Origin of the sequence: Lysinibacillus sp. NPDC097279, assembly GCF_044761745.1 — a bacterium.
In the GTDB taxonomy this organism is placed as follows: domain Bacteria; phylum Bacillota; class Bacilli; order Bacillales_A; family Planococcaceae; genus Lysinibacillus.
Genome location: NZ_JBIWDA010000004.1, coordinates 211,746 through 327,088, shown reverse-complemented (window position 1 = coordinate 327,088; position 115,343 = coordinate 211,746). Strand labels below are relative to the sequence as shown.

General features: G+C 38.0%; 115 protein-coding genes, 1 tRNA gene, 1 other RNA gene, 1 pseudogene and 1 other annotated feature (2 of these 119 cut by a window edge). Of the genes and pseudogenes, 97 read left to right on the top strand and 21 right to left on the bottom strand.

All coding sequences use genetic code 11. The features are described from left to right. Nucleotides 1-5 (bottom strand) — a binding site (T-box leader) (it extends 233 nt beyond the left edge of the window). 414 nt (nt 6-419) lie between these two features. After that, nucleotides 420-2,072 (top strand): FAD-binding dehydrogenase, encoded by a 1,653-nt coding sequence (locus tag ACIQ1H_RS17530; RefSeq protein WP_402890460.1) that lies wholly within the window; start codon nt 420-422, stop codon nt 2,070-2,072. A 121-nt stretch (nt 2,073-2,193) separates the two neighbouring features. Here ACIQ1H_RS17530 and trhO read toward each other — a convergent pair whose 3' ends face one another. Beyond that, a complete protein-coding gene (trhO, locus tag ACIQ1H_RS17525) occupies nt 2,194-3,159 on the bottom strand; it encodes an oxygen-dependent tRNA uridine(34) hydroxylase TrhO (RefSeq protein ID WP_402890457.1) in 966 nt (321 codons plus the stop codon). 139 nt (nt 3,160-3,298) lie between these two features. On the opposite strand from trhO, the gene ACIQ1H_RS17520 reads away from it, so the two are divergent. Continuing rightward, on the top strand, nt 3,299-4,081 hold the full coding sequence (locus ACIQ1H_RS17520) for an enoyl-CoA hydratase (RefSeq protein WP_402890454.1): 783 nt from the start codon (nt 3,299-3,301) through the stop codon (nt 4,079-4,081). Nucleotides 4,082-4,291: 210 nt separating this feature from the next. Here the strand turns inward: ACIQ1H_RS17520 and ACIQ1H_RS17515 are convergent, their stop codons facing one another. Then, nucleotides 4,292-4,477 carry a YhzD family protein gene (locus tag ACIQ1H_RS17515; protein WP_173479813.1) on the bottom strand — a complete coding sequence of 62 codons (186 nt, stop codon included), beginning with the start codon at nt 4,475-4,477 and terminating at the stop codon, nt 4,292-4,294. Between the two features lie 302 nt (nt 4,478-4,779). On the opposite strand from ACIQ1H_RS17515, the gene ACIQ1H_RS17510 reads away from it, so the two are divergent. Genes ACIQ1H_RS17510 through yhaM form a run of 3 tightly spaced genes read left to right on the top strand, consistent with a single transcriptional unit; the run spans nt 4,780 to nt 9,826 of the window. Then, nucleotides 4,780-5,994, top strand: coding sequence for a metallophosphoesterase family protein (locus tag ACIQ1H_RS17510; RefSeq protein ID WP_402890452.1), 1,215 nt, complete (start codon nt 4,780-4,782; stop codon nt 5,992-5,994). A 5-nt stretch (nt 5,995-5,999) separates the two neighbouring features. Further along, complete coding sequence (locus ACIQ1H_RS17505) at nt 6,000-8,891, top strand: ATP-binding protein (RefSeq protein WP_402890449.1); 2,892 nt, start codon at nt 6,000-6,002, stop codon at nt 8,889-8,891. Next, complete coding sequence (gene yhaM / locus ACIQ1H_RS17500) at nt 8,888-9,826, top strand: 3'-5' exoribonuclease YhaM (protein WP_173479810.1); 939 nt, start codon at nt 8,888-8,890, stop codon at nt 9,824-9,826. The genes ACIQ1H_RS17505 and yhaM overlap by 4 nt, the downstream gene beginning before the upstream one ends. Nucleotides 9,827-9,883: 57 nt before the next feature. Here the strand turns inward: yhaM and ACIQ1H_RS17495 are convergent, their stop codons facing one another. After that, on the bottom strand, nt 9,884-10,831 hold the full coding sequence (locus ACIQ1H_RS17495) for a peptidylprolyl isomerase (RefSeq protein ID WP_402890446.1): 948 nt from the start codon (nt 10,829-10,831) through the stop codon (nt 9,884-9,886). A gap of 142 nt (nt 10,832-10,973) precedes the next feature. Here ACIQ1H_RS17495 and ACIQ1H_RS17490 point away from each other — a divergent pair, with 142 nt between their 5' ends. Beyond that, the gene (locus ACIQ1H_RS17490) at nt 10,974-11,081 is read left to right on the top strand and encodes a YjcZ family sporulation protein (RefSeq protein WP_080647610.1); all 108 of its coding nucleotides are present in this window, start codon (nt 10,974-10,976) and stop codon (nt 11,079-11,081) included. Between the two features lie 181 nt (nt 11,082-11,262). Here the strand turns inward: ACIQ1H_RS17490 and ACIQ1H_RS23025 are convergent, their stop codons facing one another. From ACIQ1H_RS23025 to ACIQ1H_RS17465, 6 genes are all read right to left on the bottom strand, one after another. Further along, entirely contained in the window at nt 11,263-11,448 is a 186-nt protein-coding gene (locus ACIQ1H_RS23025; RefSeq protein ID WP_010857338.1) for a hypothetical protein, read from the bottom strand. A 70-nt stretch (nt 11,449-11,518) separates the two neighbouring features. Next, on the bottom strand, nt 11,519-12,064 hold the full coding sequence (locus ACIQ1H_RS17485; protein ID WP_337980428.1) for a DUF3267 domain-containing protein: 546 nt from the start codon (nt 12,062-12,064) through the stop codon (nt 11,519-11,521). Nucleotides 12,065-12,185: 121 nt separating this feature from the next. Continuing rightward, nucleotides 12,186-12,746, bottom strand: a complete 561-nt coding sequence (locus ACIQ1H_RS17480) for an HTH-type transcriptional regulator Hpr (protein ID WP_029747195.1) — start codon at nt 12,744-12,746, stop codon at nt 12,186-12,188. 156 nt (nt 12,747-12,902) lie between these two features. Next, nucleotides 12,903-13,298, bottom strand: a complete 396-nt coding sequence (locus ACIQ1H_RS17475; RefSeq protein ID WP_402890442.1) for a YtxH domain-containing protein — start codon at nt 13,296-13,298, stop codon at nt 12,903-12,905. A 170-nt stretch (nt 13,299-13,468) separates the two neighbouring features. Beyond that, nucleotides 13,469-14,005 carry a tryptophan transporter gene (locus ACIQ1H_RS17470; protein WP_402890439.1) on the bottom strand — a complete coding sequence of 179 codons (537 nt, stop codon included), beginning with the start codon at nt 14,003-14,005 and terminating at the stop codon, nt 13,469-13,471. 159 nt (nt 14,006-14,164) lie between these two features. Further along, entirely contained in the window at nt 14,165-14,578 is a 414-nt protein-coding gene (locus ACIQ1H_RS17465; RefSeq protein ID WP_402890436.1) for an HIT family protein, read from the bottom strand. A gap of 106 nt (nt 14,579-14,684) precedes the next feature. Between ACIQ1H_RS17465 and ACIQ1H_RS17460 the strand changes: the two genes are divergently transcribed. Together ACIQ1H_RS17460 and ACIQ1H_RS17455 are read left to right on the top strand one after the other, a co-directional pair. After that, entirely contained in the window at nt 14,685-15,434 is a 750-nt protein-coding gene (locus tag ACIQ1H_RS17460) for an ABC transporter ATP-binding protein (protein WP_402890433.1), read from the top strand. Beyond that, complete coding sequence (locus ACIQ1H_RS17455; RefSeq protein WP_402890430.1) at nt 15,418-16,602, top strand: ABC transporter permease; 1,185 nt, start codon at nt 15,418-15,420, stop codon at nt 16,600-16,602. The genes ACIQ1H_RS17460 and ACIQ1H_RS17455 overlap by 17 nt, the downstream gene beginning before the upstream one ends. Before the next feature lie 78 nt (nt 16,603-16,680). On the opposite strand, the gene ACIQ1H_RS17450 is transcribed toward ACIQ1H_RS17455, so the two are convergent. Both ACIQ1H_RS17450 and ACIQ1H_RS17445 read right to left on the bottom strand, forming a co-directional pair. Beyond that, a complete protein-coding gene (locus tag ACIQ1H_RS17450) occupies nt 16,681-17,841 on the bottom strand; it encodes an amidohydrolase (RefSeq protein ID WP_402890427.1) in 1,161 nt (386 codons plus the stop codon). A gap of 23 nt (nt 17,842-17,864) precedes the next feature. Continuing rightward, nucleotides 17,865-18,383 (bottom strand): antibiotic biosynthesis monooxygenase family protein, encoded by a 519-nt coding sequence (locus ACIQ1H_RS17445; protein WP_139860602.1) that lies wholly within the window; start codon nt 18,381-18,383, stop codon nt 17,865-17,867. A 236-nt stretch (nt 18,384-18,619) separates the two neighbouring features. Between ACIQ1H_RS17445 and hemE the strand changes: the two genes are divergently transcribed. The 3 genes from hemE (at nt 18,620) to hemY (ending at nt 22,157) form a co-directional block, all read left to right on the top strand. Next, nucleotides 18,620-19,672: a uroporphyrinogen decarboxylase gene (gene hemE / locus ACIQ1H_RS17440; RefSeq protein WP_402890423.1), complete on the top strand. Its 1,053-nt coding sequence runs from the start codon at nt 18,620-18,622 to the stop codon at nt 19,670-19,672. A gap of 119 nt (nt 19,673-19,791) precedes the next feature. Further along, nucleotides 19,792-20,712, top strand: coding sequence for a ferrochelatase (gene hemH, locus ACIQ1H_RS17435; RefSeq protein ID WP_402890420.1), 921 nt, complete (start codon nt 19,792-19,794; stop codon nt 20,710-20,712). 14 nt (nt 20,713-20,726) lie between these two features. Further along, nucleotides 20,727-22,157 (top strand): protoporphyrinogen oxidase, encoded by a 1,431-nt coding sequence (hemY, locus tag ACIQ1H_RS17430; protein WP_402890417.1) that lies wholly within the window; start codon nt 20,727-20,729, stop codon nt 22,155-22,157. A gap of 110 nt (nt 22,158-22,267) precedes the next feature. Here the strand turns inward: hemY and ACIQ1H_RS17425 are convergent, their stop codons facing one another. After that, entirely contained in the window at nt 22,268-23,809 is a 1,542-nt protein-coding gene (locus tag ACIQ1H_RS17425) for a collagen-like domain-containing protein (RefSeq protein WP_402890415.1), read from the bottom strand. A 202-nt stretch (nt 23,810-24,011) separates the two neighbouring features. Then, entirely contained in the window at nt 24,012-25,097 is a 1,086-nt protein-coding gene (locus ACIQ1H_RS17420; protein WP_402890412.1) for a glycosyltransferase, read from the bottom strand. A 183-nt stretch (nt 25,098-25,280) separates the two neighbouring features. Between ACIQ1H_RS17420 and ACIQ1H_RS17415 the strand changes: the two genes are divergently transcribed. The 6 genes from ACIQ1H_RS17415 (at nt 25,281) to ACIQ1H_RS17390 (ending at nt 31,802) form a co-directional block, all read left to right on the top strand. Beyond that, nucleotides 25,281-26,243 (top strand): YncE family protein, encoded by a 963-nt coding sequence (locus ACIQ1H_RS17415; RefSeq protein ID WP_173479422.1) that lies wholly within the window; start codon nt 25,281-25,283, stop codon nt 26,241-26,243. Beyond that, entirely contained in the window at nt 26,240-26,923 is a 684-nt protein-coding gene (locus tag ACIQ1H_RS17410; RefSeq protein WP_173479423.1) for a response regulator transcription factor, read from the top strand. The genes ACIQ1H_RS17415 and ACIQ1H_RS17410 overlap by 4 nt, the downstream gene beginning before the upstream one ends. Continuing rightward, on the top strand, nt 26,920-28,308 hold the full coding sequence (locus tag ACIQ1H_RS17405; protein ID WP_173479424.1) for a sensor histidine kinase: 1,389 nt from the start codon (nt 26,920-26,922) through the stop codon (nt 28,306-28,308). Before ACIQ1H_RS17410 ends, ACIQ1H_RS17405 begins: the two co-directional genes overlap by 4 nt. 3 nt (nt 28,309-28,311) lie before the next feature. Continuing rightward, the gene (locus ACIQ1H_RS17400) at nt 28,312-28,797 is read left to right on the top strand and encodes a FixH family protein (RefSeq protein WP_173479425.1); all 486 of its coding nucleotides are present in this window, start codon (nt 28,312-28,314) and stop codon (nt 28,795-28,797) included. A 145-nt stretch (nt 28,798-28,942) separates the two neighbouring features. After that, nucleotides 28,943-29,512 carry a TetR/AcrR family transcriptional regulator gene (locus ACIQ1H_RS17395; RefSeq protein ID WP_173479426.1) on the top strand — a complete coding sequence of 190 codons (570 nt, stop codon included), beginning with the start codon at nt 28,943-28,945 and terminating at the stop codon, nt 29,510-29,512. A 103-nt stretch (nt 29,513-29,615) separates the two neighbouring features. Beyond that, nucleotides 29,616-31,802, top strand: coding sequence for a YhgE/Pip family protein (locus tag ACIQ1H_RS17390; RefSeq protein WP_402890406.1), 2,187 nt, complete (start codon nt 29,616-29,618; stop codon nt 31,800-31,802). Between the two features lie 282 nt (nt 31,803-32,084). Here the strand turns inward: ACIQ1H_RS17390 and yhfH are convergent, their stop codons facing one another. Then, nucleotides 32,085-32,210: a protein YhfH gene (gene yhfH / locus ACIQ1H_RS17385; protein WP_069514604.1), complete on the bottom strand. Its 126-nt coding sequence runs from the start codon at nt 32,208-32,210 to the stop codon at nt 32,085-32,087. A 142-nt stretch (nt 32,211-32,352) separates the two neighbouring features. Here yhfH and lplA point away from each other — a divergent pair, with 142 nt between their 5' ends. From lplA to ACIQ1H_RS17240, 29 genes are all read left to right on the top strand, one after another. Further along, on the top strand, nt 32,353-33,345 hold the full coding sequence (gene lplA, locus ACIQ1H_RS17380; protein WP_402890403.1) for a lipoate--protein ligase: 993 nt from the start codon (nt 32,353-32,355) through the stop codon (nt 33,343-33,345). A 230-nt stretch (nt 33,346-33,575) separates the two neighbouring features. Next, nucleotides 33,576-34,280, top strand: coding sequence for a response regulator transcription factor (locus ACIQ1H_RS17375; RefSeq protein ID WP_402890400.1), 705 nt, complete (start codon nt 33,576-33,578; stop codon nt 34,278-34,280). After that, entirely contained in the window at nt 34,281-35,264 is a 984-nt protein-coding gene (locus tag ACIQ1H_RS17370; protein WP_173479430.1) for a sensor histidine kinase, read from the top strand. It begins immediately after the preceding gene. 12 nt (nt 35,265-35,276) lie between these two features. Continuing rightward, nucleotides 35,277-35,708 carry a hypothetical protein gene (locus ACIQ1H_RS17365; protein ID WP_402890397.1) on the top strand — a complete coding sequence of 144 codons (432 nt, stop codon included), beginning with the start codon at nt 35,277-35,279 and terminating at the stop codon, nt 35,706-35,708. Nucleotides 35,709-35,720: 12 nt separating this feature from the next. Continuing rightward, nucleotides 35,721-36,497, top strand: coding sequence for an ABC transporter ATP-binding protein (locus tag ACIQ1H_RS17360; RefSeq protein WP_402890394.1), 777 nt, complete (start codon nt 35,721-35,723; stop codon nt 36,495-36,497). Further along, nucleotides 36,469-38,409, top strand: coding sequence for an FtsX-like permease family protein (locus ACIQ1H_RS17355; protein WP_402890392.1), 1,941 nt, complete (start codon nt 36,469-36,471; stop codon nt 38,407-38,409). The genes ACIQ1H_RS17360 and ACIQ1H_RS17355 overlap by 29 nt, the downstream gene beginning before the upstream one ends. 141 nt (nt 38,410-38,550) lie before the next feature. Beyond that, nucleotides 38,551-40,101 (top strand): fatty acid--CoA ligase family protein, encoded by a 1,551-nt coding sequence (locus ACIQ1H_RS17350; RefSeq protein ID WP_337980439.1) that lies wholly within the window; start codon nt 38,551-38,553, stop codon nt 40,099-40,101. Between the two features lie 320 nt (nt 40,102-40,421). Then, a complete protein-coding gene (locus ACIQ1H_RS17345; protein ID WP_370635742.1) occupies nt 40,422-41,066 on the top strand; it encodes a VTT domain-containing protein in 645 nt (214 codons plus the stop codon). A 301-nt stretch (nt 41,067-41,367) separates the two neighbouring features. Then, nucleotides 41,368-42,597: an EAL and HDOD domain-containing protein gene (locus tag ACIQ1H_RS17340; protein ID WP_402890390.1), complete on the top strand. Its 1,230-nt coding sequence runs from the start codon at nt 41,368-41,370 to the stop codon at nt 42,595-42,597. Nucleotides 42,598-42,763: 166 nt separating this feature from the next. Continuing rightward, nucleotides 42,764-43,612: a YitT family protein gene (locus ACIQ1H_RS17335; RefSeq protein WP_402890388.1), complete on the top strand. Its 849-nt coding sequence runs from the start codon at nt 42,764-42,766 to the stop codon at nt 43,610-43,612. A gap of 51 nt (nt 43,613-43,663) precedes the next feature. After that, the gene (cccB, locus tag ACIQ1H_RS17330) at nt 43,664-43,993 is read left to right on the top strand and encodes a cytochrome c551 (RefSeq protein ID WP_139859783.1); all 330 of its coding nucleotides are present in this window, start codon (nt 43,664-43,666) and stop codon (nt 43,991-43,993) included. Nucleotides 43,994-44,218: 225 nt separating this feature from the next. Next, a complete protein-coding gene (gene hprK / locus ACIQ1H_RS17325) occupies nt 44,219-45,154 on the top strand; it encodes an HPr(Ser) kinase/phosphatase (protein ID WP_139859785.1) in 936 nt (311 codons plus the stop codon). Between the two features lie 30 nt (nt 45,155-45,184). After that, nucleotides 45,185-46,006, top strand: a complete 822-nt coding sequence (lgt, locus tag ACIQ1H_RS17320) for a prolipoprotein diacylglyceryl transferase (protein WP_402890385.1) — start codon at nt 45,185-45,187, stop codon at nt 46,004-46,006. Nucleotides 46,007-46,018: 12 nt separating this feature from the next. Beyond that, complete coding sequence (gene ppaX, locus ACIQ1H_RS17315; protein WP_337980442.1) at nt 46,019-46,660, top strand: pyrophosphatase PpaX; 642 nt, start codon at nt 46,019-46,021, stop codon at nt 46,658-46,660. Between the two features lie 4 nt (nt 46,661-46,664). Continuing rightward, the gene (locus ACIQ1H_RS17310) at nt 46,665-47,207 is read left to right on the top strand and encodes an acyltransferase (RefSeq protein WP_402890383.1); all 543 of its coding nucleotides are present in this window, start codon (nt 46,665-46,667) and stop codon (nt 47,205-47,207) included. A gap of 446 nt (nt 47,208-47,653) precedes the next feature. Beyond that, nucleotides 47,654-48,826, top strand: a complete 1,173-nt coding sequence (locus ACIQ1H_RS17305) for an ATP phosphoribosyltransferase regulatory subunit (RefSeq protein WP_402890381.1) — start codon at nt 47,654-47,656, stop codon at nt 48,824-48,826. Further along, nucleotides 48,819-49,442: an ATP phosphoribosyltransferase gene (hisG, locus tag ACIQ1H_RS17300; RefSeq protein WP_173479438.1), complete on the top strand. Its 624-nt coding sequence runs from the start codon at nt 48,819-48,821 to the stop codon at nt 49,440-49,442. The genes ACIQ1H_RS17305 and hisG overlap by 8 nt, the downstream gene beginning before the upstream one ends. Before the next feature lie 56 nt (nt 49,443-49,498). Then, nucleotides 49,499-50,773 (top strand): histidinol dehydrogenase, encoded by a 1,275-nt coding sequence (hisD, locus tag ACIQ1H_RS17295; RefSeq protein ID WP_402890379.1) that lies wholly within the window; start codon nt 49,499-49,501, stop codon nt 50,771-50,773. Between the two features lie 4 nt (nt 50,774-50,777). Further along, entirely contained in the window at nt 50,778-51,377 is a 600-nt protein-coding gene (gene hisB / locus ACIQ1H_RS17290) for an imidazoleglycerol-phosphate dehydratase HisB (RefSeq protein WP_337980444.1), read from the top strand. After that, nucleotides 51,374-52,006, top strand: coding sequence for an imidazole glycerol phosphate synthase subunit HisH (gene hisH, locus ACIQ1H_RS17285; RefSeq protein ID WP_402890377.1), 633 nt, complete (start codon nt 51,374-51,376; stop codon nt 52,004-52,006). The genes hisB and hisH overlap by 4 nt, the downstream gene beginning before the upstream one ends. Then, nucleotides 52,000-52,761, top strand: coding sequence for an imidazole glycerol phosphate synthase subunit HisF (hisF, locus tag ACIQ1H_RS17280; RefSeq protein ID WP_402890375.1), 762 nt, complete (start codon nt 52,000-52,002; stop codon nt 52,759-52,761). The genes hisH and hisF overlap by 7 nt, the downstream gene beginning before the upstream one ends. Continuing rightward, entirely contained in the window at nt 52,758-53,375 is a 618-nt protein-coding gene (gene hisIE, locus ACIQ1H_RS17275) for a bifunctional phosphoribosyl-AMP cyclohydrolase/phosphoribosyl-ATP diphosphatase HisIE (protein WP_402890373.1), read from the top strand. Before hisF ends, hisIE begins: the two co-directional genes overlap by 4 nt. Before the next feature lie 90 nt (nt 53,376-53,465). After that, nucleotides 53,466-54,983, top strand: coding sequence for a tetratricopeptide repeat protein (locus ACIQ1H_RS17270; protein ID WP_402890371.1), 1,518 nt, complete (start codon nt 53,466-53,468; stop codon nt 54,981-54,983). Nucleotides 54,984-55,087: 104 nt separating this feature from the next. Next, nucleotides 55,088-56,032, top strand: a complete 945-nt coding sequence (gene trxB / locus ACIQ1H_RS17265; RefSeq protein ID WP_337980448.1) for a thioredoxin-disulfide reductase — start codon at nt 55,088-55,090, stop codon at nt 56,030-56,032. A gap of 672 nt (nt 56,033-56,704) precedes the next feature. Then, complete coding sequence (locus ACIQ1H_RS17260; RefSeq protein ID WP_173479445.1) at nt 56,705-57,172, top strand: NUDIX domain-containing protein; 468 nt, start codon at nt 56,705-56,707, stop codon at nt 57,170-57,172. A gap of 9 nt (nt 57,173-57,181) precedes the next feature. Next, the gene (gene rapZ / locus ACIQ1H_RS17255) at nt 57,182-58,075 is read left to right on the top strand and encodes an RNase adapter RapZ (RefSeq protein WP_402890369.1); all 894 of its coding nucleotides are present in this window, start codon (nt 57,182-57,184) and stop codon (nt 58,073-58,075) included. A gap of 4 nt (nt 58,076-58,079) precedes the next feature. Further along, nucleotides 58,080-59,051: a gluconeogenesis factor YvcK family protein gene (locus ACIQ1H_RS17250; protein WP_402890367.1), complete on the top strand. Its 972-nt coding sequence runs from the start codon at nt 58,080-58,082 to the stop codon at nt 59,049-59,051. Nucleotides 59,052-59,141: 90 nt separating this feature from the next. Continuing rightward, nucleotides 59,142-60,089: a DNA-binding protein WhiA gene (gene whiA, locus ACIQ1H_RS17245; protein WP_173479448.1), complete on the top strand. Its 948-nt coding sequence runs from the start codon at nt 59,142-59,144 to the stop codon at nt 60,087-60,089. 109 nt (nt 60,090-60,198) lie between these two features. Beyond that, a complete protein-coding gene (locus ACIQ1H_RS17240; RefSeq protein WP_173479449.1) occupies nt 60,199-60,456 on the top strand; it encodes an HPr family phosphocarrier protein in 258 nt (85 codons plus the stop codon). Nucleotides 60,457-60,629: 173 nt separating this feature from the next. On the opposite strand, the gene clpP is transcribed toward ACIQ1H_RS17240, so the two are convergent. Next, nucleotides 60,630-61,217, bottom strand: coding sequence for an ATP-dependent Clp endopeptidase proteolytic subunit ClpP (clpP, locus tag ACIQ1H_RS17235; RefSeq protein ID WP_024363901.1), 588 nt, complete (start codon nt 61,215-61,217; stop codon nt 60,630-60,632). Between the two features lie 307 nt (nt 61,218-61,524). Here clpP and ACIQ1H_RS17230 point away from each other — a divergent pair. From ACIQ1H_RS17230 to ACIQ1H_RS17215, 4 genes are all read left to right on the top strand, one after another. Then, nucleotides 61,525-61,599 (top strand) — tRNA-Arg (locus ACIQ1H_RS17230). 505 nt (nt 61,600-62,104) lie between these two features. Further along, nucleotides 62,105-62,899: a basic amino acid ABC transporter substrate-binding protein gene (locus ACIQ1H_RS17225; protein ID WP_173479450.1), complete on the top strand. Its 795-nt coding sequence runs from the start codon at nt 62,105-62,107 to the stop codon at nt 62,897-62,899. A 91-nt stretch (nt 62,900-62,990) separates the two neighbouring features. After that, the gene (locus tag ACIQ1H_RS17220; protein WP_173479451.1) at nt 62,991-63,695 is read left to right on the top strand and encodes an amino acid ABC transporter permease; all 705 of its coding nucleotides are present in this window, start codon (nt 62,991-62,993) and stop codon (nt 63,693-63,695) included. After that, nucleotides 63,692-64,414, top strand: coding sequence for an amino acid ABC transporter ATP-binding protein (locus tag ACIQ1H_RS17215; RefSeq protein ID WP_173479452.1), 723 nt, complete (start codon nt 63,692-63,694; stop codon nt 64,412-64,414). The genes ACIQ1H_RS17220 and ACIQ1H_RS17215 overlap by 4 nt, the downstream gene beginning before the upstream one ends. Before the next feature lie 51 nt (nt 64,415-64,465). On the opposite strand, the gene ACIQ1H_RS17210 is transcribed toward ACIQ1H_RS17215, so the two are convergent. Further along, complete coding sequence (locus ACIQ1H_RS17210) at nt 64,466-65,080, bottom strand: spore coat protein (RefSeq protein WP_173479453.1); 615 nt, start codon at nt 65,078-65,080, stop codon at nt 64,466-64,468. A gap of 159 nt (nt 65,081-65,239) precedes the next feature. On the opposite strand from ACIQ1H_RS17210, the gene ACIQ1H_RS17205 reads away from it, so the two are divergent. The 21 genes from ACIQ1H_RS17205 to ACIQ1H_RS17105 all read left to right on the top strand — a co-directional run bounded on the left by ACIQ1H_RS17205 (nt 65,240) and on the right by ACIQ1H_RS17105 (nt 89,602). Then, nucleotides 65,240-65,821: a LemA family protein gene (locus ACIQ1H_RS17205; protein ID WP_402890365.1), complete on the top strand. Its 582-nt coding sequence runs from the start codon at nt 65,240-65,242 to the stop codon at nt 65,819-65,821. Next, the gene (locus tag ACIQ1H_RS17200) at nt 65,821-66,591 is read left to right on the top strand and encodes a TPM domain-containing protein (RefSeq protein WP_402890363.1); all 771 of its coding nucleotides are present in this window, start codon (nt 65,821-65,823) and stop codon (nt 66,589-66,591) included. The genes ACIQ1H_RS17205 and ACIQ1H_RS17200 overlap by 1 nt, the downstream gene beginning before the upstream one ends. Before the next feature lie 361 nt (nt 66,592-66,952). Then, nucleotides 66,953-69,229 (top strand): S9 family peptidase, encoded by a 2,277-nt coding sequence (locus ACIQ1H_RS17195; RefSeq protein WP_402890361.1) that lies wholly within the window; start codon nt 66,953-66,955, stop codon nt 69,227-69,229. A 287-nt stretch (nt 69,230-69,516) separates the two neighbouring features. After that, entirely contained in the window at nt 69,517-69,753 is a 237-nt protein-coding gene (locus tag ACIQ1H_RS17190; RefSeq protein WP_402890360.1) for a glutaredoxin family protein, read from the top strand. A 316-nt stretch (nt 69,754-70,069) separates the two neighbouring features. Next, nucleotides 70,070-70,192 (top strand): hypothetical protein, encoded by a 123-nt coding sequence (locus ACIQ1H_RS17185; protein WP_255313811.1) that lies wholly within the window; start codon nt 70,070-70,072, stop codon nt 70,190-70,192. Nucleotides 70,193-70,420: 228 nt separating this feature from the next. Continuing rightward, nucleotides 70,421-71,449 carry a sugar-binding transcriptional regulator gene (locus ACIQ1H_RS17180; protein WP_402890359.1) on the top strand — a complete coding sequence of 343 codons (1,029 nt, stop codon included), beginning with the start codon at nt 70,421-70,423 and terminating at the stop codon, nt 71,447-71,449. A gap of 36 nt (nt 71,450-71,485) precedes the next feature. Further along, a complete protein-coding gene (gene gap / locus ACIQ1H_RS17175; RefSeq protein ID WP_402890358.1) occupies nt 71,486-72,502 on the top strand; it encodes a type I glyceraldehyde-3-phosphate dehydrogenase in 1,017 nt (338 codons plus the stop codon). A 349-nt stretch (nt 72,503-72,851) separates the two neighbouring features. Then, nucleotides 72,852-74,036, top strand: a complete 1,185-nt coding sequence (locus ACIQ1H_RS17170) for a phosphoglycerate kinase (protein ID WP_402890357.1) — start codon at nt 72,852-72,854, stop codon at nt 74,034-74,036. 18 nt (nt 74,037-74,054) lie between these two features. Next, nucleotides 74,055-74,816 carry a triose-phosphate isomerase gene (tpiA, locus tag ACIQ1H_RS17165; protein WP_402890356.1) on the top strand — a complete coding sequence of 254 codons (762 nt, stop codon included), beginning with the start codon at nt 74,055-74,057 and terminating at the stop codon, nt 74,814-74,816. Beyond that, the gene (gene gpmI / locus ACIQ1H_RS17160) at nt 74,809-76,350 is read left to right on the top strand and encodes a 2,3-bisphosphoglycerate-independent phosphoglycerate mutase (protein ID WP_402890354.1); all 1,542 of its coding nucleotides are present in this window, start codon (nt 74,809-74,811) and stop codon (nt 76,348-76,350) included. Before tpiA ends, gpmI begins: the two co-directional genes overlap by 8 nt. A gap of 2 nt (nt 76,351-76,352) precedes the next feature. Further along, nucleotides 76,353-77,645, top strand: coding sequence for a phosphopyruvate hydratase (gene eno / locus ACIQ1H_RS17155; protein ID WP_402890352.1), 1,293 nt, complete (start codon nt 76,353-76,355; stop codon nt 77,643-77,645). 761 nt (nt 77,646-78,406) lie between these two features. Then, on the top strand, nt 78,407-78,634 hold the full coding sequence (secG, locus tag ACIQ1H_RS17150; RefSeq protein WP_173479464.1) for a preprotein translocase subunit SecG: 228 nt from the start codon (nt 78,407-78,409) through the stop codon (nt 78,632-78,634). A gap of 180 nt (nt 78,635-78,814) precedes the next feature. After that, nucleotides 78,815-79,561, top strand: coding sequence for an alpha/beta hydrolase (locus tag ACIQ1H_RS17145; RefSeq protein WP_402890350.1), 747 nt, complete (start codon nt 78,815-78,817; stop codon nt 79,559-79,561). A gap of 39 nt (nt 79,562-79,600) precedes the next feature. Then, nucleotides 79,601-82,048, top strand: coding sequence for a ribonuclease R (rnr, locus tag ACIQ1H_RS17140; protein ID WP_402890349.1), 2,448 nt, complete (start codon nt 79,601-79,603; stop codon nt 82,046-82,048). A gap of 57 nt (nt 82,049-82,105) precedes the next feature. After that, a complete protein-coding gene (gene smpB, locus ACIQ1H_RS17135; RefSeq protein ID WP_340822545.1) occupies nt 82,106-82,573 on the top strand; it encodes an SsrA-binding protein SmpB in 468 nt (155 codons plus the stop codon). 1,048 nt (nt 82,574-83,621) lie between these two features. Beyond that, nucleotides 83,622-84,161, top strand: coding sequence for an RNA polymerase sigma factor (locus ACIQ1H_RS17130; RefSeq protein ID WP_402890347.1), 540 nt, complete (start codon nt 83,622-83,624; stop codon nt 84,159-84,161). Further along, nucleotides 84,142-85,506 (top strand): anti-sigma factor family protein, encoded by a 1,365-nt coding sequence (locus tag ACIQ1H_RS17125; RefSeq protein ID WP_402890346.1) that lies wholly within the window; start codon nt 84,142-84,144, stop codon nt 85,504-85,506. Before ACIQ1H_RS17130 ends, ACIQ1H_RS17125 begins: the two co-directional genes overlap by 20 nt. A 226-nt stretch (nt 85,507-85,732) precedes the next feature. Continuing rightward, nucleotides 85,733-86,088: a transfer-messenger RNA gene (gene ssrA / locus ACIQ1H_RS17120) on the top strand. A 130-nt stretch (nt 86,089-86,218) separates the two neighbouring features. Continuing rightward, nucleotides 86,219-87,193, top strand: a complete 975-nt coding sequence (locus tag ACIQ1H_RS17115) for a tyrosine-type recombinase/integrase (RefSeq protein WP_402890344.1) — start codon at nt 86,219-86,221, stop codon at nt 87,191-87,193. A 739-nt stretch (nt 87,194-87,932) separates the two neighbouring features. Then, nucleotides 87,933-88,697 carry a hypothetical protein gene (locus ACIQ1H_RS17110; RefSeq protein WP_340822550.1) on the top strand — a complete coding sequence of 255 codons (765 nt, stop codon included), beginning with the start codon at nt 87,933-87,935 and terminating at the stop codon, nt 88,695-88,697. A gap of 305 nt (nt 88,698-89,002) precedes the next feature. Then, entirely contained in the window at nt 89,003-89,602 is a 600-nt protein-coding gene (locus ACIQ1H_RS17105; protein ID WP_402890342.1) for a hypothetical protein, read from the top strand. A gap of 22 nt (nt 89,603-89,624) precedes the next feature. On the opposite strand, the gene ACIQ1H_RS17100 is transcribed toward ACIQ1H_RS17105, so the two are convergent. After that, on the bottom strand, nt 89,625-89,867 hold the full coding sequence (locus ACIQ1H_RS17100) for a helix-turn-helix domain-containing protein (RefSeq protein ID WP_340822553.1): 243 nt from the start codon (nt 89,865-89,867) through the stop codon (nt 89,625-89,627). A gap of 112 nt (nt 89,868-89,979) precedes the next feature. On the opposite strand from ACIQ1H_RS17100, the gene ACIQ1H_RS17095 reads away from it, so the two are divergent. Continuing rightward, the gene (locus ACIQ1H_RS17095; protein WP_402890340.1) at nt 89,980-90,228 is read left to right on the top strand and encodes a hypothetical protein; all 249 of its coding nucleotides are present in this window, start codon (nt 89,980-89,982) and stop codon (nt 90,226-90,228) included. A gap of 404 nt (nt 90,229-90,632) precedes the next feature. Here ACIQ1H_RS17095 and ACIQ1H_RS17090 read toward each other — a convergent pair whose 3' ends face one another. Then, nucleotides 90,633-91,061 (bottom strand): hypothetical protein, encoded by a 429-nt coding sequence (locus ACIQ1H_RS17090; protein WP_402890339.1) that lies wholly within the window; start codon nt 91,059-91,061, stop codon nt 90,633-90,635. A gap of 266 nt (nt 91,062-91,327) precedes the next feature. Between ACIQ1H_RS17090 and ACIQ1H_RS17085 the strand changes: the two genes are divergently transcribed. The 16 genes from ACIQ1H_RS17085 to ACIQ1H_RS17010 all read left to right on the top strand — a co-directional run bounded on the left by ACIQ1H_RS17085 (nt 91,328) and on the right by ACIQ1H_RS17010 (nt 101,964). Continuing rightward, nucleotides 91,328-91,672, top strand: coding sequence for a DUF3102 domain-containing protein (locus ACIQ1H_RS17085; protein ID WP_402890337.1), 345 nt, complete (start codon nt 91,328-91,330; stop codon nt 91,670-91,672). A gap of 184 nt (nt 91,673-91,856) precedes the next feature. Then, nucleotides 91,857-92,051, top strand: coding sequence for a hypothetical protein (locus ACIQ1H_RS17080; protein ID WP_402890335.1), 195 nt, complete (start codon nt 91,857-91,859; stop codon nt 92,049-92,051). A gap of 289 nt (nt 92,052-92,340) precedes the next feature. Next, a complete protein-coding gene (locus tag ACIQ1H_RS17075) occupies nt 92,341-93,558 on the top strand; it encodes a hypothetical protein (RefSeq protein ID WP_402890333.1) in 1,218 nt (405 codons plus the stop codon). A gap of 45 nt (nt 93,559-93,603) precedes the next feature. Next, a complete protein-coding gene (locus ACIQ1H_RS17070; RefSeq protein ID WP_402890331.1) occupies nt 93,604-94,344 on the top strand; it encodes a hypothetical protein in 741 nt (246 codons plus the stop codon). A 104-nt stretch (nt 94,345-94,448) separates the two neighbouring features. Beyond that, nucleotides 94,449-94,667: a helix-turn-helix domain-containing protein gene (locus ACIQ1H_RS17065; RefSeq protein ID WP_216485988.1), complete on the top strand. Its 219-nt coding sequence runs from the start codon at nt 94,449-94,451 to the stop codon at nt 94,665-94,667. 250 nt (nt 94,668-94,917) lie between these two features. Continuing rightward, a complete protein-coding gene (locus ACIQ1H_RS17060) occupies nt 94,918-95,211 on the top strand; it encodes a hypothetical protein (RefSeq protein WP_402890329.1) in 294 nt (97 codons plus the stop codon). Then, nucleotides 95,201-95,353, top strand: coding sequence for a hypothetical protein (locus ACIQ1H_RS17055; RefSeq protein WP_402890328.1), 153 nt, complete (start codon nt 95,201-95,203; stop codon nt 95,351-95,353). The genes ACIQ1H_RS17060 and ACIQ1H_RS17055 overlap by 11 nt, the downstream gene beginning before the upstream one ends. Nucleotides 95,354-95,526: 173 nt before the next feature. Beyond that, the gene (locus ACIQ1H_RS17050; RefSeq protein WP_402890326.1) at nt 95,527-95,742 is read left to right on the top strand and encodes a hypothetical protein; all 216 of its coding nucleotides are present in this window, start codon (nt 95,527-95,529) and stop codon (nt 95,740-95,742) included. 19 nt (nt 95,743-95,761) lie between these two features. Further along, nucleotides 95,762-96,511 carry a hypothetical protein gene (locus ACIQ1H_RS17045; protein WP_402890324.1) on the top strand — a complete coding sequence of 250 codons (750 nt, stop codon included), beginning with the start codon at nt 95,762-95,764 and terminating at the stop codon, nt 96,509-96,511. A 50-nt stretch (nt 96,512-96,561) separates the two neighbouring features. Then, the gene (locus ACIQ1H_RS17040) at nt 96,562-96,873 is read left to right on the top strand and encodes a hypothetical protein (protein WP_402890323.1); all 312 of its coding nucleotides are present in this window, start codon (nt 96,562-96,564) and stop codon (nt 96,871-96,873) included. Between the two features lie 77 nt (nt 96,874-96,950). Continuing rightward, complete coding sequence (locus ACIQ1H_RS17035; RefSeq protein WP_402890322.1) at nt 96,951-97,253, top strand: hypothetical protein; 303 nt, start codon at nt 96,951-96,953, stop codon at nt 97,251-97,253. Between the two features lie 117 nt (nt 97,254-97,370). Next, nucleotides 97,371-97,706 (top strand): hypothetical protein, encoded by a 336-nt coding sequence (locus ACIQ1H_RS17030; protein WP_402890321.1) that lies wholly within the window; start codon nt 97,371-97,373, stop codon nt 97,704-97,706. Nucleotides 97,707-97,759: 53 nt separating this feature from the next. Further along, a complete protein-coding gene (locus tag ACIQ1H_RS17025; protein WP_402890319.1) occupies nt 97,760-99,916 on the top strand; it encodes a phage tail protein in 2,157 nt (718 codons plus the stop codon). 95 nt (nt 99,917-100,011) lie between these two features. After that, nucleotides 100,012-100,398 (top strand): phBC6A51 family helix-turn-helix protein, encoded by a 387-nt coding sequence (locus ACIQ1H_RS17020; protein WP_402890317.1) that lies wholly within the window; start codon nt 100,012-100,014, stop codon nt 100,396-100,398. A 392-nt stretch (nt 100,399-100,790) separates the two neighbouring features. Beyond that, nucleotides 100,791-101,345, top strand: a complete 555-nt coding sequence (locus ACIQ1H_RS17015) for a site-specific integrase (protein WP_402890315.1) — start codon at nt 100,791-100,793, stop codon at nt 101,343-101,345. A 349-nt stretch (nt 101,346-101,694) separates the two neighbouring features. Continuing rightward, on the top strand, nt 101,695-101,964 hold the full coding sequence (locus tag ACIQ1H_RS17010; protein WP_402890314.1) for a hypothetical protein: 270 nt from the start codon (nt 101,695-101,697) through the stop codon (nt 101,962-101,964). A 343-nt stretch (nt 101,965-102,307) separates the two neighbouring features. On the opposite strand, the gene ACIQ1H_RS17005 is transcribed toward ACIQ1H_RS17010, so the two are convergent. Further along, nucleotides 102,308-102,979 carry a site-specific integrase gene (locus ACIQ1H_RS17005; protein WP_402890312.1) on the bottom strand — a complete coding sequence of 224 codons (672 nt, stop codon included), beginning with the start codon at nt 102,977-102,979 and terminating at the stop codon, nt 102,308-102,310. 23 nt (nt 102,980-103,002) lie between these two features. On the opposite strand from ACIQ1H_RS17005, the gene ACIQ1H_RS17000 reads away from it, so the two are divergent. From ACIQ1H_RS17000 to ACIQ1H_RS16985, 4 genes are all read left to right on the top strand, one after another. After that, on the top strand, nt 103,003-103,863 hold the full coding sequence (locus ACIQ1H_RS17000; protein WP_402890549.1) for a DNA sulfur modification protein DndB: 861 nt from the start codon (nt 103,003-103,005) through the stop codon (nt 103,861-103,863). A 163-nt stretch (nt 103,864-104,026) separates the two neighbouring features. Further along, complete coding sequence (locus tag ACIQ1H_RS16995) at nt 104,027-104,350, top strand: hypothetical protein (protein ID WP_402890310.1); 324 nt, start codon at nt 104,027-104,029, stop codon at nt 104,348-104,350. 13 nt (nt 104,351-104,363) lie between these two features. Next, complete coding sequence (locus ACIQ1H_RS16990) at nt 104,364-104,936, top strand: recombinase family protein (RefSeq protein ID WP_402890308.1); 573 nt, start codon at nt 104,364-104,366, stop codon at nt 104,934-104,936. A gap of 573 nt (nt 104,937-105,509) precedes the next feature. Further along, nucleotides 105,510-105,764 (top strand): hypothetical protein, encoded by a 255-nt coding sequence (locus tag ACIQ1H_RS16985; protein WP_402890306.1) that lies wholly within the window; start codon nt 105,510-105,512, stop codon nt 105,762-105,764. Between the two features lie 10 nt (nt 105,765-105,774). Here the strand turns inward: ACIQ1H_RS16985 and ACIQ1H_RS16980 are convergent. Beyond that, a pseudogene (locus ACIQ1H_RS16980) lies at nt 105,775-106,002 on the bottom strand (hypothetical protein); the annotation flags it as partial. A gap of 1,757 nt (nt 106,003-107,759) precedes the next feature. On the opposite strand from ACIQ1H_RS16980, the gene ACIQ1H_RS16975 reads away from it, so the two are divergent. The 5 genes from ACIQ1H_RS16975 to ACIQ1H_RS16955 all read left to right on the top strand — a co-directional run bounded on the left by ACIQ1H_RS16975 (nt 107,760) and on the right by ACIQ1H_RS16955 (nt 113,761). Next, nucleotides 107,760-109,334 (top strand): ATP-binding protein, encoded by a 1,575-nt coding sequence (locus ACIQ1H_RS16975; protein WP_402890305.1) that lies wholly within the window; start codon nt 107,760-107,762, stop codon nt 109,332-109,334. A gap of 161 nt (nt 109,335-109,495) precedes the next feature. After that, the gene (locus ACIQ1H_RS16970; protein ID WP_402890303.1) at nt 109,496-111,358 is read left to right on the top strand and encodes a hypothetical protein; all 1,863 of its coding nucleotides are present in this window, start codon (nt 109,496-109,498) and stop codon (nt 111,356-111,358) included. After that, nucleotides 111,355-112,200 carry a hypothetical protein gene (locus ACIQ1H_RS16965; RefSeq protein WP_402890301.1) on the top strand — a complete coding sequence of 282 codons (846 nt, stop codon included), beginning with the start codon at nt 111,355-111,357 and terminating at the stop codon, nt 112,198-112,200. Before ACIQ1H_RS16970 ends, ACIQ1H_RS16965 begins: the two co-directional genes overlap by 4 nt. A 25-nt stretch (nt 112,201-112,225) precedes the next feature. Further along, nucleotides 112,226-112,987, top strand: a complete 762-nt coding sequence (locus ACIQ1H_RS16960) for a DUF6339 family protein (protein WP_402890299.1) — start codon at nt 112,226-112,228, stop codon at nt 112,985-112,987. 21 nt (nt 112,988-113,008) lie between these two features. After that, nucleotides 113,009-113,761 (top strand): protein NO VEIN domain-containing protein, encoded by a 753-nt coding sequence (locus ACIQ1H_RS16955; protein ID WP_402890297.1) that lies wholly within the window; start codon nt 113,009-113,011, stop codon nt 113,759-113,761. A 71-nt stretch (nt 113,762-113,832) separates the two neighbouring features. On the opposite strand, the gene ACIQ1H_RS16950 is transcribed toward ACIQ1H_RS16955, so the two are convergent. After that, nucleotides 113,833-115,343, bottom strand: the 3' portion of a protein-coding gene (locus ACIQ1H_RS16950) for an AlwI family type II restriction endonuclease (RefSeq protein ID WP_402890296.1). Its footprint extends 43 nt past the window's final position; only the last 1,511 of its 1,554 coding nucleotides appear in the window; its start codon lies beyond the right edge, outside the window; the stop codon is at nt 113,833-113,835.

Sequence of the window (115,343 nt, the reverse complement as noted above, 5' to 3'; positions counted from 1 at the left end):
TTTTTGTGTGATTAAATTTGTTAACATCATAATCCCTATTGTTCACCTTTGTCAACAATAATTCAAAAAAAGATTAAAATCACTCGCTTCAAAAGTCTGAAAACTGCTTATAAACGAACAATATAATAAATAATAACTTTTATTATTCGTCTTTTTGCAGTGGACATTGTAAGCGCTAACGAATGTGTCAAGACAGATAATATAAGGATTAAGCGAGTATAAAATGATAAAAAATTTTTGAGAAATAATTGTCGTACATTCGATTATTTTCCTAAAACTCTCTTTAATTAAGACGGAATGCGAACATTTCGTTAATGCCATATTTTTGACGAAATTATCAAACGATAAGGAGGTAAAGCGCCAATAAGAGAAGAATGTATGTAAAGAAAGATGGATTTCGATTTTTCGGGGGTGTTGGGATGAAATACGATGTAGCAATTGTCGGAGCTGGTCTGGCGGGACTCGTTGCAGCCTGTGAATTAATAGATGCAAAGAAACGTGTATTATTAGTAGACCAAGAGCCTGAAAATTCAATGGGAGGACAGGCATTTTGGTCTTTTGGTGGGCTATTTTTAGTCAATACACCAGAGCAAAAAAGGCTTGGTATTAAGGATAGCAAAGAGCTTGCGTGGCAGGATTGGCTAGGTACTGCTGGCTTCGATCGTTTGGAAGATGAGGATTGTTGGGCTTATAAATGGGCAAGGGCGTATGTCGATTTTGCTGCAGGTGAAAAATATGCATGGCTTAAATCAGTAGGCATAAAATTTTTCCCTGTTGTTGGTTGGGCTGAACGAGGTGGCTCATTGGCGGGAGGTCACGGGAATTCGGTTCCTCGCTTTCATATTGTTTGGGGAACGGGACCAGGCATTGTAAAGCCTTTTGCAGATAAAGTGAAGAAAGCGATAAAGGAAGGAATTGTTGATTTTAAGCCGAGACATCGTGTAGATGAATTTATCCAGCAGGATGGACGAATTATGGGTATAAGTGGCACAATTTTAGCTGAAAGTTTTGCCCAACGTGGAGAGCAAAGTTCACGCATTGGGGTGGGTGCTTTTTCCTATGAAGCAAATGCAGTTATTGTAGCAAGTGGGGGCATTGGGGCCAATATCGATTTAGTTCGTAAAAATTGGCCTGCTCGTCTTGGGACGCCGCCTAAAAATATAGTATGTGGTGTACCCGCATATGTAGATGGACGCATGTTAGAGATTACTGAACATGCTGGTGGGCGTATCGTTAATCGTGATCGGATGTGGCATTATACAGAGGGTTTAAAAAACTGGGACCCAATTTGGCCAAACCATGGTATTCGTATTTTGCCAGGTCCTTCATCTTTATGGTTTGATGCCGAGGGAAATCGCTTTGGGGCACCGAACTTTCCAGGGTTTGATACATTAAGTACATTAGAGGCAATTCAAAAAACAGGTTATGATTATTCATGGTTTATTTTAACGGAAAAAATCATTGAAAAGGAGTTTGCCTTATCAGGTTCAGAGCAAAATCCTGACTTAACGAATAAAAGCATACCAGAGTTAATGAAACGCATTTTGCCAGGACCACCCGCACCGATCCAAGCATTTAAAAATCAAGGCGAGGATTTTGTTATTGCAAACGATTTAAAACAGCTAGTAGATGGCATGAATAAGCTTGCTGGGAATGAGTTGTTAGATTTTATTAAAATTAAAGAGCAAATATTAGCACGGGATCGCGAAATGGACAATAAATTTACGAAGGATTTACAAGTAAATGCCATATACGGGGCGAGAAAATATATCGGTGATAAAGTAGTACGGGTTGCAAAACCTCATAAAATTTTAGATACAAAAAATTGGCCACTTATTGCAGTGCGATTAAATATTTTAACCCGTAAAACATTAGGTGGCTTGCAGACGAATTTAGATGGAGCTGTATTTGGCATGGATGGACAATTAGTACCAGGACTATTTGCAGCAGGAGAAGTGAGTGGTTTCGGAGGGGGCGGTGTACATGGTTACCGAGCTTTGGAAGGAACGTTTGTCGGCGGATGTTTATTTAGCGGAAGACAAGTTGGCCGCTATTTAGCAAAACAACCTTAAGTGTCAGGCACTCAAACAATTCTGAAAAAAATCCACACAAGATCCTGTAGAAACGCACGCAAAGTAAGCCGCAACAGACCTTGTTGCGGCTTACTTTATACTGCACGAAAGTGTCAGGCACTCAAACAATTTTAGCCTGTGCAATTTTTGCTATTTGTTCTTCAACTTGCTCTTTTGTCCATCCATTTTCTTCGACAAAGAAATTACGTTTTGCACGACGACAATCGTCAGAGCAGCTTCGCATATAAAATGCCTCATGCTTTTCCTCGCATAGCATTAATTTATGGCACTCAGGATTAGCGCAGTTTGTATAGCGCTCCGTCGGTTCACCTGTGAAATAGTCCTTACCAACAACTACATGCTCAACCTGATTAATAGGTACACTGCGGCGACGATCGAAAACAAACATTTGGCCATCCCATAATTGTCCCTTCACTTCAGGGTCTTTCGCATACGTAGCAATACCACCATGAAGTTGCCCGACACTTTCACCATAGCCTTCTCGTTTTAACCAGCCAGAGAATTTTTCACAGCGTATTCCACCTGTACAATAAGTTAAAATGTTTTTACCAGCAAAGTCTTCTTTATGCTCTTCCATCCAAGCGGGAAGATCACGGAAGCTTTCAATATCAGGACGAACCGCATTGCGGAAATGTCCTAGGTCAAATTCATAATCGTTACGTGCATCAATAATAACCGTATTATCTTCTTGCATACGAGTCATAAATTCCGTTGGTGTTAAATAATCTCCAGTTAATTCTAAAGGGTTAATATCATTTTCTAAGCCAAGGTGTACAATCTCCGTACGAGGTCGTACATGCATCTTTTTAAAGGCATGTCCTTCTACCTCGTCGATTTTCCACATTATGTCGCTAAAACGAGGGTCTGCTTTCATATAATTCATGTAGCTTTCAGTTTGCTCAATCGTACCAGAAACCGTACCATTAATGCCCTCCAAGCCTACTAAAATCCGACCAAGTAGACCGACTTCTTGACAAAAAGCTAAATGCGCTTCGGCAAATGCTACTGGGTCCTCAATAGCAACATATTTATAATAAAGTAATACACGAAAGTCCTTTTGTGACACAAAAATACCCACCTTTAATTTCAATATTCGACATTAAATATAGCATAACAACGACTATTTTGCGTAGGAGAGAAGGAGTTTTCAGAAAAAACACGAATAGTACATAGTGAATGACTATTCATATTCGGGGGTGTAGGACATGGAATTTTCAACAATTACATTAGAAAAGTTAGAGCGTCGTGCTACATTAACACTAAATCGACCACAGGCTATGAATGCGATGGACGATGTAATGATGCGTGATTTAGCTGAGTGTTTTGAAGCATTACAGCAGGAGCAAGAAATACAGGTTTTAGTTATTCGTGGGGAAGGAAAGGTCTTTTCTGCGGGCGGTGATATTAAGGCAATGCTTGATCCAACTAAGCCATTAAATATTGATGAGGCGATGGTATATTTAACACGTATCGTCAAAGCGTATTATCAACTACCGATGATTGTTATAGCTGCAGTTCATGGTGCATCAGCAGGCTTAGGCTTTAGCTTAACACTAGGGGCAGATATCGTAGTTGCTTGTGAAAATAGTAAGCTAGCTATGAATTTTATAGGGATTGGGTTAATTCCAGATGGTGGTGGTCATTTCTTTATGAAGGAACGACTTGGTACTGTGAAAGCAAAGCAAATGATTTGGGAAGGCAAAGTGCTTACAGCCGAAGAGGCACACAATGTAGGCTTAATCGATTATGTGGCACCTGAAGGGTCCGTTTTTGCAGTGGCTGATCAATTAGTTGGAAAGATGCTAGCATCTCCAATTGCTTCAATGATTACGACGAAAAAGATTTTACATGCTCAAAACTTGCCACAGTTAGAAAATATTTTAGCGATGGAAGCACAAGGGCAATCTGCTATGCGTAAAACGGCTGATCATTTAGAAGGTATACATGCATTTGTTGAGAAAAGAACACCTGTCTTTGTAGGACAGTAAACATGTAGCGTGGCTTACAGGCTGAACACGACGCAAGCCCCATCACATAAACTTTTAGCGAGACAAGTGAGATTCCGTTTCGGAGGCTCTGTGCTTGTTCATAAAAGTAAACGTGGTGGGGCTTGCCATTTTTCTTTAAAAAGCTATTTAAAAATATTGTTACTGTGTTAGACGCCTAGTATTTTCTAGGTGTCTTTCTACTCTCATAGTTTAAACATGGAATAATATTAATTTTCCAGAAGAGTTGACAAGGCGATGTGTTTTTTCAGCAACGCCCTTTTCTACGATTTGTTGTTGACCATTTACTTTTGCAGCTTCATCGCTTTCAAATGTCCAAGTTTCATCAAAAAGTGTTTCCCCAGTTTTTTCAAAAGCTGTAAAACGATAATTATTCATAAACAAACCCCACCTTTTTTTGAATATATATCTATTATACATAGAAGAAATATAAACTTCACGGTATATCTAGCGAATATTTCGATAATTTACGAAAATTGTGGAAAATTTAGTACAACATGATGCTGAATAGTCTAGCAATTCGTTTCTCATCTAACAGGAAGTATGATAAAATAGAACAAATATTCGCTTTTGAATACGCTCGTTATACATGGCTCAAATCTTCCTTGCCTTGTACACGCAAAACGAAAAACTAGACGAAATGATGAACAAAGGTTTAATTAATATGTAGAGGTGATTGGATGTCCGCAATTCGTTTTTTCCATATGGCAGATTTACATTTAGATAGTCCTTTTAAAGGCTTATTTGGATTACCTGAGAAGAATCTAAAAAAAATTCGAGCAAGTACTTTTGAAGCATTTGATAAAATTATTCAGAAGACAATCGAAGAAAGACCAGATTTCCTGCTTATTGTAGGGGATCTTTATGATGGCGAAAATCGCAGTTTACAGGCACAAAGACGTTTTCAGGCAGCAATGGAGACGCTATTTGAACATAACATTCCCGTCATAGTCAGTTATGGCAATCATGACCACTTACATGGTTCTTGGACACGATTTGCTTTACCAAGTAATGTTTACGAATTACCAGCTGATACAAGTGTTGTGCAATTAAAAATACGTGGTCAGCAAGTAAATATTTATGGCTTTAGCTATGGTGAGCGCCATGTCAAGGAATCGATGATTGATAATTATCCTGTTGCGCATGATCAGCATGCAATTCATATAGGGATGCTGCATGGCAGTGAAGCAAGTGATTCTTCGCATGCGGTATATGCGCCATTTAAAAAAGAGCAACTTCTTGAAAAAAGATACCATTACTGGGCGCTTGGTCATATTCATAAACGCCAGCTATTACACACGGAACCACCGATCGTTTATCCAGGTAATATTCAAAGTCGACACCGAAATGAGCAGGGAGTGAAAGGTTTTTACGATGTAACCTTATCGCAAACATCTGCTGAATTAACTTTTATACCAACTTCTGCTGTTGTCTATAATATAGTGGAGGTGGATTGCACGGATGTACTTCATGCAAATGAATTACTACTAAGATGTGAAGAGGCCATCGCTACTAATCGAATGGCATATGGAGCATCCGTAATTGAGCTTCATTTGAAAAATATAGATGAAGAAAGTGAAGCGTTATTTGAACATGCTTCGGTAGAAGAATGGCTTGAAACAATTCGGGAGTCAGAAGAGGGGGTTGAACCAATGGGATGGGTGCAGAAGCTTATTTTGCATAAAGTTTCATCTTCCTATGAGTCAACTGCGATGACTGAATCAGTAATAAGTGTAATGGAACAGTGGGATATTTCGGATTGGAAAGATATTTTAAAGGATTTGTACCAGCATGCGAGTGGGGCAAGATTTGTAGAACCTTTAACAGAACGGGAAATCGAACATTTGAAGCTTGATGCGCAGGAGTTATTAACCGATGAAATTCAAAGGGCGTGAAAACTTTGCTAACGATACAGAAAATCCATATTTACGGCTTTGGTAAGCATGAAAATATCACAATCTCTTTGCAAGACGGTGTTACAATTTTTTATGGCATGAACGAGGCAGGCAAAACGACTATTCAGCAATTTATTTTGCAGATGCTTTTTGGATTTCCAACAAAACAGCAAAGCCAGCGAAAATATGAGCCAAAAACATCACCGAAATTTGGGGGTCAGCTAACTATACTCCACCCAATATATGGTCAATGTACAATTGAACGTGTAAAAGGAAAGGCTACTGGTGATGTTACTGTCTATACAGAAGATGGTATGAAAGGGCATGACGAGCTTTTAGCCAAGCTTTTGTATGGCTATTCACGTTCATCATTTGAAGCGATTTTTTCCTTTTCAATTCATGAACTGCAAGGAATCGAAAAAATGTCAGAGGACGAGCTGACACATCTATTGCTTGCATCAGGGACGACTGGCATTCATCGGCTATCTACGCTTGAAAAAAAATTAGAAAAAGACGCTGGAGAGCTTTTTAAAAAATCTGGTAAACTGCCAATCATCAATCAAAAAATCGAAAATTTAAAGCAACTTGAAAAAACCATTAAAAAAGAACAGGCTACAATTCATACATTTGAAGATAAATCACTCAAATTACAGCAACTTGAGCAAAGATTGAAGGATTTAAATAAACAACAAAAAACGCTGCAACAAGATTGGCAACAACTTACGGTCATAAAACAGGCAATGCCACTTATTGAGCAGCAAGATGCTTTACAGCAATCATTTAAAAATTATGAACATGTCCAATTCCCACCAGAAGGAATTCGACGTTATGAACAGTTAAAAGATCGACTGACGCACGAAACATTACAGCTAACTCAACTAGAGGAACAATATCAAGCTTTAAAAAGTAAGCTTCAATTGACGGCAGATGAACAAGCAATTGACGACATGGCAAGGCTGATGAATAAAGAAGCAACTTGGAATCAGCTCCTCGTTAAAGAGCAGAACCTTCAGGAAGAGCTGTTTGTACTAGAGCAAGACGTTGAAGCCCAGTTTCGTTTATTGGGTGTACACGAAATGGAAGCTCAAGCAGCTCTTATAGAGGGAACTGTTTCTTTGCAACAAGAGGAGCAATTTCAACGGCAGTTGACTGTATTACACGAAGCAGAGGAAGAGCTAAAGTCTTATCTACAATCATTAGAGCGAATCCATGAGGAACTAGATAGCATTGCTCGGCAGAAAAAGCAACTTCAGCAGGAGTCATTATCCGCTGAAGAAGAACATATTTTAGCAAAGTGGCCTCAGAGAAAGGGGCGCTTGGAACAACTGCGTCATGTTCAATCGCAACGCTCGAAACAAAAGCAACCAATGCTTTTTGTTATGCTTGTGTTAGCTATAAGCATTGTTGCGCTTATTTATGGCGTCTTAGAAAAAAATTGGGCTGTAATGGTTATTGGGGCTATGTTATCGTTACTATTTTTATTGTATTTAAAACAAGCGAAACAAGCAGAGGATGGACCTCCAGAGCACAATAGTCAATTACTGAGAGAACTAGAGCAAGAAGAAAATATTGTTCAAGTATTACTTGTGAAAAAGCAACGGCTTGAAGATCGATGGATACTAGCCAATGAGCAACAGCGTGATAAAGAACGACAGTATGCACAGCTCGAACTTAAAATACAACAAGCTGAACAAGTAATCGCCGGGGCAACTCATTCGTTGCAAAACTTTTTGGAGCGTTTCCGCCTAGAGGGAAATGTACCACGCTCGCTATTACCAGAGTTATTCATGCGTATTCGCGGGGTACAGGAGTTGGTAGTTAAAAAAACAAGCATCTATCAGCTATTACATGTTATACAATCTGAAAAAAAAGAGCTTTATGAAATGCTACAACAAGTTTTAAAAAATGAGTATAGTGAGCAGGAAATTTTTGTCCATCTACGCTCAACCTATTTTGCAATTCAGCAGGAGCAACAACAGATGCTGCAAACAAAGGAACAACTTGCTCAAATCGATTCAAAAATACAAGAAGTACAACCACTTTTAGCAAACTATGAAGCGGCAATAGCACAATTATTTCTTGACGCGAATGTAGAATCAGAAAACGCATTTTACGAAGCATATGAACAATATCAACATCAGCAAAAGCTGCAGTCCGAACTACAAGCGATTCAATATCAATTAGACTCATTAGATATGCAACAGCAAGAAAGCTTTTTAAGTGCGGAACAACTTCAAGAAAAAATACAAGCTTTGGAAGAAGTGCGCAATGCTCTACGAATAGAAATTGAGCATTGCTTGGAAGAACGAGCAGCCTTGCAGATTGAAAAGGAGCATTTACTTAACGATGAACAATATGGTTTATTGTTGCAACAGTTTGAGCAAGAGAAAGCAATATTGCAACAGCTAATGGCACAATGGGCTTCTAAAAAAGCGTTAGCAACAGCTATTCATGAAACATTATTCCGTTTGCGTGAAGAAAAATTACCACATGTACTTACACAGGTTAATGCTTTCTTCCATTCGTTAACAGGTGGTCGTTACGATAAACTTTTCATTCATGAAGAAGGCTATTTTGAAGCGCATGCGGTTTCTGGCTTACGCTATCATGTAGCAGAATTATCACAAGCTACAAAGGAGCAAGTTTATATTTCATTGCGAATGGCATTAGCGAAAACCCTTGCAACTTCAGCGCCATTTCCGTTTATAATGGATGATCCATTTGTCCATTTTGATCGAAACCGTACAAACAAAATGGTACAATTAATGAAAGAAGTAGGATATGAACGTCAAATTTTGTATTTTACTTGCCATGAAGAGATGCTCGAACTTTGGCAAAAAGAGCAAATTGTCGATCTAGGAGCACTAGCAAATGAAAGGGGAGTGACGTCAACATGAAAGGTATTACGACGCTCCAAGTTGGAGAATCAGTTGATCAATTTTTATTAATTAAACAATCGACAAAAGGGGTTACCACTGTAGGGAAGCCATTTATGTCGCTGTTACTACAAGATAAAAGTGGAGATATTGAAGCAAAACTATGGGATACAAACGAAGACCATGAAAAAATGTATCATGCAGAGGCGATAGTACATGTAGGGGGAGAAATTCATGACTATCGTGGCAAAAATCAATTGCGCATTAAAACGATTCGTGTGGCAAAGCCTGAGGAGGGAATTGCCGTTAATGATTTAGTTCCTTCTGCTGCTACTCCAAAAGAACAGCTTTATGAGGAATTGACACAATTCTTCTTTGATATTAAAAATCCAAATATTTCACGTATCACACGTGCAGCTATTAAAAAGCATCAGGATGCTATTTTAGTATATCCTGCAGCAACGAAAAACCATCATGACTATGCATCAGGCTTATTAGATCATATGGTATCGATGCTAAAGCTAGGGAAAGCCATCGCTGATTTATATCCAACATTAAATCGGGACCTATTATACTCGGGTATTATTTTACACGATATCGGTAAGGTCGTTGAATTATCAGGTCCAGTGGCAACAATGTACACTGTGGAAGGTAATTTACTCGGTCATATTACGATTATGGTCAATGAAATTGCTAAAATTGCTAGTGAGCTGGAAATTGAAGGCGAAGAAGTGATGCTGTTACAACATCTAGTGTTATCGCATCATGGAAAAGAAGAATGGGGAAGCCCGAAAAAACCTATGATTCAAGAAGCGGAAATCTTACATTATATTGATAATATCGATGCGAAAATGAATATGCTTACGCGTGCATTAGGGAAAACAGCTCCTGGAGAATTTACAGAGAGACTATTCCCACTCGATAACCGATCATTTTACAAACCAAATATTGAGTAAAACGAAAAGGGTTACGCCTTTGATGGCGTAACCCTTTTTCATATAGTAAAACAATGACTATTTAGATTCTTTGTCTTTACTTTCATCGGCTGCTTTTTTAGCTGCTTCTTCATCTGCTTTTGCTTGTTCTTCACTTGTTGTTGTAAAAGAATCTAATGCTTCTTTTAATTCTTTATCAGATGTTTTAAAGTCAGCATCTTTTGCTAATTGGGCAATGATGTCTTTTAACAATGTTTGTGCTTCACCAGTTTGAGTAAGCTTGTTTAACATTGTTGTACGAATTTTTTCTTCTTCATCCTCAAATGAGCCTACATCTTTTACATCGCGCTTTTCTGTAATTTCAATTACATGGTAGCCATAGCTTGATTTAATTGGCTCACTTAATGTGTTTAATGGAAGTTCATAAGCCGCGTCATTGAATTCATCTACCATAGAACCAACTGTAAACCAACCTAACTCTCCGCCTTTTGCTGCAGAACCAGTATCAGTTGAGTATTCTTTTGCAACATCAGCAAAAGAAGCGCCGCCTTTAATTTTTTCAATCGCTTCTTTCGCAGTTTTTTCATCTGCTACAAGAATATGGCGACCATTTAATTCTGTTTTCATTTGCTCATAATATTTTTTTACGTCTTCTTCTTTAATGGCTTTGTCTTTTAAAGCTTTTTCTTGTAGAAGTTGTACACGTAAAGAATCTTTAAAGCCTTGTTCTGTTAAGCCGTTTTCTGCTAGTGCTTGTGCAAAGCTATCGCCGAACTGTGATGCAGTTGCATCATATTGTTCTTTAATTTCTTTGTCAGTCACTTCATATTTGTCTGCTAATACTTTTTCAGTCACCATTTGTTGTAATACATATGAGCCTGTTAAAGTTTTTGCTTTTTCATTAAAATCAGATACTGAAATATCGCCTACTTTAGATGTAACTAATGCTTTGCTGTCGCCTCCACTACAAGCGCCAAGAGCTAAAATTGAGGCTGCTAATGTTAAAGATAATACAGTCTTTTTCATATGGATATTCTCTCCTTAATTCATTTCGTCCATTTTTTACTATAACATAAACGTTTTAAAAACAAAATGGTTCCCCCTTGAGTATAGCCTAAATTTCAATTTTCAAAGCGCATAGGATATAGAAAAGAAAGGGGGTGAAGTTATGAGCAACGGAGGATACGGTGGTGGCGGTGGCTACGGCTCAGGCTTTGCTTTATTAGTTGTGTTATTTATTTTATTAATTATTGTTGGTGCAGCGTTCCTATACTAATTAATAAAATGCCGAAAAGCTAAGGATATGCTGTTCCTTAGCTTTTCTTATCAATATCTAGGCATTCGCTCCGCACGCACGGGTCGAGGCCGAAAGAATTTTGGCTTCAATTAATTTCCCATTGCTGCATGGATGTTTTAAATACATGACCCGCGTGCGGACTGGCGCGGATGCAACTACATTAGACTGCAAACAAAATTTCTACGTAAAATGAAACAAGTAAAATTGTGATAAGTATATTGATAGTTCGGAATATCTTTGGTTGGTTTTCTTCGGGAATTTCACGTCGCATACACAGTGCGTAGGTCATGCGATTGATTTGAAATAAATAGAATACCGAGAATAGAACTACAATCATTAATAGCAAGTCTATTCCTCCCCTCTTTCAGTATTATTAGCATATCAAAAAACATTAATAAAACACAAGTACAAGCGAATCAGTTAATTGTAGGCGGTACTAAAATTTCATAGCCCTTTGGTGTTTCTTCAATTTGGGCATCTTTAGGTGAATTCAACAAATATTTCACGTAAAGAATATCAATTAAACATAAACTACAATGATACGCTAAAAGTAATGTTCCATAATGTGTATAGGCAGGCAGAAGCCATGTACTAATGACGATAATTGTATTTAATACAATAAATGGTGTAAGTAAAGCGAAAATATAGCGGTTTTTCGATAATGGCTCACGAATGCGCATATGCAGTATAGGAATAACGTAAAACTGTTTCCGTACACGTAATTTGAGATGCTGGCGTAAGTCATATAATGCTAGAAAGTGTAAACATTTATGAATAGGATAAAGAGCAAGGACGGCAATAACAAACAGCCAAAATAAATGATCATTATAATATTCATCGTTAAATAAATTAAATGTCACATAGGACACGGAAAAGACAGTGAGAAAAACAATAACAGCCATCATTATAATACGAGTCGTTCCATAATGATGTTCAAGGTTTAAAATTTTCCAACAGTGCACGTTAAATATCAACTCCATAATAGGGAAGGTTCCTATTCAATGTAAATTGATTTCTATAAGATTGCAAGAGAAAGGAGGTATTTCAGAAATGTTTCTGAAATGCCTCCTTTTTTAGCATATATTATCCTTTTACAGTTGAACGTTCTTCTAACGTGTCAAAGGAATCACGGAAGTGTTGAAATGAACGTTCAAAAATATCAATAAAGTCCTCACCGTAAATATTACGAATAACAGCCATCACATCTAAAAATTCTGGGAAGCGACCATATAAATCTTTCAAAGCTAACGAGCCCTCCAGCACAGAATGGTATGTGTTATGATAATTGCTATTCATTTCAATAATAAGGTCTGTCCCTGTTTCAGTTAGTTCTACATAAGTATTTCGTTTGTCATCATCGCGTTTTGAGAACTTTAATAATCCACGTTCCTCTAGCTTTTTTGAAAAGTTAAATGCTGTTGAAACGTGCATTACACCAAATTTGGCTACATCTGAAATGGAAGCCCCTTTTAAATGATATGAAATCCACAAAATATGGTGCTCGTTAATGTTTAAATCGTATGGTTTAATCCATTGTTGCCAATCTTTTTCAACTGCTTTCCATAAAGCTTTTGATAATTGTGCAATTCTTTGACTGTATAGCATTGCTTCTTTTTGAGTGTATAATTCCTCTGACAAAGCCATCACCTACTGCTTTCTTTAACGTTTTAAAATTATTATAGCAATAAAGAAAAAAAGTTTAAAGTTAGAAAAATTAAAAAATTGAAAAGTGGTTAAAAAATAACAATTTGAATATTGTTTTTGGTAAAAAAACAGGTTTTATTACCGTTTTATAAAACTTTATGCCTGTGCCTTTTCTTCTGGTTTTTTCTTTTTATCAGTGAATTGTGCAATGTTTTTCTCGATTTCGTTAATTGAATTCTGTAATGCATCTATTTCTTGTTGTAAATTATTCTTTGTCGGTTCGATTTCTTGTGTAAAGACAGTAATCGAATGTTTTAGATCATTTATTATTTGTGGTATATTATTTTTCGCTTCATTTGTTAAAGTGCCTACAGAGTGTTTAACATTGTTGACTTGATGCTTTACATCTTGAAGCTTAAGTTTTGCACTATCAGTATTAGAAAGTATTGTAGAACGTAATTGTTGGCCTGATTGAGGTGTTGACAAAAGGACCGCAATTGCGCCTCCAATTATACCTGTTGTTAATCCGAATAAAAATGGTTGTGCTTTCATAGTAAATACCTCATTTCTATATTTGTTATCTTTCTTCTATTAAACCATGAAATCAGTCGATAAAAAAAGAAAAAAGAAGCTAAACGAGTGATTTTGCCTCACTGTTTAGCTTCTTCCCTTATATTAAAGCTTAAAACGTCTTACGTTTGTAACTGCAATCGATTTTACGTTTATAATGCTTGCGAAATTGCTGTGTTGAATTTAGAACGCTTCACTAGTTTGGCAACGATAGGATAAATAATAACAAATGCTACAACGTTAAAGGCAACAGCTGGTATTACAACCCCAACAAACAGCACCGTAAATGTTGCGCCTACGTTAGCGTTAAATACAAATAGCGCAACAGATAAAAAGACAGATCCCGACAAAATCGTACCTAAGCCAACTAAGACAGCGGATATAGCAAAATGACTTGTCACTTTTTTTAGCACAATGACTATTGCTAAAAACACAAAGCCTGTAACAGCTTTATCGATAATATTTGGGATAAATCCTGCTGGGAATGTTGTAAATAAACCTGAAAGTACCCCTGTTGATAAAGAAAGTAAAAAAGTTTCTTTTATTGAAGGGAACAATAAAATGCCGATAAACATCATTGTTAACATGAAGTCAGGCTTCATGCCATTTACCATACCTGGTGTGACCACATAAAGGGCAGCACCGACACCGACTAAAAGCGCCATTAACACTAGATTTTTTGTATTCATTTCTAATCTCTCCTCAACTATGCTAATCTAATTGTTTCCTAACGTGTCCTCATGACCGTTAGCGAAACTTATTTGTGATTGTACGCTAAAATGGAACGTTTGACAATAGCGTTCCATTTTCATATCTAAATTGTATGAGAATTGTTTGAGTGCCTGGCACTATAAATTAGCTTTAATGCTGTCGGCTACTTCTGTTAATTGCTCTGGTGTATATGTTTGTGTTTGCCAAATTAAGCCTAGGCCTTCTTTTTCATCGTAACGCGGAATAAAATGTAAGTGGTAGTGGAAAACAGTTTGTCCAGCTGCAGCACCATTGTTATTAATCGTATTCATACCGATAGGGTTAAATGCTGATTTAATGGCATTGGCAAGTTTCGGTGCGACTGCATACAAATTACGTGCTACCTCTTCTGGCATTTCGAATAAGTCTTGACAGTGATGTTTTGGAATTAATAAAGTATGACCTTTTGCAACTGGTGCAATGTCCGTGAATGCATAGACATGTTCATCTTCGTAAACTTTTGTACTTGGAATTGATCCATCAATGATTTTGCAAAATAGGCAATCGCTCATTCGTAAAATCCCCCTTAATATTTATATGTAAGTTTATTCTATCATACTCATAACTGAATCATTTGCTAATTTTTGATAAAATAATAACAAGAAGAGGAGTGAGGGTATGTCGGTATTAGAAGTACAACATGTGACAGGCGGCTATACGAAAAAGCCTGTTATTAAAGAATTGTCATTTACTATAGGTAAAGGAGAACTTGTCGGGCTAATTGGTTTAAATGGTGCGGGTAAAAGTACGACCATTAAACATATAATCGGCACAATGCTACCAAAAGAAGGCGACATTCGTCTAAATGGTGTGACGTTAAAAGAAAATACGGACAAGTATCGGACAGCATTTTCATATATCCCTGAAACACCAGTTTTATATGATGAATTAACATTACGTGAACATCTTGAATTAACAGCAATGGCTTACGGTTTAGATGAGGCTACACTTGCAGCACGTTCAGAACTGTTATTAAAGGAATTTCGAATGGAGAAACGCTTAAATTGGTTCCCATCGCATTTCTCAAAAGGGATGCGTCAGAAAGTAATGATTATGTGTGCATTTTTAGTAAATCCAAGTCTGTATATAATTGATGAACCGTTTGTCGGACTAGATCCACTAGGTATCCAATCATTGCTCGATCAGATGGATACAAAGAAAAAAGAGGGAGCATCCATTTTAATGTCGACACATATTTTATCGACAGCTGAAAAACATTGTGATCGAATTATTTTATTGCATGAAGGACGTGTTCGAGCACAGGGAACGATGGCGGATTTACGACAAGCGTTTGGCATGCCACATGCTACATTGGATGACCTATATATTGCGATGACGAAGGAGCGGGACCATGAAGAACTTGCGTGATGTATGGTCCTCGCGCTTCATGCACTATATAAGTGAAGTACAAAAATATATGCAGTTTATTTTCACTGGACATATTGCGATTGTACTTGTGTTTCTTGTTGGAGCTGGGGGCTATCAATATAGTGAGTGGTTGAAAATCGTTGAGTTTGATTTTCCAGCTGAAGGGCTCATTGCCTTAATAATTGGTGTATTACTAGCATTTAGCCGCCCAACGACATTATTGCGTGAGCCAGACCAAGTGTATTTATTGCCATTAGAATCAAAAATGTCGCTGTATTTAAAAAAGGCACTTGCGTGGACGTTTTGGTCACAAGTTTGGATTGTGGCAATCGTTTATATCATTAGTATTCCTTTATTAAAGGCAGTAACAGAATTAACAACAACTAATATTTGGTTACTATTTTTACTAGTTATCGCCCTAAAGTATGTGAGTGTGCAAGGTGAATTTAGTTATCGTTATAGTGAACGCGGACATTTTGTATGGGTGGACAGACTAATACGAGCTATTATATTTGGTGTAACCGTATATATGGGGCTACAAATGCAACTTATTCTTGCATTCGTTGCAGCAATAATTGGTTGTATCTATGTATTAGTGTTTCGCAAAAAATGTGCGAACGAGCCTGTACCATATGAGCACTTTGTAAAATTAGAACAAAATCGAATGATGAGCTTCTATCGTTTCGCCAATTATTTTACCGATGTACCTCATTTACGCGGGAGTATTCGACGTAGAGCGTGGCTTGACTGGTTTTATAATTTTATACCCTATCAAAAGGGGAATGCTCAAAAGTATCTAGTGTTCCGTACGTTTATTCGTACAGACGATCATTTTTATTTATGGCTCCGATTAACCGCTATTTCAGCTATTATTGCAGCCTTTGTGGATATTCCTTTTGTTACATGGTTTATTGCAGGTGCATTGAGCTTTGCGACGACAATTCAGCTAAAGCAAGCATTATTAGCTAGCGGTGAGTTTCGGATGGACATGCTTTATCCGTTGCCAGACGGTGCGCGTAAAGTTGCTGTTATGCAAGTTGTACGTCTGACAATGATTGCGCAAGCGATTATTGTTACTCTATGCGGAGTAACGCAGCCGATGTTTTATGTAACGGCAATAATCATTTTTGTAGTTAGTGAAATAACTGCAAAGGTGTCAAAACCTTAAAGGTAAACGTTACTATCGTATATAAAAAGAAAGCTCATTTTGCCCGAAATAGTTTAGGCAAAATGAGCTTTCTTTTTATTATTCCACGCCTTGATATTCAAGGGCAGCGTTTAACATCACTTTTGCTGCAACTAGCATACCTTTTTCATCAATATCAAATTTCGGATGATGATGTGGTGCATATTCTACAGGTGCGGCCCCTGTGAAGAAGAAAGTACCTGGTTTTTCCTCTAAATAATAGGCGAAGTCTTCGCCACCCATCGTTGCTGGTATTTCAACAACATCACAAATGTCTTGTGCGATATCGCGAACAAATAGTGTTTCTTTTTCATGATTCACAATCGCTGGATAGCCTTTACGATAGTCTAGCTTAATTGTGCAATCTTGGGCAATTTCAGTTCCGTGTACAACGCGCTTAAACTCACGTTCCATTGTTGCGCGGACATCTTTGTCAAACGTACGGATAGTCCCATTTAAATAAGCTGTATCTGCAATAATATTATCTGCATTCGAGGCAACGAATGAGCCGACAGTAAGAACTGCTGATTCAGTTGGAGCTACTCGACGTGCTACAAGTTGTTGCAAGTTCATGACAAGCTGAGAGCCGATAACGATGGCATCTTTCGTTTGATGTGGATGAGCGCCATGCCCACCTTTACCTTGAATTTTTAACTCAAAGCTATCCACTGCAGCCATGAGTGGACCAACACGGTAACCGATCATGCCCGTCGGATGATTGGAAGATAAATGTGTACCAAATATAGCGTCAACACCGTTAAGTGCACCTGCCTGTATCATACCGATAGCACCGCCTGGGTCTGCTTCTTCAGCATGTTGATGTATCAGCACATATTCACCTGCTAAGTCATCTTTCATTTCCCATAAAAGTTTCCCTATTATTAATAAAGTAGCCGTATGACCATCATGACCACAAGCATGCATAACACCATCTACCTTTGATTTGTAAGGGACATCTTTTTCGTCTTGAATAGGAAGTGCATCAAAATCAGCACGTAAGGCAATCCTTTTACCAGGCTTGCTACCTTTAATACGTGCAATTAGTCCATAGCCGCTAATATTAGGTTCAACTGGGACACCAAGCTTTTGATAGTATTCAATAATATAGTTTGCTGTTTCTTTCTCTTGGAAGCTTAGTTCCGGATGCATATGTAGATGGCGGCGAATGGCCACCATTTCATCAAAATGAGCATCAATTTTATCGAGTAATTGTTGATTCATAAGTAAATGCTCCTTTAAAAAAATTATGCCTCGTCGTCTTCTTTCGGGACAACAGTATAGGTTGTAACGTAGGATGCTGCAGAGAAAATATTTTGTTGTCGCACACCAGTTGGTTCTTCACGTTGGGCATGTGCTGTATTATACGCTTTTGAGCTTTTCCATGCTTCAAATGAGTGAGGTCCATTCCATTGTGTTAAAACAATGTATGTGTCACCATTCAATGGCCGTAACAGTCGGAACGCTACAAAACCAGGCTCGTTCTCAATGGCACGTGCACGATTTAAAAAACGATGTTCGAAAACAGGTTTCCCTTCATCTGTCACTGGAATATTGTTGAACACGAAAAAACCGCGTTCTTCTAATTCATTTACCGAATCTAACACTTCAAATTTACGAGGTGTAGCAAATACAGATTTTCCTTCAGTTTCATGGATGAGCACAGAATTACCCTCACCATGCATTAAAATCATATGTTCGTCAGGGTACTTATTTTTCACTTGTTCCATAAACTCTCCTGTGCCAGAAGTTATATAAATATTCATTGTTTTGCCCTCCTTATAAATGTCTAAGTAATCAGTGATTAACTCCATTTAAGTGTAAGTTACCCGCTTTGTCAAAAAAGAAAGCATGGAGAAAGAACAATTTTATGACATTTCACTAGGAAAACTATACAATAGCAGAGGAAGCGTTTACTATTGAAAACGGATATCAATAATAATGGAATAAACAAGTGATTTTTTTTATGATACGAATTTCATCGAGGGGAAGGAAATAATCAATGACAACACTTTTTAATGATACACTTCTACGTGCTGCACGCGGAGAAAGGACTGAGCATACTCCAGTCTGGTATATGCGACAGGCAGGTCGTTCTCAACCAGAATATCGTGCAATTAAAGAAAAATATTCATTAGAGGAAATTACACATCAACCTGAGCTTTGTGCGTATGTAACACGTTTACCGGTCGAAAACTATAATGTGGATGCAGCGATTTTATATAAAGATATCGTAACGCCTCTTCCAGGTATCGGTATTGATGTAAAAATTAAAGCTGGTGTAGGTCCAGTTATTTCAAACCCAATTCGCACAGTATCAGATGTAGAAAAATTAGGTGAGTTCAACGCAAAGGAACATACACCATTCGTTTTAGAAACAATAAAATTATTAACAGAGGAACAGCTTAATGTGCCATTAATAGGTTTTGCAGGAGCACCGTTCACATTAGCGAGCTATATGATTGAAGGCGGACCTTCTAAAAACTATAATAAAACCAAATCATTTATGGTATCGGAACCAAAGGCATGGTTTGCATTAATGGACAAATTAGCAGACATGATTATTGCGGACGTTTCAGCGCAAGTGGAAGCGGGGGCAAAAGCGATACAAGTATTTGACTCGTGGGTAGGAGCCTTAAGTGTTGAAGATTATCGTGTGTTCATTAAACCTGTTATGACTCGTATTTTTGGTGAGTTAAAAAAAGAAAATGTACCGCTTATTCAATTTGGAGTTGGTGCAAGCCATTTAGTAAAAGAGTGGCATGATTTACCAATTGACGTTGTGGGCTTAGATTGGCGATTACCAATTAAAGACGCACGTGCAAAAGGAATTACAAAGCCCGTACAAGGAAACCTAGACCCTTCATTATTACTTGCTGATTGGTCAGTTATAGAAAAACGAACAAAAGATATTATCGATCAAGGTTTAGAAGTACCAGGTCATATCTTTAATTTAGGCCATGGTGTATTCCCAGAAGTTGATCCAGCAGTATTGAAACGTTTAACAACACTTATTCATGAATACAGTGCACAACAAATTCAAGCACGTTCTTAAAATAAGCAAAAGAGCAGATTAAATGACGCAATTACACTATTTTTTGGTGTAATTGTTGTTGACGTACAGAAATCATACAAAAAATATAGTTAAACTATTATTTAGAGGTGAAAAGGTTTATGAAAAAAGTTAAAGGTTTATTAGTAATGGCATATGGTACACCCTATAAAGAAGAAGATATTGAATCCTACTATACACATATTCGTCACGGACGTAGACCATCTGACGAGCATTTAGAAGATTTACGCAGTCGCTATGAGGCAATCGGTGGTTTATCGCCACTGGCAGCTGCAACAGAAGCGCAGGCTGAAGCTTTATGTGCACGTTTAAATGAAGTGCAAGATGAGGTTGAGTACAAACTATTTATCGGTTTAAAGCATATCCATCCATTCATTGAGGACGCTGTTGAGGAAATGGTTGCAGCAGGTATTACGGAAGCAGTTTCTATCGTGTTAGCTCCTCACTTTTCGACTTTCTCTATTAAATCATATAATGGTCGTGCAGAAGAAACAGCAGGTGATCGCCTGAAAATTACATCTGTTGAATCTTGGTATGATGAGCCGAAGTTTATTGAGTATTGGAAGATTAAAGTGAATGAAGCGTTTGATTCGATGACTGAAGAAGAACGTGAAAAGGCATGTCTAATCGTTTCAGCACACTCACTGCCTGTGAAAATTAAAGAAATGGGCGATCCATACGAAGACCAATTAATTGAAACTGCTCGATTAATTCAAGAAGCTACGGGCGTGAAAAATGTAAAAGTAGGCTGGCAATCAGCTGGTCAAACTCCAGAGCCATGGTTTGGTCCAGACGTTCAGGATTTAACACGTGATCTTTATGAGCAAAATGATTATCGTTCATTTGTTTACACACCAGTTGGCTTTGTAACAGAACATTTAGAGGTACTTTACGATAACGATTATGAATGTAAAGTGGTTTGTGATGAATTAGGTGCTAACTATTATCGCCCAGCAATGCCTAATACACATCCGTTATTTATCGATGCTATGGTAGACGCCATTCATAAAAAATTAAGCTAAGCGAAAAGAAAGTGATGATGTTGGTGACTCAAAAAAGACGAAAGGTAGTTGTTGTTGGCGGCGGCATTACAGGCCTCACAGCTGCGTTCTATATGCAAAAACAAGCGCGTGCAAAAGGATTGCCGGTAGATATCGTACTTGTCGAGTCGTCATTACGTCTTGGCGGGAAAATCCAAACGCTTAGAAAAGATGGCTTTATTATCGAGCGTGGGCCAGAATCCTTTTTCGATCGCGAAAATCATGTCCAGGCACTTGCAAAGGATTTAAATATTGAAGATAAGTTGATAACTGGAGATTCGGGTCCAACCTATATAGCTGTTGGCAGTAAATTATATCCGATTCCGAGCAATCTGATGTCTGGAGCAACGCCACATATCTCGTCATTCATTACATCAGGATTATTTTCACTCAGCGGTAAAATTCGTGCAGCGGGAGATTTTGTCCTCCCGCGTTCTGCACGGGATGACGACCAGCCAATAGGTGAGTTTTTTCGAAGAAGATTTGGCGCAGAGGTTGTAGAAAATCTAGTAGAACCTTTACTTGCAGGTACATTCGCAGGGGATATTGAACAGCTAAGCATGAGATCTACATTCCCGCAGCTCTACGAATTAGAGCAAAAGTATCGCAGCTTGCTTTTTGGTATGAAACAGTCGGGTACAAATTTTTTAAGTTACAATCGGATAGCGAAGGATAAGGGGATTTTTCAAACATTTGAAAATGGCCTTGAAACGCTAATCGAAAAACTAGAAGAATCTTTACTCCCAGGGACAGTTATGAAGGGTGTTAAAGTAGAGCAAATTGACCACAGCAAAGATGGCACTGTGCAGGTCGTATTAAATAATTTTTCGCATATAACAGCTGACGCAGTTATTATTGCAACACCATATAATGTTGCGCAAATGATGTTTAGTAATCACCAACTTTTAACAGAGTTAAATACGATGAAGGCCGCAACAATTGCAACCGTGACGATGGCATTTAAAAAAGAGCAGCTAGGTGACTTAGATGCACTGTCGTTTTTTGTCTCTCGAAATAGTGATTTTTCAATAACATCTTGTACATGGATTAATCGTAAATGGCCTAATACTACTCCTGATGACTATGTATTATTACGTAGCTATATTGGTCGTGTAGGTGATGAAACGATTGTTGCCCTATCTGATTCAGAGATTGAAAAAACAGTATTACAAGACTTAAAGAATACAATAGGGATAGATGGGGAGCCTGTGACGACGGTTGTTTCTCGTTGGAAAAATGCTATGCCACAATATACTGTAGGACATGAGGCGAAAATTGATCGGGTGAAGGAAGAACTTTATGAACACTTCCCGACAGTCAAACTTGCTGGCAGCTCCTTTGAAGGGATTTCAATTCCTGAATGTGTAGAACAAGGGCGCAAAGTTGCAAATGAAATTTTAAGCGAAATGTTTATACAGGAAGATTAAAAAAAGTAGTACAAAGTTTAATTTGTACTACTTTTTTATTTGATTTAAGTTTATCCATAGTGGAATGCATCAATGTATAAAGGTTAAATCTCTTAATGGAATACATACAATTAAGAAATTCTGTGGCATGACCATACAATACCACCTGAGTTAGCGCCTCCTAGTGTTAAGGCAAGCGATAAACCATTTGCTTCGTAAACTAAATCTATTTGATCACCTGCATTTAAATTAACTTCTCCAGCCAATGTTACAGTGCCACTACCAAGAATTGCTCTAATAGTTAATAAGGTAACGGATAAATTTAATATTGGGAATAAACCACTAATTAAATTAGTAGTTGTATTTCTACGGATAGCAAATGCAGGGTTAACACCTGCACCTATTCCAAGACTAATGGCAGCTACTGTAGAATAGTTGATAGTTGCCTCAAAAGCATATCTTCCAGTTGTAGGAACTGTAAATATACCCGTTGTTGGATTAAATGCTGGTGTTGTGAAATATGGTGAAGCTACACTCCAATTAGTTAAAGTAGTAGAGGAACTAACAGATAAAGTACTTAGGAAGGCTGAGAAACCTTCTGTAAAGGCAGGTCCAGTTGGCCCAGTAGCACCAGTAGGTCCCGTAGGTCCGAGAAGTCCCGTCGCGCCAGTAGGTCCCGTAGGTCCAAGAAGCCCAGTTGCGCCAGTAGGTCCCGTAGGTCCAAGAAGCCCCGTCGCGCCAGTAGGTCCTGTAGGTCCGAGAAGTCCCGTTGCACCAGTAGGTCCCGTAGGTCCAAGAAGCCCCGTCGCGCCAGTAGGTCCCGTAGGTCCAAGAAGCCCCGTCGCGCCAGTAGGTCCCGTAGGTCCAAGAAGCCCCGTCGCGCCAGTAGGTCCAGTAGGTCCAAGAAGCCCAGTTGCGCCAGTAGGTCCAGTAGGTCCAAGAAGCCCCGTAGCGCCAGTAGGTCCCGTAGGTCCGAGAAGTCCCGTAGCGCCAGTAGGTCCAGTAGGTCCAAGAAGCCCAGTAGCACCAGTAGGTCCCGTAGGTCCGAGAAGTCCCGTAGCACCCGTAGGTCCCGTAGGTCCGAGAAGTCCCATAGCACCAGTAGGTCCAGTAGGTCCGAGAAGTCCCGTAGCACCAGTAGGTCCCGTAGGTCCAAGAAGCCCAGTAGCACCAGTAGGTCCAGTAGGTCCGAGAAGTCCCGTAGCACCAGTAGGTCCAGTAGGTCCAAGAAGCCCCGTAGCGCCAGTAGGTCCAGTAGGTCCGAGTTCGCCAGTGGCACCAGTAGGTCCAGTAGGTCCAAGAAGTCCAGTAGCCCCCGTAGGCCCTGTTGGCCCAGTAGCTCCCGTTATGCCAGTAGCGCCAGGATCTCCCGTAGGTCCTGTTGGCCCAGTAGCTCCCGTTATGCCAGTAGCACCAGGATCTCCCGTAGGACCTGTTGGCCCAGTAGCTCCCGTTATGCCAGTAGCACCAGGATCTCCCGTAGGCCCTGTTGGACCAGTAGTACCTGTCACACCAGTAGCCCCCGTAGGTCCTGTTGCGCCTGTACAACCAGTAGTTCCTGTAGGTTTAATTGGCCAAATGCAGCTATGATGTTCGGGTATTTTTATACAACCACAGGGGAATGTCCTACATTTACTGCAAACATTATTTAAAAAATAATCTTCAAAGTTCATTTATTCACCTCCTCTCTCAAGTATCCTATTCATAAAAATGATAGAGGAGGTGGACGGTTAACTACTTTTACTGTTTATTTGATAATTTGTAAAACCTATATTATTTATTATTAAAATTATTTACCGAAGGGGTAGGGCGATAAGATTGGTAGATGAAAGGTAACACTTTTACAAGAATTTAAATCCTTTTATAAAAGGTAAATTAAAGTTTATCGTTGTTGTTTTTTAACAAACAATCGAAGTAGCTTTTATTGTGTAAGATTTTTGGATCATGAGGTAAGTAGACACGTGCTAATTCATTATGGGTGTTAGCTAATTCGTATTGTTGTAATCGGTCATAGAGGACGCAAAGTTGTAAATGGGGTAACCAAGTAGTAAAGGTTTTATTTTGGAAAGGGGCATTTGGTTTAGGTTTTATTGTGAGTGCTTGTTCATACCAAAAAATGGCCTCATGATTTTTTGCCTGTTCTATAAAGTGATGCCCAAGCCTGCAGCATGCTTCGGGGCGCGGGGTGTCATATTCGAAGCTTCTTAAAATAGAACTTACGTTATTTTCCTTATCATTTAATTTCGAATAACAATCAGCTAGTTTAAAACAGGCATTAATATTATCTTCTACCCAGCCTTGTTTAGATGTGAGAAAAAGCTCATAGTAAAATATTGCATCTTCAATTTCATTATGATCCAATAATTCATTGGCATAATAAAATGTGTCACGTGGTGATAGAGGTTCTCCTGATTGAAGGAGTTTCTTGTAAATAGTAATATTGCGCTGGTGATCGTGCTGAAGTGGTAAATGGCTTACTGCAACATCACTTTCAATCAGATTACCACTAACCTCTAAATATTCGTGTACCGCCCCTATCCATCGAAATTGTTTCTCCCTTCTGACTAATCGATTTCTTCTTATAAGAGAGCTAACATTACCTTCGTTATCAAAGCTTAAATGATAATTCATCGAGACGGCATCGATATTAGGAGTTAATGATTCCTTTAGCACTTTAAATTTTTCTTGATCTTCAGCCATTAAAACATCATCTGCATCTAACCAAAAAATGTAATCGCAAGTTGCTTGTTGAAAGGAAAAATTACGTGCATCGGCAAAATGGTGAATCCACTTAAAATCAAAAATCCTATCTGTAAACTGTTTAACAATTTCCTTTGTCTTGTCAGTGGAGCCTGTGTCCACAATATTTATTTCATCGACTAAATCACTTACTGATTCAAGGCATCTGGCGATAACATCCTCCTCGTTTTTCACAATCATACATAAACTTATCGTTACCATATTGATTCCTCCTTTCAATAATCTTTGTAGTATATGTAAAGTTAGTTTTTTTGCGAGGCAAATTGACCTTTCTTATTATGTTAAAACACTGTTATCACTTGGGAATTTGTCATAAATTTACCTTTCAAGTTTCACGCAGATTTCACAAATGTAAAGTATAGTTAAAGGGCAGAGGTGATGATTATGAAAAAATGGGCATTCTTCATTTTTTCTTTTATACAAGTTATTTGGTTGGCGGGATGTACCGAGAAATCTTTTGAGCCACTTGACCGTAATCAGAGTTTTATTGCATCGCTCAACATACAAGAGCCTTCATTAGATTTTATTGATGAGCTGGGGAACGTAATTGCAACATGGTCATTCGATAAAGCATATACAGGCGCATTATTACTAGATAATGACCGAATATTATTATATGGGCATCAATTAGATGAAATCGTTGTCTATACACTTTCAACGGGGAAAAAGCTTTATTCCAAAAAAGTAGAGCTAGGTACGACAAATGTGTACTATGATCCAAATGTTAAACAATTTTTTATGACGAATAGTAAGATGAACACAGTGACAAGCTTTGATGTGGAAGGAAATAAGTTGGCATCACAGCAACTTGGTAACTACCCGATGTCGATGGCTACTTACAAAGATAAGCTCTATGTAGTCAATTATAAAGATACGAAATTATCGGTATTATCCATTAAAGATTTAACAATAGAACAGGAATGGCCAATAGGAAAATCATCACATGGCATTGTCATCGTCGAGGAGACAAATGAGCTTTGGGTTGGTGGGCATGGTGAAGGAAGCAAGCCGAATAGTTCAGTAAAGCGATTTGATCTTGGGACGGGTACTGTGCGTGGCAATATAGAAATGCCTTTAATGCCAGTAGGTTTAACAAAGACGAAAGATAAAGTGTTAGTCGTTAGCCACGGTCATAATGAATTATATGTGGTTGATTTTAAAGGAAATGTTTTATGGGAAAAAGAAGTAGGAGCAAATCCATTTGTTGTGAATCAGTTTAAGGACTATATTGTTGTAGCTGGTTATGATGACCATACATTATATTTTATAAAAGATGGTCAAGTACAAAAAACAGTTGATGTTGGCAAAGGTGCATTTCAGCTGTTAGTAAGGGAGGAAGAAAAGTGACAACGGTATTAATTGTTGATGATGAGCAAGATATGCGTAATTTAATCGAGATGATGCTCAATAACTCCAATTTCGAAACCTTTACAGCTGCATGTGGAACTGAGGCGTACGATATTATTGTTCGCGAACAAATTGACTTAGTTTTATTAGATGTGATGATGCCACATGAAGATGGCTTTGCGGTTTGTCAAAGTATTCGAGCGATGTCTAATGTGCCTGTCATTTTCTTAACGGCACGAGATGCTAATGAGGATAAAGTAAAAGGACTAACACTCGGTGGAGATGATTATATCGTTAAACCGTTTACAAATGATGAACTAGTGGCACGAATGCATGCTGTATTGAGAAGAAGTGGTACGAATATAGCAGATTTTGAGCAAAAATTTGTAGTCTTTGGGCCAATTAAATTAGATGAGATTGCACGTAAAGTTTCGGTGGAAGGGAAGGTTATTCCATTAACTTTAAAGGAATTTGAATTATTACACTTATTTATGAAAAATCCAGGAAATGCTTATTCTCGTGAGCAGTTGTTAGAGCGTATTTGGGATATTGATTATTTAGGTGGAACAAGAACGGTTGATACACATATTAAAACTTTGCGATTAAAGCTTGGAAAGGAAGCGGCAGGGTATATACAAACCGTCTGGGGAGTAGGCTACCGCTTTGATCCAGGCGAATGAAAAAGATTTCTACACGTATTTGGCTTTTAATTTTTGCATTTTTGATAATCACAGTTGTTTTTATGTATGTACTGACTGATTTTTTATATGAACAGCTTTATGTGGAAGATACAGAAAGCAATATGATTGAAATCGGGACAAAGCTACAAACAATGTATACGAGTGGTAAAGTTACAGACGAATTTATAGCTAATATTGAACATTATAATGACTATTCCAATTTAAACATTTTTGCTGTTAGAAATCCTCGTGAACTGAGTGCCTGTGTTCCGTTTGATATTGATTATGAAACATTGATAGGAGCTGATGAACGGCAGCAATTGCTAGAAGGGAAATATGTGCAAAAAATTGGCTATGAACCTCGTTTCGATCGACAGCTTATTTCAGTAGTCCTACCTTTAGTAGATCAAAATAGGCTAGAGGGAATTATTTATATTTACTTCCCATTAGCCAAAATTAGTGAGTTAGCAAGTCAAGAAGTCATTTTTTTATTTTTGAGTGCATTTGTCTTTTTGATAGTGACTAGTTTTTTTGTCTATAAAGGTATTCAACATATTATGCGTCCATTAAGTGACTTACAAACGGCAGTAGAACAAATGTCTTATGGACAATATGCAACACGTGTCCCTGTCAAATCGAGTGATGAGATCGGGAAACTATCAAGCACTTTTAACGATATGGCGGAGGCAATTCAACGAGAGGATGAGGCGCAAAAGACTTTTTTAGCGACTGTCTCTCATGAATTGCGTACACCTATTAGCTATGTAAAAGGTTATAGTGAAGCAATGCAAAACGGTATTATTGCAGAAGAGCAACAAGAGGAAACTATTCAGTTAATCGTGCGTGAAGCAAATCGTATGGAACGTTTAACAAATGAGCTTCTTCAACTTGCTCGTATGGAAAATGAACAAAAGGACATCGCACTCTATCCGATACCTCTTGCAGAGACATTACGAGAAGTTCAAAAAATTTTAACGCATCAAGCACAGAAAAAGAATATTACTTTGCACCTTGATGTAGATGATGAATTAATTGTTAAAGCCGATGAAGTGAAGCTAAAGCAAATTTTTATCAACATTATTGAAAATGCTATCAATTACTCCTATGAGCAGTCGAAGGTTGACATTGTAGCAATTGAACACAACGGCAATGCGCTTATCATGATAGAAGATGAGGGGATAGGTATACCGCAGGAAGATTTATCACATGTCACAGAGCGTTTTTATCGTGTCAATAAAGCGCGCAGTCGAGTAGATGGTGGAAGTGGCCTAGGTCTATCCATTGTTGAACAATTATTAAAACAGTTACAAGGCAAGTTAGAAATTGAAAGTGAAATAGACAAAGGCACAAAAGTAAAAATTTCGATGCCATTAATGGAGGAGTAAAACATGAAGAAGTGGTTATTTACATTGATAGCTGTACCAGCATTATTAGTAGGTTGTGGAGAAAAGGAAGAACCTGCAACATCTTCTGCATTGGAAGAGCCCCAAATGTTGGAGGTGGAAATTTTAACGCCAAAAGAAGTAGCGATAAATGCTCCTATTGAACTTGCTGCGCATGTAATTCAAGGTGAAAAAAATATTGATGATGCAATAGTCGAATTTGAAGTGTGGGAATCGGGTAAACGCGATGAAGGGCAAATGCTTGAAGGAACATTAGAGAAAGATGGCGTCTATAAAGCCCAAACTACATTTGATCATGATGGTGTTTACTTTATGTTTGCCCATACTACTGCGAATGGTATTCATAATATGCCGAAACAGCAAATTACGGCTGGCACACCTGATATGACACAAGTAATAAAAGAAGATGAAAAAGCTAATATGAACATGTCCGATCACGGTAAAGATTCATCAGAGGATTCAGAGCATTAATAAAATGAAAAAAATATTCAATAAATGCTTGCATTATTTTTAAAATAGGAATATTATAATGACCAGATGACCGAAATGGTTTTCTGGTCATTTTAATTTCTGTGTACAAAGAATGTACATAACTTAACAGGAAAGGATGTCACAAATGGATCGTAGGCAGGAAATTCTTGAAGCAGCTGCAAAATCATTTACGTTGTTTGGTTATAAGGCAACGACGATGGAACAAGTGGCGAAAATTGCTAATGTCGGTAAAGGAACGATTTATACATTCTTTGCAAATAAGGAAATTTTATTTCAAGAGATAGCGATGTCACTTGTACGTGAGATGAAGGCAGAAGCGGATGCAGTGTTGGATGTATCAGCTAGCTTCATGGATAATGCACATAATGCTTTAATGAAAATGCTACAGTTCCGTGAGAAGCATCTTTTATTTGCGAAGTTAATTGAGGAAGAAAAAGAATTACGTACGCCAGCAGTAAAACAAGTGTTAATTCGTATTGAGTCTGAAATATTATCGTACGTCGCAACGTTAATTCAAAGACGTATTGATAAAGGTGAGATTCGAGATTGTGATGCAGAGTTAGTAAGTTATCTGTTGCTAAAGGCGTATTTAGCGTTCGTGGTAGATTGGCATGAGCTACATGGCGACATGATTCCTGAAGAAAAGATACTAAATCTTTTCAAGGAAACGATCTTTCGAGGGCTAGTTCTTTAACAAAGAATCTACAAATTTTACGCACTGTGAAGTTTGTGATTTTTTTGCAGAAAAATGACCAATTGACGATTACGGTCAATTAGTATAGGAGTGAGAGAAAAATATGATTAAAGCTGAATGGCTGAAAATCCTAAAAACAAGAAAAATGCTTGTTTCAATAATTGCCGTCCTATTTATCCCAGTCATGTATGCAGGCATGTTTTTATGGGCGTTTTGGGATCCATACGCAGGCATGTCTAATTTGCCAGTAGCGGTTGTCAATGAAGATAATGGAGCAGAAATGGATGATGTGAAGTTAGACTTAGGAGATACCTTGGTCGATAAACTCGTCGATAGTAAGCAATTTGACTTTATTGAAGTGTCAAAAGAAGAAGCAGAAAAAGGTTTAAATAGTAGAGACTATTACATGATCTTAGAAATACCAGCAAATTTCTCAGAACATGCGACAACTTTACTTGATGACAAACCTTCTAAGTTAGTGATGAACTATATCCCAAATGAAGGATTGAACTTCCTAGGTGCGCAAATTGGTGAAACAGCAATGGATCGCATACGCGCAGAAGTAAATTCACAAGTTTCTGCTACATATGCAGAAAAATTATTTGATTCTATTGCAACGCTTGGAGATGGCTTTACAGAAGCTGCTGACGGTTCAGTTAAGCTAGATGAAGGAGCACAAAAAGTAGCAAATGGAGCAAAAGATTTAAAAGGTTATTTAGAGCAGTTAGCTTCTAGCACAATCGAACTTTCTGATGGTACAGATAAAATTACAAAAGGTGCAGGGCAAGCGGCAACAGGTGCCAACGAACTGTCAACTGGCTTAGTTAAATTAGAAAATGGTACAGTTCAATTACAGCAAGGTGCACAGCAGGCAGCTGCAGGCGCAACAAATCTTGAACAAGGCTTATCTCAATACACACAAGGTGTAGCTAAAGTAGAAGCAGGCCTTACAACATTAAATGAAAAACAACAGCAAATCGTTTCGGGTGCAGCATCGGTTGCTGAAAATGCTGGTAAAATAAACAGTTCAGCAAATCAATTATCGAATGGTTCTGCACAAGTAGAAGCAGGTATTACAGCACTATCTGAACAGTTGAAAAGTGCGATTGCATCTATGCCAGAGGAGCAAGCAGCAGCGTTAAAACAAACGTTAGCAGAGCTACAAGCAGGAAGTGCAAGTGTGCATAATGGGTTAAATTCTTTAGCATCTGGTGCTGAACAGTTACAAGCTGGTGCAAGCCAAGTAAGTGGTGGTGCATCACAAATTGCAGCTGGTCAAAAAGATGTTTTAACTGGTGCAAATGCATTAGCAGCAAAAAGCAATGAATTAGTTAAAGGTGCGCAAAGCCTACAAGCTGGTAATGCGACACTAGCTGATAAACTAGGTGAATTACATGCTGGTGTGAACACAGCTGTTACAGGTTCAAAAACATTAGCTTCAGGATTAAATGATTTAGCTAGTGGTACGACAACATTGAACGAGGGCACATCAACGCTAGCTTCTAAATCTGGTGAGTTAGCTGAAGGATCTGCAACACTTGCAGATGGTTCGACTGAACTTGCGGACGGTACAGCTACACTATCAGGCAAATTAGGTGAAGCGAGTGAAAAAGCAAACGAAGTACATGCGAATGATGACACGTATGATATGGTAGGTAATCCAGTAGAAGTAGAAAAAGAATCAGTTAACCATGTTCCAAACTATGGTACAGGGTTTGCACCTTACTTTATTTCACTTGGATTATTCGTTGGGGCATTATTAATCTCGATTGTATTCCCACTTGTTGAACCAGCTATTCGTCCGAAAAATGGTGCAACATGGTTTACAAGTAAAGTGACAGTGCTTGCATTTGTCGGTCTTGTTCAAGCTTTATTAACAGTAGCAATTGTAAAATGGGGCTTAGGTCTTGAAGTACAAAATTTAGGTTACTTTGTTCTAACAGCTTTAGTGACAAGCTATGTATTCTTAGCTTTAATTCAAATGTTAGTATCTATTTTCGGTGATCCAGGTCGCTTCATAGCGATTGTTGTACTGATTTTACAACTTACAACAAGCGCGGGTACATTCCCACTTGAGCTTATCCCAGAACCATTACAAGTGTTCAATAAATTACTGCCAATGACTTATACTGTTCAAGCGTTTAAAGCAAGTATTTCAACAGGCGACATGTCATATTTATGGCAAAACTACGGTGTGTTATTTGGATACTTAATTGTGTTCTTAGCCATTACATTTGGTTATTTCATGCTATTACACACAAGACGTTACTCAAAAGTAGTAGAAGATTAAACAAATTTGTACACCCACCATTTACTTGGTGGGTGTTTTTAGTGCCAAATTGTTTTAGTGCCAATTGTTTTAGTGCCTGGCACGCAAACAATTAGTCACCTTGGGAAGAGTGTCAGGCACTCATACAATTTACAAAGTAAAACAGCAGCTGATATGAGCGTATCAGCTGCTGTTTTGTGTAAGTGTAAGAGATTTAATTAATGGTTCACCATAAATGTATGATGAGGGGTGTCATTATTAGTTCGTGTGGGGCACGAAATGACTTACAGAATAGGCAAATGCTTATAGGCAGTTACATTTTTCACAAGTGTTGCTGTAGCATTCGCTTTGTTCTTCGATCTTTTCACCGCATTCTGTGCATTGTTTTGCAGGTAAGTTCTTGAAAAATTCAACTACGTTTTCTAACATTGTGGACTCCTCCTTTAAGTTCATCTGTACTATTACTGTTTTATTATTTTCTAGTGTATTATAACAGATGCGTTTCGTCAACACAAAATGCCTAATTTACGTTAAAATAATATATGGATATTTTGTGAAGGAGGAAACGATTATGATTTTCGTTGATAATAAAGGGATCCATGATCCACGCATTAACCTTGCCATTGAGGAGTATTTATTAAAAACAATGGACGTTGAGAAGGAGCCAGTGCTGTTATTTTACATAAATCAGCCATCCATCATTATTGGAAAGAACCAAAATACAATTGAAGAAATTAATACAGATTATGTTGAGGACAATGGTATTATCGTTGTGCGCCGTCTCTCTGGCGGAGGTGCGGTGTATCATGATCTTGGAAACCTAAACTTTAGTTTTATTACAAACGACGATGGCGATAGCTTTATGAATTATAAAAAATTCACTCAGCCAGTTGTAGATGCACTTGCAAAAATGGGCGTGAACGCTGAGCTGTCAGGTCGTAATGATATTTTGGCAGAAGGGCGTAAAGTATCTGGGAACGCACAGTTTTCTACTAAAGGCCGTATGTTTAGTCACGGGACATTAATGTTTGATACAGAAATTGATGCGGTTGTATCTGCATTGAAAGTAAAGAAAGATAAAATTGAATCAAAAGGCATTAAATCGATTCGTTCACGCGTAGCCAATATTTCGGAATTTTTAAAGGACAAAATGACGGTGGAAGAATTCCGCCTAGAAATTTTAAAGTCCATTTTCGGTGGTGAAGAAAATATTCGCTATTATGAACTAACTGACGAAGATTGGGCGAATATTCATAAATTATCCGCTGAACGCTATCAAACATGGGAGTGGAATTACGGTAAATCTCCACGCTTTAATATTCAAAAAACACATCGCTTCCCTTCAGGTGGGATTGATATACGTTTAGAGGTGAAAAATGGTGTGATTGAAGAAGCACATATTTTTGGTGATTTCTTTGGTGTGGGCGATATGACTGATGTAGAACAACGTCTAGTTGGGACAAACTATGACCGTGCTGCTATCGCAAATGCGCTCGTAGATATCAACATTCCAACATACTTTGGTGGCGTATCGACAGAAGAGTTTCTACAATTAATTTATTAACAGTAGATAAAAAAATAGCTGGCAAATGCCTTTCGATAACAAAGATATTTTTAGCCTATACTAAGACGATAGATTGGTTATGCTACTGGAAACATTTTGAGTCGAAACATGCTAAACACCCTAGTAAGGGAAATTCGAAGCTACTTCTGTAATCACAGTAGAAAAGGGCACGCGCAATTATGGCGCGTAGCCTTTTTTTGGTACAATATACGATAGAAAGGAGTGTCGGTATGGAGAAGCATCGAATATTTATTGTCGAGGATGATGTGAAGATTGCATCATTGCTTGCAGAAACATTAAGAAAATATCAATACGAAGTGGAAACAATTCAAGAATTTGACCATTTAATCGAAGAGTTTACAACTTTTAATCCACATATGGTATTGCTTGATATAAATTTACCAGCGTATGACGGCTATTACTGGTGTCGTCAATTACGTCAACATACAACATGTCCAATCATTTTCATTTCAGCGCGATCTGGAGAAATGGATCAAATTTTTGCGCTTGAAAATGGAGGTGACGATTTTATTACTAAGCCATTTAATTATGAGATTGTTTTGGCTAAAATCCGTAGTCACTTGCGTCGGACATATGGCGAATATGCAGCTAGGCAAGAAGAACGGACAATTAAGCAAGGGCAGCTTGTATTGCATCTAGAGCGTATGGAGTTGCATAAAAATGACTTAGAAATTCCATTACAGAAAAAAGAATGTATTATTTTAGAATTATTAATGGGCCATGCACCAAAAGTAGTGACGCGCGAGCAACTGTTAGAGGAACTTTGGGACGATCAGGCATTTGTCGATGAAAATACGTTGAATGTTAATATGACGCGTGTACGTAAAAAGCTAGCGGATTATAATATTTCATCATCAATTGAGACAGTCCGTGGTGCAGGTTATCGCTTTATTTTAAGTGCAGGTGAGCTATAAATGGGCTGGAAACTATTTTTGCGGGATTATGCAACATTTTTTATATTTCAGCTAATATTAGTTGGTTTTATTATGGTGTTGTATTGGCTCGACGGCTTCCGTAACGTTGATACTGCCATTTACTCTGTAAGTATTAGTTTGGTATTGCTATGCTCTTTTCTACTTATTCGCTATTTAATGCGTCAAAGCTATTTGAGCAAAATATTGCATCTTCCAAAGTCTATGGAGGACGTGCTTCAAAAAAATGCTAAGACACCAGAAGCGATGCAAGTGGAAAAGTATATGCATGAATTGTATCGTCTTTATCAGCATGAGCTACATTCGTTGTATGCTAGCCAAAAGCGACACGATCAATTTATGAATCAATGGGTACACCAAATGAAAACGCCTATTTCCGTTATCGAGATGCTATTACAGGATGAGCGCCCTCTCGATAAAAAGAATGTTCAAGAGGAAATAGATCGCTTACGAAGAGGATTGGATATGGTGCTTGTCAATGCACGACTCGAAAACTTTGAAGAGGATATGCAAGTAGAACAAATACCGTTAAAATCGATTGTCACTGCAACTGTTAATGAAAATAAACGTTTATTTATAACGAATAGAGTTTTCCCAGAAATCCATATTGATGATGACATGATTGTGGCAAGTGATTCAAAATGGCTTCGCTTTATTATTGGGCAATTCGTAACAAATGCAGTGAAATATACGTTTGAAGAAAATAAAAAAATTGTGATGTCTGCCATTAAAAAGGATGATTATATTCAGTTAGCAATTTGTGATGAAGGTATTGGTATTCCAGCTTCTGACCTTTCACGCGTGACTAAAGCCTTTTTTACAGGTGAGAATGGACGTAAAACTGGGGAATCCACAGGTATGGGCTTATATTTAGCAAAGGAAATCTGTGAAAAACTAGGGCATCAATTAGACATTACATCTGAAGTAGGTAAAGGTACAATTGTCACCGTGACATTTACAAACTAGGGGGAGCAAAAAATGGGAGAAGTACGTTTGGATGACTGGGTATTAAATATTGAATTAGAAAAGACGAAAAATTTGTATGACTCACAATTAGACGTTTGTGACTGTTTGTTTTGTGAAAATTTTCGTCAGGCTAGCCTATTACTTCAGGATGAGGTAATGCATTTTTGCAATGCACTTGGGCTAAACTTACATAAACCATGCCTACTAAATGCTTTGCCAGTAGAAGGTGAGCAAGTCATGTATAGTGGGCACTATTCAGTTTGTGGCGAAATCATTGAAGGTGAATTAGATGGTTGGGATATGATCGTCGGGGAGCATTGCTTTAGTCTAGTTCAAGAAGAAGCAAACATACCTTCAGCTATTTTAGAGCCACAGTTTCAAATTGGCTTTGAGGTGGTATTTAAATGGCTATTACCAGAATCTATGGAATTAATCGAGAAATAAGGTGGATGAGGCATGCCTATTTTACAAATAAATGATGTGACAAAAGTATATGAGGGAAAGGTTACACATCGTGCACTCAATCAATTAAGCTTTGAGGTTGAGGAAGGTGAGTTTTTAGCTGTAATGGGACCATCGGGAAGTGGTAAAACTACGTTACTAAATATAATTTCTACAATTGACGAACCAACAAGTGGCGAAATTATTTTAGACGGCATGAACCCTCATAAGCTAAATGCTACTGAACTAGCTTTTTTTAGAAGAAGACAGCTTGGCTTTGTTTTTCAGGATTTTAATTTATTGCATATGCTTACTGTCGAGGAAAATATCGTGTTGCCATTAACGCTTGATCAGCAGCCGTTAGAAGTAATGGAAGCGCGTCTTGCAGGTATTATAGAAAAGCTTGATTTAGCTTCTTTCTTGCACAAGCGTCCAAATGAAATTTCAGGTGGACAAGCGCAAAGAACAGCGATAGGGCGAGCACTAATTCATAACCCAAGCCTTATTTTGGCAGATGAACCGACGGGGAATTTGGATTCGAATTCTTCTCGCGATGTACTTGAACTATTAACAAAAATTAATAAGGAAAAACAGACGACAATCGTGATGGTGACCCATGATCCGATTGCAGCAAGTTATTGTGATCGTGTGCTATTTATTAAGGACGGGGAATTTTTCAATGAAATTTATCGAGATGACCGACGTCAAATGTTTTTCCAACGAATTTTAAATGTATTGAGCTTACTAGGGGGAGGGCAAGTAGGTGACCTTTCGACAATTCGCTTACCGTAATGTCGTACGGAATAGCCGTATATACGGAGCCTTTTTTATGGCGAGCTTTTTTTCAGTAGCCGTATTTTTTATCTATTCAATGTTAATGTTTCATCCAGATATTGAACGTGGCATTTTAGGAGAAGTGTCGTTAGTCGGCATGATTGGCGCAGAAATCGTACTTGTTCTCTTCACCTTGTTCTTTTTATATTATTCCATGAGTGCTTTTTTAGAGGCGCGCTCACATGAGTTTGCGATTTTATTGCACCTTGGCATGGAAAAGCGACAAATGAACAAGCTTGTCTTTTTAGAAACAATGATTATCGGTGCAGGCTCTATTATTGTGGGCATTATTTTTGGCTTTTCATTTTCAAAGTTTTTCTTCATGATTGTTCGAGAAATATTGCATCTAGAGGATTTACCGCTTTATGTTTCTTGGCAACCTTTTTTACTTACTATTGGTGTTTTTACGAGTGCCTTTGTCGTTATTTCTATCATTAGCGTGTATTTTACACGTGAGAGAAAACTACGTGATCTTATTAAGGGAAATGATTATATAAATAGCGAAACTAGCTTTTCAAAAGTTCGTGCAACATATGGCATTACTCTTATTTTAGCAACCTATGTGCTGGCATTTATCGTTTCTCATACAACAATGATTGGGCTTACGTTATTAATACCGTTTTTTGCAACTTTCGGAACTTACTATTTTTTTAGTGATTCCGTACCATTCATTTTACAAATTGCACGTGGTAAACGTAAATTTAATTGGCAGCGCTATCGCCTTCTCTCTTTAGCAGAACAAACACATATTATGAGGGATAATGTAAAAATGTTTTTCGTCGTAACGATGGTATCGACGTTAGCATTTTTATCTGTCGGAGTATTGGCTACGATGTCCTCCTACACGACACAATACGATCGATTAAATCCTCTAGGGCTTATTTATAAAGGAGATATCGATAACCCATATGAAGCTACGCACATCAATTCCCTCCGTATCCAATTAGAGGAAAAGGGCTTGTCCTACCATTTATCCCGCTTTGTAGTTGTAAAACAAACTTCCTCGTATACACATAATGAGGTTGAGGTATTCCGAGAATCAGATATGAATGTTTTATTATCCTCCTTTAACTATCCATTGATTAATTTAGAATCTGGAGAAGCGGTGTTCATACCATATTCGGAAGAGTCGTTAAAAAAGCTTAAAAATAAAGAAGTCAAAACAGTTTTAGAAGAAAATGAAATACCTATTACGATAGATAGTGTTTACCCTAAAATAGTATTCCCAGGATCAATAGTAAGTGTAAATTCAATTGTCATTAGCGATGAAGACTTTGTGAAGCTTGTGAAGCCAATTAAGAGTAACGGTGCTGTACAGCCGAGCTACCATCTATTTACTTTTGATATTCCACAGTGGATGGAAACAAAAGAAATTGGTAAGGACATAATTGAAATGGCTTCAACCGAATATTTTAACAATATTAAGAAGGGCAAGCATAGCCCATTTTATTTTGAAAATGCAGGATTAAATTATTCTTATATACTAGCTACCTATTCATTATTTACATTAGTTGGTGTTTTAGTGGCGACTGTATTTTTACTGGCGGCTGGTAGTTTCATTTACTTTAAACTGCATACTTCACTTGAGCGAGAGAAGCGGAAATTTGATGTCCTAAAACGTATGGGTTTAACAGATATAGAGTTGAAAAAGCTAGTCAATCGTCATTTGTTCCCACAATTTTTCTTACCTTGGAGCGTTGCTATGATGCACAGTGCCTTTGCCTTTTTTATGGTGCAAGGCATTTTAAAGGATATTGCTAATATTTCAATTGTTAAAGAAGTATTCTTTGCATTTGGTTTTTTCGTCCTTATTCAAGTCATTTACTTTTACTTAATCCGTTGGCGCTATATCTCACATATCCGTTCTTGAAAATCTGTACAAAAGAGAAAAAAATGAATTTTTTGACGGTAATAATGACATGAAGTAAAAAGACTCATTGTCTTTTAGATATATTTCTTATATAATATTACTGAATAACGATTCATTTTATACGATAAGGGGATGGTGTAATTGAATTTAGTTTCATGTGTTCGTCAACAAGCAGCAGAGCAACCAGAAAAAATTGCGTATCATTTTATGGGGAAAGATACGACGTATGGGGAATTTGAACAGACAATTGGTCGCTTTGCACAGGGGTTACAAGATTTAGGGGTACAAAAAGGGGACCATGTGGCGTTTTTACTCGGCAATACGCCACATTATTTAATTGCTTTATATGCAACAATGCGTTTAGGAGCTACAGCAATACCTGTAAATCCAATTTATACGCCAGATGAGATTTCATATATTTTACGGAATGGCGATGTCAAGGCGGTGATTGCGCTCGATGCACTGCTTCCATTAGTAGAAGTAGGTGTACAAGCCTTTCCAGAAGTTGTGACATTTGTAGTGTGTGAAACGACACCAGATGTGGCTGAAAAAGTAGCTGCTTTATCGGAAGCGGCGAAGGCGAGAACACATTTATTTTCACAAGTCATTGCGCGTGCATCTGGCTCACTAGAACCAGTGAACGTTGCTGAAGATGATACGGCAATTATATTATATACATCGGGCACAACAGGGAATCCAAAGGGTGCCATGCTGTCCCACGGAAATGTCTATTCAAATGCGCGTGACGTCTCTACTTATTTAGGTTATAGAGCGGATGACCGCATTATTGCAACATTACCAGTTTTCCACGTGTTTGCGTTAACAGTAGTTGTCAATGCACCATTAATTAGTGGAGCAACTGTATTGCTTGCACCACGCTTTAGTCCAAGTGAAATATTCGCATTGGCGAAGGAGCAGCAGGCAACGGTCTTTGCTGGTGTACCAACAATGTATAACTTTTTATATTTATTACCTGAGGGCAAGCCAGAAGATTTTTCGACAATTCGATTAGCCATTTCAGGAGGCGCATCTTTACCTGTTGCACTATTACATAATTTCGAACAGAAATTTAATGTGCGTGTATCAGAGGGGTATGGTTTATCAGAAGCTTCACCTGTAACATGCTTCAATCCATTAGACAGAGAACGAAAAGCAGGCTCCATCGGGACATCTATTAACAACGTTGAAAATAGAGTCGTAGATATCAACGGAAGAGAAGTCCCTGTTGGTGAGGTTGGCGAGTTAGTTGTTCGTGGGCCAAACGTCATGAAAGGCTACTATAAAATGCCTGAAGAAACGGCCATGGCCATCCGTGATGGTTGGTTATTTACGGGGGATCTTGCAAAAGTAGATGACGAAGGCTATTTTTATATCGTCGATCGCAAAAAGGATATGATTATTGTTGGAGGCTATAACGTATACCCGAGAGAAGTCGAGGAAGTGTTATTTGCACATGACAATATCGTAGAGGCGGCAGTAGTGGGCTATCCAGATCTTAACTTCGGTGAAGCGGTACATGCTTATATCGTGCTCAAAGAAGAGTCGGCATCTACAGCAGATGATATATTAGCATACTGTGCAAAACATATGGTGAAATACAAAGTTCCAAAGGTTATTGAAATCTTGGACGAGCTACCGAAAAATACAACAGGTAAAATTTTGCGTCGCTCATTGAAGGCGACAAAAGTATAAGATTTTTATATAGAAATAATGTCCACCACAGAAAGTTAAGTGGTGGGCTTTTTTGTTTGAGAATTGTTTGAGTGACTGGCACTCCACGGGGAGAATTCAGAATTGTTTGAGTGCCTGACACTTAAATAAGTTGAGTGCATAGAGCCGTAGTGATAAAATCAGTCATGTGTAAAACTTCTACATACTTTAAAAGGGCTTGTCATATAGTAGGGGAGTAGTAACTTGTATACTCTGTTGTATTGATTTGGAACCCTTTTGTGCGTAACAACGTCCAAGCTTTTAGGAAAAATTAAATTGAAAGAGAGCATACAAAAACAATGATAGGACTCATTCAAGAGTTATTTAGTTTTATAATGCATATTGATGTGCATTTAGAAGAAATTATTCGTGATTTTGGTAATTGGAGCTATCTCATTTTATTTGCAATTGTGTTTGTCGAAACAGGTGTTGTTATTTTTCCATTTTTACCTGGTGATTCATTGCTGTTTGCTAGTGGTACATTAACAGCCGCAATGGGTGCCTTTGATTTATGGGTTCTAATTCCTGTATTTTTGGCTGCAGCAATTTTAGGAGATACAATGAATTATCATATAGGTCACAAAGTTGGCACTTCAATTCCACCTAAGAGCTTTTTAGGCCGAATTGTTAAAAAGGAACGTATGGAGGCAGCGGAAAAGTTTTTTAACACACATGGTGGGAAAACAATTGTGATTGCTCGATTCATGCCTTTTATTCGTACGTTTATTCCATTTGTTGCAGGGGCAAGTAAGATGCACTATAGCTACTTTTTACTGTACAACATTGTAGGTGCAGTTTTATGGGTATTCAGCTGTACATTACTTGGCTATTTCTTTGGTAATATCCCTATTATTAAAGATAACTTCTCGGTCGTACTTATTTTAATTATATTTATCTCAGTCGTACCAGCAGTTATTGGCGCTTTTAAATCTAAATTTGGGAAATAAATCGATGCTTAAGAGATGATTCTCTTTAAGTATGGAGACTATAGACAACTTGAAAATTTCAAGTTTATCTATAGTCTTTTTTATTTAACTAATGTGCTTCTTACAAATGAAATATTCCGAAAGGATTATCAAAAATGTATTATTTAAAACGCCATTAGTACATAAGTAATAAAAAACCAATTGTATAGGTATATGTTAGTTGAAGAATAACAATCAATTAATATGTTGCTGAAAAAATAAGCGTAAGGTAATGAAAGGTGCTATAATAATTACTAGAAAATGGTGAATTGGAGGCAACGAAATGGAAGTATTTATCGGAAGACAGCCAATCTTTAATCTTCACGAACAGGTCGTTGCATATGAATTGTTGTATCGAAATAAAAATGTAAATTCATTTCCTGATGTCGATTCAGATGCTGCAACAGTAGATGTGTTAGTGAACTCATTTTTATCAATTGGTATCGACGAGGTGACGAAAGGTAAGCCTTGTTTTGTTAATTTTACGGAAAACTTGATTATGAGTTCAATCGATGAATTTTTAAATCCTTCTCAAATAGTAATTGAGATTTTAGAGGATGTACCACTAACACCAAAATTAGTTGAGCGTGTCATTGAACTGAAGGCGCATGGATTTAAAATAGCTTTAGATGATTTTATTTTAAACGAAGATGTACAAGTTTATGAAAAACTTTTCCCACATATTGATTATATAAAAGTGGATTTTTTATTTTCCTCTTTGCTGGAACGAATGGAAATTGAAAATATGGTAAAAGAAAATTTCCCGCATATTAAATTGCTTGCTGAAAAAGTAGAAACACAAAAGCAATTTAAAGTAGCTAAGCATTCAGGTTATGAGTTATTCCAAGGCTATTTCTTTGAGCAGCCTCAAATAATTAGAGCAATGGATATACCTGCAAATGCAATTCAATATTTTCATATAATTTCTCTCTTGAAAGAAGAGGAGCCAAATGTTCATCTGTTAGCGGAAAATATAGAACGGGATATATCGTTGACGTATAAATTATTACAAATGATTAATAATTCTAATAGACGATCAAAATCTAAAGTACGTTCAATTAAACAAGCTATACTACTACTTGGTTTAGCCAATCTTCGTAAGTGGATCTATTTATTAGCTTTGCGTGAGTTCGATGGTAAGACAGATTCAGATCTTTTCCAAGAATTAATGCGTACATCATTGTTCAGAGCAAAAGTTTGTGAAAAATTAGCAAAGCTATCTTATAAGCAAAACTTTTCAGAGTACTTTTTAGTGGGGATGTTTTCATTAATTGATACGATATTACAAAGACCGATGAATGCAATTTTACAGCAATTACCTTTTTCAGAGGCAATTACGGAAACAATTTTAGGTGGACAAACTGAAATGACTCCCTATTTAGAATTTAGTATTGCTCTAGGTAAATTAGATTGGGAACGCCTAGAAGAATTAGCACCGCAAATAAATATCGAAATGACAAGTATTGATCTTTTATATAATGAAGCTTTAGAATGGGCAGAAACATCATTATAATTAGGGAAAAACTACAGAAACTAAGCTACCGATGTTCACAAGGTAGCTTTTTTTGTTTGTTAAGTCGAGTTTCTCTTCATCAAGATGAAGTTCTCAACATGAAAACTATTTGCTATAATCATGTCGTCTTTAGAAAAATTCTGATAGTTGAAGTGGGCGTGAGGAAATGAATCAAACACAAGATGTAAAGGCAAGTATAGTGGAATATGTGTATGTAATTGTTGGTGCCGCTATTGTGGCAATTGGTTTTAATGTATTTTTACTACCAAATCAAGTAGCTTCAGGAGGCGTTAGCGGTATAAGTACCATTTTACATGGCTTATTTGGCTGGAATCCTGGACTAGTACAATATGCATTTAATATCCCGTTGTTTTTAGCTGGAGTTCTAATACTTGGTAAAAAGTTTGGCGTAAAGTCTTTTGTTGGCACAGTAACGTTACCGTTTATCGTCTTATTAACTAATAGTTGGGAACCGTGGACGGATAATCCTTTACTTGGTGCGCTTTTTGGTGGAATTGTTGTTGGATTAGGAATAGGACTAGTCTTTAAGGGGAATGCTTCTACTGGTGGCACTGATTTACTAGCTCAAATTATTACAAAGTATACCGGTTTATCGCTTGGTACAAGTGTACTATTAATTGATGGAATTATCGCGATTAGTGCAGCAATTGTTTTTGACTTAGAAAAAGGACTCTATGCCTTAATCGGCCTTTATGTCACAACGAAAACGATTGATATAATTCAGCTTGGATTTAGTCAATCGAAAATGGTGTATATTATTACGTTGAAACAAGATGAAGTGCGTGATGCCATATATGCTGAAATTGATCGTGGCGTGACAAAATTGCCTGCAATTGGCGGTTATACAGGAGAAGCACGACCAGTATTAATGGTTGTTGTCTATCAAACAGAGTTCACAAAGCTGAAACAACTCATTAAAAGCGTTGATCCGTCTGCGTTTGTCATCGTTTCTGATGCTTACGAGGTGTTAGGTGAAGGTTTCAAGCGCGCATAAATTTGGTATAATAGCAATGGTAAGATATTCATTTACTTAGGAGGGGTACTAATGAAAAAAGCAATGTTAACATTAGTGTTCGGTTCAGCAATTTTCTTAGCTGCATGTGGTGGCGGCGGAGATAAAAATAATGCTACGGGTAATAACGATACGGCTGCTGAACCAGACGGTAAAGCTATCGCAATGAAATCATGTGTTTCTTGTCACGGTGGTGAGCTACAAGGTATGGGTAATACACCTGCACTAAACAATGTAGGTTCTCGCTTATCGGAAGAGGAAATTTTAGATGTAATTAACAATGGTCGTGGGGCAATGCCAGCTGGACTTATTAAAGGTGCAGATGCCGAAGCTGTTGCCAAATGGTTAGCGACTCAAAAATAATCAAAGCTAAAAACTAGCGGTTCTGGAGACCGCTAGTTTTTCTATTTAATACATGGAAATAGTATATCTCTCATTATTTTGCACTTGTTTGTTACACCACCGTTTAGAAGAAAGTATAATGGTGTTATTAAATAAACATGCAAACAAGTGTAAATTCATTTCTTTTATACATAGGCATGCTAAAATAAAACAATATTCAATTCGTTTGAATGGAGGCTGCACACATTGGTCGTAGTATTGACAAGGGATGTAATGGAAAAATTTAAGTTAGAACTATTAGGCGGCGAGGAAGGTATAGGAAGAACGATTACTACAAGTGATATTTCTAGACCAGGGTTAGAGATGGCTGGGTATTTTACGCATTATCCTGCAAATCGAGTTCAATTGCTAGGGAAAACAGAACTTTCCTTTTTCGAAATGTTACCAGCAAATGTTAAACTAGAGCGCATGCGTTTACTATGTTCACAGGATACACCTGCGATAATTATCTCCCGTGACCTAGAAGTACCTGAGGAGCTAATTCAAGCCTCAAACGAAAAGCATGTACCTGTATTTAAAACACATATGACGACAACGAAATTTTCGAGTAGGCTAACCAATTATTTAGAGGGGCGTTTAGCACCTATGACAGCGGCACACGGTGTGTTAGTCGATGTCTATGGCATTGGTGTGCTTATTATCGGAAAAAGTGGTGTTGGGAAAAGTGAAACAGCGCTAGAGCTAGTGAAAAAAGGACATCGATTAGTTGCAGATGATTGTGTTGAAATCCGTCAGGAATCAGAGAACTTTTTAATAGGTAGTCCACCACCTCTATTAGAGCATTTATTGGAAATACGAGGGATCGGTATTATCGATATTATGACACTCTTTGGAGCAAGTGCCGTACGACCGTATAAACGTATTACTTTAATTATTGAGTTAGAGATTTGGGATCCTGCCAAAGTATATGATCGTTTAGGTTTAGAAGAAGAGAAAATGAAGATAATTGATACAGAGCTGACAAAACTAACAATCCCAGTTCGACCTGGACGAAATGTATCCGTAATTATCGAAGTGGCAGCAATGAATTACCGTTTGAAAAAAATGGGTGTCAATGCAGCTGAAGAGTTTTCACGACGTTTAGATGAAGTCATTTCTTCAACAGATGAATTAGACGATTAATAAATTGTTAAATATTGAAAGGAGTTAAAGATGGATTTATTACTTTTAGACATTAACCCGGTTGCCTTTCATTTAGGGCCAATTCCTGTACGTTGGTACGGACTGTTAATTGTATCGGGGATTATTTTAGCATATTTTGTTGGACAACGAGAGGCTGTAAAACGCGGTTTGCCTGAGGATTTTTTAGCGGACTTGTTATTATGGGCAGTACCGATCTCAATCGTCTGTGCACGCATCTATTATGTTTCAATGCGTTGGGATTATTATAGTGAAAATCCAGGCAGCATTATTCAAATTTGGAATGGCGGTATTGCTATTCACGGTGCGCTAATAGGTGCATTTGTGACAGCTTACATATTTACTCGGAAAAAAGGGGTAAGCTTTTTACGCGTGGCAGATATTCTAGCGCCAAGTCTATTAATTGGACAAATTATTGGTCGCTGGGGCAATTTTATGAACCAAGAAGCATTTGGTGGACCAGTGTCACGTTCGTTTTTAGAAAACCTAATGCTTCCAGATTGGATTATTAATCAAATGTACATTGAAGAACTAGGAACATATGTACATCCTACGTTTTTATATGAATCTGCATGGAATTTTGTCGGTTTATTAATTTTACTGGCATTACGGAAAGTGAATTTAAATCGTGGGGAAATCTTCTTTGGCTATTTAATTTGGTATTCAATTGGTCGTTTCTATATAGAAGGTTTACGTACAGATAGTCTATATTTAGTTGGAGATATAAGATCAGCGCAGGTCGTTTCAATTATTGGTATTGTCATTGGCCTTGGATTAATTATTTACCGACGATTGAAAGTTAAGCCAGCAGTGAAATATTTGGACAATAAGTAAGGAGTGTAATGTATGGCTGTAAAAGCATTACTTTTTGATTTTGATGGAACACTATTAAATACAAATGACTTAATTATTCAATCATTTATGCATGTTTTAGAAGAGAGATTTCCCGGGCAATATTCGCCAAAAGATTGCCTAAAATTCATGGGTCCGTCATTAAAACAGACATTTAGTGATTTAACGCCAGGCGAAGAAGAGGAAATGATGGCAAAATATCGCGCTTGGAATGAACCACACCATGATGAGCTTGTAACAGAGTTCCCAGATGTTGTGTCAACGTTAGAGCAATTAAAGTCAATGGGTATTAAATTAGCCATTGTCTCAACTAAGCGTAATGGGATGATTGATCGCGGCTTGAACATTTTAGGTGCTAGACATCTATTCGACGTGATTGTGGGGACTGATGATGTGCAAAACGTGAAGCCAGATCCAGAGCCTGTCTTACTTGCCCTATCACGTCTAGGTGCAGTAAAGGAAGAAGCCATTATGATTGGTGATAATTCTCATGATATTGAAGCTGGTCATAATGCGGGAGTAAGAGCTGCAGGTGTCGCGTGGTCAATTAAAGGTGAACAATATTTACAGCAGTTTAACCCAGAGTATATGTTGCAGCATATGAACGATTTACTTGATATTGTGAAAGAGGGGTAAATGCATGGCGCGTAAAACAGAAAGATATCGTGTCGAGGGAGCAAACTCGCTATGGAATGTCTATGATACGGTGTCCTTTTGGAAGGTGATGAAGTGCTTCATTGTCATTCAAATTGGACGCTTCACACCATTTTTACGCGTGAAGAACTGGCTGTATCGCACATTTTTAAAAATGAAAATCGGTGACCAAACATCTATAGCCTTAATGGTCATGCCAGATACGATGTTTCCCGAGCGTATCCATGTCGGTAATAATACTGTCATTGGCTTTAATACGACAATATTAGCACATGAATACTTAATTGAAGAATATCGTCTAGGGGATGTCCATATTGGCAATGAAGTGATGGTAGGTGCTAATTCGACTATTTTACCTGGCGTGACAATAGGAGACGGAGCCATTGTGTCAGCCGCGACACTAGTACATAAGGATGTACCTGCAGGCTGTCTAGCAGGTGGTAACCCGATGCAAATTATTTATACAGCAGAACAGATGGCCGAGCGCAAAAAGAAGGAAGTTGTGCAATGGTGCACGCCGAAAAAGTAAAAAAAGAGGCTGGATATAATTACTCCATGATGTAATTGCACTAGTTGATGGTAGCGGAGGCGGTGACTCCTGCGGGAAAAGCACAAAACGTAAGACGCAACAAACCGCGCGTGAGCGAGGGTTGCGGCTTACGATGTGCCCGCGGAAAGCATCCGCCGTAGCGGACATCAACGGCGTTGGAAAAAGTGTTAGATTGATTGCAGTCAATCTAACACTTTTTCTTTTGCCCTAGCCATTTTTACGTTATTCAAGCTGTGTAATAGAGATTGATAAAAGTTCCACTTTATATAATTAGGTGTATAATTAACTGAATAATAAGTAATTAAATTTTTAGAGAATTCAGTGCGTAATATATTGACTGGATAAAAGGAATGCGTTAAAATACTTTCATATTCTAATTCTCTAGCACTTTAGTGAATTAAAGTGAAACGTGAGGAAGTGTCAACATGTCAGCGATTAAAATGTTTGAAAAGCCACTTGGTATGCGCGATAAATTTCCGCAAATCTATGAAAAAGTAGAAGCTGTAAGACATACAGGTCGTAATTTTTTACGCTCAAGAGGCTATGAATTTATAAAAACGCCTACAGTAGAGTATTTCGATACAGTAGGTAAAGCATCGGCAATTTCCGATGCGCATTTATTCAAGCTTGTAGATAGTCAGGGCAATACGCTCGTCCTACGTCCTGACATGACAACGCCAATTGCTCGAGTAGCTACTTCAAAATTATTAAAAGAAATGATACCGCTACGCTTAGCTTACTTTGCTAGTGTATTTCGTGCACAGGAAACAGAAGGTGGACGACCAGCAGAATTTGAGCAAATGGGTGTTGAGCTAATCGGTGATCATTCGGTATTTGCGGATGCTGAGGTAATCGCTACAGCAATGGAACTGTTAAAGCAGTTTGGCATTGAAAACTTCAAAGTAACCATTGGACATGCAGGTGTCTTAAATTGTATTTTACAGGACTATACAGAAAGTACCGAACAACAAGATGCACTACGCACTTTGCTTGTACAGCGTAACTACGTAGGCTTTGAAGAGGCAGTGGCATCATTTGATTTACCAAAGACAAAATCAGATGCATTGCTACAATTTATTGAAGAGGCAATGACCTTAAAGGAAATTCGAGATATTGAAAAATATGTGCGTAAAAATGACGCATTAGAATATATGCAACAGCTTGCAAAATTGTTAGAAGTTGCGGACTTAGCTCAATATGTTGCGTTTGATTTTACCCTCTCAAGTCATATGAGCTATTACACAGGCATGTTATTTGAAGTGTTTGCCTCAGGCAGTGGTTTCCCTTTAGGCAATGGAGGACGCTATGATGGACTGCTTGAAGTATTTGGCTCAAAAGTGGGGGCTACAGGCTTTAGTATTCGTGTAGATAGACTATTAGAAACAATAACAGCACAAGCTTTGCAAAAGGAAGAAGCTATTGTTGTGCTATTTGAGGAAGAAGACTTTGAGGAGGCTCTTGAAAAGATAAAAGCTTTAAGAGCAGCGGGAAAACAGGCGACATTGCAGGTAAGAAGTAGTTTAGTTGATGAAGCAGCCTTTTTAACGCACTTTACTGAGGTAGTTGTTGTTGGACAGGAGGAAGTTCGCGGTGAATGAATTAACAATTGCTATGCCAAAAGGGCGTATTTTTGAAGAGGCATACCAAATGCTTATTGATGCAGGCTTTAATTTACCAGAAGAGGTTGAGATGACACGTAAATTAATGATCGAAATTCCTGAAGAAAAAATTCGTTTTATATTAGCAAAACCTATGGATGTTCCTGTATATGTCGAGCACGGTGTTGCAGATATAGGCATTGCAGGAAAAGATGTTTTACTGGAACAACAGCGAGTTGTCCATGAGCTCCTTGATTTAAGAATAAGTACATGCTATATCGCATCAGCGGGCTTACCTAATACGACAATGAACGAAATTGCGCCACGCATTGCGACAAAATATCCAAACATTGCGATGAAATACTATAAAGGTATTGGCGAGCAAGTAGAAATTATTGAATTAAATGGGTCGATTGAGCTTGCACCGATGATAGGCTTAGCAGATCGCATTGTCGATATTGTATCGACGGGACGTACGCTCAAAGAAAATGGCTTAGTCGAGTATGAGTTTATTACGGATGTTTCATCGCGCCTAATCGCCAATCCAGTAAGCTATCGAATGAAAGGTGATCGCATCATTGACCTTGTAAAACGTTTGAAAAATTGTGTCGACTAATAAAAGTTTTGCGAAAGGTGTTGCCAAAACACCTAGAAATAAAGGGGACTTTTTCCATGAAAATCACAAAATTAGCACAAGGTATTTCCTTGAAACGACCACTCGAAGGTGGCAATGAAGAACAATTAAAGGTTGTACGACAAGTATTAGCGGAGGTCCGAGCACAAGGTGACATCGCAGTACGTACATATACAGAAAAATGGGATGGCTATGCTCCTGACAATTTACGTGTCACAAAAGAAGAAATGGCAGAGGGCGTCAACGCGATTGATGCACAGCTATATGCAGATTTAACAGAAGCAGCACAAAATATTCGTCTCTATCATGAGCAACAAAAGCGTACTGGCTATCGGATGGAATTGGCAGATGGCTCCTGGCTTGGACAACGTGTCACTGCGCTCGATGCAGTAGGCCTTTACGTTCCAGGAGGGACAGCTGCATATCCATCATCCGTATTGATGAACGTTATCCCTGCACAAGTAGCTGGTGTGAAGCGAATTGTTATTACATCACCTGCTGGTCGTGATGGTAAATTACCTGCTGGCGTGCTTGCAGCTGCGCATATTTTAGGTGTAGAAGAAGTGTATAAAATTGGTGGTGCGCAGGCAATTGCGGCGCTTGCCTACGGAACGGAAACGATTCAAGCGGTCGATAAAATTACGGGACCTGGTAATATTTTTGTTGCTCTAGCAAAACGTGAAGTATTTGGTGAAGTTGCAATTGATATGATTGCAGGACCAAGTGAAATTGCTGTAATTGCAGATGAAACAGCTTTTGCAGATGAAGTGGCAGCAGATCTTTTATCACAGGCAGAGCATGACAAGATGGCTTGTGCCATTTTAGTAACAACATCAGAGCAACTTGCTCATAACGTAGCACTTGAAGTGGAAAAACAATTAGCGACTTTACCTCGTGAAGAGGTAGCACGTGCATCTATCGAAAATTATGGTGCCATTTACATTGCCGAGACGATGTCAGAAGCAGTTGCGGCCATTAATTCATTAGCACCTGAACATTTAGAAATCGTGACAAAAAATGCGGAAGCTGTGGCAGAGCAAGTACGTCACGCTGGCGGTATTTTCATTGGGCGATATAGCTCAGAGCCTGTAGGTGATTATTTTGCAGGCACAAACCATGTATTACCGACAAACAGCACAGCTCGTTTTGCAAGTGGTTTAAATGTAGATGACTTCGTGAAAAAATCGAGTATCGTTTATTACACTGAAAAAACGTGGGCCGAAAATGCCCCAAAAATCGCACGCTTAGCTCGCATGGAAGGTCTAGAGGGTCATGCGCGAGCAGTCGAATCTCGTGGATGGGAAAAGGAGTAGAACGATGACAGAACAAAGACGCTATGCAAAGGTAGAACGAACAACAAATGAAACGCAAATATCAGTAGCCATTGATTTAGATGGTGAAGGCAAAGCAGATATCCAAACAGGTGTTGGATTTATGGACCATATGTTGGATTTATTTATTAAACACGGTCTTTTTAATGGCTCAATTCAAGCGAACGGTGATACGCACATTGATGATCACCACACGACAGAAGACCTTGGCATTGTGTTAGGACAAGCTATTCGTGAGGCACTGGGTGATAAGAAAGGCATTAAACGTTACGGTAATGCCTTTGTCCCAATGGATGACGCCCTTGCTCAAGTCGTAGTCGATTGCTCTAACCGTCCGCATTTAGAATATCGTGTGCCTGAACTAAAAGAAAAGGTAGGCACTTTTGATACTGAATTAGTGCATGAGTTTTTATGGAAGTTCGCACTTGAAGCAAGAATGAATGTGCATGTTATTGTGCCATATGGTCATAACACGCACCATATAATTGAAGCTATTTTTAAGGCGTTAGCCCGTGCGATTGATGCGGCAGTGGAGATAGATCCTCGTGTTAAAGGTGTACCTTCAACGAAGGGGCTGTTAACGTGAAAATCGGTGTAATTGACTATGGGATGGGCAATTTATTTAGTGTCGAGCAAGCATTAAAACGCCTTGGCTGTGAGGTCGTTGTAACGGCTGATGAACATGAGCTCGATGCAACGGATGCTCTTCTATTGCCAGGTGTAGGTGCTTTCCCTGACGCTATGAAGCGCTTAGCGGAAACAAAATTAGATAACTATCTTCAAAAAGTAAAGGCAGAAAATAGACCTTTACTCGGTATTTGTTTAGGGATGCAGTTATTATTTGAGGAAAGTACAGAAGTCACATTAACGAAGGGGCTAGGCTTTTTCAAAGGGAGCATTCAACGCTTTAGCGGTGTTCAAGGGAATCAATCCTATCGAGTACCTCATATGGGGTGGAATGAATTGATTGTAACAAATCGCCCTGCATGGCTTAAAGACGAAGCAACTGCCGAGCATGTATATTTTGTCCATTCATTTTATGCGACAAATATTGATGCAAAAGAGCTTGTAGCTTATGCAGACTATTATGGCATTGAAGTGCCAGGCATCGTTGCAAACGGCTCGATTACAGGTATGCAATTCCATCCTGAAAAGTCAGGGGAGTTAGGCGTGTACTTATTAGAACAATGGTTAAAAGGGGTGGCGGCGTGCTAACAAAACGTATTATTCCTTGTCTTGATGTCAAGGATGGGCGTGTTGTCAAAGGTGTACAGTTCGTTTCATTGCGCGATGCAGGAGACCCAGTAGAGCTTGCAACATTTTATGATGAGCAAGGGGCAGATGAGCTTGTCTTCCTGGACATATCGGCATCGCATGAAGGTCGTGAAACAATGGTCGATGTGGTGCGCCAAACAGCGGCGACATTGGCTATTCCATTTACCGTTGGCGGTGGTATTCGCTCGTTAGAGGATATGAAGCGTATTTTACGCGCTGGGGCAGATAAAGTGTCTGTTAATACATCTGCTTTAGAACGTCCAGCGCTAATTAAGGAAGGTTCTGACTTCTTCGGTGCGCAATGTATCGTTGTGGCAATCGATGCACGCTACAGTGAAGAAGATGGCACATGGATGGTGTATACACACGGAGGCCGCAATAAAACATCATGGCGAGTGATCGAATGGGCAAAAGAGGCTGTTCGCTTAGGCGCTGGTGAGATTTTATTAACAAGTATGAATCAGGACGGAGAAAAATCTGGCTTTGATTTAGCTTTGACAAAGGCGGTAAGAGATTCCGTGACAGTCCCAGTCATTGCAAGTGGCGGTGCAGGGAATGCCGAGCATTTTTACGAAGTATTAGCAGATGATGTCAATGCAGATGCAGCACTTGCAGCATCCATTTTTCATTACAAAGAAACGAGCGTAGCGCAAGTAAAACAATACTTACGTGAAAAAGGAGTGGCAGTTCGATGATGGATAACATTAAATTTGACGATAAAGGTCTTGTGACAGCAGTTGTGCAAGATGCCAATACAAAAGAAGTATTAACGGTAGCTTATATGAATAAAGAGTCATTAGAAAAAACATTGGAATCAGGCGAAACATGGTTTTACTCACGTTCTCGCGAAGAGCTATGGCATAAAGGCGCTACTAGTGGCAACGTACAAAAGGTAGTATCCATTAAAGCGGATTGTGATGGCGATGCATTAGTTGTAGAAGTACTTCCTACTGGCCCCGCATGCCACAACGGCACGACTTCTTGCTTTACGAATGTACTCTTGGAAAAAGCGAAAGTTGGTTCAGTAGGCATTATCCCTGAACTAGTTAAAGTAATTGAAAAGCGTGAGCAAGAAATGCCAGAGGGTGCATACACTACATATTTATTCGATAAAGGCATCGATAAAATTTGTAAAAAAGTTGGGGAAGAAGCAACTGAGGTTGTTATCGGTGCGAAAAATCGTGATGCAGAAGAGGTAAAATGGGAAGCGGCAGATTTAATTTACCATCTATTAGTTTTACTACAAGAACAAAAAGTAAATGTTTTTGATGTATTGCATGTGTTGGAAAAACGTCACGAGGAGAAATAACAGCATATCGCTTATTGTATGGTATAATATAAGTTACTGTAAAAAGGAACGTATGATGCGTTCCTTATTTCTTGTTTCGGAGGAAATATTTTGGAAAAGAAACGTCAAAAAGAGAAGCAAACGAATGTCGTATCGTTCATTCCAACAGGCGACTATTATTATAAAAAATCAATTCAAGCGATGAATAGCGGACAGATGGATAAAGCCTATAAATATTTACAGCGTGCTGTTGATTTAAGCCCAGATGATCCGATGATTTTATTGCAATTAGCGATTGTAGAATTAGAAGGTCAAGGCTTTGAAGAAGCCTATGATTTACTTCGTCGTGCCTATCAATTAGACCCAAATGAGCCGGAAATTATTTTTTATATGGCAGAGGTGTCTGGGTGCGTCGGCATTATACAAGATGCCAAACGCTTTGCAGAGCAATACTTAGAGATGGAACCTGAGGGTGCTTATGCAGATGAAGCGGCTGAAATTTTGGACTTTGTAGCTTTTGAACAAGATGATTATGAAGAGCTTGAAGGTAGCGGCGAGGATTTATATCGTCAGGAGCAAGCGCGTCGTTGTATGGAAAAGGGTGATTTTCCTGAGGCGATAAACATTTTAGAACAACTCGTAGAAGATAGACCAGAATTTTGGTCTGCATACAATAATTTAGCTTTAGCTTATTTCTATGTAGGTGAAGCAGAGCAGGCAAAAGCAATTCTAAACACAGTACTTCGTGAAAATAAAGGGAATTTACATGCGTTATGCAATTTAACGGTTATTGCGTATTATGAGAAAAATGATGAGGAATTAAATGCTCTTTTAGAAGTTTTAGTGAAAATCCAGCCTTATGCATGGGATCATCGCTATAAACTAGGTGCAACGCTTGCGCTTATTGGTCAATATGAAATAGCCTTTAAATGGCTACGAAGCATGCAAAAACGTGGCTATTTAGGTGATCCAGGATTTTACTTTTGGTTATCACATGCGGCGTATTTCTCGGGCTACGATGATATTTCAAAAAGCGCTTGGGAACAGTTACTTGAGCTTGATCCAGAGAAAGAGGGCTTTGAACCTTGGTGTCAGCATGAAAATACATATGAACTTGACGCATTAGAACATGATCGTGACTTCATTGTATCTAAACTTGAAAGTGAGTATATAAGTGATCGCCTATTTGGTTTGTTTTTATTAAAAGGGACAGCGCATAAACAGGAAATCATTGCTCATCCTAAATGGATAGATGTTGAGCAATTTGATGCTTTTGAAAAGCTTTTTTTAGCTTACGCACTTGGCCATCAGTTTGATGAAAAAAATAAAGTAGAGGCAAGCTTCTTAAGAGCTGTCCGTGTATCAGAGATTTTATTAGAGCAATATGGGAAAATGACAACATTAGTTGCGCCAATGTTTCAAATGTGGTTTGTGCTATGTGAACAAGCGCTTAGTGAAAATTATCGCTTTACAAATCCAGCTGCCATTGCAGGTGCAAATGATTTCTTATTCCGCTCATCTCGCATGTTGAAGGTGACGAAAAAGGAAATTGCAGAGCAGTATGGTATATCTGTGTCTACATTATCTAAATATATTGAAGAAATGTTAATGTTTTTACCAACCAGTTAAATTTAGGTTGTGAGCAACATAGTTGAATAACTTCATGCTTTCACATACGATGAACATACTAACGTTATTATAAAAAAGTTTTACAAGTTTAGGAGGAAGTATGTATGTCAGAAGAAAAAATTTATGATGTTGTAATTATCGGAGCAGGACCTGCCGGCATGACTGCGGCTGTTTATACATCACGTGCCAACCTTTCAACGCTAATGATTGAACGCGGTATTCCAGGCGGACAAATGGCGAATACAGAAGAAGTAGAAAACTATCCAGGGTTTGATACAATTTTAGGGCCTGAACTGTCTACTAAAATGTTCGAGCATGCGAAAAAATTTGGTGCTGAGTATGCATACGGTGATGTTTCAGAAATCATCGATGGAGAAGAATATAAAATCATTAAATCTGGTGCAAAAGAATATAAAACACGATCAATTATCCTTTCTACAGGTGCAGAATACAAAAAAATGGGTGTACCAGGTGAAAAAGAGCTTGGTGGACGCGGTGTCAGCTATTGTGCAGTATGTGATGGTGCATTCTTTAAACAAAAAAATCTCGTTGTCGTAGGTGGTGGGGATTCAGCTGTTGAAGAAGGTGTTTATTTAACACGTTTTGCTGATAAAGTAACAATTGTTCACCGTCGTGATAAATTACGTGCTCAAAAAATTCTACAAGATCGTGCATTTGCCAACGATAAAATCGATTTCATTTGGAATGCAACAGTAAAAGAAATTAACGAAGCGAACGGTAAAGTAGGCGGCGTTACATTACAATCAACTGTGGATGGCACAGAATCAGAATTTAATGCTGACGGCGTATTTATCTATATTGGTATGCTTCCATTAACAAAACCTTTTGAAGCATTAGGTATTTTAAATGAAGCTGGTTATATTGTGACAAACGAAAATATGGAAACGAAAGTACCAGGTATTTTTGCTGCAGGAGATGTACGTGAAAAAACGCTTCGCCAAATCGTAACTGCGACTGGCGATGGTAGTATTGCAGCACAAGCAGCACAACATTATGTGGAAGAATTATTAGAAAAAATTAACGCATAATAGGCCTGAAAAATAGTTCGTCTCGAAATTGCCAGCGTACAACGCTAAACGTAGAAGCTCGTTGCTATTGGCCGTTATTACCGGAAAAAAATACAATTTTTTAATACGGTTTTAATATTGCTGTAACTTGAATGACATATAAAAGGTGTAATATGTAGAGTGTAATTAGCAATCCCCCTTTTATTTTTTTAGTAGGTTGTTTCCGCCTAATTAGGTGGGGGCAACCTATTTTTGATATTTGAGAGTGCCAGTCACTCAAACAATTCTGAAATTTAAGTGTCATTGACGCTATTGCTACGTGTTCATTCATGCTACAGCAGCACAAAAAGTAAGGCGCAACAAGCTGCTCAATAGCGACGGTTGAAGCTTACGTTGGCTGTGCGGACAGCATACTGGGTTTTTCCGCAATGGCATAACTACTGCTTAAGCTTATTATTTCTGAATGTGTCATGTCTCACTATAGAAAACTGTATACTATAAGTATGATTATTCGTGTAAAATAACTGTCATTGGGAGTACAACGACCCTTTATGCAAGAGAAATAAAAACCATTCATGTTGATTCAATATAAACAGTTTTTTGCGCAAGATACCATAGTTGTGAAATGAGGACAAACTCTGATAGGTCTTGCTATAATGAAAATATAATGCAAAAGAGATTAGAGGTGTGTCTATGCAAAGAATTGCAAACTTAATTGCCGTAAAAGACGGCCAAGTATTATTACTTCAAAAGCCGAGACGAGGCTGGTATGTAGCACCTGGCGGAAAAATGGAAAGCGGTGAGTCGATTTATGAGGCTGCTTTACGTGAGTTTCAGGAAGAAACAAATGTCATCCCATTGAACGCGCATCTAAAAGGTGTATATACGATGATTATTAAGGAAGATAACGTTAAGGTGGATGAATGGATGCTATATACGTTTATGGCGAAAGATATTGAAGGCGTTCCATTCGAAGAAACAAGAGAAGGTAAGCTTGCATGGCACCCAGTTGGGGATTTAAAACATTTGCCGATGGCTGAAGGTGATCGAACGAATTTACTATTTGCGATTTCCCAATCAGGCATTCAATACGGCACATTTGAATACACGAAAGATTTTGAATTGCTTCATGAGAAAATACAAATATCAATAGAACAATAAAGGAGCTGCATGACAGTGGTGGTTGAAAGTCAACAATGTACACATGAATTGGTCATTATTACAGGAATGTCTGGAGCTGGAAAGACAGTAGCTATTCAAAGCTTTGAGGATTTAGGGTATTACTGTATTGATAATTTACCACCAGCGTTACTCACGACTTTTTTAACTTTACTTAGAGATTCAGGTAAAAATATAACACGTATTGCAGCTGTCATGGATATGCGTGGCGGCAACTTTTTTGATTCGCTAATTGGAGCGCTCGACCATATATTAAAAGAAGGCGATATCGTTGTCCGCATTTTATTTTTAGATGCAGATGATGCAACGCTTGTGAGACGTTATAAGGAAACGAGACGTGCACATCCATTAGCTGTAACTGGTTTACCGCTTGATGGCATTAAACAAGAACGCGTACTGCTATCAGAAGTAAAAGGCCGCGCTAATTTCGTTTATAATACGTCAAATATGAAACCAAAAGAGTTACGTGAGAAAATCGTGAAAGAATTTGCAAGTGATGCAGATCATACTTTTTCAGTTAATATTATGTCCTTTGGATATAAACACGGTATGCCAATTGATGCAGACTTAGTATTTGATGTGCGCTTTTTAAAAAATCCTTATTATGTAGAGGAATTGCGCCCTAAAACTGGTTTACAAACAGAAGTCTCTTCTTATGTATTAGCGTTAGAGGATACACAAATCCTAATTCAGAAACTAACGGATTTGTTTGAATTTATGATACCGCTTTATAAACAAGAGGGGAAATCGCAACTTGTCATTGCTTTTGGTTGTACAGGAGGACAGCATCGTTCGGTGACTTTAGCAGAATATTTTGGCGCTTGCTTGGCCAAAAAAGAAAATGCTGTGATATCGCACCGTGACATCAATCGAAGAAAGGATTGAGTGAATGGGGAAAAAGCATACAAGGCTAGTTGTAATAGGTGGTGGTACTGGCCTTTCTACGTTACTACGTGGTTTAAAGCATCACCCGTTTGATATCACTGCAATCGTAACAGTTGCGGATGATGGTGGTTCCTCAGGACGTTTACGTGATGATTATGATATCCCCCCGCCTGGTGATGTTCGTAATGTCATTGCGGCATTATCGGATGTGGAACCACTCGTTGAGCAAATGTTTCAATATCGTTTTTCCGTATCAGAAGATTTAAATGGTCATTCTCTTGGCAATTTAATGTTAACGGCCTTAACCGATATTACTGGAGATTTTAGCCATGCTATTAGCGAAATGGGAAAAGTTTTAAAAGTACATGGTCGAGTAATTCCAGCTGCTAATAAAAAAATTACTTTAAATGCCGAACTAGAAGATGGGGCAGTAATTCAAGGTGAGTCGAAAATTCCTACTGCTGGAAAGCGCATTGACCGCGTTTTTTTAGTGCCTGAAAATGTGCAGCCGTTACCAGAAGCAATACGCGCAATTAATCGTGCTGACTATATTTTAATAGGACCTGGTAGCTTATATACAAGTATTATTCCTAATTTGCTAGTAAAAGAAATTGGAGAAGCTGTAGTTAGAGCAAAGGGACGAAAAATTTATGTATGTAATTTAATGACCCAAAAAGGGGAGACCATTTCTTATACAGCAGGTGACCATGTTGAGGCAATTCACAAGCATGTTGGACATTCCTTTATTGATGCTATTTTAGTAAATGATGAACAACTTCCACATCCTGTTAAAGAGCTTTATAAAGAAGAATGTGCGGAACCCGTAACATTTGATGTTGGAAAGCTTGAAAGTATGGGATTAGAGGTTATTAAACGTGATATTGCAACCATTCGACCAGATGGGACAGTGCGCCATAATGCTGCAAATGTGGCACAATGGCTTGTGGATTATGCAAAAATCTTACCGAAAAAGTAAGGAAGCCAACAATAGAGTCCTAAAGAATGCTTGTTGTATATGGTAAGATGAACATATACATAGAAATAAAGGTCGAAAGGAGGGCGTAATATGTCATTTGCTTCAGAAACGAAAAAAGAGCTGACGCAAGTAGAAGCGGACGATTATTGTATGAAAGCAGAAGTATCTGCATTAATTCGTATGAATGGTTCATTATCTTTTGCAAACAAGCAACTTAGTTTAGACGTACAAACCGAAAATGCTGCGATTGCAAGAAGGCTTTACACTATTATGAAGAAGTTGTATCCATATAACGTAGAGCTACTTGTACGTAAGAAAATGCGTTTGAAAAAAAATAACGTGTATATATGTCGTGTGCGAGAAGGGGCGCGGGAGTTACTTATTGATTTAGCGATAATATCGGATGATTTCCAATTCAATCACACAATTTCTAAAGAGCTTATAAAAAAGAGTGGCCATAAAAGAGCTTACTTACGTGGAGCATTTTTAGCAGGTGGCTCGGTAAATAACCCAGAAACGTCTGCCTATCACTTAGAAATTTATTCTTTGTATAAAGAACACGGTGAAGCATTAATGGATTTAATGAATGAATTTGAGTTAAATGCAAAAACAATTGAACGAAAGAAGGGCTTTGTGACATACTTAAAAGAAGCGGAAAAGATTTCCGATTTTTTAAACATTGTCGGAGCTCATCAAGCGATGATGAAATTTGAAGATGTTCGCATACTACGCGATATGCGAAATAGTGTTAATCGTATTGTAAACTGTGAAACAGCAAACTTGAATAAAACAATCGGTGCTGCACTGCGCCAGGTAGAAAATATTCGCTTTATTGAAAATTCAGTAGGGCTGGATCAGTTGCCTGAAAAGCTTCGTGAAATTGCACGCTTACGTGTGGAATATCAAGATGTGACGTTAAAAGAACTTGGTGAAATGGTATCAAGTGGAACGGTTAGCAAATCAGGCGTTAATCATCGATTGCGTAAAATAGATGAAATAGCAGATGCACTAAGAAGAGGTGAAAAAATAGGCGGTTAAGCTTTCATACAAAAGACAGAAAGCAAGTGCAATCGCTTATTGTTCTTCTGCTGTAAAGTGCGGTAATATAAAACTAAGAGACGAACGGTAGTGAAGGAGAGAATTGCGAATGACTGAGAAAACAGTCCAGGTAAAATTAAAATTAGGACTTCAAGCTAGACAAGCGGCTTTGTTTGTACAGGAAGCAAATCGTTTTAGTGCTGATATTTTTCTTGAAAAAGATGAGAAAAAAGTAAATGCCAAATCCATTATGGGTGTAATGAGCTTAGCGATTGCTAAAGGTACGAAGGTTGTTTTAAGCAGTGAAGGTAGCGATGCAGAGCAAGCGGTTACATCATTAGCTGCTCTTATTGAAAAAGAAGACTAAATAAAAAACCCTCTAAGTCACCTGGACTTAGAGGGTTTTTAGCATCATCGCCGTTGCTTTCCGCGGGCTATGAGTGCCAGTCACTAGTGCAATTCGAAAGATTCGGAATTGTTTAAGTGCCTGACACACATAAAAAACCCGCTAAGTCATCTGGACTTAGCGGGTTTTTCTAATTAACGTTCGTTACGTACAAAAATGTGGTCGATTAAGCCGTACTCTTTAGCACGTTCAGCTGTCATGAAGTTATCACGATCAGTATCTCGTGAGATGACTTCTAGTGGCTGACCAGTACGTTCAGATAAAATACCATTTAATTTTTCACGAAGGAATAAAATGCGTTTTGCAGCAATTTCAATTTCAGTCGCTTGACCTTGTGCACCGCCAAGTGGTTGGTGAATCATTACTTCTGCATTTGGTAACGCATAGCGTTTACCAGGTTCACCAGCAGCAAGTAGGAACGCACCCATTGATGCAGCCATACCAATACAAATTGTTTGTACTTTTGGCTTGATGAATTGCATTGTATCGTAGATTGCCATACCAGCTGTAATAGAACCACCTGGTGAGTTAATGTAAAGAGAAATGTCTTTATCTGGATCTTCTGCTTCTAAAAATAGAAGCTGCGCAACGATTGAGTTTGCAACGTTGTCATCAATTGCACTTCCTAATAGGATAATACGGTCTTTTAGTAGTCGTGAATAAATGTCATAAGCACGCTCACCACGACTTGTTTGTTCAATAACTGTAGGAATTAAATTCATGTTAAATCCTCCTTAAAAAGCTAAATTCGAATACTTTTACTGAAATCATCCATTATATTTCAGTTGTAACCTTATCATACACATTATAGTCAGGGAAGGTCAAATATTAACGCTGATATTAAGAAATAAAATCCCTAATAAAAATTTTAAATAATAGTTGAATTGTGGACAATAGGTTTGTATAATGGAAAGGTCGTAAGTTAAAGTACAGTACACTATTTTGCAGGTATGCTTCTACAATGAGGGTTATCTACATGATGCTTTACCGTAAAGCCTAAGAGTGAGTACTTTTTTTTTATGTTCAATTGCCCTCGTGGTGTAATGGATAACACGTAAGATTCCGGTTCTTGCACTGGGGGTTCGATTCCCTCCGAGGGCGCCATCTACTGATGAATTGATTTACTTTTATAGCTCGATTCTCCTATTAAGTTGCTTAGCAGCCTGCTTAATGGAGAAAGAGAGGAATATGGTGGAAATCTGTCCCGTAGGCATTATTCCCATTATGATTCCTTTCTAAACCATCAAAAGCAATAACTCCAAAAAGTTTTTTAGTGAACATACTGATCGTGAAGCTAGCATTGCTAGCACAAAAGAAGAATCCTATCTGAGGGGATTCTTTTTTTGTGGTCAAAAATATCTAAATTTAGCATAAAAATCATCTTAATATTGCATAAGTATACATTTTCAGACATAGATATTGTTTTTATTACATAATTTCTCTACGTTTTGTATTATAAAATTAATTATTATGAAAAAATAATCACTTTTATACGAAATCGTATTGTATATCCCCTCTATTGACACTATAATTGACCTAATAGTCTAACATTTCCGAATTGATAAAATTGAATTAGTCGGAAAATATTAATCGTATAGGGGGAAAAACTATGAAAAAACGTTTTTGGACGTTATTAATGGTTGTAGCAGCATTTACGCTAGTACTAGTAGGCTGTGGTGCAAAAGAAGATGCATCTTCTGGTGACGCAGTTTCTGATGGTGGCGGTAAGGACAAAGTTTATAAGGTAGGTACAGAGGCTACTTTTGCACCATTTGAGTCGATTGACGATAAAGGGAATATTGTAGGATTAGATGTCGATATTTTGCAAGCGATTGCAGATGAAATGGGCTTTAAAGTGGAATGGGAAAACATCGGGTGGGAACCTGTATTCCAAACAATTAAAAATGGTGAAACACACATCGGTGCATCGGGGATTACGATTAATGAAGAACGTAAGGCGTCATTTGATTTTACAGAGCCATACTATGAATCTCAATTATTAATCGTAGTTAAAGAGGATTCAGATATTACGTCATTAGCAGATTTAAAAGATAAAAAGATTTCAGTGCAAATAAATGCCACTGGTCATATGGCTGCAAAAAAATTACAAGGTGATGCAAGCACAAACATTATGGCATTTGAAAGCCAACCTGTTGCTATTCAAGAAATGTTAAATGGGAACGTTGATGCAACAATTGGTGATAATGCAGTTATTTATGAATATATTAAAGCTAACCCAAAAGCAAAACTTAAAGTAGTTGAAGATGATGCATTTGAAAAAGAATACTACGGCTTTATGGTGAAAAAAGGTAATACGGAATTATTAAACCTATTGAATGAAGGTCTACAAAAAATTAAAGACAATGGTAAATTAAAAGAAATTACTGGTAAGGACTTTAAGTAATGGATGATGCCGTTAGCCTAATCATGCTAGCGGCTCATTTGATTTATTAGCGTATTTAATAGAGAAATTGATAGGGAAAGTAGGGGTTCTAATGGACATCTTTGATTTACGCTGGGACATAGTTTGGAACTACCGTGATATGTTTATCCGTGGTATTGGTATAACAATCATCTTAACACTCAGTGGTTATTTTGGTGGTATAATTTTAGGCTTACTATTAGGTTTAGGGAAAGTATCTAAAAATAAGTTTATTTACTGGCCATGTAAACTATATGTCGATTTATTCCGTGGGACACCAATGCTAGTGCAAATTTTATTAATTCATTTAGCGGTGATTCCAACGATTTTTGGCCATTCATTAGGATATATGGTGTCAGGTATAACTGCGCTTGTATTAAACTGTGCAGCCTATAATGCAGAAATATTCCGTGCGGGAATTCAAAGCATTGATAAAGGACAAATGGAGGCAGCGCGTTCTCTTGGCCTAACACACAATCAAGCGATGAAAAAAGTTATTTTACCACAGGCTTTCAGACGAATGATTCCACCACTTGGCAATGAATTTATTGCATTATTAAAAGACTCATCTTTAGTAACGGTTATTGCAGCGCCAGATATTTTATATGCAAGTAAAGTTGTGGCAGGTGCGAGCTTCCGTTTCTGGGAACCTTATATTGTAGCCGCATTGCTATACTTAGTTTTAACATATGTTGTGACAAAGGTAGTCGCGTTTATTGAAAAACGATTCAGCAACAGCTATATCCCTCGTAAAGCGGAAGGGAGAGAAGCAAGATGATTAGAATTGAAAACTTACACAAATACTTCGGAAAACTGGAAGTATTAAAGGGCATTGATTATGAAATACATGAAAAGCAAGTTGTCTGTGTTATTGGACCTTCAGGATCAGGAAAAAGTACTTTTTTACGTTGCATAAATATGCTAGAAGAAGTGACAGATGGTGCAATTTATATAGAGAATGTGAAGGTAAATGGACCAAAAACGAATATCAATGCTATTCGAGCAGAGGTCGGAATGGTATTCCAACAATTTAATTTGTTCCCTCACATGAATGTCATTGATAATGTAACAATGGCACCAATGCAAATTCGCAAAATGAACCGTGCAGATGCAGAGAAACTAGGGCATGAGTTACTGCAAAAGGTCGGGCTAGATAGTAAGGCTTACAATTATCCTGAGCAACTTTCAGGTGGACAACAGCAACGTGTAGCGATTGCAAGAGCATTAGCGATGAAACCTAAAGCTATTTTATTTGATGAGCCAACTTCCGCATTAGATCCAGAAATGGTGAAAGAAGTATTAGATGTTATGAAAAATCTAGCGATTGAAGGAATGACAATGATTGTCGTGACACATGAAATGGGCTTTGCACGAGAAGTTGGAGATCGTGTTGTGTTTATGGATGGTGGCTATATCGTAGAAGAAGGAACACCAGAAGAACTCTTTGGTAACCCGAAAAATGAGCGGACAAAAGCCTTTTTAGGAAAAGTTTTATAAAAAAATGGGAAAAACCATTCAACGCATAAGCGATGAATGGTTTTTTTGTATTTAATGGAGGGGATTTGTAGTTGTCGCATAGGCATCAAGCATTGCACGCATATCTTGTTGCGTGTATTGTGGCACTTGATAATAGCCATGCTTATTTTGGTAAATAGATACTTCGTATGCCATCTCGATGCAGTTGGGAATACTATCAGCAACTACGCGACGCACAACTGGATTTGTTGTTTCAGTTGCCGCTGCAGTCATACATTTAGCTGAACCTTTATGTGCACCAAGTAAGAAGCCTGAAATGACTTCATCATTGATCTCACTTGCATTTTGCATAGGCTTTTTCGGCTGAGAAGGCTTAATGCCATATTGGAAGTTGTTCCCTGTCTGCATTTCATAGCGACCAGTTGGAACAGAAGGATCATGCCCTGTTTTAAATGATTCCACAATCGTATTGTACATTCCGAGTGTGAAATTATATTGATTATCTAAAATGCTAAGTAGTTCTGGGTCTTTTACTTGTGGACGTAAAATAATGGATAGGTTTAGTCCAGCGATTATTTCGCCAATCGTTTCATGCATGTCCATAACTTCATGGCCACCATGATTTAGGCTTTGTTGTTGGTTAGGTGTTGTTGCATTGTTTTGTTCATTATAAAAAGATTGTGACAAAAAAAACGCCTCCTGAATGGTTTAGTTTGTTGCAGTAGTTAGTATGCCTTGCAAGTACTATTTCATACGATATAAATCCGTTTGCATATATTTAGCATAGCGATGTTTTTTTGCAACACATTAGAGGTATAACAAAAGAAAGTTAAGGAGGATAAAAAATTGAAAAAAATACTTGGACCAGTAGGGATAATCGTTATTATTTTAGCTGTATTAGCTTTACTATTTATTCCAAAATATAATAGTCTTGTAACCGCTGAGGAAAATGTTGACTCGAAGTGGGCTCAAGTCGAAAATCAGCTACAACGCCGTTACGATTTAATTCCGAATTTAGTGGAATCTGTAAAAGGGTACGCTAATCACGAGCAAGAAGTCATTACTAGCATTACGGAGGCGCGTGCACAAATGGGCAATGCACAAACACCCGAAGAACAAGCGAGTGCAAATGATGCGTTAAACGGCGCACTTAGTCGATTACTTGTAGTCGTAGAAAATTATCCGAATTTAAAAGCCGATGCAAATTTCCGTCAATTAATGGATGAACTGGCGGGGACAGAAAATCGACTAGCGGTAGCACGTGAGGATTACAATAATGAAGTACAAGGCTTTAATAAAAAAGTAAAACGCTTCCCAGGGAATATTATTGCAGGTATGTTTGGCTTCGAACAAAAGGAATACTTTAAGGCAGCGGCTGGAGCTGAAAAAGCACCTGCAGTAGATTTTAGTGATTCGGGTAAACAATAATGAAACGGTTGACAGTAACGCTTTTAGTTGCGTGTTTTATGTGGTTTGTTACAGCTAACAGCGCACTAGCACAGTTGCCCACACCAATGAAAAATACGTACATCCATGATTTTGCAAATGTGCTTTCAAGTTCTGTAAAGGAAGAACTTAATCATTATTCAGAGCAATTAGATAAAGGCACAGGTGCTGAAATAATGATTGTTACAATGGATAGCATTCAAGGGCAAGAGCCAAAAATGTATGCTACGCAATTAATTCGTGCATGGGGTATTGGAGATGAAAAGAAAAATAATGGTGTTCTGCTATTGGCTACATTTGGGCAAGGACAAGGAAATAATGATGTAGTCATTGCTGTTGGTCAAGGTTTAGAGGGAGCGTTACCAGATGGAAAATTAGGACGTATTTTAGATAATGCTTTTTATCCATCTGCAAGTACAGGTGAAGTCGATCAAGCTTTTCAAGCGACATATGCTGAATTATTTCAAACAGTAGCTAAAGAATATAATTGGGATGGAGAGATGCCGACACAAGCAGTGGAGGGTGAGTCAATGCCCAATTGGCTATTTGTGTTACTCGTTATTTTAGTGCTTGTTTTCATTATCTTCTCAAATGGCGGAGGCGGACCACGTTCAAGGGGACGCGGAGGTTATCCAGGAGGATTTGGAGGCGGCTTTGGCGGAGGTTTTGGTAGAGGTGGTTCCAGCGGTGGCGGGTTCGGTGGCTTTGGAGGCGGATCATCTGCAGGCGGCGGAGCAAGCCGAAAGTTTTAATTGTTTGGTGACTGGCACAATTTAAGTGCCAGTCACTCAAACAATTCTGAATACTGAAAATCCACGAAGACTCCTACGGGAAAGCACGCAATGTAAGACGCAACAAAGCGCGCATAAGCGAGGGTTGCGGCTTACGCTGTGCCCGCGGAAAGCGAAGTGGATTTTAACGCTTTAGAAGAACAAATTGTTTAAGTGCCAGTCACTCAAACGAAGGACTTTCCTTAATAGGAGGGTCCTTTTTTATTGGATAAAAAGGATAAATAAATAATTATTATCAATTATTGACAAATTAACTAATTTTGTTATAATTTCATTGTATCGACAAACGATATAACGAACACTGATATAAGGAGGAATTACTTTGAAAAAAAGATTTTTGTCAGCATCTTTAGCGGTCATTTTAACAGCCTCTGTTGTTTATCCTGTTTCCGTACAGGAAGTTCGTGCTGCTAATGAAACTAGCAACATTACTATTGCACAAGAGGAACGCCTAACAGCAAAAGAATTTCTTGATTTAGCTGTAACATCTTTAACATTCCAACATGGCTCAGAATCAATGCGTCAAGAAGTGATTAATAAGTGGGTTAAAGACGGTGAATTAGATAACTTAAGTAGTGCAATTAAACGTAATGAAGCCGCACGAATTTTAGTAAGAGCGCTTGAGAAAGAAGAAAAAGAAGTAACACTAGCAGACTATCTGGAAAAAGCAAATAAGCTAGGCTTATTTAATAGCATTTCAGAAAATAGTGAAACAATTTCTAAACAAGACGCTACTAAAATATTTACTACATTTAAGAGTTTAAAAAACGGTGCTAGTAACGAAGGTGTTAACGAAATTTCTGTAGAGGATTTTATGAAAAATCCAGGAAACTTCGGTTATCAGCTTTCACCAGATGGTAATTACATTACATTTGCATCAGCATGGGAAAGCCGTTCAAATGTTTTCGTGAAAAAAATGAATGATGATAGTGAACCAGTTCGTGTATCTAATTCAAAAGATCGTGATATTGCAGGATTCTTCTGGAAAGATGATACATTGCTTTATGCGAAAGATAAAGGTGGAGATGAAAACTTCCACATTTATTCTTCTACATTTAATGGTACAGAAGAAAAAGATTTAACGCCTTATCCAGGTGTAACTGTAGGAGTATTAAGTAGTTTACAAGGTGTTAAAGATGAAATTTTAATTATGATGAACAAAGAAGATGCAACAGTCTTTGATGTGTACAAGCTAAATGTTAAGACAGGCGAAACAAAACATGTTGCAAAAAATCCTGGTAACGTAGCAGATTGGTTAGCTGACCGTGATGGCAATATTCGTATAGCTGTAGTTTCAGATGGTGTAGAAGGTATGATTCTATATCGTGACACAGAAAAAGACGAATTTAAACCATTTATTGAAATGGCTGCGGGCGATGAAGTGACGCCACTAGCCTTCTCTAAAGATAATAAGCATATTTACGCAACTTCAAATAAAGGTAGAGATAAAGTAGAAGTAGTGAAATATGATCTTGAAGGTAACGAAGAAGTCATTATGTCGAACGAAGAAGTAGACGTAACTGGTGTATTATATAGTGGTGAGCAAGATAAAATTTTATACGGTGCATATGTAACGGATAAGGTACATTATCAATTCTTCGATGAAGATTTTGAAAAGCTATTCCGCAAAATTCAAGACAAGCTAGGCGTTGAAGAAAGTGAACTAGGCATCAATGACTACAATAAAGAAATGACGAAATTCATCGTCAGCGTGTCTAGTGACACAGTGTACGGCAAATATTACTACTATGACTCAACTACAGATGAAATGACAGAACTAGCAACATTAAGTCCTTGGTTAAAGTCAGAAGAGCTTGCAGAAATGCATCCTGTTTCTTATAAGAGTCGTGATGGTTTAACAATTAACGGTTATTTAACATTACCGAAAAACAAAGAAGCAAAAGATTTACCGCTTATCGTGAACCCTCACGGTGGACCATGGGCTCGTGATATGTGGGGCTTTAACCCAGAAGTACAGCTACTTGCAAACCGAGGCTATGCGGTACTACAAGTGAATTTCCGTTCATCTACTGGTTACGGAAAAGAATTTTTACAAGCTGGTAATAAGCAATGGGGTCTAAAAATTCAGGATGATATTACAGATGGCGTGCAATGGGCAATCGATCAAGGTATTGCTGATCCTGACCGCATCGGTATTTATGGTGCATCATTTGGAGGTTACGCAACATTAGCTGGTATTGCGTTTACACCAGATTTATATGCAGCAGCAGTTGACTATGTTGGTGTATCAAATATTTTCACATTGCTAGATACAGTCCCACCTTATTGGGAAACTATGCGTAATATGTTCTATGAGCGTGTAGGGCATCCAGAGAAAGACAAAGATCTGTTAACAGCAGTTTCGCCAGTCTTCCATGTGGATAAAATTAAAACACCATTATTTGTTGCGCAAGGTGCAAACGATCCACGTGTAAATCAGGCAGAATCTGATCAAATCGTTGAAGCGTTACGTGCAAGAGGCGTGGATGTAGAGTACATGCTGAAAGACAATGAAGGACATGGCTTCCAAAACGAAGAAAACCGCATTGAATTCTATAATGCGATGGTTAAATTCTTTGATAGCCATTTGAAAAATTAAAACAATGAGACTGTGCAGAAATTTTTTTGCACAGTCTTCTTTATTTGAAATTAATCTAAATTTCGGCCGTTGATTCCACTCAAATTGTTTGAGTGCCTGGCACTTAATGAGCAGCTCCTAAATAGTAGATATCCACTTTGCTTTCCGCTCAGCGCTCTGGAGCCACAACCCTCATGAGCACGCGGTTTGTTGTGTCTTACTTTACTTGGTAAACTTTAAAAGGAGTGGCATGAGAATTCAGAATTGTTTGAGTGCCTGACACCTAAATAGGAAGGGGTTGTGTGTAAATGAATGTGAAATTTTTTAGTCGTTCGCATTGTGAGCTTTGTGTAGAAGGCTTGCGTACATTAAAGCTTGTTCAAGAAGAACTGGATTTCTCAATCGACATTATCGATATAGAAAAAGATGATGCAGTACACGAAAAATATATGCTGATGATACCCGTTGTTGAAAAGGACGGAGAAGTCATCCAATATGGCAATTTAGACTATGTAACGTTGATGGAACATTTGTGCAGTGAATAACGAGTGTAGCGATGAGATGAACGTACATAATTGAATTGAAGCTTAAAAAATTCGTTTTTCACCAAGTGAAAAGCGGATTTTTTGTTTTCTTCTATAGATATAATTAAACCTACAATTTGCGTTATTCACAAATTGTTCAATGAAAGCGTTATGAATATGAACAGTTTGTGAAGAACTTCACACAAAGCTTTCTTTTTGAAAAAATTGGAGTAGAATAGGAATCAAGTAAGAGGTTGTTATAAAACAGTTAATCAAAAGTATCACATATTTACGTGGTTGTTATATTACAAAAATAAACTTAAAGGGAGATTTGACTATGTGGGTTATTACAGTATTTGAACAAAAGGACGTACGTATTTTTGAATACACAAACAAAACGGAAGCAACAAAAGCTTTAGCTGGCTTCAAGAAAAACGCCGTACTATCTTTCACTAAATAATAACATGCAGTCCCGCAGCCAAAAGAATTGGTTGCGGGATTTTTTATTTTCACGAACAACAATTTTTACAAACCATATGATAACGTGTATAAAGTTTGTAAAAGCAAACCATACCATTATTTACTTGCTCTTTTTTATAAAGCATATTATAATAAAATTACAAGTGGGACATAATTTTATATAGTGGGTTAAAAATCGTCCCACTAAAGTGAGAGGGAGTAGATATTTATGTTAACTGTTCCTGAGGCACAGCAAAGACTACTTCCAGAAATGAATCCACTTCTACAATCGAGATACCGTATTTTGCAATCGGTTCAGTTAATGCAACCAATTGGGAGACGAACACTAGCAGAGTCACTCAAAATGACAGAGCGTGAAATCCGTAAAGAAACAGATATTTTACGTGATCAAGGGTTATTAGATTCCCAAAAGTCGGGTATGGTATGTACGAGTGATGGTGAATTAGTTATTGAACAGCTTAGAGCATTAGTATATGAATGGTCTGGTCTAACACAGCTTGGCAAGGCGCTCGAAAACCATTTAGGACTACAGCATGTGCTAGTTGTTCCAGGTGATTATAACGATGACGAAACCGTATTAACATTGCTTGGAAAAGAGGCGGCACAGCAATTTCTTTCGACTATTGCTAATGAGCAAGTTGTAGCTGTTACTGGAGGAAAGTCAGTCGCTTCGCTAGCGCAGTTTTTACAACCAGTCGATGGTAACCACAATGTAACATTTGTTGCTGCTCGTGGCGGAATCGGACATGAAATGCAAATGCAGGCCAATACACTCGTTGCAACATTTGCTATGCAGATGGAAGCCCAGTACCGTACATTGTTTTTACCTGAGCATTTAAGTGAACAGGCATATCAGGCAATGTTAACGGAGCCAATGGTGACAGAAATCATGGCTTATTATGACCGTGCTGATTGCGTTATTCATGGTATCGGCTCTGCTGAAGAAATGGCGATTCGTCGTAATTCATCGCCCGAAGATTTGCGTATTCTCGAGGAAAAAGGTGCTGTCAGTGAGGCGTTCGGTTATTATTTTAACGCCGAAGGAGACATTGTGCATCGTATTCGTACGATTGGCATTCAACTTGAACAAGTTGAAAAATGTAAGCATATTATTGCGGTTGCAGCAGGAAAACAAAAGGTGAATGCAATGCTATCTTACTTTAAGGTAGCGCCGAAGCAGACGATTTTTATAACAGATGAGGCTGCTGCGAAAGCAATCGCTGAACGTTTACTGTAAAAATAAATCAATAAAACATTATTGGAGGAATTAACAATGGCATTAAAGTTAGCAATTAATGGATTTGGACGTATTGGACGTTTAGTATTTCGTGAAGCAATGAAACATGATGAGTTTGAAGTAGTTGCAGTGAATGACTTAACAGATGCAGGTCAACTTGCACACTTATTAAAATACGATTCTGTACATGGTATTTATGATGCTGATGTCAATGCAGACGAAGATTCTTTCGTAGTGAATGGAAAAACAGTGAAAGTATACGCTGAAAAAGACCCAGCACAATTACCTTGGGGTGAGCTTGGCGTAGATGTTGTTCTTGAATGTACAGGTCGATTCCGCTCAATGGATGAGGTAGGCAAACATATTGAAGCAGGTGCTAAAAAAGCAATTTTATCTGCTCCAGCTAAAGGCGATATGCCGACATTTGTAATGGGTGTTAACCACGAAGATTACAATCCAAAAACAGATGATGTCATTTCAAATGCATCTTGTACAACAAACTGTTTAGCGCCAGTAGCTAAAATTTTAGATGAGAAATTCGGCATTGAGCGCGGTATGATGACAACAATTCACTCATATACAAACGATCAACGAATCCTTGACTTCCCGCACTCTGATCCACGTCGTGCACGTGCAGGGGCAGTGTCAATGATTCCAACAACAACAGGAGCAGCAGTAGCCGTTTCGAAAGTATTACCTCAATTAAAAGGTAAGCTTGATGGATTCTCTATGCGTGTTCCTACACCGAACGTATCATGTGTGGATTTAGTTGTAGAACTAAAAGCAGATGTAACAAAAGATGCGATTAATGCGGCTTTAAAAGAAGCTTCAGAAAATGAGCTAAAAGGTATTTTAGGCTACAATGAGCTACCATTAGTATCAATTGATTACAATGGCAACCATAACTCTTCAACTGTAGATGGTCTTTCAACAATGGTTTTAGAAAATAGTATGGTGAAAGTTCTTGCTTGGTATGACAATGAAATTGGTTACTCTACTCGTTTAATGGACCTTGCATTATATATCGCACAACAAGGGTTAAATCATAAATAAGTGTCATAATTCGCAATTTGAAGTAAAAAGTGTGACATAATACGGCTTTTTACGCACAAAAAGTATAGCCTTTATAATATCGAAAAGATATAATAAACAAGGGTAATAGGAGTAGGGGACGTTTACCCTACTCCTTTTTAAATACAAATATCTTGGATAAAATATGGATGACTTGCTATCTGCATACAGGTAGTAGTTACCTTGTCTTTTACAAGACACCGAACATTACTTTTGCTACTATAAAAGCTAATAAAGGTATATTTTAACTTGGTCCAAAATGTGTAAAACCAAGATGGGTTGAGCACATTTTATAATGTCCGCACAACAAAACTTTGAAGGGGGTTTCTTCATGTTAAATAAGAAAACAATGAAAGATCTTGATGTAAAAGGGAAGCGCGTCTTCGTACGTGTCGATTTTAATGTACCAATGGCAGATGGAGAAATTACAGATGAAACACGTATCCGCGCAGCCATTCCAACGATTGAATATTTAGTCGAACAAGGCGCAAAAGTTATTTTAGCGTCTCATTTAGGTCGTCCAAAAGGTGAAGTAAAAGAAGATATGCGATTAACTGCAGTAGGTATCCGCCTTGCTGAAATTTTAGGTAAGCCTGTTACTAAATTGGATGAGTCAATCGGTGAAGCAGTAGAAACAGCTGTGGAGAACATGCAAAATGGCGATATCGTTCTACTGGAAAATGTGCGCTTCCATGCTGGTGAAGAGAAAAACGATCCTGCACTTGCCGAACAATTTGCTAAACTAGCGGACGTTTATGTCAACGATGCATTCGGTGCTGCTCACCGTGCACATGCTTCAACAGAAGGGATTGCAAAACACATCCCTGCTGTATCTGGCTTCCTTATGGAAAAAGAATTAGATGTATTAGGAAAAGCATTATCAAATCCTGAGCGTCCTTTCACTGCGATAATTGGTGGCGCAAAAGTAAAAGATAAAATCGGTGTTATTGAGAGCTTACTTGAAAAGGTAGACCATTTAATTATTGGCGGCGGTTTATCATTTACCTTCATTAAAGCGCAAGGTCATGATATCGGTAAATCGTTATTAGAAGAAGATAAAATTGAACTAGCAAAATCGTTCATTGAAAAAGCGCAGGCAAAAGGCGTGCAGTTACATATGCCAATTGATGCAGTGGTAGCCAATGAATTTTCGAAAGATGCAGAGACAAAAGTTGTCGATGTAGATGCTATCCCAGCTGATTGGATGGGTCTTGATATTGGACCAAAAACAGCTGCACACTATGCAGAAGTTATTCAAAATTCAAAATTAATCATTTGGAATGGACCAATGGGCGTTTTTGAATTAGAACCATTTGCAAATGGTACAAAAACTGTTGCAGACGCAATGGCAGCAACTGCTGGCTATACTGTAATCGGTGGCGGAGATTCCGCAGCAGCAGTAGAAAAATTCGAAGTAGCTGATAAAATGGACCACATTTCTACTGGTGGCGGCGCTTCACTTGAATTAATGGAAGGCAAAGAGCTTCCTGGTATTGTGGCATTAAACGATAAATAATAGATAGGAGGCATAACGATGCGTAAACCAATTATTGCAGGTAACTGGAAAATGTATAAAACATTTGAAGAGGCAATACAGTTTGTCGATAGCTTGCAGGATAATCTCCCTGCCAATGATAAAGTAGATGCTGTTATTTGTGCACCAGCACTTTTTCTACCAACACTAGTGCAAATCGCTAGTGAATCTGAGCTAGCAATTGGTGCTCAAACAATGCATTACGAAAACGAAGGTGCGTTTACAGGTGAAATTAGTCCAGCGCAGCTTGCAAGCGTTGAGGTTGACTATGTAATATTAGGACACTCTGAGCGACGTGAATATTATAACGAAACTGATGAAGCTATCAATAAAAAGGTGGCAGCAGCGCTTTCACATAATATCGTGCCAATTATTTGTTGTGGTGAAACATTGGAAGAACGTGAGGCAGGTACGACAGAGCAAAAAGTAGCTGGCCAAATTACAGCGGCGCTTGCAGGCTTTGCCGCACAGGATGTAGAGCATATGGTTCTTGCCTATGAGCCTATTTGGGCAATCGGTACAGGTAAAACAGCAACAGCAGAAGATGCTAACCAAGTATGTGGTGCTATTCGTGCAGTTGTTGAAAAATTATATGATAACGCAACAGCAGAGGCTGTGCGTATTCAATACGGCGGTAGCGTAAAGCCTGATAATATTAAAGAATTATTGTCAAAAGAGCATATCGATGGGGCGCTAGTCGGTGGTGCAAGCTTACAAGCTGAGTCATATTTAGAATTATTGGAGGCGGCAGCAAATGCCTAAAAAGCCAGTAGCATTAATTATTTTAGATGGTTTCGCATTCCGTAATGAAACATTCGGAAATGCCGTTGCGCAAGCAAAGAAACCAAATTTTGATCGCTTTTGGAACCAATTTCCGCATTCAACTTTAATAGCTTCAGGTGAAGCAGTAGGGTTGCCAGAAGGACAAATGGGGAACTCTGAAGTTGGGCACTTAAATATTGGAGCGGGCCGTATAGTGTATCAAAGCTTAACGCGCTTAAATAAATCGATTCGCGAAGGAGATTTCTTTACGAATCAAGCATTTTTAGACGCAGTAGCACATGTGAAAGCACATAATTCTAAGCTACATGTTATGGGTTTATTATCAGATGGCGGTGTACATAGCCATTATGAGCACATGTTTGCGCTATTAAAGCTTGCAAAAGAACAAGGGCTTGAAGATGTTTTTGTGCATGCATTTTTAGATGGTCGTGATGTTGGACCAACAACAGCGATCGACTATATCGAAGAAACAGAAAAACAAATGGCTGCGATTGGTATTGGTAAATTTGCTTCCATCCATGGACGCTATTATGCGATGGATCGCGACAAACGTTGGGACCGTGTAGCATTATCTTATAATGTCCTCGTTGATGGGGTTGGACAAACAGCGGAAAGCGCAAAAGGTGGCGTTACTGAATCTTATGAGCGTGAAGTGACCGATGAATTTGTTATTCCATTTAGCATCCAAGAACATGGAGAGCCAGTAGCAACAATTGATGATAATGACGCGGTAATTTTCTTTAATTTCCGACCAGACCGTGCAATTCAATTATCGAAAGTATTTACAAATCCAACATTTGACGGCTTTGCTTTATCAGCAAATCATCCGCAAAATGTAAAATTCGTATCGTTTACACATTATAGTGATGAAGTGAACGCACAAGTTGCTTATGAAAATGACAACTTAAAAAATACGATTGGTGAAGTGTTAGCCTCTAATGGTAAAACACAGCTACGTATTGCTGAAACAGAAAAATATCCACATGTGACATTCTTTATGAGTGGCGGACGTGAGGAGAAATTCGCAGGTGAAGAACGTCTTCTGATCGCTTCTCCAAAAGTAGCGACATACGATTTGAAACCTGAAATGAGTGCTTATGAAGTAACAGACGCATTGCTTGCAGAGATTGCAGCCGACAAATTTGATGGCATTATTTTAAACTTTGCGAACCCTGATATGGTGGGACATAGTGGAATGCTAGAGCCGACAATTAAAGCAATCGAAGCTGTCGACGAATGTCTAGGAAAAGTAGTAGATGCCCTGCTTGAAAAAGGCGGAGCGGCTATTATTACAGCTGACCACGGTAACTCTGACGAGGTTGTAACGTTAGAAGGAAATCCGATGACAGCTCATACAACAAACCCTGTTCCAGTAATTGTGACGAAAGCAAATTTAATGTTAAGAAATGGTGGCATTTTAGCCGATTTAGCGCCAACCATGTTAGAATTATTAGAGGTGTCACAACCTATTGAAATGACAGGTAAATCATTAATCGAAAAAGAGGAGAATTAATTATGCCATTTATTACACAAGTTTATGCGCGCGAAGTTTTAGACTCACGTGGGAACCCAACAGTAGAAGTTGAAGTATTTACAGAATCAGGTGCTTTTGGTCGCGCAATCGTGCCATCAGGTGCATCTACAGGTGAATACGAAGCGGTAGAATTACGCGATGGTGACAAATCACGTTACCTTGGCAAAGGTGTATTAAAAGCAGTCGAAAATGTTAACACAATTATTGCACAAGAATTAGAAGGTAGTTTCTCAGTTCTTGACCAAGTAGTAATCGACAAAGCTTTAATCGAGCTAGATGGCACAGAAAACAAAGGTAAACTAGGTGCAAACGCAATCCTAGGTGTTTCAATGGCAGTTGCACATGCTGCAGCAGATTATTTAGATGTACCTCTTTATCAATATCTTGGCGGTTTCAACTCAAAACAATTACCAGTACCGATGATGAACATCTTAAATGGTGGTGCACATGCGGATAACAACGTAGACATCCAAGAATTCATGGTAATGCCTGTTGGCGCAGAAAACTTCCGTCATGCATTACGTATGGGTGCTGAAATTTTCCATAGCTTAAAAGCAGTACTAAAAGATAAAGGCTACAACACAGCTGTAGGTGATGAAGGTGGTTTCGCACCAAACCTTGGTTCGAACGAAGAAGCAATCACTGTTATCCTTGAAGCAATCGAAAAAGCTGGCTACAAAGCTGGTGAAGAAGTGAAATTAGCAATGGACGTGGCGTCTTCTGAATTATTCAACAAAGAAGATGGCAAATACCATTTAGATGGTGAGGGCGTTGTGAAAACTTCTGAGGAAATGGTGGACTGGTACGAACAGTTAACTTCAAAATACCCAATCATCTCAATTGAAGACGGCTTAGACGAAAACGACTGGGCTGGTCATAAATTATTAACAGACCGCATTGGCGCTCGCGTACAATTAGTGGGAGATGATTTATTCGTAACAAATACGAAAAAATTAGCTTCTGGTATTGAGCAAGGTGTTGGTAACTCAATTTTAATCAAAGTAAACCAAATCGGTACCTTAACAGAAACATTTGAAGCAATCGAAATGGCGAAACGTGCTGGTTACACAGCAGTTATCTCTCACCGTTCTGGTGAATCAGAAGATGCAACAATTGCTGATATCGCTGTTGCAACAAATGCTGGTCAAATTAAAACGGGTGCTCCATCTCGTACAGACCGCGTTGCAAAATACAACCAACTTCTGCGCATCGAAGATCAACTTGGTGCAACATCAGAATACCTTGGTTTAAAAACTTTCTATAACTTAAAATAAGTGAACAGCTAGTACTAGCTTCAGACTATAGACAAACTTGTTTGTCTATAGTCTTTTTTTAACGAATGAATTTTTACTAACAGGGGTCATATTATTCTAAATCGTAAAAATTCACTGCGCTTTCCGCGGGCACGACGTAAGCCGCAACCCTCGCTAGCGCGCGGTTTGTTGCGTCTTACATTACGTGCGTTCCCGCAGGAGTCTACGTGAATTTTTACTTAGTGATAAAAAAACATAGGAACTGCCTGGCTCATATTTGTAATTGTGTGAGTGCCTGTCACTATTCACTATTCAATTAGTGCGTGATTGAAGTAAAGTGAGCATGGAGAGAGTTCTACAACGTTGATTTCCGTTGCGGGCGGCGCTTTCCGCGGGCACATCGTAAGCCGCAACCCTCGCTAGCGCGCGGCTAGTTGCGTCTTAGGTTCCGTGCTGTTCCCGCAGGAGTCGCCGCCCTCCACTGCAATCTACTAGTATAAATTGTGTGAGTGCCTGGCACTGTGTGCGTTCAAAGTAGGACAAGTAATGCAAGAAAATTCAAAATTGTTTGGGTGCCAGTCACTGCATTTGGGATTTGAATTATTTCTATATTTTTTTGTATAATATCAGTAGAGTAGAGTGAGACTTCTACTTTTTAATGTATGTATTGTACATAGTATTTGGAAAAGTTATACCATTTTGTAATCTGTGTTTGTCATGGGAATCTTTATTTGTTATAATATAGTGTGTTGTGATGTTTCAAAGTTCGGGAGGTGCAGTGGATGCATACAGCAGTATTAATAGCTTTAGTTATCGTATCATTAGCATTGGTTGTCGTAGTTTTATTACAATCTAGTAAAAGTGCAGGCTTGTCAGGTGCCATCTCGGGTGGAGCTGAACAACTATTTGGAAAGCAAAAAGCACGTGGTATGGATTTAATTCTTCACCGTGCAACAATTGTTTTATCAATTTTATTCTTTCTTTTAGCAATCGCTATTGCAAAAATATAATAGTTGAAGATATTCCGCCTAACCTCGACTGGTTGGGCGTTTTCTTTTATTTTCAGTACATAGATGAACCTAGACGAATAATGTGGGTATTATACGTATAAAAGATGCTAAATTACGCCAATGTATAATGGATATGGCTATAATAGAGTGAATATGTTTTACAGTGAAGGAGAACTTGCCATGAACAAATCATTATCTCAGCCATTTTTCTTTCAAGCAGGACCGCGTGCAGTGTTATTATTACACGGATTTACTGGTAGCTCTGCAGATGTGCGTATGCTTGGTAGATATTTAGAGAAAAAAGGGTATACTACATTAGCGCCTCATTATAAAGGGCACGGTGTGCAACCTGAAGAACTCATTACAACAGGACCAACTGATTGGTGGCAAGATGTTAAAGCGGCGTACCAAAAATTACAAGATGCTGGCTATGAGGAAATTGCCGTAGCAGGGCTATCACTTGGCGGTGTGATGGCTTTAAATGTAGCACTAAACAATCCTGTAAAGGGCATTGTTACAATGTGTGCACCAATAACGATGCGTACAACAGACGTAATGTTTGAAGGCGTATTGAAATATGCTAAGGAATACAAAAAATTTGAAGGCAAAACCGACGCAGAAATTGATGCAGAAGTGTCGTTAATCGCTGACAAAGGTATGCCATCATTACAACAACTTCGTGAGTTTATTACGCAGACTCGGAAAGAAATAGATATGATTTATGCCCCTATTTTTGTCGTACAGGCGACAAATGATGAGGTAATAGAGACAGAATCTGCCAACATTATATATAATCAAACTGAGTCACTAGAAAAATATATCAAGTGGTATGAAAACTCAAAACACGTTATAACATTAGATCAAGAAAAAGATCAATTACATGAAGATATTTATCGTTTTTTAGAAGGCCTAAATTGGGCACACTAAAAATGATTTAGGATTTTTACATGAGGGAGGGTATTAAGTATGACGGACAAAAAAGATTCACTACAAAGTCGATTACTCGAGTTTTTCGGTGAAGAAGAATATAAACCTTTAACCGTTGGAGAAATAGAAGACGAATTCGGGTTTGAGGACGCAGAAGAATTTAAGGAGCTCGTAAAAACGCTCGTACGCATGGAGGGGCAGGGCTTAGTTGTACGCTCACGCTCGAACCGTTACGGCTTACCAGAGCGCATGAATTTACTACGTGGTAAATTTATCGGCCACGCAAAAGGATTTGGCTTTGTCGCACCTGATGTTGAGGGCATGGACGATGTCTTTATTCCACCGCACGAAGTAAATGGTGCCATTAATGGCGACATAGTACTTATTCGTGTGTTAAAGGAATCATTTGGCGATCGCCGCGAAGGTACAATCACAAAAGTTGTAGAACGTGGGCAAACGTCATTTGTTGGAACATTCCAAGCAAATAGAGGCTTCGGCTTTGTCGTATTGGACGATAAAAAATTACCAATGGACATTTTCATTGCAAAAGGCGATACATTAGGCGCTGTTGATGGCCACAAAGTGGTCGTAGAAATTGCGACATGGCCAGAAGATTTAAAATCAGCAACAGGCTATATTACAAAAATTTTAGGACATAAAAATGACCCAGGTGTCGATATTTTATCAATTCTATATAAGCACGACATTCCACCAGAGTTCCCAGAAGAAGTGGTCGCTGCTGCACAACGAGTGCCAGATGAAATTTCACCAGCAGATTTAGAGGGGCGTCGTGATTTACGTCATGAAACAATCGTCACAATCGATGGTGCAGATGCAAAAGATTTAGATGATGCGGTAACCGTAACAAAAAATGTAGATGGTACCTACAAGCTTGGCGTACATATTGCCGATGTCAGCTATTACGTAACACAAGGCTCTGTAATAGACATTGAAGCATATGACCGCGCAACAAGTGTATATTTAACAGACCGTGTTATTCCAATGATTCCACATCGACTATCAAACGGTATTTGTTCTTTAAATCCACAGGTAGATCGACTAACGCTATCGTGTGAAATGATTATTGATGGCAATGGTAATGTCATTGCGCATGAAATTTTCCAAAGTGTCATTAAAACGACAGAGCGTATGACGTACAAAGACGTTTACAAAATTTTAGAGGAAAAAGATGAAGAACTAATTGCTCGCTATGAGCCACTTGTACCGATGTTTAACCATATGGCAGAGCTTTCAAAAATTTTACGCAATAAACGTGAGCTACGTGGTGCGATTGACTTTGACTTTAAAGAATCAAAAGTAATCGTCGATGAAGATGGATGGCCAGTCGATATTGAATTACGTGAACGAACTGTAGCAGAGAAATTAATTGAAGATTTCATGCTTGCTGCCAACGAAACGGTTGCAGAACATTTCCATTGGATGAATGTTCCGTTCCTATACCGTATTCACGAAGATCCAAAGCCAGAAAAGCTACAACGCTTCTTTGAATTCGTAACGAACTTCGGTATTTTAATTAAAGGTACAGGCAATACGGTGCATCCAAAAGCATTGCAAGATGTTTTATCAGCAATTGAGGGCATGCCAGAAGAACCTGTTATTTCAACGATGCTACTACGCTCAATGCAACAAGCGAAGTACTATCCAGAAAGCATTGGTCACTTCGGTTTATCGACGGATTTCTATACACATTTCACATCACCAATTCGTCGTTACCCTGACTTAGTTGTCCACCGTTTAATTCGCACGTACTTAATTAATAAAGACACGTCACAAGAAACGGTTGCACAGTGGTCGATGGCGATGGATGAAATTGCCGACCACACATCAGAACGCGAACGTCGTGCAGTCGATGCAGAACGTGATACAGACGCACTGAAAAAAGCACAATATATGTCTGATAAAATCGGCGAAGAGTTCGAAGGTATCGTTTCTTCTGTTACAAACTTCGGTATCTTTATCGAGCTACCAAATACGATTGAAGGCCTCGTGCACATTAGCAATATGACCGACGATTACTATCGCTTCGATGATCGCCAAATGATGATGATTGGTGAACGTACGAACCGCCAATTCCGCATCGGTGATGAAGTAAAAGTACGCGTCGCAAACGTCATTATTGAGGAGTCATCGATTGACTTTGAAATCGTAGGAATGGTAACTTCTTATGGAAGAACAAGAAAAGCAACACCTACAGTTATTCATGCACGCAAAAACTATAATGATAATAAAGATGGCCGCAGCAGCCGTAGCAGTCGTTCAGGTGGTGGCAAAGGTCGCCGTGACGATGAAAAACAAAGCCGTGGTGACTCATCTAAACGCGGTGAACGAGGCGGAAGCGACCGTGACCCACGTGGCCGACGCAAAGATAGCTCAAGCCCAGGCCCGAAAAAAGGCGTAAAGCAAAAACAAAAGTTTTACGAAGGCATTGCGAAAAAAGGCAAAAAGAAAAAAACAAAACGTAAATAAAAAATCCAGCGTGAGCAGGCTAAGTCCTGCTCAACCTTTGAATTGAGGGTGAACAAGATGGCAAAAGGTACTGGGAAAGTATTAGCACAAAACAAAAAAGCAGGGCATGACTACTTCATTGAAGAGACGATTGAAGCAGGCATGGTACTAACAGGCACAGAAATTAAAGCCATTCGTGCAGGCAAAGTCCAATTACGCGACTCGTACGTTCGAATCACAAGCGGCGAAGCATGGATTAGCAACATGCATGTCAGCCCATTCGACCAAGGGAACCGTTTCAACCACGACCCACTACGCGCCCGTAAATTGCTTCTACATAAAAAGCAAATCGGCGAACTAGTCGGTGCCGTCAAACGCGATGGCTACACAATCATCCCACTGAAGATGTACATTAAGGACGGCTACGCCAAACTCCTTATCGGCGTCGGCAAAGGGAAAAAAGACTACGACAAACGCGACGACATGCGCAAAAAAGAAGCAAAACGCGAAATGGAACGTACCTTCAAAGCAAAAAATCAATATTGATAGATTTAGAGAGATTGAAGCTCACCACTTGTTGTGGTGAGCTTTTTCTATATTTTGGCGCAAGGTGATGACCTTGGGCACGGGCTTATCTGCGAAGCGGGCGAGGATTTCAGCTGCGGCGGGCGCTTTCCGCGGGACAAGATGAGGTGAGGATACCGCGGAGCATGGTGAGGATTCCGCGAAATGAGGTGTTAATTCCGCGGAACGAAGAGGGAATTCCGCGAAGCGGGGTTGAATCCGCGAAATGAGGTGAGGATACCGCGGAGCAGGAGGTAAATTCCGCGAAGTGAGGGGGTAATCCCGCGGAACGAGAGGATAATTCCGCGAAATGAGGTGAGGATTCCGCGGAGCAGGAGAATCCACGAAATGAAGAGAGAATACCGCGGAACGAGAGGTTAATTCCGCGAAGTGAGGTGTTAATCCCGCGGAGCTAGGATGTATTTCGCGAAGCGGGGGTGAGTCCATGAAATGAAGAGATAATCCCGCGGAGCAGGAGGTTAATTCCGCGAAGTGAGGAGCTAATTCCGCGGAACGAGGAGGTATTTCCGCGAAGCGGGGGTGAATCCATGAAATGAAGAGAGAGTCCCGCGAAGCAGGAGGTCAATTCCGCGGAGCGAGAGGATAATTCCGCGAAGCAAGGTGAGGATTCCGCGAAAAGAGGAGCTAATTCCGCGAAGCAGGGGAGAATCCATGAAATGAAGAGAGAATCCCGCGGAGCAGGTGGTTAATTCCGCGAAGTGAGGTGAGGATTCCGCGGAGCAGGTGGTTAATTCCGCGAAGTGAGGTGAGGATTCCGCGGAGCGAGGAGGGAATTCCGCGAAGTGAGGTGAGGATTCCGCGAAGCAGGGGAGAATCCACGAAATGAGGAGAGAATTCCGCGGAGCAGGAGGTCAATTCCACGAAATGAGGGGAGAATCCCGCGGAACGAGATGGAAAAACTTCACGTTTTTCCATCTTCTGTTATTTTCTTGTGCAATAATAAGAATGTTTTGATGTAGGTGAGATTTTTTTAAAGATTTTACGTTTTTAATGTAAGGAGGTGGGTCTCATGGATGAGCAGCTGATACAAAAAATCATAGCCGGGGATCAACAAGCATTTCGCATCATTGTTGATACATATAAGCAGCCACTTGTCAGCTATTTAACATATCAAACGAATGACGAGGAATTGGCGAAAGATATTGCGCAAGAATCATTTATCAAATGCTATGAAAACTTAGTTCATTTTAAAGGTGGATCTTTTAAGGCATGGCTTTTTCGTATCGCGATTAATCAACTGATTGATTATAAAAGGAAGCATAAGGAAGATCCGACACCAATTGAGGAAACGCCCTCATTAGAAACACCTGAATCATTAATGATTGAAAAAGAACAGAACGAGTTGCTTCAGCAATGGCTTAAAACATTAGAACACAAAACGTACCAAGTTTTCGTTCTGAAGTATGCCAGTAATTGCTCTTACGAAGAAATCGCTGAGACACTCAATATTTCAATATCGGAAGTACGAAACCGACTGCATAGAACAAAGAAGCGGCTAAGAAACGCTATGTTGAAGGGGGAGATTAATAATGAACTGCTTATCAATTGAAGAAATGCACGATTTTATCGACGGGCGAATAGACGATAACAAAATGATGCAAATGGACAAGCATATTCAATCATGTGCAACCTGCTCTGCATTATTAGATGAACAACTAGAAACAGAACAGCTCATAAGCTCCCTGTTTCCTGCAGTGCATGTGGATGCTTCATTTACAGATCAAGTGATGGATCAATTACCAAAGAAAAAAACTTCTCTTACAAAAAAGCGCGACTGGCGGGCAACTTTTATAGCAGCCGCATTCGTCACAGCCGCATTATTATTTCTAGTAATTTCAACTGTGAAACAGGAGCCTGTAACTAGTTCTACGCCTATTACGATAAAAGTAAAAGATGTTAAGCTGACAGACGCTTTCATAACAGTAACGTTAGCTACATCTGGCTATAATGGAAAGGAATTGTTCTTCAATGAATCAACAAAGGGTGATGTTGCACTCGTGTTACCAAACGGGAAAAGAGAAGTAGCAAGTTACGCTGCTAATCAATCAGCGAATGAAATTACCTATGAGTTCCCTTTATTTAATGTGACGTATGATGAATTTAAGTTGCTTTTTAATTATCAACACATATATGACGAGGAAGGTCAGTGGACACTAGAAGTACCGATTGATCGCAAGGAATTGTTAGCCCAAACAGAGACTGTTACACTACATTCCACATTTGAAAAAGAAGGCGTTGACGTAAACTTTATCCGTGCACAACATGGACCACAGAACTCTATCTTCAAATTTGAAACAAAATTTACGGAGGAGATGGCAACATTCGTAGAGCAACAAGTAGATAAATTTACAGCTGATTTACCGCTAAAGGAAAAGGAAGCTTATGCAGGCTATAATGTACAAATACTTTATGATGTTATTGACGCTGATGGGCAAAAATTACAACGCTCGGTTCCTGAAGATAACATCAATATTCAAAATGATCGCTACGCGCATACTGAAACGATTAGTGCCTATCCAAGCGTACAAGAAGGTGGCTATATAGCTGTTACTGGTGCCAAGTATGAGTTGCCAACGAATGTCCGACACCCGCTAACAGTGGACCAATTACCGTACACCTTTACTTATAAAAATACAGAATATGAAGTAAAGCTCTTATCCGATCAACGTCTTGTAATTTCATCAGACGCAAAGACAACGACAATTAGCGACTGGCATATTACAGTGAATAATAAAACAGCATGGGATACAGCCCAATTCCGAGAAGATAAAGAAAAAAAGTATACAACCATCACATTCGATGAGGGGATTCAATTAGATTCGTTTATCCTTTACGGTCAAACGGAATTAAAATATGTTTACTTTGATGAACCGATTCGTGTAGATATACGCTAACCTAAAAACACCTTTTCAAAAGGTGTTTTTACTATGCTTTTTTGGAGTTGATATAGAACTATAAATCTGTAAATAAGGCACTATACTTGAAGTACAGCTAGGTTTGTTTTATAATAAGTATTGTTAATGCCAGCATGTATTGAAGCGTAGTACTACTCTTCAACCGTACTAGAAGCAATTCTAGCTCTTTGTTTGATCGAGGCAATAAGCTTCGCATCATATTCAAGGGGACGTTACGGATTCGACAGGGATGGTTCAAGCTTTGGTCGCGCGTCGGAGGTCTCGGCTCCGTCATCAACGGAAGTTATATAATAACTGGCAAACAACAAAACTTAGCTTTCGCAGCGTAAGCTCGTAAGCGCTCTGCCTCTCTATCGCCCATGTAGAGAACGTGGGGCCCAACTTTAGTGGGATACGGTCGATGGTGCCACCTGAGTCACCGGCAAGAGATTTCCAGGTTAGCGTACAGGACGCCTGTTTGTCGGCATAATGCTACGCGAATTGCGAATGGACAAACTACACGCGTAGAAGCTGAAGTATTGGAGTCTTTGGACGCGGGTTCGACTCCCGCCGTCTCCATACTTAAAAACCGTTATTTGTAGCGTTATATCAACGTTCAAATGGCGTACATAGCGTCTGACGCTGTACAATCGTACAGTCAAGCGGACAACAATCGACCTTCTAATCTTAACGGATTAGGAGGTTTTTTTGCGTGGTTAAACGTACAAGAAAACATGGCGCGTTTGCAGTCGATGAAACATTCGATATTGATTTTAAGCGTGTAGAGGATAGGCGCGATTCATTAACGGTACAACAGGCGCTAAAGACGGTATTTCGTCAAATGGAAATCAGCGGTAACAGGCCGCGAACAATCGAAAGCTATGAGTTTGCGTGGAACGAATTTATCAAGGTAACAAGCGTTCGATACGTCGAAGATATTGATGCGAATATGATTTACGATTACTTGAACGAAATCGACGTATCAAATGCAACGAAGCTAGTTCGCTTGAAATCGTTGAAGGCGATTCTTAATCGTTTCTTCGATAACCGTTGGATTGAGATTCGTTTTTGGTCGAAGATTCAAATTAAAGTTGATAAGACGGTTAAAGGTGCATCAAAAGAGAGCGACGTTGAAGTATTACTATCGCTTATTGACCGTGGCACTTACGTTGGTTTCCGTGATTCAGTTGCGATTTTGCTTATGTATAAGACAGGTCTGCGAATAACAACGATTGGTGAATTGCGTGAACGTCATATGGACTTTGTTAAGAATACCATTGATATGGACGGTGCGGTCCTTAAAAATCGCGACACGTTAAAGCTGCCGATAGACGATCAGTTGGCGGAAATGTTGAAAGTATTAATCGAGAAAAACAAGCAGATTCGCCGTAAATACAATACGCGTAATACTTACGTTTTCTTATCCGCAAATGGACAAGGCATTAATAATAGCCAGTCGTCCAGTAACGCAATTTCAAAGTCATTAACGAAATATGCAAGAGAGTTCGGCTTAAAGAACGTCAATGCTCACGCGTTAAGACGAGCATTTGCGACTAACTTATTAAATCAAGGCGCTAATGTCGCTTTAATATCGAAAGCTCTCGGACACAAAAGTTTGGAGACAACAACCGTCTACCTCGATTTAGAGAAGGAATTTGTCGCAGAGTCTTTGCGTGATTATTTATAAACAGAAAAAAGCCGCTAGTGTTGACGCACTAACGACTTCTAACTTAATATCTACGCTAAAAATTGCCTGGCAGCAATAGCGTTTCTTAGGGTTCATTATATCGAAATTTTTTCGATGGTGCAACTTCTATTAAGTGCATCCTTTTTTAGCAGTAGCGACGAGGTTGCCCATAATTCGTCGTTAAAATAACCTGGAAAGGTTGCCGAACCGTTGCAAAAAATCGGATATATCGCAGGTCAAGCCGTTTCCTGTTACGGTTGCGATGAATAGGTGAGCGCCACCAATAAGGGCGCGGCATGGATTATCGGCTAGTTACGGCTAGGGTAAGCATGTACAAGCGGACAATCAGCGTACAAATACGCTCAATTAAGGACTACCGCACGTCTAGGACGATAATTAGACGAGTACATAAGGATAGAAATATCCCAATCTAACAGGAGCATACGAGCCACCCAGGACGTCACTATGACGCTGAAATATGCGGTTGTTACTTATTGTTGCTATTCACGTATTTCTACGAATTTAGCGATAATAGGTAACCTCTCTGCGCCGATTTCCCGGATCGAGCAGCTATTCTGCTGAAAATAGGTGCTGTTGTCAACTCACTCATTATTCAAAATTCAATAAATCTATCTAATGTTAATTAGTTTATTTTGTATATTTTGATTTTAGAAGGAATTTTTTGTGCTTTTGTCGAAATAGATTTATGAAGAGCATCTTTTAGGAGTGAAAATAATCTATGTATAATTTGACAACAACGTTTCTTCAAGAAATTGAAAATGAATTAAATAGGAAAAATTTTTTAATTGAAGATTTTAGTATTGAATCGAAAAATTACACAGATTTTGTAGAGTTAAATATTCAATATATTTATTTACCACAATACAAATTTAAAGGAAACATATATAAAGATGAAGAAAGGTTTAAAGTAGAGTTTAATCCTGGAGCTGTTACATTTACAGTTCGAAAAGATTATTTAAAAAAATACGACTTCTTAATTAATATCCGAGAGTGGTTAAATAATATATATAATGAAATGACAAAGACACCTATTGCAAGAAAAGTAAACGAGCATGATGAAATATTAAAGTCCTTGCAAGAAAAAATTCATTCTATGGGAGAAGAAGGCGATCAATTTTTCACAAAAGAAGAAGGGGAAAATCTAGGATATAAGTTAAATGAACTAGAAGAATTGCTGAAGAATGAAATTCTTGAAAAAGACGAAAATAAAGATATACAAAAACAAAATTTAGATCAGCTTTATTCTGAAATTAATACATTAAGAAAACATTTAGATATATTAAATAAAAAAAATTGGTTCCTTTCGTTTTCTGTAAGACTTTTTAAATGGATTAAACGCAATCCAGATATGACCAGACGAGTGGCCGGCTTTTCTAGAGAATTGCTCCCAGATGAAGTTAAAGATATTGTTTCTCAAGAAGCATTGGATCAATTATTACCTCCAGGTAATTTAGAAATAGCAGCAGGCTCGGAAAGTGAATAACATATTACTTTTTCAGTTATTAGCGCAGCCAATTAGTCGGCATGCGCTTTTTCTTCGTCTACTTCTAGAATATCGATTAACTCAGTAAGATCAAATATTTTTCAATTTACATGAAGTTCTATTTAAAAAATTTTTTTCGTTAAAGTAAAATACATACAGAAAGGGGGAAACCAATTTTTTTTCAAAAAAAACAGTTTACAAACTAATATGATATGACTCGGCTTTATAAAAATGCATACATTTAAGAAATTTAACATATCCATGAGATATGTGAAGAATTATGAATTGAATGGGGGAAATGGAATATGAATATGTCTATAAGTAAACTGGTAGTTAATGATTTTCTAAGAAAAAAATTTTCAAAGTCTCAAATTAATGTACTATTGTTTTATGCACAGTTTTGGAAGGATCCCATAGAAATCTGCCGCTTAGTTGGCTGGGCAATTGGTCCTGATAAAAAAACGCAGTGCCATCAGAAAAGAATTACACTAGAGGCTAAGGGTAATCTGGAAAAACATTTGCTGAGCATTTACCATCAAATACCTACCTTAAAGGATTTTGAAGAACTTATGAAACTTATTAGAATAAAAGGCATAAAAGGCATTGGGGATTTGACGGTGTATGATACTGCTGAGCGGATTGGATATGCTTTTGGACTCCATCCAACTAAGGTATATCTTCACAGGGGAACGAGAACCGGTGCAATAAATCTGTTAGGGCGTAAAGCAGTGAGGGGACGAAAGTATCTGTATATGCATGAGTTTCCAGTGGAATTTCAAATTCTTACACCAAGGGAAATGGAAAATTGTTTGTGCATCTATAAGGACACTTTCCTAACTGGTAAACTACCTAAGCAGAAGTTAGCATGTAATGGAAAAATGATTGAAATGAAGAACGCATGTTAAGTGGGAAGAAAGACGATAGCCGTTATTGGCCGTCGTCTTTTTTGTCATCTACCTCTATAAAATCAATTATCTCGGTAATATCATCAATCCCCAAAGTTTCGGCGATCCTCTCAATATGCCCAAAGTTAATATTTCTTCTCTTGCCATTATTTAATTCGCTTAGTGCTGCGTGTCTTATATCGCACATCTCCGCCAATTTCCTTAATGATTTAACCTCGTACTTTTCTATTAAATAATCGATTTTTATAACAACTTGCTTAGTCATACAAAATTCCTCCTAAATTACACTTGACGTTACGCATTAGCGTACCATATAATGATAACAGAAGTGGTACTCAAAAGCGTACCGTAAATTAGAATATCGGGAGGTTTTACGAATGAATCAATCTAGCCAACGTATTTTACTCGACGAGGATTATGTAGTCACAATGGTAACAACGCAATTAATGGATGGGGTGCAGCTAATCGTCTGCGAAGAAGAAGGCGAAGCAACGCTTATGATAAATGACGCAGATATAAACCTCAAATATACAGAGGAATTGGCTTCTATTCTTGCCGACTTGAACGACTACACAGCGGAGCATCTACTTATGGTCCTAGCGCAAGTTGATCGTTTAGCTTCGTAATACGTTAAATTGTGCGTCAAATAACGGTATAGCCAATTGAAAAAGCGATTGTTTAGTAGTCTATACGTTAAAAATGACGTAATTTACCGTATTTATACCTTTAGGAGCGTATTGCGGCGCATTATTTCCACCAGTTAGCATGAGTGGCGCATGACTAACATTACGGTGAAGGCGACTTGAAACGTGATTGGACGGATTTCTGACACGTTTACATACATCATGAGCGTTTGCTGACGTTCGAGAATATACAGCATAGTTGCAGATTGGCGACGGGCGATTGAGAAAGAAGGAAAACCGAACGTTTTGGCGGACGTTCATCACACTAGGTTGACGCGTATTAAATAGATGAAAAACGGTCTTTGTTGCTGCATAGACTAAAAAACTAGAGGCGGTTTCATTCGTCTCTAGTCATATTTTAATATTAATTTTCGTGATTTAGCATCATAAATTTTGTAGCCAATTTCAAACATATGGTCCTTTGTCACTGTAACCTTACAATAGTAAGGGATTGACTTACCATAAGCGTCTAGCTCAGGGACATGGTTAAAGTAATATTGTTCATCAGTATCTATCATGTTAAAAGTTGCTTCTGCAGAGCGCCCGGAAGAAGAAACTTCAATCGTACAATCCCCACTAATAACATCATAATCTTTTTGAATAAAATATTTTAGACTTGGTAGGGTAACCACTAACATAAAAACACCAAATATAAATGCAGAAACAGTCTTAACTACATTTATAATTCCAAATGCTTCCTCGACATACATAAAAATAAATAATATAACTGCCAAGATAACAAATAAAAATCCTAATATGAGTACCAAATAATACAATTGTTCACTTCCTATGTAATTGTTGAGTGTTTTATAGTAGCAACTTTTAAGTTTACCACACATATCTTATCGTTTTTTTCATGCCGAGGAAACAGGTGGATTATTCCACTAAATATATTCTTCACATCTTCTGATATAGAAAATAGGAAAGTATGTTACCTTCATTTCGCCTTTATAAACGTGGCTATAAACAGTTTTAATTCGCAAGTCGACGTATTTATCATAAGAAGGTTAAAACGCCTAAAACGAAAGGAGAATTATCAGAAATGGGAAACGAATTATCCATGCTATCTACTGATATAAATGTAATAACAGCAGAAATTAACGCTTATCAACGAGTAGCTGGCGAAGCTATTTTCGAGATTGGTAAACGGTTGAAGCATGTTAAAGAAAACGACTTGGCGCATGGTGAATTCGGTAATTGGGCGGAATCAATCGGGATACATCCGACAGATGCCAGCCGATTCATTAAAGTTTTCGACGAAGTAGGCGGATCAAAATTGGGTACGTACACAAATTTCGGACTAAAGGCGCTCTATTTAATCGCCACCATGCCCGAAGCCCACGTGGAACCATTTGACGATAGGTTGATACGAATAAAAGTGGATTAACGCTTAGAGGGAGTAAGGCTGAACGGAAGTAGAGGGAAAAAGTTTAAAAAAAATGCAAAAAACTGCTTTACATTTGCAAGCAGTGACCGATATAATAAAAGTTGGTATGTCTGTTTTCGAGCAGAATAAACCTATATTATCAAATATCAATTTATAATGTCATTATACAGGGAGTTGGGCAACTTTGCAAGTAGTAAACGGAAAATTTATCGTAATTCATTCTCGACAAGTAGCGCAATCAATTATGGACGCAGGACAAGTCTTAATTAAAACGGAGCCGAGCCGTCATAGGCTGGGTAAATTGGTCTTTGTGTTTGAACGATTACAATTAATTAATGAGATTCTCGCGAAAAGTAAACGATTGCAACAGATTCGTTAATCCGTATCAATATCTATAGTTTGTTTATAACGTAATCAGTAAATAGATTGATGGCTGCGGAGGCTTAGCCGACGCAAAGGTTTTCATCATTTATATCCATTAATACCGATTTTAAAAGTAATCAAAACACTTAAGCCAGCTGTCGCTGTCTTGCATAGCGAAGGTAATATGCCTCTATTTATTTAAGGGCAATACGCTATAAACCCTGGTATATCAACGATTCTATGATTTTTTTCTACGGAATCGTAGAATATTAACCGTACTAATTTGAAAAATAGGGGGAACGAATATGACAGAAATTTTAGTAGTGGACGCAATTATGGGCAAAGGAAAAACACAATACGCAATACAGCACATGAATGAGGCAAGCCCGCTGGATAGTTTCATCTTCATTACACCTTTTTTATCGGAAGTTGAGCGGATTAAAACTAGTGTAACGGAACATTGTTTCGTTGAACCGACAATATACAACGGCACATCTAAACTCGAGGATTTAAAGCGATTAGTCGCAAATAACCGCAATATTGTGAGTACACATGCGTTATTTGCAAAGGCGGACGACGAGCTTATCGAGTTATTGGAGCAGTCCGGTTATACGCTTATTCTCGATGAAGTTATGGATATTGTAGAAAGTGTACCGATTAAATCTGCAGATATTAGACGACTCCAATCAAACGGTGACATCTTAATTAATGAGGATACTATGAGCGTAGAGTGGACGGGTGATCCTGATGACAACAGTCGATATAAAGATATTCGGGAACTAGCACAAGCGGGAAATCTGTATTTATTCCGAGGCTCATTTATGGTTTGGACATTTCCACCAGCCGTATTCAAAGCGTTTCCTAAAGTGATTGTCTTAACGTATCTCTTTAAATGTCAAATGCAACGATACTACTTCGATATGTTCGGACTAGAGTACGAGTTTAAGAGTGTTCAAAAGAACGGAGATAAATACGAATTATGCGACTACGATGTTCGAGCAGAAGGACGGGTCCAATTGCGAAAATTAATTAACGTGGTGGATAACGAAAAACTAAATGCTGTTGGTAAAGGTAAGTTTGCGTTAAGCCAGGCGAAGTTAAAAAAATATGACGCTGATACTCTCGAACAAATAAAAAAGAACACTGCTAACTTCTTCAAACATTACGCTGAAAATGCTAAAGCTGCTGACGTGTATATATCGACATTAAAAGAAGTAGAGCCTTTTTTAGCGCCTCGAGGTTTTAGCGTGAAAAATTGTTTTATTCCTCACAATGCTCGGGCAACAAACGAGTATGCTAATCGCCGAGCAGTTGCATATTTAATTAATCGGTTTATGAACAAGGATAAAATGTCCTTCTTCCAGGACAACGGAGTTAAGGTAGACGAAGATTTATATGCGTTGAGTGAGCTTGTTCAGTGGTTATGGCGCTCGCGGATTAGAAATGGCAAACCAATTCACGCGTATATCCCATCGGAACGTATGCGAGAATTACTCGATAAATGGGCAAGCAACGAGATTTAATTGCAACATTCTTCATAAAAATTTTTCTTCAAAGGGGATATGGATATGACAACGACAAATACAAGTGTAAAGATTAAAAAAGGTGACGTACTAAAACACACATTCTTAAAAGTTGAACCGGGAGAAGGAGCAGTAGAACTAGCTCGTCAATATTTTCCGGTAGATGTAGAGTATCACGACGCTTTACAAATCGCTTCTGCATTAATTGATGGACATTTTGATGGTGTTGACGACACAAAAGTACGACGTTGTGCTCATTGCGGGTATTATTACAGAGATAAGACTAAAAACAATATGTCGGTAACATGTAGTATAGAGTGCTCCAGTGGAAAAGATATTGTATTAAAAGCCTGGAGACGTGAAGTGCGTAAGGTTGGTAAGGTGCGTCGACTGTCGTGGTTAGATTTACATTATGCGTCGACTTATAAGGGAGAACCGTTAGAGTATCCATTTTGGAGCTCTGATTGGCACATGTTTGAATACGATCGCAAACGAAAAGTATATTCATTCGGAGACGACTTCGAACAATATGTAGCTCAACAAAAACGTAAGGCAGAAATTGGCGGTAAGCGTAAAACTGCGGAACAAATTGATTATGACGGATACAATGTACCTCGTAATATTCACGTTAAGTTAAGTGGGAATGTAGGTTATGGAAAAGTAACTGTAATAAAACAAAGTCGAGAGGGAATCGAGTTGGAATTACTTGCGCGATATGGCGCTAAAAAGTTACAACAAGAACGTGTTCGTGCTCAAATGGCGGCACTAGGCAGGTATAAAATTTAGGTACGACCAACTCGGCTATATATGAGGAAGCCGATACGGAAAAGTCGGCTATTTTATTTACACATTAGTTATAAAAACATATAAAAAACGAAAGGATTGATAATATGGACTTTTCAGAGTACCTACGATTTACTAGGCTTTTTCACGGGCTGACACAAAAGGAAATTGCGGCTCGGCTTGGCTATACGCAAGCACTAATTTCGGAAGTAGAAAATAAAAGAAAACATCCGTCGACACGGCTAAAAGTAGCGCTCACTCGCGAGTTCCCACGAACAATCGAGTTTGAGCGTTTTTTAATTGAATTGAAAATGGAGATGGTGTGAGATGATGCGTAAATGTCGTATTTGCAAAGAAACTAAGCCCTTAACCGAATTTACTCGCCAGGCAACTGCGCCACAAGGACGCCAGGCTCGGTGTAAATCATGTCGCAGCAAAGCCCGATACGAAAGTGGTGATTACTTACGCGAGCGCATCCGAAAACATGAGTATCGCCATAACGCGGCTAATCACTATACTGACGTGACTATACAAGAAGTATTAAACGCTACAAATTGCGCTTATTGTGATGTAGAAATGACGCGAGGCATATGTGAATCGTCAGAAGCCACGGTCGATCATGTTTATCTTGGGCACAATATTGACCAAAACGTTGTTGTTTGTTGTCGTAGCTGCAACGCATCAAAAGGACGCATGCACGTTTATGACTTCTATCAATCAAGCGAACAATTTACAGACGAGTTATGGCATGCCTTTGTAAGTAAATTTGCTAGTCGTTTCTTAAAACGAGAGCCTAACGAACAAGAAATCCAAGCCTGGAGACAAGGCTTTAAAGAAGAATGCGAGGAGAGAAAACTATATGGAGCGTAAAAAATACACATCGAATTATCGAGGCGAAGGTAAACGAGCGAAGCCTAGAAGTGTTAAGAAACAGTTTAACAAGAATGGTATTCGAATCATTGGGGAACGACCATCGCGTCCAAAATTCATCAACGGTGAGGTGTTCCATTAATGCAGATTTACTACAGTAACGACAACGGAGAACATTGCGTTTACATCGACGAAGGAGAACGGCAGCATCGGATATTCTTGCCGGAAGATGTGGCCACACTCGATGCCCGATATTTTGCGCAATCAGAAGCAGCTAATTACGTAATTCAACAACTATTAAAAGGCGGTGATTAGATGGACGTTGTAGTGTATAAATATGAGCGACCTATCAACGATTACGGGTTCTTGGAATATACCTACAAAATCGGAATTGTACCAGGTGGCGAAATTATTAAAACATTCCATGTCCCATTTGAATACGAAGGGATGGACGCAACCGAGAGACAAATAATTGCCGAAATTAATGCGTATCTAAAAGAAAATGGTTTTAACGCAGTAAATAAATTTTAAAAACATGGGGGAATTAATAATGAAAAAAACTAATATTGATATCTTAGATCAACTAATTGAAAAAGGCTACGAGCAAGCGCGTAAGAATCCTACTACACTAGCGTTAGAGTTCAAAAGAGAATATTACGCCGATGTAGAAAAAATCAGATATGATCGCGACCTTTCACCGGATGGCAAATTCCGCAAACAGCAAGCCTTAACAAAGACGTACAGCAAGCGACTTATGGAAGTTTTGGCTGAAATGAGGGCGGAATATAAAAAGACGGCGCAAGAGGCGCAGAAATTAGCGCATGTTATTCAGACCACGCCACATGAAAAACCTACTGACGATATGCAAGTAAAGCTATTTGAACAAGAATTAGATTCGCTACAAATGGCGGTAATGTTAGGGACAAGTGCGAAAAGTTCCATTCAAGCGTTGGATGCGTTCATCGGAAAACACGGTGATATTCCTTATTTTGCTGAACAGATTAAAGAAAAGTTTCCATCACTAGCTAGTACAGTCTTAGGCATAGAAGCTACTCCACAAAATCGCCAGGCTCTTGCCGATACATTGAAGCGAGTTGAGGCGAAAGCAACTACGCCAGAGCGTACGAAGGCAGCAGAAGCACTGGGTTTCTTTGCTAACGCAGATAACCCACAATTCTATTTAACAGGTACAGCACCACACCTAGCATTTGCTGCGATTATTGGTTCGAAGCTGGCAGACAGAATTAATGAACCGGAAAAAGTTCTAGAAGAAATGCAAGCGCAGGAGCAGGCGGAGTAATATTCGTTTGCTTTTTATTTTACTAAAAAAACGAATGGAGACGATTAATTATGTTGAAAACTTACTATCGAGAAGATGGAACGCCTTTTATTAAAGGAGATTCACACCTAAAAGAAAAGCTACCCGAAGGCTACGATGCCTCAACAATCAATATTTCCGATATTCGAGTCGATGCGCACAATCTAGCGATATTATTCGATAAGGCAAACTACGCGGGAGTTTACTACGTTGAGCGCTACTTCGCATTAAAAGACGCATTCGAGCGACAACAAGTGCTTATTGCAGAGGAAAACGCTAAGCCTAAAGAAAGTCATGCGCCAGCAATTACATCGCAAAGTATCAAGCCAGTAAATGCAAATTAAATAACGCAAGGCATGACGTTTTTAATCAACGTTGCGACTTTTGTATGTTATATTTCACATAAGGAGAGGTGGTAAAGATGATTAACGGACAAAATGTAACAGATATTATTGAGAAAATGAAAGTTTTGCATATTAATGATCCTACAATCTATAAATATTGGGAACAATTGATTTTAGAGTTTAATGACGAAAATGACACAATTAGTTTTTTAGATTCCTGTACAGAAGAAGAAGCTAATTGGATATCATCTGTATTTGACGACTTGGCACACATTTTCCAAAGTAGAGCTTACGCAGATTGCCTCAAAAGGGTATCAAAAAAATATCCCGAAATTATAATGTCTCTTGATATAAAAATTGCAGATTCCTATATTTCTTGACCGCACTCATAATCGATTGAGCTGCGGTTTTTATTATTTTAAATAGAATGCAAAAAGGCATGACGTTTTAATGGACGTTGTGCTTTTCTTTTTTCAAAAACGGAAGGGGATGGAGAAATGAAACTAGTTAAACGTAAGCAAGAAATAACGCAATTACTTGACGATAATGAAGTAATACTTGCTGCAGCTACGGTTGTAGTTGAAGTAGAGCGATTACACGGTAAAGTGCCGCAATTTAAGGTTAAGCAAGCTAATGATTTAAAAGTACCACTATTAGCTATCGCAATGAGTGGTCGAATACAAGCAAATCACGCTAAGAAGCGATTAGAGGCGTTGAATGCGGCTATTGATTATGCTAACGGTAATAAGGGAGCACGTAAACGATACATTATGGCAAGTCAGCAAGCCGACCGATTGGCTGAAATTGTAGCAAAGAGAGTTGATAGCATCTAATGGCTATTAATCTAACGGCAGTTTTCAGAATGAGAGATCAAGGGTCGTCCCGTATGCGTCGATTAACGCAAATGATGGACCGTATGAATCGTACAAGTCGAACTACAGGCGAAAGTATGGCGCGTTCACAAACAGCCGTAAATAGACTAGGCGGCGCTGTATCTAACACGTCAAATCGTATGAGCGGATTCGCTACGAGAGTCAGCCGATTAAATGTTAGTTCAAATGGATTGAGTGCTTCGTTCGGAGGGCTTCAAAGCACACTCGTTGGGTTGGCCAGCGCATATATAGGTGCGAATGGAGCTGCGAAATTACTGAATGCTACAATCGGACAAGCTGCTCAATTCGAGCAAAGTAAAGCGATTATTCAAGCAGCATTCCAGGACAATGGTGCAACTAAGCAGTATATGAAGATGGTCGATAAAATTGCGATTGATAGCCCGTTACTCAACTCTGGAGAGATGTTTGCTGGATCTAAAGGTCTACTAACTTTAACTAAAGATATGGGACAACTTGAAAAATCTTGGAAACTTGTTGAGCGTCTTATTGCCAGTGATCCGACGAAATCAATCGATGATGCTGTGAGGGGGCTTCGCGAACTTGCATCTGGAGATACGATTTCCTTACGTGATGTATTTAACCTCGATAAAAACATTTTAAACGATGTTAAAGGTGGTTCATTCGAGGAGCAACTGGCGGGAATAGATAAAGCGTTAAATAAGATGAACATAACACAAAAAACCGTTGAGGCAATGGGTTCGACTACAATTGGTAGATGGAATAGCCTTAAGGAACGAGTCGGTACTTTATTCCGTGACGCGGGTGATAAATCAAATACAAAACTAGGCGACTTTTTAAAACGTATAAATGATTCAATTGATAAATTAGATGTAAAAAGCATCAGCGATAAATTGGGTGATTTTTTAGGAAAAGCAACAGATAAAGCGATCACACTGTACGACGCGTTCATGAAATGGCGCAAACCAATAGCTTACGCAGCAGGAGCAATCGGCACATTTGTAGCTGCGTTAGCTGTAGTAGGGACAATATCAGCACTTGCGAATCCAGTCGGTTTAATAGCTGCAGGAATTGCGGCCGCAGCAGTCGGAGTAAAGGCGCTCTACGATAATAGCGAAACGTTCCGAGGCATTATTGGCGGTATCATAGGGAAGGTCAAATCGTTAGTTGGCGCATTTAAAACGGGGGGCACTAGCGGATTAATCGACGCTATTTTCCCTCCCGACATCGCTAAAAAGGTGAACGCAGTCGTGGGCGGCATACAGGCGAAAATCTCCGACTTAATGTCGGCGTTTAAAACAGGCGGAGTCGGCGGACTATTCGACGAAATATTCGGAGCTGGATCGTTCGCCAAGGTTAAAGCGAAATTCGAGGAAGTAAAAGCGTATGTTACCGAAAAAGTGACGCAATTCTCCTCGGTGTTTGGGCGACTAAAAGGCGCTTTTACGCAAGTGTGGACGACGATTTCTAGTATAATTTCGAACCTTTGGACGGTCATTCAACCGTATTTAAGCGGACTGTGGAACCTGCTACAAATTCTCGGAGATATTGCGGTGCTCGTATTTAACAACGTCATTGCTCCAGCGCTTTCGTTTGTTGCGCAACTATTCTCGACATTGTGGACAATTGCACAGCCGATTATTAACGCTATTGCACAAGGATTCGAATTGCTGTCTAAAGTAATTAAATGGCTGTGGGATAACGTATTAGCGCCATTAGTCGAGTTTATCTTAACTGGCGTTAAAAATGCGTTCGACATATTCTCTGATGCGTTATCTGGCGTACAGGGATGGTTCGAAAAATTGAGCGGATGGATTTCGGCTGTATACGATAACATTAAGGATTTCGTCGGATTTATTAGTTCCGTTAAGATGCCCGATTGGTTATCTGAGGGAATTAATTCTACCGTTTCATTCGTAGGAAATATGATTGGCGGAGACAAAGGCGGTAAGAAATCGCATTATAGCGGATTGGATTCGGTGCCTTATGACGGCTATTCTGCGAGATTGCATAAAAACGAAAAAGTTCTTACAGCACAAGAAGCGAAGGCCTACGATGAAGGTCGTTCTGGTAACGGTGGCGGCGTCGTAATTACTGGCAACAACTTTACAGTGCGAGAAGATGCGGACATCGAGAAGATTGCTTATAGTCTAGCGAAATTAATCGAGAGACAAAGAGCACAAGTAAGTTAGGATAAACTGGCAGGCATTCGCTAATAAGGCGCAGTGCTTGCCGTCTTTTTTTTTGAGTAATTGCGTAAGAATTAAATATATAAAGGAGAGACGTTATGTACGAACGATTAATCGTAGGGCAGCGCAATGTTAAGCCGTATCTTGTAAGTGATAAAGACATCGCCAGGTTACGAGAGAAGTTTAACGGAAAAGAAAAGAAGATACGGGCAGTTGTCCTTCTAGCGCAGAATAGTGGTTATATAAAGATGGAAGAAGTGGCGTTCCTATGTAAAATTACGCGCATGACATTATATCGCTGGCGGACGCAGGATAAGACGTTTCAAAAGGAGTGCGATAGGTTGCTTGATAAGGCGTTTAAACATACGAGAAATGAGTACAATAGAATAACGCGACGTCGAGTGTTTTCAATAGCTGAATTATGCGGAGGATGGTACGGGTATCGTAACTTAGAGGATATAATCCACGATTTACCGCTAATATAAAATGTTACATTTTTACTGTTTTGAGAACGTTTTTAGGGCGCAAAATATTGGGCAGACGCCTTTTATGGACGTGCCCTTAAAACACTTTGGGAAGTCACATTACTTTGTAAAATGCGTGAGTTTTGCGTTACATATAATAGAAGGAACGCGGATTTTGTACGATTTACATAGGTAAGATAACGTAATGTTAACGCAGAATACAGCGGGCAGACAGTCGCGGTGGACGGGGCGTCTGAAACTCACGGGGTTCGGAAATACTAATGGAAATAACTACGTATGTACGTTTTTGCATATTTTCGTACATACAAAACGTTGACTTTACTATATCCATCGCTTATGATTACGTTAAGATACATCGTATGTACGATAACGTATGAAATGAGGCGGATATTATGACGAGTGAAAAGAACGTACAGCCATTACGATCGGCGCAGGAAATCGAGGATATGCGTTGGGCATTGGCGAGGTTTGCAAGCGCAAGAGACGTATTTATGTTTAACTTCGGAATCAATACCGGCTTACGAGTATCGGACATTGTACCGCTAAAGGTAAGCGATGTTAAGGGTAGGCAGCACGTTATTATTACCGAGCAAAAGACCGGCAAGTCTAAACGGTTCCTAATACCGAAGGCAACACGTGAGGCAATAGAAGAATATACTCGCGGAATGAGCAACGATGATTACTTATTTCCGTCTCGTCGAGGCGATAGTTTTATCAGCACAACGCAAGCATATCGTGCATTACAGAAGGCTGCTGACGCATTAGGACGTGATGACATCGGCACTCATACAATGCGGAAAACTTTCGGTTATCATCATTACAAGCGCAATAAGGACGTTGCTACGTTACAGCACATATTCAATCATTCAGCGCCTTCAATTACGTTGAAATATATCGGAATTACAAGCGATGAAATTGATGCAACAATGGAAGATTTTGCGTTATAGGCGACTGCTTCGGCGGTCGTCTTTTTTTTGCGTTGAAACTGCGTGACCCCAAAGCCCCCGATTCTGACTGGCGTCATCTGCTGTTCTGACCTTGCGCGCAGTTTCAAAACATTTAGGTAATATATGGAAACTATTTATTTTGGAGGTAACTTGCGTCAGTTTTGCGTTAAAAAAATAAGCGCAGGAATCCCCTACGCTCGTAACTCGTTTTTTCAAATTCTACATAAATAATAACCTAAAATAAAAGTGCCGTAAATACCTTTTTTCACTCTCAGCAAACAGTCGAGAAAGCCTATTCTCATGCGGTTTCAAGGGCGTTATACTCGGTACGTAAGGAGAGTGATTGACGATGTTTGAACGAACAATAAGACCGACAGATTTAGCGACTATGCTTGGAGTATCTTTGAAAAATAAACGACCGAAAGCGTTAGCAGATGCAATGGCGGAAGTAGTACCGGGTTTCGGCGGATTAGGACGCTATAAGAAATATAATCGGAAAGAATATGAAGTGATTTCATTTATCATGCGTAGGATTGACGAAGAAAGGGCAACGTTAGAGCAGGCGATCAATGATGCAGTAGATTTATATTATCGAAATACCGTTTTAATTTTCGGATGAATTGGCTTTACCTGCTTTACTTCCACTCCCAAATAACGTAAGATGATTCGTAAGAAGGTCGACTATGCAATGTACGACCATTGAACGGATATTTGTCCGCCAGTACGTTTATATCACCGTTTCAAATGACGGTACAGTCAACGATACAACAATGCGGATATTATAGCGATGCAATAACGAATAAGGGACGCGGGTTCGACTCCCGCCGTCTCCATAATACAAATTCATTGGATTTCAATGAACGTCAAAACCCTTGTATATCAAGGGTTTTTCTTTTTGCCTATATCATGTAATGGTATTAATACGTATTCAAGCGTAGTCAAAGCCGTATTCATTCTCAAGTTTAGATGTTAAGGTACTTTTCAAACTTTTGAATAGCTTCTTCTTTTGCTTTTTGAGTTACGTGTGCATAGATGTTCATTGTAGTTTGTACATCTGTATGCCCTAAACGATCTTGTACTTCTTTAATGCTTGCACCAGCTTCGAACAACAAGCTGTAGTGGGTGTGTCTTAAACCATGCGTTGTGATTTTCTCTAATTTGTACTTTTCCTGTACCTGCACAATCCATTTTCGTGTTTTCGTTGGTTGCAAGTAAGTATTCGTCTCATTACTAAATACTAGTTGTTTAGGCTTTAGTGTATTGTAGCCAAGTATTAAGTAATCCTGCTTTTGTTTCTTCTTCCATTCTTGCAAGATACTCATGGAATTCTCGTCCATCTTAATTGTGCGAGCTATTCCTGTTTTTGTCGATTTTATATAGAGACGGTTATTTGTACCGCGCGACAATGCTTTATTAATGCGTATTTCGTTTGTTTTAAAGTTAACGTCATTCCATGTTAAGGCTAGTGCTTCACCTTTACGCATTCCACTGAATGCAAGAAGCCTAAATAATGCATAAGATTTATGATTATCCTCATTTTCCAGGCACTTTAGAAATCGTATAAGCTGCTCTTTTGTATAGAAGTTTTCCTCTTCTTCCTCGTTCTCAATATCTTCTTTTTTAGATGCAGGCATATCTACTAGTGTGAAAGGATTTAATTGAATATAGCCACGTTTTACTGCAAAATTTAGCAGGTGTTGTAGTTTTACCTATAGATTATGAGTTTGAATGTCTTGATGTTAATCATCGTACTGTAGCTATAAGGGAGTTAGCAGAAGAAGCAGCAGAATATATTGGAGAGAGTCACCTATTATTGAATATTGTTTTTGAAAGAGATACAAAAAAAATTCGACAAGATTTTGTTGATGTTAATAAAAATGCTAAACAAACAAGTTCATCAATTAATACATTATTCAATACACGAGATAAGGTATCAAACTTAGTAGTTGATTTGATCGAAATAATTCCATACCTTGATAAAACAACAGAATTATTGTCTACAAGTGTATCTAAGAACTCACACAATATATATACAATTAATAATTTGAAAAATGCAGTAATTGAAATTGCAGGCTATAATTCACAAACTGTTAAAAGTGAGAAGGTATCCAAAGAACTTACAGATGATTTAGAAATGATGAAGAGTGTCAAGGATAATTCTATTTTATTTTTCGAAGAATTACAGGACAATGAATATATTCGTAAGGCAATTATGACATTAATTGCTATAGAAGGTCAGGAGGTTGATACAATTCCTGAAATCAGAAATGAAAGTATTCTAACAAGTGGTACAGGTATTATTGTAGCTGCTAGAGTAGCAGGATATTTTGTTAAAGAAGCACAAAATCCTACTGAGCTAAAGAGTTTATTCCGTAAGATTGCAGAGTTCGATTGGAGTAGAGAAAATAGAGTTTTTAGTAATAGTATCATAGGGTCTGATAAGAAAATATTAAATTCTAGAGATGCTATTACAGCAGCGACTAATTCAGTATTATCTTCTTTAGGATATACAATTTAATATAAGCTATATAAGAAGTCTATAAAATCATCGTTTAATAGACTATTTATTCAGAGAGCATAAATTAACGTTTATGCTCTCTTTTGCTGTTGTTTTTGTCTATAAACTCGTCTAATATAAAACGTGTATTAAACGTATGGTAAATAGACGGAAGGGGATTTAAATGAACTATTCAAATTTGAAGAAATCATTGTATGAAGGTTTAGTATTTCAGAAACCAACAGTAAGCAGTGTAATCTTAAAGCTTAATGAAACTAATTTAGCTTATTCAATTGGTAAGAAAGGTAAGTATAAAAAAGTCGATTTCGAAGTATTGGAATCAGCTCATAACGAATTAATGCAGAGAGGTATTTTGAATCGAAAATGGTTTACAGAGAATTATCCAATGCAATCAAAAAATTCACCTTGTAATTTCACAACACTAGGTGGATTGTTACAGCACTTCAATTTAGCAATATACAACAAAGGCGAATACATAAGAAAATAGAAAGTGGTGTCATATGAGTAGAATCATTGGGTATTGTCGTGTGAGTACAGAAGAACAAAATTTAGATATGCAGGAGCAAGCAATTAAGAGCTATGCAGAACTAAAAGGATTGGAACTTGTTATGTATGTAGAGAAGGTATCAAGTCGTAAGAATGAAAGAACAGAACTTGTACATGCAATGAAGGCTGCGACAAAAGGAGACTTGTTCGTAGTTTATAAACTTGATCGATTAGCTCGAAGTACAAAAGAATTGTATGGGCTTACTGAGCAACTTAAAGAAAAAAATGTGGATTTTGTATCAATAAACGATGCTTTTGATACGTCAACACCTACTGGTAAGGCAATGTTTGGTATGTTAGCAGTGTTTGCTGAATTTGAGCGTGACATTATACAACAACGAACTAAGGCAGGATTAGAGGCTGCCAGGAAACGTGGTCGTATTGGAGGGAGACCTGCTATAGAGGAGAGGGTAAAGAAGCATGTACGCACTTTGTTTGAATCTGGTGAGAGTGCGAATGACATTGCAAATGAGTATGGTATTGGTCGAGCAACGGTTTATAAAATAATTAATGAAGCTAAAGACTAAAATTATTGTTGGATATTTTTTGTCCGTATTCAGATAGAAATATCTAGATAAATAGATACAGTGCTTTTTAAGTTCTATTTTATATTTGTCTAGAAGGTAGAAAATTGCATAATCCATCATCATCATAAAGAAGAAGGAAGTACTTTAAAACCTTGTGGCTTTAAGTTTGAATATAGAAGTTGCATATGCTGTATGTCTTATAAAAGGTTTAAACCATTTCGCTAAAAAGTGAATGAATAAAGTGTTATTAGCGGTAATTAAACATTGAAAAAATCAATTGAATCATGTAAAATAAAAAAATATATAATTTGAACTTAAGAACCTGAATTCTGTTGCCTATACATTCGCGCTAGTCGCATACGAGCAATCTCGTTCTTCACGTGCATGTGGCATACTAGGCGAGAATGTCCAAAGTGTTGTTTACTCAACAGAATCTTTAGGTCAATATCTATATTAGAAATGAATAAGAAAAAAAGATGGGAAAACCCCACTTTAAGTATGATAGGCCACTAGGCTTTATTTATCATGTTTAAAGTGGGGTTTTTTATTTACAAAGAAAGAGGGAAATACATAATGAAGAGAAAAAAACTTAAAGTTGAACTAGGAGAAGCTAATGTTTCCGAAATGAATCAGGATAGCGTAATAAGATGTGAGGAAACTGTTTACACAATACAAAGAAGGTTATCCGATCTTAACTGGTTTGCTGAAAATGGAATATTAGTTAATCCCCAAATAGTACAGATTATTGGTTCGATTAATTCCTCATTAAAAGAGTTGCGAATTAATTTAAGTGATATAAAAGAATATAGTAAAATAAAAAATGTTTAAAATTGTACAACTATATCGAAATCCGAATCATTTCAGCAACATGAATATAAAAATTTGTCTCAAGCAACTGCACCGCATGGTCCAGTTGCTTTTTATATAATATTTTGGTCGTCCTTATCGGCGTATTATCGAGCAGTCCCAAATTCAAGAAATATACTTCAATACCTTGATCAATCAAATCTTTTATAAGCTCGCTTCTTCTAGTTACTGATTGTGCAAATCGATCCAGTTTTATTACAACTAATGTATCTCAAGGCTGTAGTTTTCTAGTGGGGCATTAAACTCTGGGGGATCTATTATGTTCCAGTAAAATGCTCACTATAAATTTTGGCGCAACCTACAAATTTATTAATTGAATCTGAGTTTTTAAATCTCGGTTGGAAGTAGATATACTCGCATAGCCATAATTCATGAAAATCCTTTTTTACGATTTTTTTGAATATAAGTTATGACACTGCTAGGTGAATTGCTTTCACTAGATTTTATGCTTAGTGTCAAAACTTTTAAGTTTTGGATAAAGAGTTATAATCATTTACAGATCACAATGTAGCAACAAGAACATATTTATTTACTACTTCAACTCTATAATGATGAGCAGTATTTGAGATTGAAAGGGGTACGGGCTGAAAACCAGTCGGATGTGGTATGTCATTTTCCTGGTAAATTTTATTGTCTTCAGGTATCCAAGTGAGATGGTTCGATTGAAAGTGAGCGACTTTGATTCAGAGGATGGTTCCGCCAATATTATGGTGGTGAAACAAGGTGAGATGAAAGAAAAATGCCGAAATGCCGGAGTACATGTAGGCGATTAAGAACTATATTGAAGTATACGAGCTGTAACAAGGAGGATGGAATTAGAACAATTTCAAAAATAGTTTAATTAGGTCAGATAATTGTGTATTAAGAGTGCTCTTTTTGTGACGATTACGTAATTTACTTTGAATCTCTCAATGAAGGGTCTATATTTTAGAGTATTCAATATCATAGATGACAATTAACGTTGGTTGCAACCAATTGAAACACCTCCGGACCGTTACTACAAGATATCGTTCCCACTCCTTTAAGGAAGCTTAATATGCATGGAGAAATAGATTTATATTTTAAATAGAAAGAAAATATAGAAAGTGTTGACTAATTAAATAATTCTGTGTTATTCTATATTCAGATTAATCAGAGAGTATTGGTCTATAAGTAGTGAAAGCGTAAGAGTTCAAAGGTAATTTTTACGATATTCTATTTATATACTTCTACCTAACTGTTTAATTAAATAAACAGTTTTTTTGTTTTTGTTGGAAGGTATTTCAGATCGAGCAAAGTGTCTTGGTCTACGTACACTAAATATTAAAATTAGTTACTAATTTAATTAGGCTTTAATATTTTGATACGTAGATATGAGACTGCATTTGTTCAAGTGTAGTCTTTTTTTGTTGCCTTAATATTTATAGAAAATGAAATTCAAAAAGTTTTAATGAATTAGATTGAGCAGAATGTCTTGGTCTACGTAAACAGCTTTAATTGAATAAAATATGAGCACTTTTATTTAGTGAAAGTGTATATATTTTACATGTTTACGTGGGGAAGACTGTCGATAAAAATTCAGACAGTCTTTTTATTATGTAAAAATGAGGTGTTGTGGAATAAGAACCTGATAAAAATAAAGTTTAATGCGATTTAGTAAAGTTCGCTAAGTCTAAAATTTAAATCACTTTACTCTTGTTCTACAATAGATAGTTTGAGTTTGGAGTGAAAAAACAGGATATTCTGTCTCTGCGTGTTTTTATAAGATAGGGGTCATCCGTATCTAGGTGGTGATAAACATTAACTGTATAGATACATACTATTTAAAATGCAGGTGTGTCCAAAAATGACGACTTTAGATGATTAAAGAAATAGAGTTGAGACCAAAGTTAGGTTCAATTGGAAAATGGAGTGAACAATGATTTTTCATCGAATCTTAGGGGTGAATATAGTTAAAAATAAAGGAGAAATGATAAAATGACAAAAAAGTTCACACGAGAAAATACACCTAATGCTTCAATTTTAGTTGAATCATTACGCCATTTAGGATATAAAAACTCAGCAGCAATTGCAGATTTAGTTGATAACGGACTAGACGCTGAAGCAGATAATATTATTATTGATGTGAGTGATGATGATAAAACAAAGGGTATTATTATTAATCTATTCGATGATGGGATTGGAATGAATGAAAGAATCCTAGATGAGGCATTACGTTTAGGGTCTAATACATCACACCATGTGGATAGCGAGTTGGGGAAGTTTGGTATGGGACTTTCAACAGCTTCGATTTCAATTGCTCGTGTAGTAACAGTGATTACTAAACAAAAAGACAACGATAGAATTTTAAGTTCAACTCAGGATATTGATGAAATTATTAAAGAGAATGCGTTTGTTAAAACGTTAGGTGAAGCTTCTGTAGAAGAGCAAGCAGAACTACAGCGGTACATGATAAGTGTCAATAGAGATTCTGGTACATTAGTAAAATTATCTAAATGTGACGGACTCACTAAACGCAAAGGTGATTTTATAAAAGAGCTACAACCTGAGTTAGCGCGTATTTTCCGCGAATATTTAAATGCAGGGAAAAAAATAATAGTTAATGCTACTAATCTAGAGCCATTTGATATTTTCATGCTTTCTAATAAAGAAGCTGATAAAAAAGATTCGGACATCCAAGGGGATCTGGGAGAAATCTATTCAGATGAATTATATGATGTGAAATTTAAATTCAATGGCAAAGAAATTACTGAAAAAATTCGAGTGAGATTAGGGATGCTACCTAATTTCGGTACACTTTCTTTGAATAAAAAATATAAGATAAATCAAAAGAATCAAGGTTTTTCAGTGCTACGTAATAATCGAGAAATTATTTTTGGAGATACATTAGGATTTTTTGTACGTCATAATCGTTTCAATAGATTCCGTGGCGAAATCTCAATTTCAGGTAACTTAGATGAAGTTTGTGGTATTACTTTTAAAAAAGACTCTGTTGAACTAAATCAATCACTACATGATAGTTTAATAGCATGTATTGAGCCTCAAATCAAAGCAATCGAGCGTAAATTAACAGAGATGAAAAAGGCGAAATCATCAGTGGAAATTAAGCATAAGGAAGCTGAAGATCATATCAAGAAGAAGGCAGCGCTTTTAAAAAAACCAGCAGTCTCTAATGTAGATAGAGAACAAGTAATTCATTCAACAGAAGAAACTAAGATAAAAGAAAAAGAACATGGAAACACAGAGACAAATCAAGAACCCAAAAAAGGGTTGGATGTACAATTTGAACATCTTCATTTGGGGCGCGCAGGCCATATATATGAAGTACGTCGTCAAGGGCACATGATATTCATTAGTTGGAATATTGATCATCCTTTCTATGAAAAATTCATTATGACATTAAAGGACAATAAAGACCTACTTAATGCGGTTGATTACTTAGTATTCTCTATGGCGTCAGCAGAACTTATGATTAGTAATGGTGAAACTTATGAAGTTATTGATGAATTCAAAAATGTAATGTCTTTAAATCTTAATACGTTACTTCGATAAATTAGAGGGCAATATATTCAAGGGTGATACAACATCCAATCACCCTTGCGTATTTAAATATAACCAAGTAAAAGTTTCTGGAAATAATTAATTAGATTTATAAACTAAATAATATCAAGCGGAACAGTACTAGGTAGATTAAAAATGGGAGTGAAGATTTTATGATAAATATAAAATTAGGCTGGGCTTCGGCAGAAAACACTGAAAATTACAAAAGTGGATTGAATCATGCGGGGATGGAGAATTTTAAAGATGATCCTGCTTTTCATGTACCACGTGAATTAACGCAAGATGCCTTGGATGCTAAGGATGCAGAGGTGGATGGACCTGTTCGTTTAGTATTTGAAGAATTTAAGATAAAGAAATCAGAGCTTCCTAATTTCGTAGAGATTTCACAGCATTTATCGGCAATTGCTAATTCCTGGTCTAGTGATAAAAAGACAGCAGATCATTACACCAAAATGTCTAAGGTTTTCGATAGTGATGAGGAAATTAGAGTACTTGCAGTTCGAGATTTCAGCACAGTTGGTTTAAGTAAGGTAATTGTTATCAATGATGAAGATGATGATAGTGGTTGGGAAGCGTTGGTGAAGAGCAGTGGTTATTCTAAAAAGGCCATTGGTTCTAATGGTACAAGAGGATTAGGTAAGCATGCACCATTTTTAGCATCGAAATATAACATGGTATTTTATGGAACTCTTAATAAAAGTAATGAAAAAGGTTTTCAAGGTGTAGCAAAACTGGCTACGTATCGTATGGAGGGCAAAAAGTATAGAGAGAATATTTACTATGGGAATATGAATAATTATGGACCGATTACTAATCTTGAAATATTACCAAATCAATTTAAGAGAAATGAAGTTGGGACTGATAAATTTATAATTGGTTTTAATTTCGATGACAATTGGACGAATCAGTTTGAAGAAGTAATTATAGAAAACTTTATGTGGGCAATTTATGAAGGGAAATTGGAAATAAATATTGAAGGTAAAGAAATCAATAGTCAAACAATCGCTGAAATTGTAAAAGAAATTCAAGCCCCCGAAGAAGGGATATATTCTCCTAGTTATGAATTTTATACGGCTTTAACAGAGGGAGAAAAATTTGAAAGAAAGATTAAATTAAAAAATATAGAGGAAGTTCAAGAAGTTACTTTGTTTTTGGTTAAAAATAACAATTTCGATAATGTTGTTTCAGTGAATCGAGGCTCTGGTATGAAGATTTTTGATAAATCTAATTTTCGTCGTGTTCCAGCTCGTTTTGCAGGTTTTTTAGTTATTAAAGGTGAAAAATTAAATCAAGTGCTTTCGCAAACTGAAACTGCAACACATAAAGGCTGGCATGTAGATTTAGGTGATCATTTAGATGATGAAGAATTGCAGAAAAATAAAGAAATAAAAAAAATTGTTAAAGAAATTAATGATTGGATATCTCAAAGTGTTCATAGTTTAGCACCAAAACTTAAAAAAGATGCGATTGACCTAAAGGGCATTGAAGCAATCTTACCTCAAGTTGGAGATGAAACAAATCCTATTTCTGAAATTGATGAAACAGCTTTTAAAGAAAATTTAAAATCAATTAAAGTTATCACGATTAATTCTAAACCTAAAGAACCAATCCCAATGGTTAAAAAAATAAATGACAAACCAAAAGACAAGCCAAAAGACAAATCAAAAGATGAATCAGATAAACCTAAAACACCACAAAGTCAAAAGAGGAAAAAAGGCGAAATTTCGACATGTAGATTTATTGCAAATCCATACGATCCAGAGAAGTATCGATTAATTATTACACCCAAAAAAAATGGTGTTGTAAATTTTAAGGTTCAAGCTAAAGGAGAAAATGGTAAAACAAAAGAGATGAAAATAAAAGATATAAAACGTGTCTTAGATGGCCAAGAGGTTAATGTTGAAATAAACGATAACACAATTACAAATCTAATTTTAGAAAAAGATCTACGTTGTGTTTTATCTATTACACTCAATGAAATTGCTACTTATGCTTTGGAGGTTAAAGCAATATGAAAATTAAACAGATCTCTTATCCGCATCCCGTTCTGGCGGAATTTAATGATGATTATATAGAAAGTAAATTTGAAGTAGAACTCGATTATGTCATCAAGGAACACTCAACGGAATTTAAAGTGGACTTCCGTTTAAATAATGGCGGGATAAAAAAGCTAATCCAAGAAGGAAAAGCAATATACGTTACACATGTTGAGTGTGAAAGTAGTATGTATAGACAAGCTTTTGATTCAACCATGGAACAATATACATTTGAAGTTGCAAATCGAAAATTAGCTAAGCAAGTAGATGTGACATTTATGGTTGTTGCAACGACTAAAATTGAAAAATATTCAAATTCCTTACTCCACGAAGATTATGAAGGTATGCCATTAATATTTAATAAGGGCACTTATTTAGCTGTACATGTTGGTTATTCTCTTATTTTAGAAAAAGACCCTATTGTCCCTACAAAGTCGATTTTTAATATAGTTGCTTCTAATGATAATGAAACTGATTCATATAAAGTGAGATTAGAGGATCATACTATTGGGATTGTTCTCCCCAAAAAAACTTATGCCTTAGTTGAAGAATTATCTCTTCGTGACGAAATAAATGCGCTTCTTATTTCGATTTATTATTTACCAGCATTAATTGAAGCATTAATAATAATAGCAAGTGACGAGGAAACGGTAGAGCCCTATGAAGAATATGAGTGGTATAAATCGTTACTAATTCACTTGCAAAAATTAAATATAGATGTACAAAGTATTAAGAATTTAGGTGTAGCTACAGTTGCGAATAAAATTTTTGAAGAAGTTGCAGAAAATGCACTTAAATCTTTAGAAAAGATTTATTTATAAAAGAGTTAAAGGAGAATATAGTCTAATGTCAAAACTTTATTTGAATCAAAAAAAGTATTTAGAGTTACAGCAACAAATTGATGAAAATTTGAATTTATATACAGCTGATGAATCTTGGTTAGCTAATGAGCTAGGAATAAACGATAAAAATGGTGCGGGATTATATGTAAGTAATAATATTGATAGAAGTGTCGATGACTTAGAGAATGCAATTTCTTTGCATAAGCATTATTTCGATTTACCATATACTTTAGCATCTGACGGTAGCTTCTGGGCTTTATTAGCACATACAGAGTATTGGGATTATATGCGTGAACGTTGGCCGTTAGAAGAGGCAAAGAGAGACCGAGTTGCTTATATTGGAAGACGATATTTTTTCCAAGACAAAGGAAGAGCCCGAAATGGTTTAGCAAGGCTTTGGTGGTTTGCGGAATTAAGTTATGATGAAACATTAGAGAATCCTTATTATTATACGGAGTTAATGCTGGAGGACCAAGATTTAGCAGGACAAATTATCGAGAATATGTACCTATCTAGAAATAAATTAGCGTTGAAAGCCTTGTTTAAAATGCTAGATAATTTGAGAGAATTGGAATCGGCGGGAGTAATATCTGAGATTGGTGGGAAACAGAGATTTTTAATTCGAGAAGCTGCACAATATTTTAATTTAGTTGGTGCAGTTGAAATGTGGGATATTTTATCTGTTGAGGAAGCTGGTGATAAATTAATAGCTTGGGCTCATGATTATTTAAAAGAGATAAATATTTGGAACGCTGTTATAGTGTAAATATCTCAAGGAGTGGAATAGGTGGATAAGAAAAAAAAATTATTAATCATAGCATTTTACTTAGCAAAATTTAACGAAGAGGCCTTACAGAAATTGGGTTATAAAAGTTTTAGAGAGGCCTTTAATATAATTGGTGCTAAACTTGATTATAGCCCTAATAGTGTTAAAAATAGACGTGATGACTTCGATCCATTATTTGGGTATAGAGCAGGTTGGCATCAGGTTGAGTTAAATAAAAGTAACATAGAAATTGTTGATAGTTTTGACCATCTAAGTGAAGAGGCGTTAAGGGCAATTATATTAGAACTGTTAGAAGGTGGAAAATCAGAATTGTCGAGAGAAATTGTCTTATCAATTACGAACAGAAAACCATCCACCTATACGACACGTGGTGTAACAGGTAAAAAGGCCGAATCGTTCTTTATGAGATGGTTTGCTGAACATTACCCTGAGGGAAATTTAATAGATACACGTGATCTAGGTTGTGGGTACGATTTTGGTATTCGGGATTCTAATATTGTTTACGAAGTAAAAGGGTTGTCAGGGAATGAAGGAGGGTTGTTATTTACCGATAAAGAATGGAAAGTTGCTGCAGAAAAGCAAGAGGATTATCATCTTGTGTTGGTAAAGGATTGCTTTAGTGAAGAACCTATAGTTGAGATCTATTCAAATCCCCATTTGAAGTTTAGCCCGAAGAAGCAAATAGTAACAGTGGTTAATGTAAATTGGGGAATTAGCTCCAATGATTTAAATAATACAGAGATAGATTACTAAAATAGAAGTGCATCCTCAAAAATGAAGATGCACTTCTATTTTAGTAATCTGTCAAGAGAAGAATGAAATATTCAGATGATGCTAATAACAGTATTAGAAGTAAACATAGTTTCTAAATCATTTAACGTCTTATTACCTGCTTGGAACTCACGTAATAATGACAATAAGGCTTGAGCTGTAATTGCTACCCCAGGTACCCCTGTTTTATTTGTAATATCTTGCATTTGTGTTTGAACATTTGGTCCAAAACCATTTGCAACATACATATAGAAATTAAGCGGTCTTGTTACAGAATGGTAGGTTGGTATATAGTTATTGATCATTGTATTTTTATTATTATTATGCAATGGATACGCATGGTAAGCTTTAGTATCAATAATGCCTCTAAATCTTCCATTCTCAACGTAAATATCAGGGTGTAACGGTTGAGGACCTACATGTTGTGAATTGAATTCAAATTCTTCAAAGATGGCAACAGTAGTTCTTTCAAATTCGGTTGCTAAAGATGTACCGCTTCGGGCCATATTCAAATAGTTCTGTTCAAATACGTTAAGTGAATTCAAAGGAATCCTTTGAAGGACATCTGTTACTTGCGAATGACTATATCCTGTAGCGCTCGAAATAGTATTAACAATTTGAGGTGTAACCTGTGAAATGGGTTGATTCATTGATAAATGGGTAAATTCTGCGCGAATACGATTTTCCCTGTATTTGGTTGAAGTAAGTGTTTGTTGTCGGAATGATCTGTTATCCCTAGTTTGATCAATTCCTAAACCATAATTACGCTGAAAGTTCTCAGATCCATAGGAATTAGTAGTATCTAAAATTCGAAGAGTAGAGCCATCATTTAAAATTGCTTGCACTTCAGAAATATGAGCAGGGTCAAGACTAATATAAGTTAAACGCTTAAAAGATGTTTGGAGAATGAATTGTGTAATTCCTAAATATGTAATAAATACATTGGCATTGTCCTCCAAAGCTTCGATCGTTTTCTCGATTGTTCGTATACCACTAGTACTACTTGGATAAAGTTGTGGGAAATTAGATGGCAAAATAGTATCACCGTGGGCACGATAGTCTAAAATTCGCTGTATAACATGTTCAAAGCAATCTACTGATTCATTTTCAGCCTCTGTTAGTACAAATCGACCGATCTCACGTTTGTTTAGAGATTGAATACGGGTGTCATTTAATAAACGTAATAAAAAACGAAATGGTCTGATGTTAAAACGAGGATGAATTTGCACTCGAGCACGTTTACTATAAACAGAAGGGTACTGCAGTTTTAACAATTGGTGTGTAAGAAGATGTCCGGGTAACTGAGTACCATTTAATAATTGTTCCCCTGATAATGTCAATCTTTGAATGTTGGTATCTGTTTCTTTAAAAATTAGTCCTAAGTTCAGTAACCAGCTTTCGTAAGTTCTTGCTCCTCCAGCACGCCTATCACGTCTATTTCCAGGGTTCTTCAATTTGAATCGCTCTAAAGCGTCTTCAAATTCAAGTTGAAGGTTAGTGTCCCCATTCCATATTTGTCCCACTACTAACCAATTGTAAAGAGCTAATATTTCATTAGCGGGAT

Excerpts from the sequence above, each read along its gene's own strand:
- ACIQ1H_RS17530 (WP_402890460.1), top strand. The coding sequence starts at position 420 with ATGAAATACGATGTAGCAATTGTCGGAGCTGGTCTGGCGGGACTCGTT.
- ACIQ1H_RS17520 (WP_402890454.1), top strand. The coding sequence starts at position 3,299 with ATGGAATTTTCAACAATTACATTAGAAAAGTTAGAGCGTCGTGCTACA.
- ACIQ1H_RS17515 (WP_173479813.1), bottom strand. The coding sequence starts at position 4,477 with ATGAATAATTATCGTTTTACAGCTTTTGAAAAAACTGGGGAAACACTT.
- ACIQ1H_RS17510 (WP_402890452.1), top strand. The coding sequence starts at position 4,780 with ATGTCCGCAATTCGTTTTTTCCATATGGCAGATTTACATTTAGATAGT.
- yhaM (WP_173479810.1), top strand. The coding sequence starts at position 8,888 with ATGAAAGGTATTACGACGCTCCAAGTTGGAGAATCAGTTGATCAATTT.
- ACIQ1H_RS17495 (WP_402890446.1), bottom strand. The coding sequence starts at position 10,831 with ATGAAAAAGACTGTATTATCTTTAACATTAGCAGCCTCAATTTTAGCT.
- ACIQ1H_RS17490 (WP_080647610.1), top strand. The coding sequence starts at position 10,974 with ATGAGCAACGGAGGATACGGTGGTGGCGGTGGCTACGGCTCAGGCTTT.
- ACIQ1H_RS17480 (WP_029747195.1), bottom strand. The coding sequence starts at position 12,746 with ATGGCTTTGTCAGAGGAATTATACACTCAAAAAGAAGCAATGCTATAC.
- ACIQ1H_RS17475 (WP_402890442.1), bottom strand. The coding sequence starts at position 13,298 with ATGAAAGCACAACCATTTTTATTCGGATTAACAACAGGTATAATTGGA.
- ACIQ1H_RS17470 (WP_402890439.1), bottom strand. The coding sequence starts at position 14,005 with ATGAATACAAAAAATCTAGTGTTAATGGCGCTTTTAGTCGGTGTCGGT.
- ACIQ1H_RS17465 (WP_402890436.1), bottom strand. The coding sequence starts at position 14,578 with ATGAGCGATTGCCTATTTTGCAAAATCATTGATGGATCAATTCCAAGT.
- ACIQ1H_RS17460 (WP_402890433.1), top strand. The coding sequence starts at position 14,685 with ATGTCGGTATTAGAAGTACAACATGTGACAGGCGGCTATACGAAAAAG.
- ACIQ1H_RS17455 (WP_402890430.1), top strand. The coding sequence starts at position 15,418 with ATGAAGAACTTGCGTGATGTATGGTCCTCGCGCTTCATGCACTATATA.
- ACIQ1H_RS17450 (WP_402890427.1), bottom strand. The coding sequence starts at position 17,841 with ATGAATCAACAATTACTCGATAAAATTGATGCTCATTTTGATGAAATG.
- ACIQ1H_RS17445 (WP_139860602.1), bottom strand. The coding sequence starts at position 18,383 with ATGAATATTTATATAACTTCTGGCACAGGAGAGTTTATGGAACAAGTG.
- hemE (WP_402890423.1), top strand. The coding sequence starts at position 18,620 with ATGACAACACTTTTTAATGATACACTTCTACGTGCTGCACGCGGAGAA.
- hemH (WP_402890420.1), top strand. The coding sequence starts at position 19,792 with ATGAAAAAAGTTAAAGGTTTATTAGTAATGGCATATGGTACACCCTAT.
- hemY (WP_402890417.1), top strand. The coding sequence starts at position 20,727 with ATGATGTTGGTGACTCAAAAAAGACGAAAGGTAGTTGTTGTTGGCGGC.
- ACIQ1H_RS17425 (WP_402890415.1), bottom strand. The coding sequence starts at position 23,809 with ATGAACTTTGAAGATTATTTTTTAAATAATGTTTGCAGTAAATGTAGG.
- ACIQ1H_RS17420 (WP_402890412.1), bottom strand. The coding sequence starts at position 25,097 with ATGGTAACGATAAGTTTATGTATGATTGTGAAAAACGAGGAGGATGTT.
- ACIQ1H_RS17415 (WP_173479422.1), top strand. The coding sequence starts at position 25,281 with ATGAAAAAATGGGCATTCTTCATTTTTTCTTTTATACAAGTTATTTGG.
- ACIQ1H_RS17405 (WP_173479424.1), top strand. The coding sequence starts at position 26,920 with ATGAAAAAGATTTCTACACGTATTTGGCTTTTAATTTTTGCATTTTTG.
- ACIQ1H_RS17400 (WP_173479425.1), top strand. The coding sequence starts at position 28,312 with ATGAAGAAGTGGTTATTTACATTGATAGCTGTACCAGCATTATTAGTA.
- ACIQ1H_RS17395 (WP_173479426.1), top strand. The coding sequence starts at position 28,943 with ATGGATCGTAGGCAGGAAATTCTTGAAGCAGCTGCAAAATCATTTACG.
- ACIQ1H_RS17390 (WP_402890406.1), top strand. The coding sequence starts at position 29,616 with ATGATTAAAGCTGAATGGCTGAAAATCCTAAAAACAAGAAAAATGCTT.
- yhfH (WP_069514604.1), bottom strand. The coding sequence starts at position 32,210 with ATGTTAGAAAACGTAGTTGAATTTTTCAAGAACTTACCTGCAAAACAA.
- lplA (WP_402890403.1), top strand. The coding sequence starts at position 32,353 with ATGATTTTCGTTGATAATAAAGGGATCCATGATCCACGCATTAACCTT.
- ACIQ1H_RS17375 (WP_402890400.1), top strand. The coding sequence starts at position 33,576 with ATGGAGAAGCATCGAATATTTATTGTCGAGGATGATGTGAAGATTGCA.
- ACIQ1H_RS17370 (WP_173479430.1), top strand. The coding sequence starts at position 34,281 with ATGGGCTGGAAACTATTTTTGCGGGATTATGCAACATTTTTTATATTT.
- ACIQ1H_RS17365 (WP_402890397.1), top strand. The coding sequence starts at position 35,277 with ATGGGAGAAGTACGTTTGGATGACTGGGTATTAAATATTGAATTAGAA.
- ACIQ1H_RS17360 (WP_402890394.1), top strand. The coding sequence starts at position 35,721 with ATGCCTATTTTACAAATAAATGATGTGACAAAAGTATATGAGGGAAAG.
- ACIQ1H_RS17340 (WP_402890390.1), top strand. The coding sequence starts at position 41,368 with ATGGAAGTATTTATCGGAAGACAGCCAATCTTTAATCTTCACGAACAG.
- ACIQ1H_RS17335 (WP_402890388.1), top strand. The coding sequence starts at position 42,764 with ATGAATCAAACACAAGATGTAAAGGCAAGTATAGTGGAATATGTGTAT.
- cccB (WP_139859783.1), top strand. The coding sequence starts at position 43,664 with ATGAAAAAAGCAATGTTAACATTAGTGTTCGGTTCAGCAATTTTCTTA.
- lgt (WP_402890385.1), top strand. The coding sequence starts at position 45,185 with ATGGATTTATTACTTTTAGACATTAACCCGGTTGCCTTTCATTTAGGG.
- ppaX (WP_337980442.1), top strand. The coding sequence starts at position 46,019 with ATGGCTGTAAAAGCATTACTTTTTGATTTTGATGGAACACTATTAAAT.
- ACIQ1H_RS17310 (WP_402890383.1), top strand. The coding sequence starts at position 46,665 with ATGGCGCGTAAAACAGAAAGATATCGTGTCGAGGGAGCAAACTCGCTA.
- ACIQ1H_RS17305 (WP_402890381.1), top strand. The coding sequence starts at position 47,654 with ATGTCAGCGATTAAAATGTTTGAAAAGCCACTTGGTATGCGCGATAAA.
- hisD (WP_402890379.1), top strand. The coding sequence starts at position 49,499 with ATGAAAATCACAAAATTAGCACAAGGTATTTCCTTGAAACGACCACTC.
- hisB (WP_337980444.1), top strand. The coding sequence starts at position 50,778 with ATGACAGAACAAAGACGCTATGCAAAGGTAGAACGAACAACAAATGAA.
- hisIE (WP_402890373.1), top strand. The coding sequence starts at position 52,758 with ATGATGGATAACATTAAATTTGACGATAAAGGTCTTGTGACAGCAGTT.
- trxB (WP_337980448.1), top strand. The coding sequence starts at position 55,088 with ATGTCAGAAGAAAAAATTTATGATGTTGTAATTATCGGAGCAGGACCT.
- ACIQ1H_RS17260 (WP_173479445.1), top strand. The coding sequence starts at position 56,705 with ATGCAAAGAATTGCAAACTTAATTGCCGTAAAAGACGGCCAAGTATTA.
- rapZ (WP_402890369.1), top strand. The coding sequence starts at position 57,182 with ATGACAGTGGTGGTTGAAAGTCAACAATGTACACATGAATTGGTCATT.
- ACIQ1H_RS17250 (WP_402890367.1), top strand. The coding sequence starts at position 58,080 with ATGGGGAAAAAGCATACAAGGCTAGTTGTAATAGGTGGTGGTACTGGC.
- whiA (WP_173479448.1), top strand. The coding sequence starts at position 59,142 with ATGTCATTTGCTTCAGAAACGAAAAAAGAGCTGACGCAAGTAGAAGCG.
- ACIQ1H_RS17240 (WP_173479449.1), top strand. The coding sequence starts at position 60,199 with ATGACTGAGAAAACAGTCCAGGTAAAATTAAAATTAGGACTTCAAGCT.
- clpP (WP_024363901.1), bottom strand. The coding sequence starts at position 61,217 with ATGAATTTAATTCCTACAGTTATTGAACAAACAAGTCGTGGTGAGCGT.
- ACIQ1H_RS17225 (WP_173479450.1), top strand. The coding sequence starts at position 62,105 with ATGAAAAAACGTTTTTGGACGTTATTAATGGTTGTAGCAGCATTTACG.
- ACIQ1H_RS17220 (WP_173479451.1), top strand. The coding sequence starts at position 62,991 with ATGGACATCTTTGATTTACGCTGGGACATAGTTTGGAACTACCGTGAT.
- ACIQ1H_RS17215 (WP_173479452.1), top strand. The coding sequence starts at position 63,692 with ATGATTAGAATTGAAAACTTACACAAATACTTCGGAAAACTGGAAGTA.
- ACIQ1H_RS17200 (WP_402890363.1), top strand. The coding sequence starts at position 65,821 with ATGAAACGGTTGACAGTAACGCTTTTAGTTGCGTGTTTTATGTGGTTT.
- ACIQ1H_RS17190 (WP_402890360.1), top strand. The coding sequence starts at position 69,517 with ATGAATGTGAAATTTTTTAGTCGTTCGCATTGTGAGCTTTGTGTAGAA.
- ACIQ1H_RS17185 (WP_255313811.1), top strand. The coding sequence starts at position 70,070 with ATGTGGGTTATTACAGTATTTGAACAAAAGGACGTACGTATTTTTGAA.
- ACIQ1H_RS17180 (WP_402890359.1), top strand. The coding sequence starts at position 70,421 with ATGTTAACTGTTCCTGAGGCACAGCAAAGACTACTTCCAGAAATGAAT.
- gap (WP_402890358.1), top strand. The coding sequence starts at position 71,486 with ATGGCATTAAAGTTAGCAATTAATGGATTTGGACGTATTGGACGTTTA.
- ACIQ1H_RS17170 (WP_402890357.1), top strand. The coding sequence starts at position 72,852 with ATGTTAAATAAGAAAACAATGAAAGATCTTGATGTAAAAGGGAAGCGC.
- tpiA (WP_402890356.1), top strand. The coding sequence starts at position 74,055 with ATGCGTAAACCAATTATTGCAGGTAACTGGAAAATGTATAAAACATTT.
- gpmI (WP_402890354.1), top strand. The coding sequence starts at position 74,809 with ATGCCTAAAAAGCCAGTAGCATTAATTATTTTAGATGGTTTCGCATTC.
- eno (WP_402890352.1), top strand. The coding sequence starts at position 76,353 with ATGCCATTTATTACACAAGTTTATGCGCGCGAAGTTTTAGACTCACGT.
- secG (WP_173479464.1), top strand. The coding sequence starts at position 78,407 with ATGCATACAGCAGTATTAATAGCTTTAGTTATCGTATCATTAGCATTG.
- ACIQ1H_RS17145 (WP_402890350.1), top strand. The coding sequence starts at position 78,815 with ATGAACAAATCATTATCTCAGCCATTTTTCTTTCAAGCAGGACCGCGT.
- rnr (WP_402890349.1), top strand. The coding sequence starts at position 79,601 with ATGACGGACAAAAAAGATTCACTACAAAGTCGATTACTCGAGTTTTTC.
- smpB (WP_340822545.1), top strand. The coding sequence starts at position 82,106 with ATGGCAAAAGGTACTGGGAAAGTATTAGCACAAAACAAAAAAGCAGGG.
- ACIQ1H_RS17130 (WP_402890347.1), top strand. The coding sequence starts at position 83,622 with ATGGATGAGCAGCTGATACAAAAAATCATAGCCGGGGATCAACAAGCA.
- ACIQ1H_RS17125 (WP_402890346.1), top strand. The coding sequence starts at position 84,142 with ATGAACTGCTTATCAATTGAAGAAATGCACGATTTTATCGACGGGCGA.
- ACIQ1H_RS17110 (WP_340822550.1), top strand. The coding sequence starts at position 87,933 with ATGTATAATTTGACAACAACGTTTCTTCAAGAAATTGAAAATGAATTA.
- ACIQ1H_RS17105 (WP_402890342.1), top strand. The coding sequence starts at position 89,003 with ATGAATATGTCTATAAGTAAACTGGTAGTTAATGATTTTCTAAGAAAA.
- ACIQ1H_RS17100 (WP_340822553.1), bottom strand. The coding sequence starts at position 89,867 with ATGACTAAGCAAGTTGTTATAAAAATCGATTATTTAATAGAAAAGTAC.
- ACIQ1H_RS17095 (WP_402890340.1), top strand. The coding sequence starts at position 89,980 with ATGAATCAATCTAGCCAACGTATTTTACTCGACGAGGATTATGTAGTC.
- ACIQ1H_RS17085 (WP_402890337.1), top strand. The coding sequence starts at position 91,328 with ATGGGAAACGAATTATCCATGCTATCTACTGATATAAATGTAATAACA.
- ACIQ1H_RS17075 (WP_402890333.1), top strand. The coding sequence starts at position 92,341 with ATGACAGAAATTTTAGTAGTGGACGCAATTATGGGCAAAGGAAAAACA.
- ACIQ1H_RS17070 (WP_402890331.1), top strand. The coding sequence starts at position 93,604 with ATGACAACGACAAATACAAGTGTAAAGATTAAAAAAGGTGACGTACTA.
- ACIQ1H_RS17065 (WP_216485988.1), top strand. The coding sequence starts at position 94,449 with ATGGACTTTTCAGAGTACCTACGATTTACTAGGCTTTTTCACGGGCTG.
- ACIQ1H_RS17060 (WP_402890329.1), top strand. The coding sequence starts at position 94,918 with ATGACGCGAGGCATATGTGAATCGTCAGAAGCCACGGTCGATCATGTT.
- ACIQ1H_RS17055 (WP_402890328.1), top strand. The coding sequence starts at position 95,201 with ATGGAGCGTAAAAAATACACATCGAATTATCGAGGCGAAGGTAAACGA.
- ACIQ1H_RS17050 (WP_402890326.1), top strand. The coding sequence starts at position 95,527 with ATGGACGTTGTAGTGTATAAATATGAGCGACCTATCAACGATTACGGG.
- ACIQ1H_RS17045 (WP_402890324.1), top strand. The coding sequence starts at position 95,762 with ATGAAAAAAACTAATATTGATATCTTAGATCAACTAATTGAAAAAGGC.
- ACIQ1H_RS17040 (WP_402890323.1), top strand. The coding sequence starts at position 96,562 with ATGTTGAAAACTTACTATCGAGAAGATGGAACGCCTTTTATTAAAGGA.
- ACIQ1H_RS17035 (WP_402890322.1), top strand. The coding sequence starts at position 96,951 with ATGATTAACGGACAAAATGTAACAGATATTATTGAGAAAATGAAAGTT.
- ACIQ1H_RS17030 (WP_402890321.1), top strand. The coding sequence starts at position 97,371 with ATGAAACTAGTTAAACGTAAGCAAGAAATAACGCAATTACTTGACGAT.
- ACIQ1H_RS17025 (WP_402890319.1), top strand. The coding sequence starts at position 97,760 with ATGCGTCGATTAACGCAAATGATGGACCGTATGAATCGTACAAGTCGA.
- ACIQ1H_RS17020 (WP_402890317.1), top strand. The coding sequence starts at position 100,012 with ATGTACGAACGATTAATCGTAGGGCAGCGCAATGTTAAGCCGTATCTT.
- ACIQ1H_RS17015 (WP_402890315.1), top strand. The coding sequence starts at position 100,791 with ATGACGAGTGAAAAGAACGTACAGCCATTACGATCGGCGCAGGAAATC.
- ACIQ1H_RS17010 (WP_402890314.1), top strand. The coding sequence starts at position 101,695 with ATGTTTGAACGAACAATAAGACCGACAGATTTAGCGACTATGCTTGGA.
- ACIQ1H_RS17005 (WP_402890312.1), bottom strand. The coding sequence starts at position 102,979 with ATGCCTGCATCTAAAAAAGAAGATATTGAGAACGAGGAAGAAGAGGAA.
- ACIQ1H_RS16995 (WP_402890310.1), top strand. The coding sequence starts at position 104,027 with ATGAACTATTCAAATTTGAAGAAATCATTGTATGAAGGTTTAGTATTT.
- ACIQ1H_RS16990 (WP_402890308.1), top strand. The coding sequence starts at position 104,364 with ATGAGTAGAATCATTGGGTATTGTCGTGTGAGTACAGAAGAACAAAAT.
- ACIQ1H_RS16985 (WP_402890306.1), top strand. The coding sequence starts at position 105,510 with ATGAAGAGAAAAAAACTTAAAGTTGAACTAGGAGAAGCTAATGTTTCC.
- ACIQ1H_RS16975 (WP_402890305.1), top strand. The coding sequence starts at position 107,760 with ATGACAAAAAAGTTCACACGAGAAAATACACCTAATGCTTCAATTTTA.
- ACIQ1H_RS16970 (WP_402890303.1), top strand. The coding sequence starts at position 109,496 with ATGATAAATATAAAATTAGGCTGGGCTTCGGCAGAAAACACTGAAAAT.
- ACIQ1H_RS16965 (WP_402890301.1), top strand. The coding sequence starts at position 111,355 with ATGAAAATTAAACAGATCTCTTATCCGCATCCCGTTCTGGCGGAATTT.
- ACIQ1H_RS16960 (WP_402890299.1), top strand. The coding sequence starts at position 112,226 with ATGTCAAAACTTTATTTGAATCAAAAAAAGTATTTAGAGTTACAGCAA.